The 115,343-nt window shown below is 41.4% G+C and carries 116 protein-coding genes and 1 other annotated feature (1 of these 117 running past the window's edge); of the genes, 99 read left to right on the forward strand and 17 right to left on the reverse strand.

Annotation, left to right across the window (positions count from 1 at the left end):
- The 3 genes from NML69_RS05135 to NML69_RS05145 all read left to right on the forward strand — a co-directional run.
- Window positions 1-975, forward strand: a 975-nt coding sequence (locus tag NML69_RS05135; protein WP_254725528.1) for a collagen binding domain-containing protein, incomplete at its 5' end; no start/stop codon positions are given.
- 592 nt (window positions 976-1,567) lie between these two features.
- The gene (locus NML69_RS05140) at window positions 1,568-4,930 is read left to right on the forward strand and encodes a Cna B-type domain-containing protein (protein WP_254725529.1); all 3,363 of its coding nucleotides are present in this window, start codon (window positions 1,568-1,570) and stop codon (window positions 4,928-4,930) included.
- 205 nt (window positions 4,931-5,135) lie between these two features.
- Window positions 5,136-5,876, forward strand: a complete 741-nt coding sequence (locus NML69_RS05145; RefSeq protein WP_198459435.1) for a class I SAM-dependent methyltransferase — start codon at window positions 5,136-5,138, stop codon at window positions 5,874-5,876.
- An 83-nt stretch (window positions 5,877-5,959) separates the two neighbouring features.
- On the opposite strand, the gene NML69_RS05150 is transcribed toward NML69_RS05145, so the two are convergent.
- On the reverse strand, window positions 5,960-6,319 hold the full coding sequence (locus NML69_RS05150; RefSeq protein ID WP_070567053.1) for a DUF3397 domain-containing protein: 360 nt from the start codon (window positions 6,317-6,319) through the stop codon (window positions 5,960-5,962).
- Between the two features lie 91 nt (window positions 6,320-6,410).
- Between NML69_RS05150 and NML69_RS05155 the strand changes: the two genes are divergently transcribed.
- From NML69_RS05155 to NML69_RS05175, 5 genes are read left to right on the forward strand one after another with little or no spacing between them, the layout of a single operon-like run.
- Window positions 6,411-7,349 carry a TIGR01212 family radical SAM protein gene (locus NML69_RS05155; RefSeq protein WP_254725530.1) on the forward strand — a complete coding sequence of 313 codons (939 nt, stop codon included), beginning with the start codon at window positions 6,411-6,413 and terminating at the stop codon, window positions 7,347-7,349.
- A 1-nt stretch (window position 7,350) separates the two neighbouring features.
- Complete coding sequence (locus NML69_RS05160; RefSeq protein WP_084849124.1) at window positions 7,351-7,908, forward strand: class I SAM-dependent methyltransferase; 558 nt, start codon at window positions 7,351-7,353, stop codon at window positions 7,906-7,908.
- Entirely contained in the window at window positions 7,901-8,155 is a 255-nt protein-coding gene (locus NML69_RS05165) for a hypothetical protein (RefSeq protein WP_000361094.1), read from the forward strand. Before NML69_RS05160 ends, NML69_RS05165 begins: the two co-directional genes overlap by 8 nt.
- Before the next feature lie 11 nt (window positions 8,156-8,166).
- Window positions 8,167-10,221, forward strand: a complete 2,055-nt coding sequence (locus NML69_RS05170; RefSeq protein ID WP_254725531.1) for a sodium:proton antiporter — start codon at window positions 8,167-8,169, stop codon at window positions 10,219-10,221.
- Between the two features lie 29 nt (window positions 10,222-10,250).
- Window positions 10,251-11,111, forward strand: a complete 861-nt coding sequence (locus NML69_RS05175) for a YihY/virulence factor BrkB family protein (RefSeq protein WP_254725532.1) — start codon at window positions 10,251-10,253, stop codon at window positions 11,109-11,111.
- 69 nt (window positions 11,112-11,180) lie between these two features.
- Here the strand turns inward: NML69_RS05175 and queA are convergent, their stop codons facing one another.
- A complete protein-coding gene (gene queA / locus NML69_RS05180) occupies window positions 11,181-12,209 on the reverse strand; it encodes a tRNA preQ1(34) S-adenosylmethionine ribosyltransferase-isomerase QueA (RefSeq protein WP_254725857.1) in 1,029 nt (342 codons plus the stop codon).
- Window positions 12,210-12,359: 150 nt separating this feature from the next.
- Between queA and NML69_RS05185 the strand changes: the two genes are divergently transcribed.
- The 24 genes from NML69_RS05185 to NML69_RS05300 all read left to right on the forward strand — a co-directional run bounded on the left by NML69_RS05185 (window position 12,360) and on the right by NML69_RS05300 (window position 30,433).
- On the forward strand, window positions 12,360-13,067 hold the full coding sequence (locus NML69_RS05185; RefSeq protein WP_254725533.1) for a glucosamine-6-phosphate deaminase: 708 nt from the start codon (window positions 12,360-12,362) through the stop codon (window positions 13,065-13,067).
- Window positions 13,068-13,169: 102 nt separating this feature from the next.
- Window positions 13,170-13,787 (forward strand): class I SAM-dependent methyltransferase, encoded by a 618-nt coding sequence (locus NML69_RS05190; protein ID WP_254725534.1) that lies wholly within the window; start codon window positions 13,170-13,172, stop codon window positions 13,785-13,787.
- 12 nt (window positions 13,788-13,799) lie between these two features.
- Window positions 13,800-14,420, forward strand: coding sequence for a Type 1 glutamine amidotransferase-like domain-containing protein (locus tag NML69_RS05195; RefSeq protein WP_198459441.1), 621 nt, complete (start codon window positions 13,800-13,802; stop codon window positions 14,418-14,420).
- A gap of 133 nt (window positions 14,421-14,553) precedes the next feature.
- Entirely contained in the window at window positions 14,554-15,111 is a 558-nt protein-coding gene (locus NML69_RS05200; RefSeq protein ID WP_198459442.1) for a hypothetical protein, read from the forward strand.
- Window positions 15,112-15,204: 93 nt separating this feature from the next.
- The gene (rpsU, locus tag NML69_RS05205) at window positions 15,205-15,381 is read left to right on the forward strand and encodes a 30S ribosomal protein S21 (protein ID WP_000048054.1); all 177 of its coding nucleotides are present in this window, start codon (window positions 15,205-15,207) and stop codon (window positions 15,379-15,381) included.
- 129 nt (window positions 15,382-15,510) lie between these two features.
- The gene (gene hprK / locus NML69_RS05210; RefSeq protein ID WP_254725535.1) at window positions 15,511-16,446 is read left to right on the forward strand and encodes an HPr(Ser) kinase/phosphatase; all 936 of its coding nucleotides are present in this window, start codon (window positions 15,511-15,513) and stop codon (window positions 16,444-16,446) included.
- Entirely contained in the window at window positions 16,439-17,227 is a 789-nt protein-coding gene (gene lgt, locus NML69_RS05215; protein WP_198459443.1) for a prolipoprotein diacylglyceryl transferase, read from the forward strand. Before hprK ends, lgt begins: the two co-directional genes overlap by 8 nt.
- Window positions 17,228-17,611: a DUF948 domain-containing protein gene (locus tag NML69_RS05220; protein WP_000895033.1), complete on the forward strand. Its 384-nt coding sequence runs from the start codon at window positions 17,228-17,230 to the stop codon at window positions 17,609-17,611.
- Window positions 17,612-17,626: 15 nt separating this feature from the next.
- Window positions 17,627-18,025 carry a YtxH domain-containing protein gene (locus tag NML69_RS05225; RefSeq protein ID WP_254725536.1) on the forward strand — a complete coding sequence of 133 codons (399 nt, stop codon included), beginning with the start codon at window positions 17,627-17,629 and terminating at the stop codon, window positions 18,023-18,025.
- A 73-nt stretch (window positions 18,026-18,098) separates the two neighbouring features.
- Window positions 18,099-19,229: a radical SAM family heme chaperone HemW gene (hemW, locus tag NML69_RS05230; RefSeq protein WP_254725537.1), complete on the forward strand. Its 1,131-nt coding sequence runs from the start codon at window positions 18,099-18,101 to the stop codon at window positions 19,227-19,229.
- Window positions 19,230-19,233: 4 nt separating this feature from the next.
- Window positions 19,234-19,971, forward strand: a complete 738-nt coding sequence (locus NML69_RS05235) for an acyl-[acyl-carrier-protein] thioesterase (protein ID WP_000524786.1) — start codon at window positions 19,234-19,236, stop codon at window positions 19,969-19,971.
- Window positions 19,972-19,981: 10 nt separating this feature from the next.
- Window positions 19,982-20,755, forward strand: coding sequence for a TIGR01457 family HAD-type hydrolase (locus NML69_RS05240; RefSeq protein ID WP_254725538.1), 774 nt, complete (start codon window positions 19,982-19,984; stop codon window positions 20,753-20,755).
- The gene (locus NML69_RS05245) at window positions 20,745-21,362 is read left to right on the forward strand and encodes a TIGR01906 family membrane protein (protein WP_254725539.1); all 618 of its coding nucleotides are present in this window, start codon (window positions 20,745-20,747) and stop codon (window positions 21,360-21,362) included. The genes NML69_RS05240 and NML69_RS05245 overlap by 11 nt, the downstream gene beginning before the upstream one ends.
- Window positions 21,363-21,582: 220 nt before the next feature.
- Entirely contained in the window at window positions 21,583-21,984 is a 402-nt protein-coding gene (locus NML69_RS05250; protein WP_000631261.1) for a Spx/MgsR family RNA polymerase-binding regulatory protein, read from the forward strand.
- A complete protein-coding gene (locus NML69_RS05255) occupies window positions 21,985-22,263 on the forward strand; it encodes a UPF0223 family protein (RefSeq protein ID WP_084926065.1) in 279 nt (92 codons plus the stop codon).
- A complete protein-coding gene (locus tag NML69_RS05260) occupies window positions 22,253-23,026 on the forward strand; it encodes an inositol monophosphatase family protein (RefSeq protein WP_254725540.1) in 774 nt (257 codons plus the stop codon). The genes NML69_RS05255 and NML69_RS05260 overlap by 11 nt, the downstream gene beginning before the upstream one ends.
- The gene (locus NML69_RS05265; RefSeq protein ID WP_254725541.1) at window positions 23,027-24,331 is read left to right on the forward strand and encodes an RsmF rRNA methyltransferase first C-terminal domain-containing protein; all 1,305 of its coding nucleotides are present in this window, start codon (window positions 23,027-23,029) and stop codon (window positions 24,329-24,331) included.
- Between the two features lie 210 nt (window positions 24,332-24,541).
- Window positions 24,542-25,420 (forward strand): phosphate ABC transporter substrate-binding protein PstS, encoded by an 879-nt coding sequence (locus NML69_RS05270; RefSeq protein ID WP_254725542.1) that lies wholly within the window; start codon window positions 24,542-24,544, stop codon window positions 25,418-25,420.
- A complete protein-coding gene (gene pstC, locus NML69_RS05275; protein WP_001070951.1) occupies window positions 25,420-26,337 on the forward strand; it encodes a phosphate ABC transporter permease subunit PstC in 918 nt (305 codons plus the stop codon). Before NML69_RS05270 ends, pstC begins: the two co-directional genes overlap by 1 nt.
- The gene (gene pstA / locus NML69_RS05280) at window positions 26,327-27,211 is read left to right on the forward strand and encodes a phosphate ABC transporter permease PstA (RefSeq protein WP_000543050.1); all 885 of its coding nucleotides are present in this window, start codon (window positions 26,327-26,329) and stop codon (window positions 27,209-27,211) included. The genes pstC and pstA overlap by 11 nt, the downstream gene beginning before the upstream one ends.
- Window positions 27,212-27,221: 10 nt before the next feature.
- Complete coding sequence (pstB, locus tag NML69_RS05285) at window positions 27,222-28,025, forward strand: phosphate ABC transporter ATP-binding protein PstB (RefSeq protein ID WP_000049851.1); 804 nt, start codon at window positions 27,222-27,224, stop codon at window positions 28,023-28,025.
- A gap of 12 nt (window positions 28,026-28,037) precedes the next feature.
- A complete protein-coding gene (gene pstB, locus NML69_RS05290; RefSeq protein WP_254725543.1) occupies window positions 28,038-28,796 on the forward strand; it encodes a phosphate ABC transporter ATP-binding protein PstB in 759 nt (252 codons plus the stop codon).
- Between the two features lie 11 nt (window positions 28,797-28,807).
- The gene (gene phoU, locus NML69_RS05295; RefSeq protein WP_000946469.1) at window positions 28,808-29,461 is read left to right on the forward strand and encodes a phosphate signaling complex protein PhoU; all 654 of its coding nucleotides are present in this window, start codon (window positions 28,808-28,810) and stop codon (window positions 29,459-29,461) included.
- Between the two features lie 156 nt (window positions 29,462-29,617).
- Window positions 29,618-30,433, forward strand: coding sequence for an ABC transporter substrate-binding protein (locus NML69_RS05300; RefSeq protein ID WP_254725544.1), 816 nt, complete (start codon window positions 29,618-29,620; stop codon window positions 30,431-30,433).
- A gap of 19 nt (window positions 30,434-30,452) precedes the next feature.
- On the opposite strand, the gene NML69_RS05305 is transcribed toward NML69_RS05300, so the two are convergent.
- The gene (locus tag NML69_RS05305) at window positions 30,453-31,724 is read right to left on the reverse strand and encodes a PLP-dependent aminotransferase family protein (protein ID WP_254725545.1); all 1,272 of its coding nucleotides are present in this window, start codon (window positions 31,722-31,724) and stop codon (window positions 30,453-30,455) included.
- A gap of 144 nt (window positions 31,725-31,868) precedes the next feature.
- On the opposite strand from NML69_RS05305, the gene budA reads away from it, so the two are divergent.
- The 9 genes from budA (at window position 31,869) to alaS (ending at window position 41,703) form a co-directional block, all read left to right on the forward strand.
- On the forward strand, window positions 31,869-32,600 hold the full coding sequence (gene budA, locus NML69_RS05310; protein ID WP_000375405.1) for an acetolactate decarboxylase: 732 nt from the start codon (window positions 31,869-31,871) through the stop codon (window positions 32,598-32,600).
- A 9-nt stretch (window positions 32,601-32,609) separates the two neighbouring features.
- Complete coding sequence (locus NML69_RS05315) at window positions 32,610-33,362, forward strand: YhfC family intramembrane metalloprotease (protein WP_254725546.1); 753 nt, start codon at window positions 32,610-32,612, stop codon at window positions 33,360-33,362.
- Window positions 33,363-33,473: 111 nt separating this feature from the next.
- Window positions 33,474-34,379 (forward strand): UDP-N-acetylmuramate dehydrogenase, encoded by a 906-nt coding sequence (gene murB / locus NML69_RS05320; protein WP_254725547.1) that lies wholly within the window; start codon window positions 33,474-33,476, stop codon window positions 34,377-34,379.
- 159 nt (window positions 34,380-34,538) lie between these two features.
- Window positions 34,539-35,696: an ABC transporter ATP-binding protein gene (locus tag NML69_RS05325; RefSeq protein ID WP_254725548.1), complete on the forward strand. Its 1,158-nt coding sequence runs from the start codon at window positions 34,539-34,541 to the stop codon at window positions 35,694-35,696.
- A complete protein-coding gene (locus NML69_RS05330) occupies window positions 35,677-36,483 on the forward strand; it encodes an ABC transporter permease (RefSeq protein ID WP_000754114.1) in 807 nt (268 codons plus the stop codon). Before NML69_RS05325 ends, NML69_RS05330 begins: the two co-directional genes overlap by 20 nt.
- Window positions 36,480-37,253 (forward strand): ABC transporter permease, encoded by a 774-nt coding sequence (locus NML69_RS05335; protein WP_000712716.1) that lies wholly within the window; start codon window positions 36,480-36,482, stop codon window positions 37,251-37,253. The genes NML69_RS05330 and NML69_RS05335 overlap by 4 nt, the downstream gene beginning before the upstream one ends.
- Window positions 37,250-38,320: an ABC transporter substrate-binding protein gene (locus tag NML69_RS05340; RefSeq protein ID WP_000737937.1), complete on the forward strand. Its 1,071-nt coding sequence runs from the start codon at window positions 37,250-37,252 to the stop codon at window positions 38,318-38,320. The genes NML69_RS05335 and NML69_RS05340 overlap by 4 nt, the downstream gene beginning before the upstream one ends.
- Before the next feature lie 257 nt (window positions 38,321-38,577).
- Entirely contained in the window at window positions 38,578-39,063 is a 486-nt protein-coding gene (locus NML69_RS05345) for an LURP-one-related/scramblase family protein (protein WP_033629501.1), read from the forward strand.
- Window positions 39,064-39,084: 21 nt separating this feature from the next.
- Window positions 39,085-41,703: an alanine--tRNA ligase gene (alaS, locus tag NML69_RS05350; protein ID WP_254725549.1), complete on the forward strand. Its 2,619-nt coding sequence runs from the start codon at window positions 39,085-39,087 to the stop codon at window positions 41,701-41,703.
- A gap of 86 nt (window positions 41,704-41,789) precedes the next feature.
- On the opposite strand, the gene NML69_RS05355 is transcribed toward alaS, so the two are convergent.
- Complete coding sequence (locus NML69_RS05355; protein ID WP_254725550.1) at window positions 41,790-43,238, reverse strand: alpha-amylase; 1,449 nt, start codon at window positions 43,236-43,238, stop codon at window positions 41,790-41,792.
- 272 nt (window positions 43,239-43,510) lie between these two features.
- Here NML69_RS05355 and NML69_RS05360 point away from each other — a divergent pair, with 272 nt between their 5' ends.
- The 16 genes from NML69_RS05360 (at window position 43,511) to NML69_RS05435 (ending at window position 61,422) form a co-directional block, all read left to right on the forward strand.
- Window positions 43,511-44,674 (forward strand): class I SAM-dependent rRNA methyltransferase, encoded by a 1,164-nt coding sequence (locus NML69_RS05360; RefSeq protein ID WP_212575549.1) that lies wholly within the window; start codon window positions 43,511-43,513, stop codon window positions 44,672-44,674.
- Window positions 44,671-45,348, forward strand: coding sequence for a type I 3-dehydroquinate dehydratase (aroD, locus tag NML69_RS05365; RefSeq protein WP_000767778.1), 678 nt, complete (start codon window positions 44,671-44,673; stop codon window positions 45,346-45,348). Before NML69_RS05360 ends, aroD begins: the two co-directional genes overlap by 4 nt.
- A complete protein-coding gene (locus tag NML69_RS05370) occupies window positions 45,338-46,192 on the forward strand; it encodes a shikimate dehydrogenase (protein ID WP_254725551.1) in 855 nt (284 codons plus the stop codon). Before aroD ends, NML69_RS05370 begins: the two co-directional genes overlap by 11 nt.
- An 18-nt stretch (window positions 46,193-46,210) precedes the next feature.
- The gene (gene aroB / locus NML69_RS05375; protein ID WP_254725552.1) at window positions 46,211-47,278 is read left to right on the forward strand and encodes a 3-dehydroquinate synthase; all 1,068 of its coding nucleotides are present in this window, start codon (window positions 46,211-46,213) and stop codon (window positions 47,276-47,278) included.
- A 9-nt stretch (window positions 47,279-47,287) separates the two neighbouring features.
- The gene (gene aroC / locus NML69_RS05380) at window positions 47,288-48,454 is read left to right on the forward strand and encodes a chorismate synthase (protein ID WP_247924223.1); all 1,167 of its coding nucleotides are present in this window, start codon (window positions 47,288-47,290) and stop codon (window positions 48,452-48,454) included.
- Between the two features lie 14 nt (window positions 48,455-48,468).
- Window positions 48,469-49,572 (forward strand): prephenate dehydrogenase, encoded by a 1,104-nt coding sequence (locus NML69_RS05385; RefSeq protein ID WP_254725553.1) that lies wholly within the window; start codon window positions 48,469-48,471, stop codon window positions 49,570-49,572.
- 10 nt (window positions 49,573-49,582) lie between these two features.
- Window positions 49,583-49,921, forward strand: a complete 339-nt coding sequence (locus NML69_RS05390; protein WP_084878547.1) for a YlbF/YmcA family competence regulator — start codon at window positions 49,583-49,585, stop codon at window positions 49,919-49,921.
- 90 nt (window positions 49,922-50,011) lie between these two features.
- Window positions 50,012-51,295, forward strand: coding sequence for a 3-phosphoshikimate 1-carboxyvinyltransferase (aroA, locus tag NML69_RS05395; RefSeq protein ID WP_254725554.1), 1,284 nt, complete (start codon window positions 50,012-50,014; stop codon window positions 51,293-51,295).
- Entirely contained in the window at window positions 51,288-51,764 is a 477-nt protein-coding gene (locus NML69_RS05400; RefSeq protein ID WP_254725555.1) for a shikimate kinase, read from the forward strand. The genes aroA and NML69_RS05400 overlap by 8 nt, the downstream gene beginning before the upstream one ends.
- Window positions 51,761-52,609 (forward strand): prephenate dehydratase, encoded by an 849-nt coding sequence (pheA, locus tag NML69_RS05405; protein WP_254725556.1) that lies wholly within the window; start codon window positions 51,761-51,763, stop codon window positions 52,607-52,609. Before NML69_RS05400 ends, pheA begins: the two co-directional genes overlap by 4 nt.
- The gene (locus NML69_RS05410) at window positions 52,606-53,901 is read left to right on the forward strand and encodes an LCP family protein (protein ID WP_254725557.1); all 1,296 of its coding nucleotides are present in this window, start codon (window positions 52,606-52,608) and stop codon (window positions 53,899-53,901) included. Before pheA ends, NML69_RS05410 begins: the two co-directional genes overlap by 4 nt.
- A gap of 143 nt (window positions 53,902-54,044) precedes the next feature.
- Window positions 54,045-54,881 (forward strand): phosphorylcholine transferase LicD, encoded by an 837-nt coding sequence (locus NML69_RS05415; RefSeq protein ID WP_001281444.1) that lies wholly within the window; start codon window positions 54,045-54,047, stop codon window positions 54,879-54,881.
- A complete protein-coding gene (locus NML69_RS05420; RefSeq protein ID WP_254725558.1) occupies window positions 54,881-55,846 on the forward strand; it encodes a glycosyltransferase in 966 nt (321 codons plus the stop codon). Before NML69_RS05415 ends, NML69_RS05420 begins: the two co-directional genes overlap by 1 nt.
- Window positions 55,847-55,854: 8 nt before the next feature.
- Window positions 55,855-58,008 (forward strand): LicD family protein, encoded by a 2,154-nt coding sequence (locus NML69_RS05425; protein WP_254725559.1) that lies wholly within the window; start codon window positions 55,855-55,857, stop codon window positions 58,006-58,008.
- Window positions 58,009-58,011: 3 nt separating this feature from the next.
- The gene (locus NML69_RS05430; protein ID WP_198464577.1) at window positions 58,012-58,728 is read left to right on the forward strand and encodes a LicD family protein; all 717 of its coding nucleotides are present in this window, start codon (window positions 58,012-58,014) and stop codon (window positions 58,726-58,728) included.
- Between the two features lie 180 nt (window positions 58,729-58,908).
- Window positions 58,909-61,422: an MBL fold metallo-hydrolase gene (locus NML69_RS05435; RefSeq protein ID WP_254725560.1), complete on the forward strand. Its 2,514-nt coding sequence runs from the start codon at window positions 58,909-58,911 to the stop codon at window positions 61,420-61,422.
- 45 nt (window positions 61,423-61,467) lie between these two features.
- Here NML69_RS05435 and NML69_RS05440 read toward each other — a convergent pair whose 3' ends face one another.
- Window positions 61,468-62,946, reverse strand: a complete 1,479-nt coding sequence (locus tag NML69_RS05440) for an oligosaccharide flippase family protein (protein ID WP_254725561.1) — start codon at window positions 62,944-62,946, stop codon at window positions 61,468-61,470.
- 122 nt (window positions 62,947-63,068) lie between these two features.
- Here NML69_RS05440 and mecA point away from each other — a divergent pair, with 122 nt between their 5' ends.
- The 13 genes from mecA (at window position 63,069) to NML69_RS05505 (ending at window position 76,844) form a co-directional block, all read left to right on the forward strand.
- Window positions 63,069-63,809, forward strand: a complete 741-nt coding sequence (gene mecA, locus NML69_RS05445) for an adaptor protein MecA (RefSeq protein WP_254725859.1) — start codon at window positions 63,069-63,071, stop codon at window positions 63,807-63,809.
- 147 nt (window positions 63,810-63,956) lie between these two features.
- Window positions 63,957-65,243: a homoserine dehydrogenase gene (locus tag NML69_RS05450; RefSeq protein ID WP_215804779.1), complete on the forward strand. Its 1,287-nt coding sequence runs from the start codon at window positions 63,957-63,959 to the stop codon at window positions 65,241-65,243.
- A 1-nt stretch (window position 65,244) separates the two neighbouring features.
- Entirely contained in the window at window positions 65,245-66,114 is an 870-nt protein-coding gene (gene thrB, locus NML69_RS05455; RefSeq protein ID WP_125457230.1) for a homoserine kinase, read from the forward strand.
- A gap of 258 nt (window positions 66,115-66,372) precedes the next feature.
- Complete coding sequence (msrB, locus tag NML69_RS05460; protein ID WP_254725562.1) at window positions 66,373-67,311, forward strand: peptide-methionine (R)-S-oxide reductase MsrB; 939 nt, start codon at window positions 66,373-66,375, stop codon at window positions 67,309-67,311.
- Window positions 67,312-67,370: 59 nt separating this feature from the next.
- On the forward strand, window positions 67,371-69,095 hold the full coding sequence (locus NML69_RS05465) for an ABC transporter ATP-binding protein (protein ID WP_254725563.1): 1,725 nt from the start codon (window positions 67,371-67,373) through the stop codon (window positions 69,093-69,095).
- 1 nt (window position 69,096) lies between these two features.
- Window positions 69,097-70,845, forward strand: coding sequence for an ABC transporter ATP-binding protein (locus NML69_RS05470; protein WP_254725564.1), 1,749 nt, complete (start codon window positions 69,097-69,099; stop codon window positions 70,843-70,845).
- A gap of 114 nt (window positions 70,846-70,959) precedes the next feature.
- Window positions 70,960-72,219, forward strand: a complete 1,260-nt coding sequence (locus tag NML69_RS05475; protein ID WP_254725565.1) for a TRZ/ATZ family protein — start codon at window positions 70,960-70,962, stop codon at window positions 72,217-72,219.
- 61 nt (window positions 72,220-72,280) lie between these two features.
- Window positions 72,281-72,416, forward strand: a sequence feature (ribosomal protein L10 leader region).
- Window positions 72,417-72,454: 38 nt separating this feature from the next.
- On the forward strand, window positions 72,455-72,955 hold the full coding sequence (gene rplJ / locus NML69_RS05480; RefSeq protein ID WP_254725566.1) for a 50S ribosomal protein L10: 501 nt from the start codon (window positions 72,455-72,457) through the stop codon (window positions 72,953-72,955).
- A gap of 74 nt (window positions 72,956-73,029) precedes the next feature.
- Window positions 73,030-73,398, forward strand: coding sequence for a 50S ribosomal protein L7/L12 (gene rplL / locus NML69_RS05485; protein ID WP_001196964.1), 369 nt, complete (start codon window positions 73,030-73,032; stop codon window positions 73,396-73,398).
- 232 nt (window positions 73,399-73,630) lie between these two features.
- The gene (locus tag NML69_RS05490) at window positions 73,631-74,533 is read left to right on the forward strand and encodes a DUF2268 domain-containing protein (protein WP_254725567.1); all 903 of its coding nucleotides are present in this window, start codon (window positions 73,631-73,633) and stop codon (window positions 74,531-74,533) included.
- 64 nt (window positions 74,534-74,597) lie between these two features.
- Window positions 74,598-74,966, forward strand: coding sequence for an EXLDI protein (locus NML69_RS05495; protein WP_254725568.1), 369 nt, complete (start codon window positions 74,598-74,600; stop codon window positions 74,964-74,966).
- Between the two features lie 212 nt (window positions 74,967-75,178).
- Window positions 75,179-76,183 (forward strand): NADP-dependent oxidoreductase, encoded by a 1,005-nt coding sequence (locus NML69_RS05500; RefSeq protein WP_254725569.1) that lies wholly within the window; start codon window positions 75,179-75,181, stop codon window positions 76,181-76,183.
- A 16-nt stretch (window positions 76,184-76,199) separates the two neighbouring features.
- On the forward strand, window positions 76,200-76,844 hold the full coding sequence (locus NML69_RS05505) for a TetR/AcrR family transcriptional regulator (protein ID WP_254725570.1): 645 nt from the start codon (window positions 76,200-76,202) through the stop codon (window positions 76,842-76,844).
- A 194-nt stretch (window positions 76,845-77,038) separates the two neighbouring features.
- Here the strand turns inward: NML69_RS05505 and NML69_RS05510 are convergent, their stop codons facing one another.
- Entirely contained in the window at window positions 77,039-77,524 is a 486-nt protein-coding gene (locus NML69_RS05510) for a GNAT family N-acetyltransferase (protein WP_254725861.1), read from the reverse strand.
- Window positions 77,525-77,555: 31 nt separating this feature from the next.
- Complete coding sequence (gdhA, locus tag NML69_RS05515; RefSeq protein ID WP_254725571.1) at window positions 77,556-78,902, reverse strand: NADP-specific glutamate dehydrogenase; 1,347 nt, start codon at window positions 78,900-78,902, stop codon at window positions 77,556-77,558.
- 205 nt (window positions 78,903-79,107) lie between these two features.
- Here gdhA and NML69_RS05520 point away from each other — a divergent pair, with 205 nt between their 5' ends.
- The 7 genes from NML69_RS05520 to NML69_RS05550 all read left to right on the forward strand — a co-directional run bounded on the left by NML69_RS05520 (window position 79,108) and on the right by NML69_RS05550 (window position 85,602).
- The gene (locus tag NML69_RS05520; protein WP_254725572.1) at window positions 79,108-80,043 is read left to right on the forward strand and encodes a dihydroorotate oxidase; all 936 of its coding nucleotides are present in this window, start codon (window positions 79,108-79,110) and stop codon (window positions 80,041-80,043) included.
- Between the two features lie 32 nt (window positions 80,044-80,075).
- Window positions 80,076-81,113 (forward strand): DNA polymerase III subunit delta, encoded by a 1,038-nt coding sequence (gene holA, locus NML69_RS05525; RefSeq protein WP_254725573.1) that lies wholly within the window; start codon window positions 80,076-80,078, stop codon window positions 81,111-81,113.
- A 69-nt stretch (window positions 81,114-81,182) separates the two neighbouring features.
- Window positions 81,183-81,788 (forward strand): superoxide dismutase SodA, encoded by a 606-nt coding sequence (sodA, locus tag NML69_RS05530; protein ID WP_254725574.1) that lies wholly within the window; start codon window positions 81,183-81,185, stop codon window positions 81,786-81,788.
- Between the two features lie 153 nt (window positions 81,789-81,941).
- Window positions 81,942-82,472: a YutD family protein gene (locus tag NML69_RS05535; RefSeq protein ID WP_001224367.1), complete on the forward strand. Its 531-nt coding sequence runs from the start codon at window positions 81,942-81,944 to the stop codon at window positions 82,470-82,472.
- Window positions 82,473-82,492: 20 nt separating this feature from the next.
- Window positions 82,493-83,578 carry a 23S rRNA (adenine(2503)-C(2))-methyltransferase RlmN gene (rlmN, locus tag NML69_RS05540; protein WP_000804762.1) on the forward strand — a complete coding sequence of 362 codons (1,086 nt, stop codon included), beginning with the start codon at window positions 82,493-82,495 and terminating at the stop codon, window positions 83,576-83,578.
- 1 nt (window position 83,579) lies between these two features.
- The gene (locus NML69_RS05545) at window positions 83,580-84,059 is read left to right on the forward strand and encodes a VanZ family protein (RefSeq protein WP_254725575.1); all 480 of its coding nucleotides are present in this window, start codon (window positions 83,580-83,582) and stop codon (window positions 84,057-84,059) included.
- Window position 84,060: 1 nt separating this feature from the next.
- Window positions 84,061-85,602: an ABC-F family ATP-binding cassette domain-containing protein gene (locus tag NML69_RS05550; RefSeq protein ID WP_049500494.1), complete on the forward strand. Its 1,542-nt coding sequence runs from the start codon at window positions 84,061-84,063 to the stop codon at window positions 85,600-85,602.
- Window positions 85,603-85,644: 42 nt separating this feature from the next.
- On the opposite strand, the gene NML69_RS05555 is transcribed toward NML69_RS05550, so the two are convergent.
- Together NML69_RS05555 and NML69_RS05560 are read right to left on the reverse strand one after the other, a co-directional pair.
- Window positions 85,645-85,845 carry a zinc-ribbon domain-containing protein gene (locus NML69_RS05555; protein ID WP_254725576.1) on the reverse strand — a complete coding sequence of 67 codons (201 nt, stop codon included), beginning with the start codon at window positions 85,843-85,845 and terminating at the stop codon, window positions 85,645-85,647.
- Between the two features lie 66 nt (window positions 85,846-85,911).
- The gene (locus NML69_RS05560) at window positions 85,912-86,718 is read right to left on the reverse strand and encodes a peptidylprolyl isomerase (RefSeq protein WP_198459486.1); all 807 of its coding nucleotides are present in this window, start codon (window positions 86,716-86,718) and stop codon (window positions 85,912-85,914) included.
- A 216-nt stretch (window positions 86,719-86,934) separates the two neighbouring features.
- Here NML69_RS05560 and rpsP point away from each other — a divergent pair, with 216 nt between their 5' ends.
- From rpsP to NML69_RS05590, 6 genes are all read left to right on the forward strand, one after another.
- Window positions 86,935-87,207 carry a 30S ribosomal protein S16 gene (gene rpsP / locus NML69_RS05565; protein ID WP_000268760.1) on the forward strand — a complete coding sequence of 91 codons (273 nt, stop codon included), beginning with the start codon at window positions 86,935-86,937 and terminating at the stop codon, window positions 87,205-87,207.
- A gap of 19 nt (window positions 87,208-87,226) precedes the next feature.
- Complete coding sequence (gene kphA / locus NML69_RS05570) at window positions 87,227-87,466, forward strand: RNA-binding protein KphA (RefSeq protein ID WP_000379617.1); 240 nt, start codon at window positions 87,227-87,229, stop codon at window positions 87,464-87,466.
- Between the two features lie 43 nt (window positions 87,467-87,509).
- Window positions 87,510-87,854, forward strand: coding sequence for a MazG nucleotide pyrophosphohydrolase domain-containing protein (locus NML69_RS05575; protein WP_232619934.1), 345 nt, complete (start codon window positions 87,510-87,512; stop codon window positions 87,852-87,854).
- A 613-nt stretch (window positions 87,855-88,467) separates the two neighbouring features.
- Window positions 88,468-88,986 carry a ribosome maturation factor RimM gene (rimM, locus tag NML69_RS05580; RefSeq protein WP_254725577.1) on the forward strand — a complete coding sequence of 173 codons (519 nt, stop codon included), beginning with the start codon at window positions 88,468-88,470 and terminating at the stop codon, window positions 88,984-88,986.
- Entirely contained in the window at window positions 88,976-89,695 is a 720-nt protein-coding gene (gene trmD / locus NML69_RS05585; protein WP_254725864.1) for a tRNA (guanosine(37)-N1)-methyltransferase TrmD, read from the forward strand. The genes rimM and trmD overlap by 11 nt, the downstream gene beginning before the upstream one ends.
- 11 nt (window positions 89,696-89,706) lie before the next feature.
- A complete protein-coding gene (locus tag NML69_RS05590) occupies window positions 89,707-90,045 on the forward strand; it encodes an ATP cone domain-containing protein (protein ID WP_001196045.1) in 339 nt (112 codons plus the stop codon).
- A gap of 27 nt (window positions 90,046-90,072) precedes the next feature.
- Here the strand turns inward: NML69_RS05590 and NML69_RS05595 are convergent, their stop codons facing one another.
- Window positions 90,073-90,393, reverse strand: coding sequence for a hypothetical protein (locus NML69_RS05595; RefSeq protein ID WP_061420780.1), 321 nt, complete (start codon window positions 90,391-90,393; stop codon window positions 90,073-90,075).
- 103 nt (window positions 90,394-90,496) lie between these two features.
- On the opposite strand from NML69_RS05595, the gene NML69_RS05600 reads away from it, so the two are divergent.
- Window positions 90,497-90,715 carry a YdbC family protein gene (locus NML69_RS05600; RefSeq protein WP_000807417.1) on the forward strand — a complete coding sequence of 73 codons (219 nt, stop codon included), beginning with the start codon at window positions 90,497-90,499 and terminating at the stop codon, window positions 90,713-90,715.
- A 32-nt stretch (window positions 90,716-90,747) separates the two neighbouring features.
- Here NML69_RS05600 and NML69_RS05605 read toward each other — a convergent pair whose 3' ends face one another.
- Window positions 90,748-91,305, reverse strand: a complete 558-nt coding sequence (locus NML69_RS05605) for a TetR/AcrR family transcriptional regulator (RefSeq protein WP_254725578.1) — start codon at window positions 91,303-91,305, stop codon at window positions 90,748-90,750.
- 560 nt (window positions 91,306-91,865) lie between these two features.
- On the opposite strand from NML69_RS05605, the gene NML69_RS05610 reads away from it, so the two are divergent.
- The gene (locus tag NML69_RS05610) at window positions 91,866-96,182 is read left to right on the forward strand and encodes a Cna B-type domain-containing protein (protein ID WP_254725579.1); all 4,317 of its coding nucleotides are present in this window, start codon (window positions 91,866-91,868) and stop codon (window positions 96,180-96,182) included.
- Window positions 96,183-96,268: 86 nt separating this feature from the next.
- Here NML69_RS05610 and NML69_RS05615 read toward each other — a convergent pair whose 3' ends face one another.
- Together NML69_RS05615 and gor are read right to left on the reverse strand one after the other, a co-directional pair.
- Window positions 96,269-96,805: a biotin transporter BioY gene (locus NML69_RS05615; protein ID WP_254725580.1), complete on the reverse strand. Its 537-nt coding sequence runs from the start codon at window positions 96,803-96,805 to the stop codon at window positions 96,269-96,271.
- A gap of 144 nt (window positions 96,806-96,949) precedes the next feature.
- Window positions 96,950-98,296, reverse strand: coding sequence for a glutathione-disulfide reductase (gor, locus tag NML69_RS05620; protein ID WP_254725581.1), 1,347 nt, complete (start codon window positions 98,294-98,296; stop codon window positions 96,950-96,952).
- Between the two features lie 266 nt (window positions 98,297-98,562).
- Here gor and NML69_RS05625 point away from each other — a divergent pair, with 266 nt between their 5' ends.
- The 4 genes from NML69_RS05625 (at window position 98,563) to metG (ending at window position 103,825) form a co-directional block, all read left to right on the forward strand.
- The gene (locus NML69_RS05625) at window positions 98,563-99,747 is read left to right on the forward strand and encodes an efflux RND transporter periplasmic adaptor subunit (protein ID WP_254725582.1); all 1,185 of its coding nucleotides are present in this window, start codon (window positions 98,563-98,565) and stop codon (window positions 99,745-99,747) included.
- A complete protein-coding gene (locus tag NML69_RS05630; RefSeq protein ID WP_000733788.1) occupies window positions 99,731-100,432 on the forward strand; it encodes an ABC transporter ATP-binding protein in 702 nt (233 codons plus the stop codon). Before NML69_RS05625 ends, NML69_RS05630 begins: the two co-directional genes overlap by 17 nt.
- The gene (locus tag NML69_RS05635; RefSeq protein ID WP_254725583.1) at window positions 100,433-101,692 is read left to right on the forward strand and encodes an ABC transporter permease; all 1,260 of its coding nucleotides are present in this window, start codon (window positions 100,433-100,435) and stop codon (window positions 101,690-101,692) included.
- A gap of 135 nt (window positions 101,693-101,827) precedes the next feature.
- On the forward strand, window positions 101,828-103,825 hold the full coding sequence (metG, locus tag NML69_RS05640) for a methionine--tRNA ligase (RefSeq protein WP_254725584.1): 1,998 nt from the start codon (window positions 101,828-101,830) through the stop codon (window positions 103,823-103,825).
- A gap of 16 nt (window positions 103,826-103,841) precedes the next feature.
- Here the strand turns inward: metG and NML69_RS05645 are convergent, their stop codons facing one another.
- From NML69_RS05645 to coaA, 3 genes are all read right to left on the reverse strand, one after another.
- Window positions 103,842-104,375, reverse strand: coding sequence for a DNA topology modulation protein (locus tag NML69_RS05645; RefSeq protein ID WP_254725585.1), 534 nt, complete (start codon window positions 104,373-104,375; stop codon window positions 103,842-103,844).
- Between the two features lie 52 nt (window positions 104,376-104,427).
- Window positions 104,428-104,664, reverse strand: coding sequence for a 30S ribosomal protein S20 (gene rpsT / locus NML69_RS05650; protein ID WP_001274000.1), 237 nt, complete (start codon window positions 104,662-104,664; stop codon window positions 104,428-104,430).
- Between the two features lie 67 nt (window positions 104,665-104,731).
- Window positions 104,732-105,652 (reverse strand): type I pantothenate kinase, encoded by a 921-nt coding sequence (gene coaA, locus NML69_RS05655; protein WP_254725586.1) that lies wholly within the window; start codon window positions 105,650-105,652, stop codon window positions 104,732-104,734.
- A gap of 201 nt (window positions 105,653-105,853) precedes the next feature.
- Between coaA and NML69_RS05660 the strand changes: the two genes are divergently transcribed.
- The 9 genes from NML69_RS05660 to NML69_RS05700 all read left to right on the forward strand — a co-directional run bounded on the left by NML69_RS05660 (window position 105,854) and on the right by NML69_RS05700 (window position 114,211).
- The gene (locus NML69_RS05660; protein ID WP_254725588.1) at window positions 105,854-106,258 is read left to right on the forward strand and encodes a hypothetical protein; all 405 of its coding nucleotides are present in this window, start codon (window positions 105,854-105,856) and stop codon (window positions 106,256-106,258) included.
- A gap of 202 nt (window positions 106,259-106,460) precedes the next feature.
- Window positions 106,461-107,051, forward strand: coding sequence for a class I SAM-dependent methyltransferase (locus NML69_RS05665; RefSeq protein ID WP_080976180.1), 591 nt, complete (start codon window positions 106,461-106,463; stop codon window positions 107,049-107,051).
- Window positions 107,048-108,325: a pyrimidine-nucleoside phosphorylase gene (locus tag NML69_RS05670; protein WP_254725590.1), complete on the forward strand. Its 1,278-nt coding sequence runs from the start codon at window positions 107,048-107,050 to the stop codon at window positions 108,323-108,325. The genes NML69_RS05665 and NML69_RS05670 overlap by 4 nt, the downstream gene beginning before the upstream one ends.
- Window positions 108,326-108,344: 19 nt before the next feature.
- Window positions 108,345-109,007: a deoxyribose-phosphate aldolase gene (gene deoC, locus NML69_RS05675; RefSeq protein WP_254725592.1), complete on the forward strand. Its 663-nt coding sequence runs from the start codon at window positions 108,345-108,347 to the stop codon at window positions 109,005-109,007.
- Window positions 108,994-109,383 carry a cytidine deaminase gene (locus tag NML69_RS05680; protein WP_000246111.1) on the forward strand — a complete coding sequence of 130 codons (390 nt, stop codon included), beginning with the start codon at window positions 108,994-108,996 and terminating at the stop codon, window positions 109,381-109,383. The genes deoC and NML69_RS05680 overlap by 14 nt, the downstream gene beginning before the upstream one ends.
- Before the next feature lie 90 nt (window positions 109,384-109,473).
- Window positions 109,474-110,529, forward strand: a complete 1,056-nt coding sequence (locus NML69_RS05685) for a BMP family protein (protein WP_254725594.1) — start codon at window positions 109,474-109,476, stop codon at window positions 110,527-110,529.
- A gap of 136 nt (window positions 110,530-110,665) precedes the next feature.
- Complete coding sequence (locus NML69_RS05690; RefSeq protein WP_254725596.1) at window positions 110,666-112,201, forward strand: ABC transporter ATP-binding protein; 1,536 nt, start codon at window positions 110,666-110,668, stop codon at window positions 112,199-112,201.
- Window positions 112,194-113,252, forward strand: a complete 1,059-nt coding sequence (locus tag NML69_RS05695; RefSeq protein WP_000038684.1) for an ABC transporter permease — start codon at window positions 112,194-112,196, stop codon at window positions 113,250-113,252. The genes NML69_RS05690 and NML69_RS05695 overlap by 8 nt, the downstream gene beginning before the upstream one ends.
- A gap of 2 nt (window positions 113,253-113,254) precedes the next feature.
- Entirely contained in the window at window positions 113,255-114,211 is a 957-nt protein-coding gene (locus NML69_RS05700; RefSeq protein ID WP_254725598.1) for an ABC transporter permease, read from the forward strand.
- 34 nt (window positions 114,212-114,245) lie between these two features.
- Here NML69_RS05700 and plsY read toward each other — a convergent pair whose 3' ends face one another.
- On the reverse strand, window positions 114,246-114,887 hold the full coding sequence (plsY, locus tag NML69_RS05705; RefSeq protein ID WP_254725600.1) for a glycerol-3-phosphate 1-O-acyltransferase PlsY: 642 nt from the start codon (window positions 114,885-114,887) through the stop codon (window positions 114,246-114,248).
- 135 nt (window positions 114,888-115,022) lie between these two features.
- Here plsY and parE point away from each other — a divergent pair, with 135 nt between their 5' ends.
- Window positions 115,023-115,343: the 5' portion of a DNA topoisomerase IV subunit B gene (parE, locus tag NML69_RS05710; protein ID WP_000037295.1), read on the forward strand. 1,623 nt of this gene lie beyond the right edge of the window; 321 of the gene's 1,944 nt are visible here — the first part of the coding sequence; it begins with the start codon at window positions 115,023-115,025; the stop codon falls past the right edge of the window.

The raw sequence follows: 115,343 nt of genomic DNA on the forward strand, positions 1-115,343 counted from the left end.
GCACCAGGTACTTACACTTTCCATGAGGAAGCCGCTCCAACCGGATACCTCAAAGTAACGGACATCACTTTCCAAGTCAAACATGACGGCACAGTAGAAGTAACCAATGTCGGCGAGAAAGACTCTAAGGGTGAAGACAACAAGGTCGTAACCAACGGCTCAACTGTTACAGTAACGGATAAAGACGATGATAGTCCAAAAGCCATTACTTTCAGTAAAGTTAACCTTGGTGGTACAGAAATCGCAGGCGCTCAAATCAAGATCTACAAGGGCGATAAGGCAGAAGGCACAGCCGTAGAAAGCTGGACTTCAGAAGCTGGTAAGTCTAAAGATCTCAACTTGGCTCCAGGCACTTACACCTTCCATGAGGAAGCCGCTCCAACTGGTTACCTCAAAGTAACGGACATCACTTTCCAAGTCAAACATGATGGCACAGTGGAAGTGACAAATGTTGGTGAAAAAGACTCTAAAGGTGAAGACAACAAGGTCGTAACCAACGGCTCAACTGTAACAGTAACGGATAAAGATGATGACCTTCCACGTAAGATTACCTTCAGCAAGGTAAATCTAGCAGGTGAAGAAATCGCGGGCGCAAAAATCCAAATTTTCCGTGGAGAAAAAGTTGCAGGTAGTCCTGTGGCTGAATGGACTTCAAAAGCCAATCAATCACATGTACTTGATTTGACTCCAGGAGTATATACTTTCCATGAAGAAGCCGCTCCAACTGGATACTTAGCAGTAACAGATATTACATTCCAAGTTAACTACGACGGAACTGTAACAGTGGTAAATGCTAGTGGAAATCAGGTTGAGTTTAAGGATGGTAAGTTAGTAGTAACGGACCAAACTGAACCAGAAAATCCTAACCTACCAAACACTGGAAGTGAATCTGGACAAGCTGCATTAGCAGCAGGTTTAGCTCTTCTAGCTTTAGGTGCAGGTCTTGTAGCAACTAAACGAAGAAAAGAAGACTAATCTCATTTAGTAGCCAATAAGTACAGTAAAGAAAGATCAGGGATAACCCCCTGGTCTTTTTTTATGGTTCAGAATAATGAAATATGCTAAATTAAACTATTTATCAGGATGGGATATGACTATTACTAGATTTCTTCTGAGTTTTACTTATATAAAATAGTTTGGATAATTATTAAGGTGTATCAAACTTATAAATAAATGGAATGTTTTGTGCAATGTTTCTTTCTGTTTGTTTAAAAGGGGAGTTGTTCGTATGTGTACACTATACTTAAAGAAACTATAGTGTGATGAAAGAATTAGTTTTTATGGCAATAATTTTACACTGTGTCAATATTTTCAAAAGGCAATAACCTCATAATATTACAAAAAAAGTTAATTTTGTTTTATAATGAAATTAAAGGAGGTTTCTATATTAAAAATAGAACAAATATGATAAATATTGCACTCACATATAGTTATGAAACATGTTAATATGATGTAACTTATTCAATAACCCTCATGGATTTCAACGAATTCGAAAGGAGATGAGTGTTGAGATTTTATAATCATAGTTTGTCGTTTTAATGTTTTCGGTAATTTAGAAAGGAAGATTATGAAGAACAAGAAATTTTGGTTACCCATCCTAACTTCTCTGGCCTGTTTGCTAGGGATGATCTTTGCTCCAAATTCAGTTCAAGCAAAGGAACTGAAGAACGTTATCAGTAATATTGGAATTTGGGAGGTTGATAATGGTAAGTTTATAAAACCAGATGCGAATGGTGTTTATACACTTTCTCCTGAACATCATAACTACTCAAATTATAAATTCACTGTTGATTACGATTTGAGTGCCTATGATGGTAAATTAGAGGACGGTGATACCTTTACCTTTACTGTTCCGAGCCCTTTAACTGTTAGAAATGAAACTTTTGATTTAAAAGATAAGGAAACAGATCTAGTTATCGGGGAAACTCAAATTGTATCAAACGGGGATAATAATGGTGGTAAGGCAACTATTACATTAAAAAATCTGAAAACCTATCTTGAGAAAAAAGGTGGCTATCAAGTCCAAAACGTTAAAGGAAATTTCTTTGTTGGTTTTAGTTCTAAAAATGAATTAAGCAATGAAACACTCCGTTTTGATAAGACGGAAACCATAAATGAAATTACCCATCAAATCAAGGTTAAAAAAGGTGATACGGCTGATTATTCTGAAGGAATTGGTCGAGCTAATTTCAATAAATATCATGGTTTGATTTACAAAGAGGATTGGACATCAAAGGCTCTAAATAAGAGTGGAAAATACTTACACAGCTGGTATGTTCGTGTTAATCCGAAACAAGCAGCCTATAATAAAATTGAAATTCATGACTGGGTAGATCCAAATGCTTCACCAATGCAGATGATTCCTGAAACATTTAGCGTCACAGCAGGTTGGTATGATCAATATTATTACTTTAAAGATGAAGTGGTTTTAGAAGCTGGTAAGGATTACCAAGTAAAATGGAATGATTCTTACACAGAATTTACTTTAACAATTAACAATGCATCTTCAATTCTTGCGAAGAACGGTAAACCAGCAGCATTTCGAATTCATTATAAAACAAGTGCTCCAGCAGATGGCACGCAAGTCCAAAACAATGCTGAAATGAAGGGTGATGACCAGATTCTTACATATGACGACTATAGTAATAAGACAGTTGTTAAGCAAATCGGAAACTCAGTTGTTGCTTCTGGCGGTACAATTCAGTTAGAAACAGGTTACCGTATCATTCTTTACAAGGTCGACGAGCTGACTCATGACCGTCTAAAAGGAGCAAAATTCAAGATTACTCCTCCAGCAGGAGCTACGGCTAAAGAGGAAATTGTAACGACAAATGATGACGGAATTGCTGAATCATCTATTTACTCAGAAAGTGATATCAAGAAAGGGAACTTTACAGTAACTGAGGTTGAGGCTCCTGAGGGATATGAGTTAAATCCTACTCCATTTGAGATGACTGTTGGACAAGACGGAGCTATCAAAACAGTTACAAATAAACGTAGCAAAGCTAAAGCTAAGATTAAAGCTAATAAAAAACTTACAGGACGTGAGTTGAAGGCTGAAGAGTTTGAATTCACTTTAACAGACCAAGATGGTAAGGTGAAAGAAACTGTGAAGAATGACAAAGACGGAAACATTGCTTTCTCAGAATTGGAATTCGACAAAGCAGGGACTTATACCTTTAAAATTGCTGAAAAAGCTGGCAGTGATACAAGCATCAAGTACGACACTAAAACTGTTACGGCTACAGTTACTGTAGCGGACAAGGGTAAAGGTGCACTTGAAGCAACTGTTTCTTACGACGACGAAAAAGCTTTCGAGAATACTTACACTCCAGCAAAAACGGAAGTTCCTGTGAAGAAAGTATGGAACGATGAGAACAACCAAGATGGTAAACGTCCAACTTCTGTCACAGTTAAATTGCTTGCAGATGGCCAAGATACTGGAAAAACACTTGAATTGACTGAAGCAAATGGTTGGGCTGGAAGCTTCAAAGACCTTGATGCTGATAAAGGCGGCACACTTATCCAGTACACTGTAGTAGAAGTAACTGTTCCTAGTTACACTTCAGAAGTTACTGGTGACGCTGCATCAGGATTCACCATCACAAATAGCTATTCTCCAGAAACAGTTGATGTAAAAGCAACTAAGAACTGGGATGACGCGAACAACCAAGACGGCAAACGTCCAACTAAGATTACAATCAATCTTTTAGCAGACGGTAAGAAAGTTGATTCGAAAGAAGTTCAAGCAGCCGCAGATGGAACTTGGACTGTCGAATTCACGAAATTAGCAAAATATAAAGCTGGTAAAGAAATCAAATACACTGTAACAGAAGAAGCCGTAGCCGAATACGAATCTACAATTACAGACTTTACCATCACAAACAAATATGCTCCTAAAGAAATTGACTACAAGGTAACAAAAGTATGGAACGACGCTAATAACCAAGACGGTAAACGTCCTGAGTCCGTAACAGTTCAACTTTATAAAAAAGTAGGAAATGCAGATCCAGTAGCCGTTGAAGGTAAGAAATTGACCTTAACAGCTGAGGAGAAGACTGATGATAACACTTGGGTAGCATCCTTCACCAATCTTCCACAATACGAAGCTGGAAAAGAAATCACCTATTCTATCAGGGAAGTGGATGTACCAGCTGGTTACGAAGCCTCTGTGACTGGTCAAGTAGTTACAAACACTTATAACCCAGAAACAGTTGTTCTTTCAGGAACTAAGGTTTGGAAAGATAACAACAACCAAGACGGTAAACGTACAAGATCTGTGAAAGTTCAAATTCTTAACGGTGAAAAAGTTGTTCAAGAAATTGAAGTTTCAGAAAAAACTGGCTGGAAGTTCGAATCTAAAAAACTTCCGAAGTATGAGAATGGTAAAGAAATCAAGTATACTGTCAAAGAAACTGCTATGACAGAATACAAAGCAACCATCACTACAGACAAGGATGGCAAGTACACCATTACCAACGAACATACTCCAGAAAAAACAGCTGTAAAAGGACATAAGATCTGGAAAGATGAAGATAATAAAGATGGCATCCGTCCAGCATCTATCACAGTAAAACTTCTTGCAGATGGTAAGGAAACTGGTCAGACAGCTACAGTGTCAGAAACAAGTGGCTGGACTTATGAGTTTACAGGTCTTGATCGTTATCAAGAAGGTAAGGAGATTGCCTACATTGTTGAAGAAGTGAATGTTCCAGATGGTTATACAGCTTCAGTAGAAGGTTACAACATTACAAATACGCACACTCCTGAAAAACCAACACCTGGCAAACCAAATGAGCCAGGAAAACCTAAAAAAGGTGGGGAATTGCCTAATACAGGAAGCGAGTCTAACCAAGCGGCTCTAGTAGCTGGATTCGCCCTTCTTGGATTGGGAACAGGATTCTTGGCAAGACGCAAAAAAGAAGATTAAGTTTTTTAAACGGTATCTTTTACTAAATTTGCAACACGTTTTAAAAGTAGAAACAAGTGTCAATGGAAATTGGCACTTGTTTTTTTGTAACTGACCCTGGTTCTACTACCGGATACAAGTGGATAGTTGCCACTTACTAAAAAGCTATTGTTTTTGCGATGAATTCCACTATAATAGATGACAAATAGAAAAGGAGATGTTGCATATGATTGAAACAAGATTACAAGATAAATTGAAGGCAGGTTTAGAGGTGGAAAATTTTCAAAAAGATGGCGACATCTATCTGTCTCTTAATCCTGATTATCTATCTGGAGATAATGCTAAATACATGACCATGTATAACCGTATGGCTCGCTGGTATGATATGGGTGAAAAATGGATAGGACCACTTCTCCACGGCAAGGCAATTGATAAGTTGAGAAGGGATCTGATGGAGGAAATAGAATGGAAAGATAATTTATCTGTTCTTTATGTCTCTATCGGGACTGGTCAAGACCTCCGTTATATCCCTGAGACAATTGACCTGAAAAGTTTAGACTTTGTAGGGGTAGATATTTCTATCGGTATGTTAGAAAAATGCCAGAAATCTTGCGCTAAAAAGACTAATTTGCAACTTTTCCATGCTTGCGCGGAGGATCTACCCTTTGCGGATAATAGTTTTGACATTGTCTACCATATTGGCGGAATCAATTTTTTCAATGATAAGGCCAAGGCTATGCAGGAAATGCTACGAGTGGCGAAGCCAGGAACCAAGCTTTTAATTGCAGATGAGACGGCTGACTATGTGGATCAGCAATATAAGAAAAATCATTTTAGTAAGGATTATTTTAAAGATGCTACTGTTGATTTGAGTGAAATTGAGAATGCTGTTCCAAGCGAAGTTAAGGAAAAGGAATTGAAACTTCTTTGGGATGGAAAATTCTACGCCTTGACATTTAGGAAATAAGATAAAGTATCTTGGTAGAGCTTAGAAAACAAGGTATGAAGATAAAAACATTCCCTTAGACAGCTGTCTGAGGGAATGTTTTTTTATGGGAGCATCATCAATTCGACAACCATTGCTATGTAGATGATTAAGGTAAGGAGAAAACCAGCTCTCCAGAAAAACTTGATGAATTTAGGGTAATAAAAACTTCGTTTTTTGACAAGGAAAAAGACTACAAGGAGGATTGCTAGGAGAGAAAGTGCGACTCCAAGTCGCGGTAGAAAGTTGTGGGTAAAAGCTTTAGCAGTAATCAGATAGTACTCGAATACCAACAGTGGAAAAGCTAGATCCGCGAAATTAAATCCTATTTTCCTAAGTCCGAAAAGCTTGGTGACAATAAAGCAAACCACCAAGGTTAATATCAATAATAAAATAGATGCTATTTTCATTAAAATCATACCCATATTGTATCATAAAAAAACGCTAAAGGAAATGAGAAACAAGGGAATTTGTTGGAAAGTCAGGCTTTTGAGATTGTAGGTGTTTTTTGTTATAATGAAAGTTATGAAATCTTATAATACCTTGAATGATTATTATCGAAAACTTTTCGGAGAAAAGACTTTCAAAGTTCCCATTGATGCGGGATTTGACTGTCCAAATCGGGATGGAACTGTAGCCCATGGTGGTTGTACTTTTTGTACGGTTTCAGGTTCTGGAGATGCCATCGTGGCACCGGATGCCCCTATCCGTGAGCAATTTTATAAGGAAATTGACTTTATGCACCGCAAATGGCCAGATGTTCAGAAGTACTTGGTTTATTTTCAAAATTTTACCAACACCCATGAAAAGGTGGAAGTGATTCGGGAGCGATATGAGCAGGCTATCAACGAGCCAGGTGTAGTAGGAATCAATATCGGAACGCGCCCAGACTGTTTACCCGACGAAACCATCGAGTATTTGGCTGAGTTATCGGAGCGTATGCATGTGACGGTAGAATTGGGCTTACAGACTACTTTTGAAGCAACCTCTGACCTTATTAACCGTGCCCATTCTTATGAATTGTATGTTGAAACTGTAAAACGCTTGAGAAAATATCCCAAGATTGAAATTGTTTCCCATTTGATTAACGGTCTTCCTGGGGAAACCCATGAGATGATGGTTGAAAATGTTCGTCGCTGTGTCACGGATAATGATATTCAAGGAATTAAGTTGCACTTGCTTCACCTCATGACCAATACACGGATGCAGCGAGATTACCACGAAGGACGCTTGCAACTGATGAGTCAGGACGAGTATGTCAAGGTCATTTGTGACCAACTGGAAATCATACCCAAGCATATCGTCATTCATCGAATCACAGGAGATGCACCGAGAGATATGTTGATTGGTCCCATGTGGAGCCTCAAAAAATGGGAAGTGCTAAATGCTATTGAAACTGAAATGAGACGCCGCGGAAGTGTGCAAGGATGCAAGGCTGTAAAACAGGAGTTTTAAAATGAAAAGACCACTTGAGATGGCGCATGATTTTTTGGCGGAAGTTGTGACAAAAGAGGATATCGTAGTGGATGCGACCATGGGTAATGGACATGATACCCTTTTTCTAGCCAAGCTAGCCAAGCAAGTCTATGCCTTTGATATCCAGGAGCAGGCTTTGGAGAAGACGCAAGAGCGTTTGGATCAGGCTGGAATGACAAATACCCAGTTAATCTTGCAAGGTCATGAGACGCTTGATCAATTTGTGACAGAAGCTAAGGCAGGGATTTTTAATCTTGGTTATTTACCTTCTGCTGACAAATCCGTCATCACCCAACCTCAGACTACTATCGAAGCATTAGAAAAGCTGTGTCATTTGCTTGTCAAAGGGGGGCGGATTGCTATCATGATCTACTATGGTCATGAGGGAGGAGATACTGAGAGGGATGCTGTATTGGAGTTTGTTAGCCAGTTGAACCAACAAGAGTATACAGCTGCCATTTATCGGACTCTCAACCAAGTTAACAATCCACCGTTTTTAGTTATGATTGAAAAATTAGAAAGGTATAGACATGGATAAACAATACCTTCGTGAGAAGCTTGAGGCAATGCGCCAAAATTTTGTCGAGTCAACGCATCACGAGCGAGCAGTCGGGGTGCTCGACGAAGCACATATGAGCAAGAAAATGCTTAAAATTAAGAAAAAATTAGTAGCTCTTGAAATGGAACGGTGCCAGAAAAAAATTGAGCACAAAGACTGCTCTAAGATTGATCAGAAAATCCAAGAGCAAAAGGAGATTTTTGAATCTTGTTGTAAAAAAGATTAAGGAGGAATTGTGTGGAATTACTCATTTACTTGATTCTATTTTTATTTGTCTTAATCATTTCAACTACGACCAATAAACTTCTGCCTTTTTTGCCCCTTCCTCTTGTACAAATCCTTTTGGGGATTGGGATTGGTTTATTTGTTCCCGATGCGGACTTTCATCTCAATACAGAGCTGTTTCTGGCCATGGTTATTGGTCCCTTACTTTTCCGGGAGGCAGAAGAAGCGGATATTACGTCCATTTTAAAGCATTGGCGGATTGTCGTCTTTCTGATCTTCCCTGTGATTTTTATCTCGACCTTAAGCTTGGGGGGCATGGCTCACTTCCTTTGGATGACTCTTCCTTTAGCTGCCTGTTTAGCAGTTGGAGCGGCACTTGGACCAACAGATTTGGTTGCCTTTGCATCTCTTTCTGAACGTTTTCGTTTTCCCAAACGGGTTTCTAATATTCTAAAAGGGGAAGGACTCTTAAATGACGCTTCTGGTTTGGTTGCCTTTCAGATGGCTCTTGCTGCTTGGACAACAGGAACGTTTTCTTTCAGCCAAGCTGGAACTTCCCTAGCACTTTCTATACTTGGTGGTTTTGTAGTCGGTTTTGTGACGGCTATGGTCAATCGTTTCTTGCATACCTTTTTACTGAGTGTGCGAGCGATAGATATAGCCAGTGAACTATTGCTAGAGTTAAGTTTGCCACTCATGACTTTTTTTATCGCAGAAGAGTTTCATGTTTCAGGGATTATCGCAGTAGTGGTTGCAGGGATTTTGAAGGCCAGTCGTTTTAAGAAGATTACGCTCCTTGAGGCTCAAGTAGACACTGTGACGGAGACTGTCTGGCACACCGTGACCTTTATGCTAAATGGATCAGTCTTTGTTCTCTTGGGAATGGAATTAGAGTTGATAGCGGAGCCAATTTTGTCTAATTCTCTCTACAATCCCCTTCTTTTACTGCTTTCAGTTGTCGTTCTGACCTTCTTGCTTTTTGCGATCCGCTTTGTCATGATTGCTGGTTTTTACTTTGTGAGGACGCGTCGACTCAAGAAAAAAATTCATAAGTACATGAAAGATATGCTTCTTTTGACATTCTCTGGTGTCAAAGGGACAGTATCTATCGCGACCATTCTCCTCATACCAAGTCATTTGGAGCAGGAATATCCTTTGTTGCTCTTTCTTGTAGCAGGCGTTACACTATTGAGCTTTCTAACAGGTTTATTGATTCTCCCTCACTTATCTGAAGAACAAGAGGAAAGCAAGGATCATTTGATGCATATTGCGATTTTGAATGATGTAGCTGCAGAATTAGAAAAAGAACTGGACCATCACAAGAATAAACTTCCTCTTTATGCAGCTATTGATAATTACCATGGTCGGATTGAAAATCTCATCCTTAGTCAGGAAAATAAAAGAGTCCAAGAGGACTGGGAGTCTCTCAAGCTTCTTATCTTGAGTATTGAGAGTGACGGTTTGGAGCAAGCCTACGAAGAAAATAGAATCAGCGAGCGTGGCTATCGAGTTTACCAACGTTACCTAAAAAACATGGAGCAGAGTATCAATCGGAATTTCGCTTCTAGAGTGACTTATTATTTCCTAGTTTCCTTACGGATACTGCGCTTTCTACTCCATGAAATGTTTACCTTTGGCAAAACTTTCCGTAGTTGGATGAACGAAGAATCTCATAAACTACTAGCAGTTGACTATGATCAGATTTCAGAGTTGTATTTGGAAAATACAGAGCTGATTATCGAGAGTTTGGAAAACCTCAAAGGGGTTTACAAGAGTTCTCTGATTAGTTTTATGCAAGAGTCTCGTCTACGCGAGACGGCCATTATCGGAAGCGGTGCCTTTGTTGAGCGGGTTATCAATCGCATCAAACCAAACAACATCGATGAAATGCTACGAGGCTACTATCTCGAACGTAAGGCAATCTTTGAATACGAAGAGGCTAAACTGATAACAGCCAAGTATGCCAAAAAACTACGCCAAAATGTGAATAATTTAGAGAATTATTCTCTGAAAGAGGCTGCAAATACCTTGCCTTATGATATGCTAGATTTAATCAGAAGAACTTAGATGATGATGAAAATGACGGAGGATGAAACATGAAAAAGTGGTGGAAAGAGCTGATGAACAGGCCCTTATTGAAAGCTTTTTTGCATTATTATCAAGCATCTGATAGTGAGTTGACCAGTGTTGCGGTTGCCTACTATTGGTTGGTTTCAATCTTTCCTTTACTAATGATAATGGTCAATATCTTGCCTTATTTTCAGATTCCGGTCTCAAATTTCTTACTGACAATCAAGGAATTTTTGCCTGATACAGTGTATGATGTGGTCGCCAAGATTGTCCGAGAAGTTCTGACTCAACCATCAACTGGTTTGCTGAGTTTTGCCGTTTTATCTGCACTCTGGACCTTTTCGAAATCAATGGATTTCCTCCAAAAAGCTTTTAACAAAGCCTATGGAGTGACCAAAAGTCGAGGGATTATCTCCCATCAGTTGATGAGTTTGCTTGTTAGCCTCGGCTTGCAGATTCTTTTTGCCTTGGCCTTGTTTTTGAGTATGTTTGGTCGTATGTTGCTCAACCTCCTCAAAACTTACTGGCAATCAGATAGTCCGTTATTTTCCTACCTGCAAGATTTTACAGGCCCTCTGGTCTATGCCTTGATCTTTGCCATTCTAGTCATGATTTACTATTTCCTTCCAAAAGTAAAAGCACCACGAATCCGCTATGTTTTACCAGGAAGTGTCTTTGTTTTGCTAACTCTTATCGGTTTATTGAATATCTTTTCTGTCTATTTTAATAACTATGTCAATCACCTAGTGGATGTCCGATTTTTCAGTTCCATCATCGTGGTAGTCATGATGTTCTGGTTTATTCTTATTGCTAAGATTTTGATTATTGGAGCAGTTATCAATGCCAGTGTTCAAAGTTTGAAAGATCCAACCTTTACAATAAATTAACTAATAAAGTTATCCATTACAAAACGCATAGAATCAAATCTGATTCTATGCGTTTTTTGCTTATGAGAATTAATAGATAAACATGGCATCGCCGAAACTGAAGAAACGATAGTATTCTTGGATGGCATGGTGATAGGCATCTAGGACTAAGTCACGGCCTGCAAAGGCAGAAACCAACATGACGAGAGTTGATTTTGGCAGATGGAAGTTGGTTGAAAAGGCATCCACAACCTTCCATTCGTAGCCTGGTTTGATAAAGATATTGGTCCAACCAGAATCTGCTTGGATTTGCCCGTCAAACTTGGAACCAATAGTCTCTAACGTGCGGATAGAGGTGGTTCCGACAGCAATGACGCGGCCACCATTTTGCTTGACAGAGCGAAGGGTGGCAGCTGCTTCCTCAGAAAGTTGATAGAATTCTGAGTGCATTTCATGCTCGTCCAGATTGTCCACAGAAACAGGTCTAAAAGTTCCTAAACCAACGTGGAGAGTCAAATAAACTAAATGGACACCCTTGGCTTGGATTTCTGCTAGCAGTTCTTTGGTGAAGTGGAGGCCAGCAGTCGGTGCAGCAGCAGAGCCACTTTCTTTAGCGTAGACCGTTTGATAGCGTTCACGGTCATCTAGTTTTTCGTGGATGTAGGGCGGTAGTGGCATTTCACCGAGACTTTCCAAGACTTCTAGAAAAATTCCTTGGTATTCAAAGCGGACAATGCGGCCCCCGTGGGTCAATTCTTCCGTGATGACAGCGCTGAGGCGACCATCACCAAAGTTGACACGAGAACCAACCTTGAGGCGTTTGGCAGGTTTGGCGAGAACCTCCCACTCATCTCCACTGGTATTTTTGAGTAGGAGAAGCTCCACATGGCCTCCAGTTTCTTCCTTTTGACCATAGAGGCGGGCAGGGAGAACACGGGTGTCATTCATGACAAGAGCATCACCAGGTTCCAGCATATCGATAATAGAGTGGAAGTGTTTATCCTTCATTTCTCCCGTTTCACGATTAACGATAAGGAGTTTGGAGGCATCTCGTTTTTCAAGGGGCGTTTGGGCAATTAATTCCTCTGGCAAGTGGAAATCAAAATCAGCAGTATTCATTTTTTTCATCATTCTTTCTAAGTTCTAATCTTATCCATTATAACACGTTTCAAGTTTGGGCGCTCTTTTTTTAGAAATTAAATCGTTTTCACTTGACAAAAATTGGTCTATACCATATAATGAATATAGATTAAAACGGAGGATGAAAAGATGAAAGTTATTAAAGTTGAAAATCGAGTTGAAGGTGGAAAAGTTGCTTTTGAGATTTTGAAGGAAAAATTGGCCAATGGTGCTCAAACATTAGGACTTGCGACAGGGAGCAGTCCGCTTGAGTTTTACAAGGAAATCGTTGAGAGTGACCTTGATTTTTCAAATCTAACCAGTGTAAACCTTGATGAGTATGTAGGACTTGACGGAGACAATCCTCAGTCTTACCGCCACTTTATGCAAGAACACTTATTCAACCAAAAACCATTTAAAGAAAGTTTCTTGCCTCGTGGGATTAAGGACAATGCTGAAGCTGAAGTAGAACGCTACAACCAAATTTTGGTTGACCATCCAGTTGATTTTCAAATCTTGGGAATCGGTCGCAATGGACATATCGGATTTAATGAGCCAGGAACTGCCTTTGATAGCCAGACACACCTTGTAGACCTAGACCAGTCTACAATTGAAGCCAATGCTCGCTTCTTTGACAAGATTGAAGACGTTCCAACTCAAGCCATCTCAATGGGGATTAAAAACATCTTGGATGCAAAGTCAATTATTCTCTTTGCTTATGGTGAGTCGAAAGCAGAGGCCATTGCTGGAACAGTATCAGGCCCAGTGACTGAGAATCTCCCAGCAAGTAGCCTACAAAACCACCCTGATGTGACTATTATTGCGGATGCTGAAGCGCTCAGCTTGCTTGAAAAGTAAAATGACAAGAACCACTTGCTCTTTGGAGTGAGTGGCTTTTTACTTCAATTGTTCACTATCCTGTTAAAGTGGTATAATATAGCTATACGAGGAGGATCGATTTTGATTTATATAATTGGTTTTATTTGTTTTTTACTTTTAATGTTACTATTTAGTCGCTTAATTCAGCAATCAAAGAACCCTTCGGGCTTTCTAGGAAAACGAATGATGAAATTGTGGAATAGAGCCTACCTCCCCATGTTTGTATGGGCAATTCGTCATCTGGATAGGACATTTTACCCTGTAATCTTAGATGTGGGAGTTGGAAATGGTCGTTCAACCATCCTACTGAAAGAAACTTTTCCGCAAAGTACCATAACTGGAATCGATATTTCAGATACTGCAATAGCTCAAGCCAAACAGATAGAGATGACTAATCTAAATTTTGAACGAAGAGATGTTAGTGAGACAGGATTTTCTGATGAAAGTGTTGATTTAATCACAGCCTTTCAAACTCATTTTCATTGGAGGGACCTAGAGGCTTCTTTTATGGAACTTCGAAGAATACTCAAATCAGACGGGATGCTCTTACTGGCTTGTGAATATAACAAGTTGTCTTACTTTTTACCAGAGGTCCAAAGCGAAGAAGCATTTAGACGATTCTTGTTATCAGTAGGATTTGAGCTCGTAACTAGTCAAAGAAAGGGATCATGGATTCTTTATAAAATTGTTAAAAATTAATGGAGGTACATCATGAAACAATTATTTTTATGTTCATACTTTGCTGGAGTCACAAAGCTTTTTAGCGATTATGCAAAGGAAAAGAATCTAGAAAACAAGGTTTTATTTATTCCTACCGCTGGGAACAAAGAGGATTATACTGCCTATATCGATGAGGCTCAGCAAACATTCAAAGATTTAGGATTTGAGATAGAGGTTCTAGATATTGCTTCTTGTGATCGAGAAACTGCTCAGGCAAAGATTTTCCAAAGCAAGATTCTTTATATCTCAGGTGGGAATACATTTTATTTATTACAAGAATTAAAGAAAAAACAACTTCTATCTCTCATCAAAGAGCAAATAAGAGATGGGTTGGTCTATGTGGGAGAATCAGCAGGGGCTATCATTACAGCCAAGGATATTGACTACAATAAACTCATGGACGACAAGACGGTAGCGACAGAGTTATCTGATACAGCGGGATTGGATGAAGTGGATTTTTATATCCTTCCACATTATGGTGAGGAACCTTTTACCGATAGTAGCAAAAAGACCTTTGAAATGTATAAAAAGCAGCTTGAATTGCTACCGCTTCATAACCACCAAGCAATTATCGTTAACGATGAGCAAATAGATATCTTGACAATAGAATAACAGCGTGGTAGAATAACAGCGTGGTTGGAAGAACATTAATATTTTACCAATAAAACGATTAGCGGTTGATAATTCATTTAGTGGGAATCTGCCATGGATAGATTAATTTTATGAATTCAAGAAGGGAAAAGTTATGAAAATAAAAACGTTAGATAAAATAGGTGGGATTGTTTTCTTGTTTCTAACGATTACTACCATTGTCGTTTTTTTATCAGATACGAGCTTCTTTGAGTGGGCGTTTACTAGACACCAGAATACTCTGAGTTGGTATATTCGCCCTCTCTTTATTATTCCAATTGTAATGGGAGCTTATAAAAAATCCTATAGCCTGATTTTCTTTTCTATATTTTGCCTATTTACTAGCATGTTCTGGTTCCCAAAGCCGGAAATAGTTGATGTAAAAGTAATTGAGTTTTTGAATTTTGAGAAGACTTATTTTACGAGCGGATGGAGTATTGAAAAAGTTATTATTCTGGCGACGATTCTAGCATTTTTTACGGCAATTATATCCTTAACATGGAGTAGACGTTGGTATGGATTATTAGCAACGGTAGTAATTGGAGCGTTTCTGAAGGTTGCCCATAGTCTTTTATTTAGTGGAGGAAGTGGCATATCGATTGTAAAACCAGCTGTTTTGGGATTGATTCTCTGCATCTTAGTGATTTATTTCATCTTCAAAAGAAGAAAGTAAAAATAATAAAAGTTTATGGTCGCTTTTCTCTTGACAATTATTCACTTTGTGTGTAAAATGGAATAGATCTTGAACTTGAAGGGAGTGAAAAAAATGTCTAAAACAGTAGTACGTAAGAATGAATCTCTTGACGATGCACTTCGTCGTTTCAAACGTGCGGTTACTAAAGCTGGTACTCTTCAAGAAACACGCAAACGTGAATTCTATGAAAAACCTTCTGTAAAACGTAAACGTAAATCAGAAGCAGCTCGTAAACGTAAAAAATTCTAATTTGAAATGAAAGGCTAGAGAAATCTAGTCTTTTTCTTTTAAATAAATACCGTAAATCCTGCAAAAAAAGGAAACTTCCTACCACAATTTGATATAATAGTAGGGAGAACTCGATTGAAGGAGGAAATTATGTCGGTTTTAGTAAAAGAAGTCATTGAAAAGCTCAGATTAGACATTGTTTACGGTGAAGGCGATTTACTTGAAAAAGAAATCAATACTGCGGACATTTCTCGACCAGGTCTTGAAATGACAGGGTATTTTGATTACTATACTCCGGAGCGACTTCAACTATTGGGAATGAAGGAATGGTCTTATTTAGTCTCCATGTCTTCTCACAACCGTTATAAGGTGTTGACCAAGATGTTTCAACCGGAAACACCAGTGGTTATTGTTGCACGTGGTTTAGTAGTTCCAGAAGAAATGTTGAAAGCTGCCAGGGAATGTAAGATTGCGATTTTAACCAGTCGAACAGCTACTAGTCGCCTGTCAGGAGAATTATCTAGCTATTTGGATTCTCGTTTGGCAGAACGGACCAGTGTTCATGGCGTCTTGATGGACATTTATGGCATGGGTGTCTTGATCCAAGGGGATAGCGGTATCGGTAAGAGTGAAACTGGTCTGGAACTTGTGAAACGTGGACACCGTTTGGTGGCAGATGATCGTGTAGATATTTTTGCAAAAGACGAAATGACCCTTTGGGGAGAGCCAGCTGAAATTTTGAGGCATTTACTTGAGATCCGTGGAGTGGGGATTATTGATGTGATGAGTCTCTACGGAGCAAGTGCTGTAAAAGATTCTTCACAAGTTCAACTAGCAGTTTATTTGGAAAATTATGATACGCATAAGACCTTTGACCGTCTAGGAAATAATGCCGAAGAACTCGAAATTTCTGGTGTAGCCATTCCGCGTATCCGCATTCCGGTAAAAACAGGACGCAATATTTCTGTTGTTATTGAAGCAGCTGCCATGAACTACCGTGCTAAGGAAATGGGCTTTGATGCGACGCGTTTATTTGAAGAACGCTTGACAAGTCTGATTGCTCAAAATGAGGTGAAAAATGATTAATCCAGTCGCATTTGAAATTGGTCCCTTTGCTATTCGTTGGTATGCTTTGTGTATTGTAGCTGGTTTGGTTCTGGCAGTTTATCTTGCCATGAAAGAAGCTCCTAAAAAGAAAATTCTATCAGATGATATTTTGGATTTTATTCTGATTGCTTTTCCGGTAGCTATTTTAGGTGCTAGACTATACTACGTACTCTTTCGCTTAGATTATTATCTGCAAAATCCAGGTGAAATCATTGCTATTTGGAATGGTGGTTTGGCCATTTACGGAGGATTGATAGCGGGCGCTATTGTCCTTTATATCTTTGCAGATAGAAAGCTGATTAATACTTGGGATTTCTTAGATATTGCAGCACCGAGCGTCATGATTGCCCAGAGTCTAGGGCGTTGGGGAAACTTCTTTAACCAAGAAGCCTATGGTGCAGCGGTAGATAATCTGGATTATTTGCCAGGCTTCATTCGTGACCAGATGTACATTGATGGTAGCTACCGTCAGCCGACCTTCTTATATGAGTCGGTTTGGAATCTGATTGGATTTGCTTTGATTCTGATTTTTAGACGAAAATTAAAAGGAATCAGACGTGGTCAGATCACGGCATTCTACTTGATTTGGTATGGCTTTGGTCGTATGATCATCGAAGGCATGCGGACGGATAGTCTCATGTTCTTTGGTCTGCGAGTTTCCCAATGGTTATCAGTTGTCCTTATCGGACTCGGTATTTTTATCATACTTTATCAAAATCGAAAGAAAGCCCCTTTCTATCATACTGAGGAGGAAAAATAAATGTTAGAAGTTGCATATATTCTTGTTGCGATTGCTTTGATTGTCTGTTTAGTCTATTTGACAATCACGATTCAAAAAGCAGGTCGTATGATTGATGAGACAGAGAAAACCATCAAAACCTTGAGCTCAGATGTGAACGTTACCTTGCATCAGACTAATGAATTGTTGGTTAAGGTCAATGTGTTAGCAGACGATATCAATATCAAAGTTGCGACGATTGATCCACTTTTTACAGCTGTGGCAGACTTGTCTGAGTCAGTATCTGATCTCAACCAACATGCACGTGTTTTAGGCAAAAAAGCTTCATCTGCTGGTTCGAAGACCATCAAAACAGGTGCAGGCTTGTCCGCTCTTCGTGTCGCAAGTAAATTTTTCAAAAAATAAAAAAGGAGAAATCTTATGGGAAAACTATCCTCTATCCTTTTAGGAACAGTTTCAGGTGCAGCTCTAGCTTTGTTTTTGACGAGTGACAAGGGCAAGCAAGTTTGTAGTCAAGCTCAGGATTTTCTAGATGATTTGAGAGAAGATCCAGAATATGCTAGAGAGCAGGTTTGTGAGAAACTAACAGAAGTGAAGGAACAGGCAATGGACTTTGTGCTGAAAACAAAGGAACAAGTAGAATCTGGTGAAATCACTTTTGATAGTGTCCTTGGCCAAGCTAAAAACTGTGCTCGACAAGCGACAGAAGCGTCAAAGGAAACCTTTAACAACCTCAAGGAGCAGTGGCAGGAGCAGCCAGAAACTCCAGACGTTGCTGAAGACCAAGAAGAAATCATCATCGATATTACTGAAGTATAAGGTATCACCATCTCTGGTTTTTGGAGATGGTGATTTTTATCTGCAAGCCTGTCTTTGTGGTATAATAAATACTATGCAGAAAAAACCAACGTCCGCCTACGTGCATATTCCCTTTTGCACACAGATTTGTTATTATTGTGACTTTTCAAAAGTTTTTATCAAGAATCAACCAGTAGATAGTTACCTGGAGCATCTGCTAGAAGAGTTTCGTTCTTATGATATCCAAAAGTTGTCAACTCTCTACATTGGAGGTGGGACGCCAACGGCTTTGTCAGCTCCGCAATTAGAGGTGCTCTTGGATGGCTTGACTAAAAACCTAGATTCGTCTGTCTTGGAAGAGTTGACCATTGAGGCCAACCCAGGCGACTTGGACGCAGATAAGATTGCAGTTTTGAAACAGTCGCCAGTCAATCGTGTTTCTTTAGGTGTGCAGACTTTTGATGACAAAATGCTGAAAAAGATTGGGCGCAGTCATTTGGAGAAGGATATTTATGAGAATATCGACCGCCTCAAACTGGCTGGTTTTGACAATATCTCCATCGACCTAATCTACGCTCTTCCAGGTCAAACTATGGATCAAGTCAAGGAAAATGTGGCTAAAGCCATCTCGCTTGATATTCCTCATATGAGTCTTTATAGCTTGATTTTGGAGAATCATACGGTCTTTATGAACCGCATGAGACGAGGGAAATTGCCCCTACCCAAGGAAGAGTTAGAAGCGGAGATGTTTGAGTACATCATCGCAGAACTGGAGCGAGCTGGTTTTGAGCATTATGAGATTTCCAATTTCTCTAAACCCGGATTTGAAAGTCGCCACAATCTCATGTACTGGGATAATGCTGAGTATTATGGTATCGGTGCGGGTGCTTCAGGTTATGTGAACGGGGTACGTTATAAAAACCACGGTCCTATCCGCCACTATCTCAATGCAGTAGAGGAAGGAAATACTCGGATTACAGAAGAACACCTGAGTCAAAGGGAGCAGATGGAAGAAGAAATGTTCCTAGGCCTCCGGAAAAAATCCGGGGTTTCTATGGCGCGATTTGAGGAGAAATTCGGACGATCCTTTGATGGACTTTATGGCGAAATCATCAGAGACTTGGTTCAACAAGGACTCATGCAGGTCGACGGTGACCGTGTCCGAATGACAAAGAGGGGTCTCTTCTTGGGAGACACTGTAGCAGAACGATTTATTTTGGAGTAGAACAATGGGCTTAACTTATCAAATGAAAATGAAAATTCCTTTTGATATGGCGGACATGAACGGTCATATCAAACTTCCAGATGTGATTTTGCTGTCCCTGCAAGTATCAGGTATGCAATCGATTGAACTGGGAGTTAGTGACAAGGATATGTTAGAACGTTACAATTTGGTCTGGATTATTACAGATTATGCGATTGACGTGGTACGCTTGCCTCGCTTTGCTGAGGAGATTACGATTGAAACAGAAGCATTGACTTACAATCGTCTTTTTTGCTACCGCCGTTTCACTATCTATGATGAAGCAGGTCAAGAAATCATTCGCATGGTAGCAACCTTTGTTCTCATGGACAGAGATAGTCGTAAAGTTCATGCTGTCGAACCGGAGATTGTTGCGCCTTACCAGTCTGAGTTTGATAAAAAACTCATCCGTGGGCCAAAGTATGCTAACCTAGAAGACCCGATCAGTAAAGACTACCATGTTCGTTTTTACGACTTGGATATGAATGGTCATGTTAATAATAGTAAATATTTGGATTGGATTTTTGAGGTCATGGGAGCAGATTTTTTGACCAAGTATATTCCAAAGAAAATCAATCTCAAATATGTCAAAGAAGTGCGACCAGGTGGCATGATTGCTTCAGCTTATGAACTCAAGGGACTAGAAAGCAAGCATGAGATTATCAGTGATGGCGAGATAAATGCCCAAGCTATGATTACGTGGCAAGAAATTGAAGGCAATTAGAAAGGACGATATGGCTTATAAAGGTTATTTAATTGATTTAGACGGAACCATTTACAAGGGGAAAGACCGGATTCCGGCGGGTGAGGCTTTTGTCCATGAGTTACAAAAAAGAGAAATTCCCTACCTCTTTGTGACTAACAATACAACCCGAACTCCTGAGAGTGTTCAAGAAATGTTGGCTCAGAATTTTAACATTAATACCCCTCTATCGACTGTATACACAGCAACTCTGGCAACCATCGACTATATGAACGACTTGGGACTGGAAAAGACAGTCTATGTCATCGGAGAAGCGGGGCTCAAGGATGCCATTCAGGCGGCTGGTTATGTCGAAGACAAGGGAAATCCTGCCTATGTGGTCGTTGGACTGGACTGGCAAGTCGACTATGAAAAATTTGCTACGGCGACTCTAGCCATTCAAAAGGGAGCCCACTTTATCGGAACCAATCCAGACCTCAATATCCCTACGGAACGTGGTCTCTTGCCAGGTGCTGGTTCACTAATTACACTTCTTGAAGTAGCAACACGGGTAAAACCAGTTTATATCGGGAAACCAAATGCTATCATTATGGATAAGGCAGTTGAGCACTTGGGATTGAAAAGAGAAGAATTGCTCATGGTTGGGGACAATTACCTGACGGATATCCGAGCAGGGATTGACAATGGCATTCCAACGCTCTTGGTGACAACAGGTTTTACCAAAGCAGAAGAAGTGGCGGACTTGCCAATCGCACCAACTCATGTAGTTTCTAGCCTTGCGGAGTGGAATTTCGATGAAAACTAAACTGACCTTTTGGGGAAGTATGCTCTTTTTCCTCTCCCTTTCTATCCTACTGACCATTTATCTGGCATGGATTTTCTATCCTTTGGAAATTGAGTGGCTGAACTTAGCGGATCGAGTCTATCTAAAGCCAGAAACAATTCTGTATAACTTTCATATCTTGATGAATTACCTGACCAATCCCTTTAGTCAGGTCTTAGAGATGCCAGATTTTCGTTCATCAGCTGCAGGTCTACACCACTTTGCGGTGGTGAAGAATCTCTTTCACCTAGTTCAGCTAGTTGCCCTAGTGACACTTCCAAGTTTCTATTTCTTTGTTAGAAAGATTGTAAAAAAAGGCTTTTTGCCCCTATATCGTAAAAGTATCCTAGCTCTAGTACTATTGCCTCTAGTCATTGGCCTTGTAGGAGTGTTAATTGGTTTTGAGCAATTCTTTACTCTTTTCCATCAGATTCTCTTTGTGGGAGATGATACCTGGCTTTTTGATCCAGCAAAGGATCCCGTTATTTGGATTTTGCCAGAGACTTTCTTTCTCCATGCCTTTTTACTTTTCTTTGCTTTGTATGAAGGAATGTTTGGTTTCCTTTTTGTTAAAGCTTCAAGGAAATAGTGGAAAAAATTCTGTATTTTTAATAAAAAACGAGAGAAGTTGCTCTACTCCCTATTTATTGTTAGGTTATCCTAAAGATAAACTTGTAAAGCAGGAGATTTTTGCAGAAAACAGTCTATTTTCTATGAAAAAATAGGCTTTTTTTCTAAAAATACCTAGTCAAGCGCTTTATTTTTTTGTATAATAGAAATAGCAAGTATAGATAAAAGAAGAGAAAAGCATGATTACACTATTTTTATCACCGAGTTGTACATCATGTCGTAAGGCAAAGGCTTGGTTAGAGACGCATAAAGTGCCCTTTCAAGAGCATAATATTATGACTAGTCCTTTAACAAGAAAAGAATTACAACATATTCTTTCCTTGACCGAAAATGGTACTGATGACATCATTTCAACTCGTTCAAAAATTTTTCAAAAATTGGATATTGATGTAGAGAGTATCTCAGTATCGGAGTTGCTTCAGTTGATTGAGCAATATCCTAGTCTTTTGCGTCGCCCAATTATTATAGATACCAAACGCATGCAGATCGGTTTTAATGAAGATGAGATTCGTGCTTTTCTCCCTCGTAGTTACCGTAAACAAGAATTGAAAGAAGCAACATTGAGAGCTGGTATAGGATAGATGAACAAACAGTATAGTTACCCACTAGATTTGTCGTGGAGCACTGAAGAACTTGCTTCAGTGCTTTCTTTTTTTAATGATGTTGAAGCTGCTTATGAAGATAAGGTAGAAGCAAAAAAACTGCTAGAGTCTTATAAGGAATTTAAGTCTGTGGTTCCAAGCAAAAGCGAAGAAAAGCGCTTAGGTCGCGAATTTGAGACGGCTAGCGGTTATTCCTGCTATCATGCAGTTCAATTAGCAAAAGAAAAAAGAGAAGGGAAGATTTCTCTTGGAAACTAAATTTGAATTTGCCAAACAGATTGTGCAGGAAGCTGCTGCCTATATTTTGGCTCACATGAAAGAAGATTTGCAGGTTGAGCGCAAGTCTTCACCTACCGACTTGGTGACGCGTTTGGACAAGGAGGTCCAGGAACTCTTGGTTGAACGGATCAAGTCCTCCTATCCCGAGGACTTGATTTGCGCGGAAGAGGGTTGTTTACGTGCTGCAGTCAGCCAAGGTTCCGTTTGGGTGATTGATCCCATTGACGGTACCAATAACTTTGTCGCCCAGAAGGAAGATTTTGCCGTGATGTTGGCTTATTTTGAGAATGGTGTGGGCAAATTTGGCATCATCTATGATGTCATGAAAGGTGATTGTTACCATGGTGGCGGTGCCTTTCCTCCTTGTCGCAATAATGAGCCCTTACCGCCTTTTAAAAAGAAGCCCCTCAGAGAATTCCTGGTTGCTGGTAACTCAGGTATGTTTGAAAGCAATGAGTGGGGCCTGGCGGATTTGGGGCGAGCAGCATTGGGAGTCCGTGTCTACGGCAGTGCAGCCATTAGTTTTGCTAAGGTTTTATCGGGTCGTCTTCTGACTTATATTACCTACTTACAGCCATGGGATTACGCTGCGGCCAGTATCTTAGGGGAAAGTCTGGGGTATCGCCTTCTTACGGTATCGGGTGAACCTGCTGATTTTAAAACGCGTCAGCCTGTCATGATGGTGCCAATCGATATGCAAGAAGAGATTCAGTCTTATATCTACGAAAGGAAAGAGAACTAAATGCAATTTCCAGAAGGATTTGTTGAAAAATATGAAGCGATACTAGAAGATGAGGCAAGAGACTTTCTTGCCTCTTTTAAACAAGAAGCAGTATCGGCTTTTCGGGTCAACCCCTTAAAAGAAAGTCAGTTATCGTTTACAGATGCTATTCCCCATACACCTTGGGGGTATTATGGTAAGGTTTCAGGGAAGTCATCAGAGCACGTGACAGGTTTCGTTTATTCGCAAGAGCCTGCAGCCCAAATGGTGGCCCAGGTAGCTCAACCCCTTCCCGGTATGAAGGTCTTGGACTTGGCGGCAGCACCAGGTGGAAAATCCACTCAACTAGCAGCTTATCTGGCTAATCAAGGAGTCCTTGTCTCCAACGAAATTTCAAGCAAGCGTGCTAAAATTTTAGTGGAAAATATGGAGCGATTTGGAGCGACAAATGTTGTTGTGACTAATGAATCTGCTGACCGCTTGGCCAAGGTTTTTAAAGGTTACTTTGATGTGATTGTCCTTGATGCACCTTGCTCGGGTGAAGGGATGTTTCGTAAGCAGCCAGAGGCCATGGATTATTGGAGTACTGATTATCCTAGTCAATGCGCTAGTCTTCAAAGAGAAATTTTAGAAGATGCAGTGACCATGCTTGCAGAAGGAGGGCGTTTGGTCTATTCGACCTGTACTTGGGCACCTGAGGAAAACGAAGAAATCGTCCACTGGTTGCTGGATACTTATGATTTTGAATTGCTTCCAGTCGAGCATGTGAATGGTATGGTAGCAGGAATTGATCTTCCTGAAACGGCGCGGATGTATCCTCATCATTTCAAGGGAGAAGGCCAGTTTGTTGCCCACCTGCAGTTTAAGGGACAAAATCCAGCACCTAAATTCAAGGCTAGCAAGAGCAATCTCAGTCGTGAACAACTGGCTCTGTGGCAAGAATTTGCCCAAAAACACTTACAGGTCAATCTAACTGGTATCTTGCAGACTTTTGGAGATCAACTCTATCTCTTGCCAGAGATGCTACCTGATCTAGGGAAACTCAAAATTGCCCGAAATGGACTTCATCTGGGGACGTTTAAGAAGAAACGTTTTGAACCAAGCTTTGCTCTCGGTTTAGCCTTGAAACCAAGCCAAGTAAAACACAGTGTCGAAATCAATGATGAGGACTTTGTAAAATATGTGGCTGGTGAGACTGTTCAATTGTCTGAAGATCGACCAAATGGCTGGTACCAAGTTGTGGTTCAAGGAAACGGATTAGGGTTTGCCAAAGTAACGGGAAATGTTTTGAAAAATTATTATCCAAAAGGGCTCAGATTCAGGTGAAAAAGCTAGTCAAAGAGCCTATTCTATGTTATAGTGGAAGTATGAGTTTTTTCTGATAGTCTTTCATTATTACTTATATTATACGATGGAATTGTCCGCTCCTAAGAATGACTAGATAAAATAAAGCAGGACAATCATTGATGATAATTGGATGATCAGGACAAACGGAAGAAATCAGAACATTTATCATTATGTTCAAGGAGAATAACAGTGAAAAAAAGAAAAAAGCTCGTCATGTCTCTTGCAGCTCTTTTGGTGGCAGGTTCTCTAGCGGGATGTGCTAGCTGGATTGATCGTGGAGAATCCATGACAGCTGTTGGTTCAACAGCTCTTCAACCTCTTGTCGAAGCAGCAGCAGATGAATTTGGTTCTAGAAACATCGGAAAAACAGTCAATGTTCAAGGTGGTGGATCGGGTACAGGACTTTCCCAAGTCCAGTCTGGAGCTGTAGACATCGGGAACTCTGACGTCTTTGCAGAGGAAAAAGATGGAATCGATGCTTCAGCTCTAGTAGACCACAAGGTTGCAGTGGCTGGTCTTGCAGTGATTGTAAACAAGGAAGTGAATGTTGAAAATCTCACAACCGAGCAACTTCGCAAAATCTTTACAGGTGAAGTGACCAACTGGAAAGAAGTTGGGGGCAAAGACCTGGCCATTTCAATCATCAACCGAGCAGCAAGTTCTGGTTCACGAGCGACGTTTGATACGGTGGTTATGAATGGCCAAGCGGCAATGCAGAGCCAAGAACAGGATTCTAACGGGATGGTCAAGTCGATTGTATCCCAAACACCTGGAGCTATTTCTTACCTAGCCTTTGCCTATGTAGATGACTCCGTGAAAAGTATGAAACTGAATGGGTATGAGCCTACGTCTGAAAATGTAACGACCAATAACTGGCCTTTGTGGTCTTATGAACATATGTACACACTTGGTCAGCCAAATGAGTTAGCTGCTGAATTCCTGAATTTCGTCCTCTCAGATGAAGCCCAAAATGGAATTGTTAAGGGCATGGGCTATATCTCCATCAATGAAATGAAAGTCCAAAAGGATGCTTCAGGTACCGTTACAGCAGTAGAAGGAGGTCAATAATGAATCAAGAAGAATTATCTAAAAAATTACTCTCTCCTTCAAAGAACTCTCGCCTTGAGAAGTTTGGTAAAGGTTTGACCTTCACTTGCCTTTCTTTGATTGTTATCATTGTGGCGATGATTTTGATTTTTGTAGCCCAAAAAGGCTTGTCGACTTTCTTTGTCAATGGAGTGAACATTTTTGATTTCCTCTTTGGACAAACTTGGAATCCTTCAGGGAAACAATTTGGTGCTCTTCCGATGATTTTGGGTTCCTTTATTGTGACGATTTTATCAGCTCTTATCGCAACACCCTTTGCTATTGGTGCTGCAGTATTTATGACAGAAGTATCACCAAAGGGTGCAAAGATTTTGCAACCGGCCATCGAACTTCTTGTCGGTATTCCTTCAGTCGTCTATGGATTTATCGGTTTGCAAGTTGTGGTGCCTTTTGTTCGTAGCGTCTTTGGTGGAACTGGTTTTGGGATCTTGTCAGGGATTTTCGTTCTCTTTGTCATGATTCTGCCAACTGTTACCTTTATGACAACAGACAGCTTGCGTGCTGTTCCTCGTCATTACCGTGAAGCTAGTTTAGCCATGGGAGCCACTCGTTGGCAAACCATCTGGCGTGTGACCTTGAAAGCAGCACGTTCAGGTATTTTCACTGCAGTGGTCTTTGGGATGGCGCGTGCCTTCGGTGAAGCCCTTGCTATTCAGATGGTGGTCGGAAACTCAGCAGTTATCCCAACCTCGTTAACAACACCAGCTGCGACTTTGACTTCTGTTTTGACTATGGGTATCGGAAATACCGTCATGGGTACAGTTGATAATAACGTACTCTGGTCACTGGCCTTGGTATTGCTCTTGATGAGTTTGGCCTTTAACAGTGTGATTAAATTGATTACGAAAGAAAGAGGAAAGAAAAACTATGCACGCTAAGAAATTAGATAAACTTGCAACAGCTGTCCTCTATACCATCGCGGGTATCATCGTTGCCATCTTGGCGTCCTTGATTCTCTATATCCTGGTGAGAGGGTTACCGCATATCTCTTGGTCCTTCTTGACTGGGAAATCCTCCTCTTATCAAGCAGGTGGGGGTATCGGGATTCAGCTCTACAATTCCTTCTTCCTTTTGGTCATTACCTTAATCATTTCTGTTCCTCTGTCTATGGGAGCTGGCGTTTTCCTCGCTGAGTATGCCAAAAAAGGACCTGTGACCAATTTTATTCGTACCTGTATTGAGATTTTGTCTTCTCTACCATCAGTCGTTGTGGGTCTCTTTGGTTACTTGATCTTTGTAGTCCAGTTTGAGTATGGATTTTCAATCATTTCAGGTGCCTTGGCCTTGACAGTCTTTAACCTCCCTCAGATGACTCGAAATGTTGAGGATAGTTTGAAACACGTTCACCATACACAACGTGAGGCTGGTCTGGCCCTTGGAATTTCTCGTTGGGAGACTGTAGTCCATGTCGTCATTCCAGAAGCCCTTCCAGGTATCGTAACGGGTGTTGTCTTGGCATCCGGCCGTATCTTTGGTGAGGCCGCCGCTCTTATCTATACGGCAGGACAATCCGCTCCAGCCCTTGACTGGTCTAACTGGAATATCCTCAGTGTTACCAGTCCTATCTCAATCTTCCGTCAAGCAGAAACCTTGGCTGTCCACATTTGGAAAGTCAATAGCGAAGGAACCATTCCTGATGCTACCATTGTATCTGCTGGTTCTGCCGCCGTGCTCCTCATCTTTATCTTGATTTTTAACTTTGGGGCACGCAAACTCGGAAGCTATTTACACAAGAAATTAACCGCTGCCTAAAGGAGAAGCCATGTCAAAATATAACTGGGATGAAAAGCATATCATCACCTTCCCTGAAGAAAAAGTGGCCCTCTCTACCAAGGATTTACATGTTTACTATGGTAAAAATGAATCCATCAAGGGCATCGATATGCAATTTGAAAAAAATAAAATTACAGCCTTGATTGGTCCTTCTGGATCAGGGAAATCTACTTATCTTCGCAGTCTCAATCGGATGAATGATACCATTGATATTGCAAAGGTCACAGGTCAAATCCTCTACCGAGGGATTGACGTTAACCGTCCAGAAATCAATGTCTATGAGATGCGCAAGCATATCGGAATGGTCTTCCAACGTCCAAATCCATTTGCTAAGTCTATCTACCGCAATATCACTTTTGCTCATGAACGTGCAGGAGTCAAGGATAAGAAGGTCTTGGATGAAATTGTAGAAACCTCTCTAAGACAGGCTGCTCTATGGGATCAGGTCAAAGACGACCTCCACAAATCAGCCTTGATGCTTTCTGGTGGACAACAACAACGTCTCTGTATCGCTCGTGCCATCTCTGTCAAGCCAGATATCCTCTTGATGGATGAGCCTGCTTCAGCCTTGGATCCGATTGCGACAGCCCAACTGGAAGAAACCATGTTGGAATTGAAGAAGGACTTTACCATCATCATCGTTACCCACAGTATGCAACAGGCTGCGCGTGCAAGTGACTACACAGGATTTTTCTACTTGGGTGATTTGATTGAGTATGATAAGACATCCAATATTTTCCAAAATGCCAAGCTACAGTCAACCAATGACTATGTAACGGGACACTTTGGTTAGAAAGGAAACAGCATGACAGAACCGATTTTGCAGGTTAAAGACCTGTCCGTTTATTACAACAAAAAGAAGGCCTTGAATAGTGTTTCCCTTTCTTTCCAACCCAAGGAAATAACTGCCCTCATTGGTCCATCAGGTTCAGGGAAGTCAACTCTTCTCAAGGCCATAAATCGTATGGGAGATTTAAACCCTGAGGTGACAACAACTGGATCAGTAGTCTATAATGGTCACAATATCTACAGCCCCCGCACCGATACGGTTGAATTGCGTAAGGAAATTGGGATGGTCTTTCAACAGCCCAATCCCTTCCCTATGTCTATCTACGAAAATGTTGTCTATGGGTTGCGTATCAATGGAGTTAAGGATAAACATGTTTTGGATGAAGCAGTAGAAAAGGCCTTGCAACGTGCTTCTATCTGGGATGAAGTAAAGGATCGTTTGCATGATTCGGCCATTGGTCTCTCTGGTGGACAACAACAACGTGTTTGTGTTGCTCGTGTCTTAGCAACCAGTCCGAAAATCATCCTCTTAGATGAACCAACTTCAGCTTTGGATCCTATTTCTGCAGGTAAGATTGAGGAAACCTTGTATGGTCTGAAGGATAAATACACCATGCTCTTGGTAACGCGTTCAATGCAACAGGCCTCACGTATCTCTGATAAAACAGGATTTTTCCTAGATGGGGATTTGATCGAGTTTAACGATACGAAGAAGATGTTCCTAGAGCCACAAAACAAGGAAACAGAAGATTATATTACAGGAAAATTTGGATAAGGAGTTGAATGATGTTACGATCTCAATTTGAAGAAGATTTGGAGAAATTGCACAACCAGTTCTATGCCATGGGACAAGAAGTGCTCTCGCAGATCAATCGTACAGTGCGTGCCTTTGTTACGCATGACCGTGATTTGGCAAAAGAAGTCATCGAAGACGATGCAGAAGTAAATGAATATGAAGTGAAGTTGGAAAAGAAATCATTTGAAATGATTGCCCTCCAACAACCTGTTTCGCAAGACCTTCGTACCGTCTTGACCGTTCTCAAGGCAGTTTCTGACGTGGAACGCATGGGAGATCATGCAGTGTCTATCGCTGAGGCGACCATTCGTATGAAGGGGGAGCAACGTATCCCTTCTGTTGAAGAAGAAATCAAAAAGATGGGACGCGACGTGAAAAACTTCGTCGAAGCGGCTCTAGATCTCTATCTCAACGGTTCTGTGGATCAAGCCTACGAAGTAGCAGCGATGGACGAAAAAATCAACCATTACTTTGATAGCATCCGTGATTTGGCTACAGAAGAAATTAGGAAAAATCCTGAAGCTATCGTTACAGGCCGTGATTACTTCCAGGTCATTTCTTTCTTGGAACGTATCGGAGACTACGCTAAAAATATCTGTGAATGGGTTGTTTACTTTGAAACAGGTAAGATTGTCGAACTATAAGAAACGGTTTAAATATACAGAAAAAAGGCTGATTAGAATAAATCAGTCTTCTTTTTTATAAAAAGAATTGATTCACAATCAAAATCTCTAAAAGGGTTGACAACTATTTTTAAAAGAGTTATAATTATTCAGGAAAAACAGAAAGGTCGTTTATTTATGAAATTCAAGAAATGGATATTAGTTGTATGTAGCATGCTTGCCAGCATGGTTTTAGTAGCTTGTCAATCCAGTACGGATAGTTCCCAGTCTGCTGTGGACGCTATCAAACAAAAAGGAAAGCTAGTTGTTGCGACCAGCCCAGACTATGCGCCGTTTGAATTCCAAGCCTTGGTAGATGGTAAAAACCAGGTAGTTGGAGCAGATATTGATATGGCTCAAGCAATTGCAGACGAGCTTGGGGTTAAACTTGAAATCTCTAGCATGAGTTTTGACAATGTCTTGACCAGTCTTCAAACTGGAAAGGCTGACTTAGCCATTGCAGGTATTAGTGCTACAGATGAGAGAAAGGAAGTCTTTGACTTTTCAATCCCTTACTATGAAAATAAGATGAGTTTCTTGGTTAGAAAAGCTGATTTAGACAAATACAAGGATCTTACAAGCCTCGCAAGTGCCAATATCGCAGCTCAAAAGGGAACTGTGCCGGAAACCATGGTCAAGGAACAATTGCCAAATGCCCAGTTGACATCCTTGACCAATATGGGGGAAGCAGTCAATGAATTGCAGGCTGGAAAAGTGGATGCTGTTCATATGGATGAACCAGTTGCTCTTAGCTATGCAGGTAAAAACTCAGACCTTGTCGTTGCATCTGTTAACTTGACGATGAAAGATGGCGAAGCCAATGCCGTTGCTATCAAGAAGGACCAATCAGACTTGAAAGCAGTAGTAGATAAGGTTATCCAAAAACTGAAAGATGACGGAACCTATCAAAGCTATCTTGAAAAGGCAGCGAAACTAACAGAAGTTGAACAATAAGAAAAAGCAGAGTTGGACTTTAATCCAACTCTGTTTTTATGTATTCTAATAGCTCTTCTAGATTTTCAAGAGTGACTTTGGCGAACTGATAAGGGCAGGCATCCAAATAAGCCTTCTCAAAAAAGTCTAGTTTGAGTGAGCTGTGTTTCAAACTGGCAATCTTAGGATAGTGTCTCAAATCAAGGAGAAGACCATCGTGTAGAGGATAGTGGGGCAAGGGACAGGAGTTTTCTTCAAGCACTTCCTTAATCTGAGCCTGATAGTTCTCTTGAAGGCTCAGTCTGGCCAGTCGATTTTTTTCAAATAACTGGCTATCAATGTAAAGAGAAAGAGCCTTTTGCATGATGAGATTGCTGTCATAGTCCAGGATATTTTTGTAGGCAACAAAGGCCTCTTTTAGGGCATTTGGGAGAATGAGAGCGGTAATACGAAGGGCTGGAAAGAGACTAGTTGAGAAGGACTTGATATAAATGACCCGATCCTCAGTATCCAGATAGTGGAAGGTTTGGCCCTTCCTGGGATCTAGGTCCCCTAAATAGTCATCCTCTACGATGTAAACACCATGCTGGTTTGCTAGATCCAGAATAGCCTTTTTTTCCTGATCAGAATAGGAATGACCTAGGGGATAGTGGAAGCGAGGAATGGTATAGAAAAACTTGATTTTCCCAGATTTGAACTGTTTTTCCAGTTCTTCAAGGTCAATGCCATCAATACGGCGTTCAATGGTCTGGTAGGCCAATCCCTGAGCGACCAAGAGGCGGTTCATCCGGTGATAGGTCGGCTGTTCGACCAAAATCTCAGCTCCCTTGCTCGGGAAGTCAATCTGAGAAAGGATAAAAAGAGCTTGCTGGGTACCAGATGTTAGAACCAGTTGATCGGGTTTGCAGTAGAGGGCTTGGTTGAAAAGAAGTTGATGGACAGATTGTCTGAGTTCCTCAAGACCTTCTTGGTTGTCATAGTAGTTGAAGAGGTAGTTTTCTCGGCCTATCAGGGTTTCGTTGACACAGAGTCGGAAGTCGTCATAGGCACTGGCATGCTCATCAGTGACTTCGATTTCCAAGTCCTGATGCTGTCCTTGTTCCAGAACATAGTAACCACTTTGGGGTTTGGCATAGAGGTATTGTTCATGGCGTAATTCCAGTAGGGCTCGTTGGATAGTGTCCTTGCTACAGTGGAAGTCTTGGCTCAGTTGACGGATGGAGGGAAGTCGGCTACCTGTTGGAAATTTTCCTGATTCAATCCCTTTTTTGAGAAAGGAAACGACTGCTTGGTATTTACTTTCTTTCTTCATTCCAGACCTCCGTTGATTTTGTTACATTGTACCTTTTTTTTGCCTCCTTTGCAATGGGAAAAACATTCCCCCTTTCACAACTAGGAGCAAATGTGGTATACTTAGAAAGTATGATGATTCATTGAAAAGAAGATAAGAAAGAGAATGGATAGAAAAGTGCAGGAACCGGTTAAATTATTTCAATACAATACTTTAGGTGCCCTAATGGCAGGTCTCTATGGTGGAACCATGACAGTAGGAGAGTTGCTGGAACATGGTGACCTCGGTTTGGGGACTTTGGATTCGATTGATGGGGAGTTGATTGTCCTTGATGGCAAGGCTTATCAAGCCAAGGGATCTGGTCAAACGCCTGAAATCGTTGAGGTGGCAGCGGATGCTCTTATTCCCTATGCAGCAGTGGTTCCTCATCAGGCAGAAGTGATTTTTCGTCAGCGCTTTGAGATGACGGACAAGGAATTGGAAAAACGAATTGAGTCCTACTATGATGGGGAAAATCTTTTTCGTTCCATCAAGATTCATGGCGAATTTTCACAAATGCACGTACGGATGATTCCCAAATCCACACCTGATACCAAGTTTGCTGATGTGGCGACACACCAACCTGAGTATAGCCGTGAAAATGTATCGGGAACTATTGTTGGGTTTTGGACACCAGAGATTTTCCATGGAGTGAGTGTTGCAGGCTATCATTTGCATTTTATCTCAGATGATTTGACCTTTGGTGGGCATGTGATGGACTTTGTTATCAAAGAAGGAATGATCGAGGTAGGAGCAGTCGACCAGTTGGACCAACGTTTTCCAGTCCAAGATCGCCAGTATTTATTTGCCAAATTTAACGTTGACGAGATGAAGAAAGATATTGATAAGTCAGAATAGGAGAAAAAAATGACAATACATATTATCCTTACCATGATCGCTTTGGTTCTCATTCTAGTAGGTGGGACTTGGTATGCCAAAAAACGGTTTAAAATCTCTCTTGCAGTGATGGGTTTGGGAGCAATCGCATTTTTTGTTTCGTCTCAAGTGTTAGAGAAGATTGTTCACCTTCTGGTACTCCATCCGCAAAAAGATGGAACCATTCCGCTTATGCAGGAGCAGCCTTTCTTATACGTTCTTTATGGAATCGCTATGGCGGCCTTCTTTGAGGAAACAGCTCGTCTTGTCTTTTTTAAATGGTTGGAGAAAAAGAGAAAGCTAGAAGATCGAGATGCTTTGGCTTATGGTTTGGGACATGGGGGCTTGGAGATGCTCTATCTCGGAATGGGAAGCTTGATCAGTTTGTTGATTCTCTTTTCACTCATTCAGTCTTCAAATACTGATGTAGCCAATCTCCTTCCAAAGACTACACTCGAAACGGTCCAGTCTCTTTCTGTATGGCAGGTTTATTTACTAGGAGTTGAGCGTGTGCTTGCTCTGGTTCTACAAATTGGTCTTTCCATCTGGGTCTATCAAAGTGTTCGTCAAAAGAAATGGATCTACCTCCTTGCTGCCTATGGTTTGCATGCCTTGTTTGACTTGGCTCCAGCCTTATCTCAAGTGGGATGGATTGCAAATCCGCTTCTAGTTGAGTTTGTTCTTCTCGTAGAACTTTTAGTCTTTATCTGGCTGACAAAATCTACATTTTGGAAAAAATCATAAAAAGAGGGGTGACCTCTTTTTTTATGTAATGATAAAACAAGCTCTTTTTATGGTCGTCAAATGTCTCTAAAAATGGTATAATGGAATGAATTTTGAAAAAGGAAGAGTGACATGTTAGTAAAAGAAAAAATGCTTGAAATCTTAGAAGGAATCGATATTCGTTTTAAGGAACCTTTGAAGACCTATACCTATACAAAGGTAGGAGGTCGAGCGGATTATCTAGTTTTGCCACGCAATCGCTATGAGATGGCCCGTGTCGTCCAATTTGCCAATCAAGAGAATATTCCTTGGATGGTGCTAGGAAATGCTAGTAACATCATCGTTCGTGAAGGTGGAATCCGTGGTTTTGTCATCTTGTGCGATAAGCTTAATAACGTTTCGGTTGATGGCTATACCATCGAAGCGGAAGCAGGAGCGAACTTGATCGAAACAACACGTATTGCCCTCCGTCATAGTTTGACTGGTTTTGAGTTTGCTTGTGGGATTCCTGGAAGCATCGGAGGAGCTGTCTTTATGAATGCGGGAGCCTATGGAGGAGAGATTGCTCATATCTTGCAGTCTTGTCAAATTTTGACCAAGGAAGGGGAAATCGAGACCTTATCTGCCAAGGATTTGGCTTTTGGTTACCGCCATTCAGCTATTCAGGATTCTGGGGCTGTTGTTTTGTCAGCTAAATTTGCCCTAGCTCCAGGAAATCACCAGGTTATCAAGCAAGAAATGGACCGCTTGACGCACCTACGTGAACTCAAACAACCATTAGAATACCCATCTTGTGGTTCAGTCTTTAAGCGTCCAGTTGGGCATTTTGCAGGACAGCTGATTTCAGAAGCTGGCTTGAAAGGCTATCGTATCGGTGGTGTGGAAGTATCTGAAAAGCATGCCGGTTTCATGATCAATGTTGCTGACGGAACGGCCAAAGACTACGAAGACTTGATCCAATCTGTTATCGAAAAAGTCAAGGAACACTCAGGTGTCACCCTTGAGAGAGAAGTCCGAATCTTGGGTGAGAAGGAATAAGGTTGGGGTAGAAAAGTTGCTGCTATAACCATTGTAAAGGGGGTGAAAGCCTATCGTTAGTGAAAATGTATGTAGGCAGTTTAATCTCCTACACGAGGTAGTAGCGGCCTGACAGAGCCCTGATCTGTTAATTTATGAAAAAGAAGGAATTTATGACAATTGAAAAAACCAATTATTGAATTCAACAACGTCTCTAAAGTTTTTGAAGACAGCAACACCAAGGTTCTCAAAGACATCAACTTTGAGTTGGAAGAAGGGAAATTTTACACTCTTTTGGGCGCATCTGGTTCAGGAAAGTCAACCATCCTGAACATCATTGCAGGTTTACTGGATGCGACGACAGGGGATATTTTACTGGATGGGGTGCGGATCAACGATATCCCAACTAATAAACGAGATGTCCATACGGTCTTCCAATCCTATGCCTTGTTTCCACATATGAATGTGTTTGAAAATGTTGCCTTTCCGCTCCGCTTGCGTAAAATCGACAAGAAAGAAATCGAACAACGCGTAGCGGAAGTTCTCAAGATGGTTCAGTTGGAAGGTTATGAAAAACGTTCCATCCGTAAACTCTCTGGAGGACAACGTCAGCGTGTGGCTATTGCCCGTGCTATCATCAACCAACCTCGTGTGGTCTTGCTGGATGAGCCCTTGTCAGCGCTGGACTTGAAATTGCGAACAGACATGCAGTACGAACTGCGTGAACTGCAACAACGATTGGGAATTACCTTTGTCTTTGTCACTCACGATCAGGAAGAAGCTCTTGCCATGAGTGACTGGATTTTCGTTATGAATGATGGCGAGATTGTTCAGTCAGGAACGCCTGTCGACATCTATGATGAGCCGATCAACCACTTTGTTGCCACATTTATCGGTGAGTCCAACATCTTGCCAGGAACCATGATTGAGGACTACTTGGTCGAGTTTAATGGCAAACGCTTTGAAGCGGTCGACGGGGGGATGAAGCCAAATGAGCCTGTTGAGGTTGTCATTCGTCCAGAGGACTTGCGCATCACTCTTCCTGAAGAAGGCAAGCTCCAAGTCAAGGTTGATACCCAGCTTTTCCGTGGGGTTCACTACGAGATTATTGCCTATGACGAACTTGGAAATGAATGGATGATCCACTCGACTCGTAAGGCCATTGTGGGTGAGGAAATCGGTCTGGACTTTGAACCAGAAGATATCCACATCATGCGTCTCAACGAAACCGAAGAAGAGTTCGATGCTCGTATCGAGGAGTACGTAGAAATCGAAGAGCAAGAAGCAGGTCTGATTAATGCGATCGAGGAGGAAAGAGATGAAGAAAACAACCTCTAAACTCTTTGTAGTGCCCTACATGCTCTGGATTGCCCTCTTTGTCCTCGCACCCTTGGTCTTGATTTTTGGACAATCCTTTTTCAACATAGAAGGGCAGTTTAGTTTAGAAAACTATAAATCTTACTTTGCGTCACAAAACTTGACCTATCTCAAAATGAGCTTCAATTCTGTGCTTTATGCAGGGATTGTAACCTTGGTAACACTGCTCATCAGTTATCCGACAGCCCTCTTTTTGACCCGTCTTAAGCACCGTCAACTCTGGCTCATGCTGATTATCCTGCCGACATGGATTAACCTGCTCCTCAAGGCCTATGCCTTTATCGGGATTTTTGGTCAGAATGGCTCTATTAATCAATTTTTGGAATTTATCGGAATCGGTTCGCAGCAGTTGCTCTTTACGGATTTCTCCTTTATCTTTGTCGCAAGCTACATCGAGCTTCCCTTTATGATTTTGCCGATTTTCAATGTTTTGGACGATATGGATAACAATCTTATCAATGCCAGCTATGACCTCGGTGCGACCAAGTGGGAGACCTTCCGTCATGTCATCTTCCCTCTATCAATGAATGGAGTGAGAAGTGGGGTTCAGTCTGTCTTTATCCCGAGTTTGAGTCTTTTCATGCTGACACGTTTGATTGGTGGGAACCGTGTTATCACGCTGGGAACGGCTATTGAGCAGAACTTCCTGACCAATGACAACTACGGTATGGGTTCTACCATCGGGGTGATCCTTATCCTGACCATGTTCATCACCATGTGGGTGACCAAGGAAAGGAGAGAACGATGAAAAAATTTGCCAATCTCTACCTAGCCTTTGTCTTTATCATCCTTTATTTGCCAATTTTTTACTTGATTGGCTATGCCTTTAATGCAGGGGATGATATGAACAGCTTTACAGGCTTTAGCTTGAGCCATTTTAAAACCATGTTTGGTGATGGTCGCCTCATGTTGATCCTCACCCAAACCTTTTTCTTGGCCTTTCTATCTGCCTTGATTGCGACCATTATCGGGACTTTCGGTGCTATTTACATATACCAGTCTCGTAAGAAATACCAAGAAGCCTTTTTATCACTCAATAATATCCTCATGGTTGCGCCTGACGTTATGATTGGTGCCAGCTTCTTGATTCTCTTTACCCAGCTTAAGTTTTCACTTGGCTTTTTGACGGTTCTATCTAGTCACGTGGCCTTTTCCATCCCTATCGTGGTCTTGATGGTCTTGCCTCGTCTCAAGGAAATGAATGATGATATGATTCACGCGGCTTATGACCTTGGTGCCAGCCAGTTTCAGATGTTCAAGGAAATCATGCTTCCTTATCTGACACCTTCTATCATTGCAGGTTATTTCATGGCCTTCACCTATTCGCTAGATGACTTTGCCGTAACCTTCTTTGTGACAGGGAATGGCTTTTCGACTCTATCAGTCGAGATTTATTCTCGTGCTCGTAAGGGAATTTCGCTAGAAATCAATGCCCTGTCTGCCCTTGTCTTTCTCTTTAGTATTATCCTAGTTGTTGGATATTACTTTATCTCACGTGAGAAGGAGGAGCAAGCATGAAAAAACTCTATTCATTTTTAGCAGGAATTGCAGCAATTATCCTTGTCTTGTGGGGGATTGCGACGCATCTAGACAGTAAAATCAATAGCCGAGACAGTCAGAAATTGGTTATCTACAACTGGGGGGACTATATCGATCCCGAACTCTTGGAGAAATTCACAGAAGAAACAGGAATCCAAGTTCAGTACGAGACCTTTGACTCCAACGAGGCCATGTATACCAAGATCAAGCAGGGTGGAACGACCTACGACATTGCCATCCCTAGTGAGTACATGATCAACAAGATGAAGGACGAAGACCTCTTGGTTCCGCTTGATTATTCAAAAATTGAAGGAATCGAAAATATCGGACCTGAGTTCCTCAATCAGTCTTTTGACCCGGGCAACAAATTCTCCATCCCGTACTTCTGGGGAACCTTGGGAATTGTTTACAATGAAACCATGATAGATGAGGCGCCTGAGCATTGGGATGACCTCTGGAAACCAGAATACAAGGATTCCATCATGCTCTTTGATGGGGCGCGTGAGGTGCTGGGACTCGGGCTTAACTCGCTCGGTTACAGCCTTAACTCAAAGGATCCTCAGCAGTTGGAAGAGACAGTGGATAAGCTCTACAAACTGACTCCAAATATCAAGGCCATTGTGGCCGACGAGATGAAGGGCTACATGATTCAGAACAATGCTGCTATCGGTGTGACTTTCTCTGGGGAAGCCAGCCAGATGTTGGAGAAAAATCCTAACCTCAAGTATGTCGTTCCGACTGAGGCCAGCAATCTCTGGTTTGATAACATGGTTATTCCAAAAACTGTGAAAAACCAAGATGCAGCCTATGCCTTTATCAACTTTATGTTAAAACCCGAAAATGCTCTGAAAAATGCGGAGTATGTAGGCTACTCAACACCAAACCTACCAGCTAAGGAAATGCTCCCAGAGGAGACTCGTGAGGACAAATCCTTCTATCCAGACGCTGATACCATGAAACACCTAGAAGTTTATGAGAAGTTTGACCATAAATGGACAGGAAAATATAGCGACCTCTTCCTACAGTTTAAAATGTATCGGAAGTAGGAGATTTGGTTTATTGTCGGCTTTTCCAGTTGACGCAAGCTTTAAAAAACGATATAATAAGAAAGTTGAGAATTGATTTTCAGTTGTCTTAGTCCAGAGAAATGGCGGTGCTGCGAGCCATCTAAGCTAGGAAATCATGCTACTCAATCAGACAATTGCATAAGAATAAGAGAATGACAAGTTCATTGAATGAAGGTGGTACCGCGGTTTTTCGCCCTTCGTGATATGGACTTGTCTTTTGATTTTTGGAGGTGTTTATGAAGACATTTCTTGTCAAACAAAAGTTTCGTCTTGGAGGCGAACGCTTCGATATCAAGGATGATAGAGGAGTAGTGAACTATCAGGTGGAGGGATCATTTTTCCAAATTCCTAAGACCTTTACCATCTATGACGCCTATGGTGAGCAAGTCAGTGAGATTAGTAAAGAATTTTTCACTTTGCTTCCTCGCTTTACTATCCAGTTACGAAACGGTTCCAATTTCGTCATTCGCAAGAAGTTGACCTTCTGGCGAGATAAGTATGAGTTTGATGATCTAGGGCTTCGTATCGAGGGCAATATCTGGGATTTGAATTTCAAATTGCTGGATGACCGCGACCAAGTGATTGCCGAAATTCGGAAAGAAATTTTCCATTTGACCTCAACCTACACCGTAACCGTCTATGAAGACTCGTATGCAGATTTGGTCATTTCCCTTTGTGTCGCGATTGACTATGTGGAGATGCTGGAAAGCCAATCAAATTAAACAAGTAAATAAGGAGATATTATGAAACAACTATCTAGTGCTCAAGTTCGCCAAATGTGGCTAGATTTCTGGGCAAGCAAAGGTCACTCTGTAGAACCATCAGTGAGCTTGGTTCCAGTAAACGATCCAACTCTTTTGTGGATCAACTCTGGGGTAGCAACCCTTAAGAAATATTTTGACGGAACCATCATTCCTGAAAACCCACGTATTACCAATGCGCAAAAAGCTATCCGTACTAACGATATTGAAAACGTAGGGAAGACTGCGCGCCACCATACTATGTTTGAAATGTTGGGGAACTTCTCTATCGGGAATTACTTCCGTGACGAAGCCATCACTTGGGCTTACGAGCTTTTGACAAGCCCAGAATGGTTTGATTTCCCAGCTGAAAAACTTTATATGACCTACTATCCTGAAGATAAGGATTCTTACAACCGCTGGATTGAAGTAGGAGTGGACCCAAGCCACTTGATTCCAATCGAAGATAACTTCTGGGAAATCGGTGCGGGACCTTCTGGACCTGATACTGAGATCTTCTTTGACCGTGGAGAAGCATTTGACCCAGAAAATATAGGTATTCGCCTTCTTGCAGAAGATATCGAAAACGACCGTTACATCGAAATCTGGAACATCGTTTTGTCACAATTTAACGCAGACCCTGCTGTACCTCGTAGTGAGTACAAGGAATTGCCACACAAGAATATTGATACGGGCGCTGGTTTGGAGCGTTTGGTGGCAGTTATCCAAGGGGCTAAGACAAACTTTGAAACTGACCTCTTCATGCCAATCATTCGTGAAGTTGAGAAATTGTCTGGTAAGGTCTACGACCAAGATGGCGACAACATGAGCTTCAAGGTCATCGCTGACCACATCCGTTCCCTTTCATTTGCCATCGGTGATGGTGCTCTTCCAGGAAATGAAGGTCGTGGTTATGTCCTTCGTCGTCTACTCCGTCGTGCTTCTATGCACGGTCAAAAATTGGGCATCAACGAGCCTTTCCTTTACAAACTCGTTCCAACTGTTGGAAAAATCATGGAAAGCTACTACCCAGAAGTGCTTGAAAAGCGGGACTTTATCGAAAAAATCGTTAAGAGCGAAGAAGAGTCATTTGCTCGTACCCTTCACTCAGGTCAACACTTTGCAGAAACCATTGTATCTGACTTGAAAGCGAAAGGACAAAGCGTTATCGCTGGTTCAGATGTCTTCAAACTCTACGATACATATGGATTCCCAGTTGAATTGACAGCAGAAATCGCTGAAGAAGCTGGCATGACGGTAGACCGTGAAGGTTTTGAAGCAGCCATGAAAGAACAGCAAGAGCGTGCGCGTGCGTCAGCTGTCAAAGGTGGCTCTATGGGCATGCAAAATGAGACCCTTCAAAACATCACAGTGGAAAGTGTCTTTAACTACAATGCCAGCCAATTGCCTTCTAAATTGGTAGCTATCGTAGCGGATAATGCAGAAGTAGAAGCTGTTTCTGAAGGAACTGCCTCTCTCATCTTTGCGGAAACACCATTCTACGCTGAAATGGGTGGACAAGTAGCTGACCACGGTCAAATCTTGGATGCTAAAGGAAATGTCGTAGCGAATGTGACGGATGTGCAAAAAGCACCAAACGGACAAGCTCTTCATACTGTTGAAGTTCTTGCACCACTTGCTTTGAACCAAGAATACACCTTGGCTATCGATACCAACCGTCGTCATCGTGTTATGAAAAACCACACTGCGACTCACTTGCTCCATGCGGCTCTTCACAATATCCTTGGCCACCATGCGACACAAGCAGGATCTCTGAACGAAGTAGAATTTCTTCGCTTTGACTTTACTCACTTCCAAGCTGTGACTCCTGAAGAGTTGCGCGCCATTGAACAGCAAGTCAATGAGAAGATTTGGGAAGCCATCGCAGTGGAAACTGTTGAGACAGATATTGACACGGCTAAAGAAATGGGAGCTATGGCCCTCTTTGGTGAGAAATATGGTAAAGAAGTCCGCGTTGTGACCATCGGTGACTACTCTATTGAGCTTTGTGGTGGTACCCACGTTGGCAACACTTCTGAGATTGGCCTCTTCAAGATTGTCAAAGAAGAAGGAATCGGATCAGGAACTCGCCGTATCTTGGCAGTAACTGGTAAGGAAGCCTTTGAAGCTTATCGCGAACAAGAAGATGCTCTGAAAGCAGTAGCAGCAACCTTGAAAGCACCTCAACTCAAGGAAGTACCTCACAAAGTCGAAGGACTTCAAGAGCAACTCCGCCAATTGCAAAAAGAAAATGCAGAGTTGAAGGAAAAAGCCGCAGCCGCAGCTGCAGGTGATGTCTTCAAGGATGTGAAGGAAGTCAACGGACACCGTTACATTGCTAGTCAAGTTTCTGTATCAGATGCCGGTGCCCTTCGTACCTTTGCGGATAACTGGAAACAAAAAGACTACTCTGATGTGCTTGTCCTAGTTGCCGCTATCGGTGACAAAGTCAATGTTCTTGTAGCTAGCAAGACAAAAGATGTGCATGCAGGAAATCTTGTCAAAGAATTGGCTCCAATCGTCGATGGACGTGGTGGTGGTAAACCAGACATGGCCATGGCAGGAGGAAGCAACCAAGCGAAAATTCAAGAACTCTTGGATGCAGTAGCAGGTAAATTGTAAGACAATAAAGATCTATCCATTTGGGTAGGTCTTTTTGCCTACTTAAAAAGCCAAATCCGCTTGGATTTGACTTGTAACTGATAGGTTTATTTTGTTGCCCAAACACTGACTGAACCCGCTGCTACTGGAAATTCTCCATAACCTTCAGCGTTGATTGTAACTTGTGCTGGATGATTTTCAAGGAGGTCAACAAAGGTTTGGTCAGCCCATTCTTGCCCGACAAACATAGATTTGCTGTTTTCTTGGTCATTTGAGATGAGGACAGCGATTGGAGATTGATGTTCAGCACCTGAACGAACCCAACCGATACAGTTGGCATCGTCAAAGTAGTCTGTTTGCTCCCCATATGCCCTGTCTTTTCGGATGGCTAGGAGACGATCAAGAACTTCTCTGAAATCTTGTTGAGCAAATTGCCCTGAAATGCCGTAATAGTCTCCGTAAAAGACACATGGAAGACCATCTTGGCGTAATAGAATGAGGGCATAGGCTGCTGGCTTGAACCATTCTTCAACAGTAGACTCAAGGGCTTGTCCTCGTTGGGTATCATGGTTGTCAACGAAAGTGACTGCTTTGTCAGGCTTGAGTTCAACCAAGCTATCTGTGAAAATGTTACGAAGGTCGTAACTTGCTCCAGCTTGACTGGCTTCAAAGAGGTTCTGGTGGAGACGAACATCGACAAGATCAAAGCGTTCTTCTGTTTTCTCGAGATAGTCTAGATTGGCTTCTTTGTCTGGGTTCCAAAATTCACCAAAAACATAGAAATCTTGACCGTATTTTTCCTTCATATCACGGATGAAATTGCCCATAAAGAAGGAGTCAATGTGCTTAACGGCATCCAAGCGGAAACCAGCTACACCAGTCGTTTCCATGAACCAGTCAGCCCAGTCATAGATGTTTTGGATGACTTCGGGATGCTTAAAGTCTAGGTCAGCATACATGAGGTAGTCGTAGTTACCGTTTTCGTTATCGACCAATTCCTCATTTGCCCAACCTTTATTGTCTCCTTGGATCAGGTAAATACCAGACTTACGGCGTTTGGCATCGTAGTCTGTACCTGTGAAGTGGTACCAGTGCCAGTGGAAGTCATTGTAGGTATCTTGGCGACCATCGAAAGTAAAGTGAGTCCAGCCATTGATAGTAAAGGGCTCGCTTAGTTGAACGGTACGATCCTCAGGGTCCACTTCAATAACTTGAAAGGCTTCCATATGATCGGCAGCAGCCTTGTGATTGAGCACCACATCGGCCATGGGTTGAATTCCCTGTGCTTTTAGGGCTTGAATGGCTTGAAGATAGTCTTCTTTAAACCCATACTTGGTACGGACAGTTCCTTTTTGCTGAAATTCGCCTAGGTCAAAAAGATCGTAAACACCATAGCCGACGTCTTTTTCGTTGGTTGCCTTGAAGGCAGGTGGCATCCAGACGTGGCTAATCCCCAGATGAGCTAGGTGTGAAGCATCTTCAGCCAGTCGCGTCCAGTGTTGGCCGTCGTGAGGCAGATACCATTCAAAGTATTGCATAAGTGTCTGATTTTGCATTGTTTTTCCTCTTGCTTATCAATGTTGTGTTTTATTCTACCATAAAGTTTAGAACTAGGCAAACGTTTGCGCAAGATTCTATACTCATTTCTGAAATTGTCTATTTTTAGCGAATAAAATCTCTCTTTCCATCACAAGGGAGAGGATGTTTTGCTGAAAAAGTAAATGGCATATACTTATTTGAACAAAAATGACACTCAGTAAACTAAAGTACATATGGTTAAACGGTTTCTTTTTTGAGAATTGTCACAAAATTTGCTATAATAGTAGCTATGAATAGAATTAGGGTCAGCAGACGTGTTGAAAAAAAGCTAGCTAAGGGTCTAGTTCTTTTGGAAGCAAGTGATTTAACAGATATTGAACTGACGGATCAGGCAGTAGAAGTTCTTAGTCAAGACGGGAAGTTTTTAGGGAGCGCCTATCTTTCTCAACAGAATAAAGGAATCGGTTGGTTCATCAGCAAGGAAAAGGTTCGTTTCAATCAAGCCTTTTTTGAAATCCTGTTTCGTAAGGCCAAGGAAGCTAGAAAGCCTTATTATCAAGATGACTTGACCACTGCCTTTCGCCTTTTTAACCAAGAGGGGGATGGTTTTGGGGGTCTGACTGTTGATCTCTATGGAGATTATGCTGTCTTTTCTTGGTACAATTCCTTTGTTTACCAGATTCGTGTGCTGATCATAAATGCTTTTAAGGAAGTTTTCCCTGAGGTCTTGGGGGCTTATGAAAAGATTCGTTTTAAAGGTCTAGACTACGAGTCTGCCTATGTTTATGGTGAGGAAGCGCCAGATTACTTTACTGTTCTTGAGAATGGCGTGCTCTATCAAGTCTTTATGAATGATGGCTTGATGACAGGGATTTTCCTAGACCAGCATGAGGTTCGTGGGAGTCTGGTTGACGGTCTAGCTATGGGCAAATCCTTGCTCAATATGTTCTCCTATACGGCTGCCTTTTCAGTTGCTGCAGCTATGGGAGGCGCGAGTGAGACGACTTCTGTCGACTTGGCCAAACGGTCTAGAGAGCTGTCAGAAGCCCATTTTCATGCAAATGGACTTAGCACGGACAATCATCGTTTTATCGTTATGGATGTCTTTGAGTACTTCAAGTACGCCAAGCGAAAAGGCTTGACCTATGATGTGCTTGTTCTTGATCCACCAAGCTTTGCCCGCAATAAAAAACAAACATTCTCTGTAGCTAAGGACTATCACAAGTTGATTTCCCAGAGTCTAGAGATTTTAAATCCGGGAGGCATTATCATTGCCAGTACCAATGCTGCCAATGTTTCCCGCCAGAAATTTACAGAACAAATTGATAAAGGTTTTGCAGGAAGAAGGTATCAGGTCTTGAACCAATACGGACTTCCAGCAGACTTTGCCTATAATAAAAAAGATGAAAGCAGTAATTACCTCAAGGTGATTAGTATGAAGGTTAGTAGATGAAATTAATCGTTTCAGTAATGCCAAGAAGTTTAGAAGAAGCGCAAGAACTGGATGCCACTAGGTATGAAGATGCCGATATCATTGAGTGGCGTGCGGACTTTCTTACAAAGGACGCTATTTTACAGGTAGCACCCGCTATCTTTGAGAAATTTGCAGGACGCGAACTTGTCTTTACCCTTCGGACCCGCGCTGAGGGAGGAGAAATCGAACTTTCCTCAGAAGAGTATGTTCAAATCATTAAGGAAGTTACTCAGCTTTATCAGCCGGATTATGTAGATTTTGAGTATTTCAGCTACAAGGACGTTTTTGAGGAAATGTTGGATTTTCCAAATCTTGTTTTGAGTTACCATAATTTCCAGGAGACACCTGAAAACATGATGGAAATTTTGTCTGAGTTGACCAGTCTCTCTCCGAAAGTGGTCAAGGTATCAGTTATGGCTCATACGGAGCAGGATGTTTTAGACCTGATGAATTACACTCGAGGATTTAAAACACTCAATCCTGAGCAAGAGTACGTGACCATTTCCATGGGGAAAATGGGCAAGGTATCACGCATTACTTCAGATGTGACGGGTTCGAGTTGGTCATTTGCTAGTCTGGATGAAGCGAGTGCCCCAGGTCAGATTTCGCTATCAAACATGAAGAAAATCAGGGAGATTTTGGATGAAGCTTGATGGCTATACACGTTTAGCTGCAGTTGTTGCCAATCCCATCAAACACTCTATTTCACCCTTTATCCACAATAGGGCCTTTGAGGCGACAGCTATTAATGGTGCCTATGTAGCTTGGGAGATTGAAGCGGGTGATTTGGCAGAAACAGTCGCCAATATTCGCCGTTACCAGATGTTTGGCATCAACCTGTCTATGCCTTACAAGGAGCAAGTGATTCCTTATCTGGATGAGTTGAGTGATGAGGCTCGTTTGATTGGGGCGGTTAATACGGTTGTTAATCATAATGGCACTTTAATTGGATATAATACAGATGGCAAGGGATTCTTTAAGAGCTTGCCTTCTTTTACAATTTCAGGTAAAACAATGACCATTTTGGGTGCAGGTGGTGCGGCCAAATCCATTTTGGCACAAGCCATTTTGGACGGGGCCAGTCAGATTTCAGTTTTTGTTCGTTCAGTTTCTACGGAAAAAACAAGACCTTACCTAGACAAGTTGCAGGAGCAAACAGGTTTTAAAGTGGACTTGTATGCTTTAGAAGATCTTTCTGAACTGCAATCAAGGATTGCCGAGTCGGACCTGCTCGTCAATGCGACCAGTGTAGGGATGGATGGCCAGTCGTCGCCAGTTCCAGAAAGTATCAATTTGCCAGAGGCTCTCTTGGTCGCAGATATCATTTACCAACCTTTTGAGACACCATTTTTGAAATGGGCTAGAAGCCAGGGCAATCCAGCTGTCAATGGTCTGGGAATGTTGCTCTATCAAGCTGCTGAAGCTTTTCAACTGTGGACAGGTAAAGAAATGCCGACAGAAGAAATTTGGCAGTCCTTAACAGAAAAATATAAATAGTGAAAAGGAGATCCTACTATGAAAATCAGAATCGATATTCCGCATCATCCTTATGATATTCAGATTGAAAAAGGTTGTCTGGCTCAGGCTGGTCAATGGTTGCGAGAACTCTGGCAACCACAAAAAGTGGTTATCGTAACCGACAACCATGTAGCTTCTCTCTATGCAGAGAAGGTTAAACTCAGCCTAGAAGATGCTGGTTTTCAGGTAGCTGTTTTTGACTTTTTAGAAGGCGAAGAACGAAAGAATTTAACAACTGTTCAGAAGGTCTATGAATTTCTAGTCAAGCAAGGTCTGACTCGTAGCGATGGGATCGTGGCTCTTGGTGGTGGTGTCGTTGGGGATCTGGCTGGTTTCGTAGCCTCTACCTATATGCGGGGCATTCACTTTGTTCAGATTCCGACTAGTTTGACTGCACAGGTTGATTCTTCTATCGGTGGAAAGACGGGTGTCAATACTCTTTTTGCTAAAAATATGGTGGGTACCTTTGCCCAACCAGATGGGGTTCTGATTGACCCGCTTGTCCTTGCAACACTCGGGAAAAGAGAGTTGATTGAAGGGATGGGTGAGGTTATCAAGTATGGCTTGATTGAGGATCCAGAACTTTGGGCTCTCTTGACGGAGCTAGATGGTTCTGTAGAGAGCATTTTGGAACATGCAGAGACTTTGATTGAACATTCTTGTCAGGTTAAGCGCAAGATGGTGGTCGAAGATGAGTTGGATAATGGTGTTCGCCTTTACCTCAATTTTGGTCACACCATTGGTCATGCTATCGAAGCGACTGCTGGTTATGGGAAAGTCATGCATGGTGAGGCCGTGGCCATGGGGATGGTGCAGATTTCCAAGGTTGCTGAGGAAAAAGGTCTTATGCCAGAAGGAATAACCCAGTCCATTAGAGAGATGTGCCAGAAATTTGGTTTACCTATTGACTATGAAAACTGGAATGTTGACAAGCTCTATCAGGCTTTGACTCATGATAAGAAAGCGCGTGGCAACACCTTGAAATTGGTCTTGGTACCAGAGCTTGGTTCAGCGACCATTCACCCAGTTTCTCTGGAAGAGATGAAAGACTACTTGGTAAAATAAGGAGAACGTATGAGATATTTAACTGCAGGAGAATCACACGGTCCTCGTTTGACGGCTATCATTGAAGGAATTCCCGCTGGACTTCCTTTGACAGCTGAGGATATTAATGGAGACCTTAAACGCCGTCAGGGTGGCTACGGTCGTGGTGGCCGTATGAAGATTGAGAGTGACCAGGTTGTCTTTACTTCGGGCGTTCGTCACGGGAAGACGACAGGGGCTCCCATTACCATGGATGTCATCAATAAGGACCACCAAAAATGGTTGGATATCATGTCTGCGGAGGACATTGAAGACCGCCTTAAAAGCAAACGAAAAATTACCCATCCTCGCCCAGGTCATGCCGATTTGGTTGGGGGCATCAAGTACCGTTTTGACGATTTGCGAAATTCCTTGGAGCGGTCATCTGCTCGTGAAACAACCATGCGAGTTGCTGTTGGGGCAGTAGCCAAACGTCTCTTAGCTGAGCTGGATATGGAGATTGCCAACCATGTCGTGGTTTTTGGTGGCAAGGAAATCGATGTACCTGAAAATCTGACAGTCGCTGAGATTAAGGAACGAGCTGCCCAGTCTGAAGTTTCTATTGTCAATCAAGAACGGGAACAAGAAATCAAGGACTATATTGACCAAATCAAACGTGACGGTGATACCATCGGTGGGGTTGTAGAGACAGTCGTCGGAGGCGTTCCAGTTGCCCTTGGCTCCTATGTCCAATGGGACAGAAAATTAGATGCGCGATTGGCCCAAGCAGTTGTCTCTATCAATGCCTTTAAAGGGGTGGAATTTGGTCTTGGATTTGAAGCTGGTTACCGAAAAGGCAGCCAGGTTATGGATGAAATTCTCTGGTCTAAAGAAGACGGTTATACTCGCCGTACCAATAATCTAGGTGGTTTCGAAGGTGGCATGACCAATGGGCAACCCATTGTTGTTCGTGGTGTTATGAAACCCATTCCCACTCTCTATAAACCACTCATGAGTGTGGATATCGAAACCCACGAACCTTACAAGGCAACCGTGGAGAGAAGTGATCCGACCGCCCTTCCAGCAGCAGGTGTGGTCATGGAAGCCGTTGTGGCAACGGTTCTGGCACAAGAAATCCTTGAAAAATTCTCATCTGACAATCTAGAGGAATTAAAAGAGGCAGTTGCCAAGCACCGAGACTATACAAAGAACTATTAAGTTAAGGAGTCCTTATGGCAAAAACCATCTATATCGCAGGTCTCGGTTTGATTGGTGCTTCGATGGCACTCGGTATCAAGCGTGATCATCCTGATTATGAAATTTTGGGTTATAATCGCAGTCAGGCTTCGAGAGACATTGCCTTGGAGCGGGGGATGATTGACCGTGCGACGGATGATTTTGCCAGTTTCGCTCCCCTAGCAGATGTCATCATCCTGACCTTGCCAATCAAGCAGACCATTGCTTTTATTAAGGAGTTGGCAGATTTAGACTTGAAAGAAGGCGTCATTATCTCGGATGCAGGCTCGACCAAGTCAGCCATCGTGGATGCGGCGGAGGAACATTTAGCTGGCAATCCTGTTCGCTTTGTCGGGGCCCATCCCATGGCCGGTAGCCACAAGACAGGGGCTGCCTCTGCGGATGTTAATCTCTTTGAAAATGCCTACTATATCTTCACACCTTCGAGCCTGACAAGTCCTGACACACTTGAGGAAATGAAGGATCTGCTTTCAGGCCTTCATGCTCGTTTTATCGAGATTGATGCCAAGGAGCATGATCGGGTGACTTCTCAGATTAGCCATTTTCCTCATATTCTGGCTTCCAGCCTTATGGAGCAGACGGCAGTTTATGCTCAAGAACATGAGATGGCAAGGCGCTTTGCGGCGGGTGGTTTTCGAGATATGACTCGCATTGTGGAAAGCGAGCCAGGTATGTGGACTTCCATTCTCTTGTCCAATCGTGAGACTATCCTAGATCGAATTGCGGATTTCAAGGAGCGCCTAGATGAGGTTGGACAAGCCATTAGCAAGGGAGATGAAGAGCAAATTTGGAACTTTTTCAATCAAGCACGTGAGCAAAGGCAGGCCATGGAAATCCATAAGCGTGGTGGTGTGGACAGTTCTTACGACCTCTATGTCGATGTTCCCGATGAAGAAGATGTCATCTTGCGGATTTTGGAATTACTTCGTGGGACTTCTTTGGTTAATATCCACATCAACGAAGAAAACCGTGAGGATGTTCACGGGATTCTACAAATTTCCTTTAAAAATGCTCAGGATCTGGAACGTGCTGAGCGCTTAATTTCAGAAAATACGGACTACACAGTCGTCATCAAATAAGGAGAAAATCATGTCAAATATTTATGATAGTGCAAATGAACTCAGTCGCGGCTTACGCGAATTACCAGAATACAAGGCTGTCAAGGCAGCCAAAGATGCCATCCAAGCAGATGAACAAGCTAGCAAGATTTTTGCAGACTATCTTGCCTTCCAGCAAGAAATCCAAGTCATGGCGCAAACGGGACAAATGCCAGACGGTTCTTTCCAAGAAAAGATGCAGTCTTTCAGTAAGCAAATCCAAGAGAACGCTCTGTTGTCAGATTTCTTTGCCAAACAGCAACAATTGTCCATTTACCTTTCAGACATTGAAAAAATTGTCTTTGAACCTGTTTCAGAATTATTGAAATAGTATTTTATCTGTATAAAAGCCAGAAATTTCAGGAATTTCTGGCTTTTTTGTGATAAAATAAGAAAAAGTATTGCAAGTATGAGGTCAACTATGAAACTAAAAACAAACATTCGCCACTTACATGGCAGTATCCGGGTTCCAGGTGACAAGTCTATCAGTCACCGTTCGATTATTTTTGGAAGTTTGGCTGAGGGAGAAACCAAGGTATATGATATTCTGCGTGGAGAGGATGTGCTCTCAACCATGCAGGTTTTTCGTGACCTTGGTGTTGAAATTGAGGATAAAGATGGGGTTATTACTATTCAAGGTGTTGGCATGGATGGCTTAAAAGCGCCACAAAATGCCTTGGATATGGGAAATTCTGGCACCTCGATTCGCCTGATCTCAGGTGTACTTGCTGGTGCAGACTTCGAAGTAGAGATGTTTGGAGATGATAGTCTTTCTAAACGTCCTATGGATCGCGTGACGATTCCACTGAAAAAAATGGGCGTTAGCATTTCAGGGCAAACCGAGCGAGACCTGCCCCCTCTTCACCTAAAAGGGACGAAAAACCTTACACCTATTGACTATGAATTGCCAATCGCCTCTGCTCAAGTCAAGTCTGCCTTGATGTTTGCGGCTTTGCAGGCTCAGGGGGAGTCCGTTATTATCGAGAAAGAATGTACTCGTAACCACACCGAAGATATGCTGCAGCAATTTGGTGGTCAATTAAGTGTGGACGGAAAGAAAATCACAGTCCAAGGGCCGCAAAAACTGATCGGACAAAAGGTAGTTGTTCCAGGAGATATTTCCAGTGCAGCCTTTTGGTTGGTCGCAGGTTTGATTGTTCCAAACTCTCGTGTGGTGCTGCAGAATGTGGGCATCAACGAAACGCGTACTGGTATTATTGATGTCATTCGTGCCATGGGTGGGAAATTGGAAATAACTGATAATGACCCAGTCGCTAAATCTGCTACCTTAATTGTCGAGTCTTCAGACCTCAAAGGAACAGAGATTGGTGGAGCCTTGATTCCCCGCTTGATTGATGAATTGCCTATTATTGCCCTTCTAGCGACGCAAGCCCAAGGTGTAACAGTTATTAAGGATGCTGAGGAACTCAAGGTCAAGGAAACTGACCGCATTCAGGTGGTGGCAGATGCCTTAAATAGCATGGGAGCGGACATCACCCCCACAGCAGACGGGATGATTATCAAAGGGAAATCCGCCCTTCATGGCGCTAGAGTCAATACGTTTGGTGACCACCGAATTGGAATGATGACAGCTATTGCAGCCCTCTTGGTTGCTGATGGAGAAGTGGAACTTGACCGTGCTGAAGCCATCAATACCAGCTATCCTAGCTTTTTTGATGATTTGGAGAGCTTGATTCATGGCTAAGGTATTACTCGGATTTATGGGGGCAGGCAAGTCGACAATCGCTAGAGGATTGGACCCAGTCTACATCGATATGGATGCCTTAATCGAGGAACGTTTGGGCATGTCCATTGCGGATTTTTTCGCTGAAAAGGGAGAGGCGGCCTTTCGTCAGATAGAGTCTGAAGTTTTAGCGGACTTACTAAAAACGGACCGAGTTGTGTCAACTGGTGGAGGAGTAGTCGTTTCTCAGAGAAATCGTGACTTGCTCAAACAAAATCCTGATAACATCTATCTGAAAGCAGACTTTGAAACCCTTTACCAACGTATCGCAGCTGATAAGGACAATCAGCGCCCGCTTTTTCTTAATAAAAGCAAGGAAGAACTAGCAGCTATTTTCCAAGAAAGACAGGCCTGGTATGAGGAAGTAGCCAGTCGGGTTCTAGATGTGACCAAGTTAAGCCCAGAGGAAATTATAGAGGAACTGAGATGAAAATTGCCTATCTAGGTCCCAAGGGATCTTTTTCGCATCATGTTGTGCAGACAGCTTTTCCCAAAGAGGAATTGCAGGCTTTTGCCAATATCACAGATGTCATCAAGGCCTATGAACAAGGCTTGGTGGACTATTCGGTGGTGCCAGTTGAAAATTCTATCGAGGGTAGCGTTCATGAAAGCTTGGATTACCTTTTTCATCAGACTCGCATCCAAGCAGTTGCAGAAATCGTTCAACCCATTCACCAGCAGTTAATGGTGGTTCCAGGTCAGTCAAAAATTGAGAAAATTTTTTCTCATCCTCAGGCTCTGGCTCAAGGAAAGAAATTCATCGACAAACACTATCCAGAGGCTAAAATTGAGATAACAGCCAGTACCGCCTATGCAGCTCGCTTTATTTCGGAACATCCAGATCAGCCTTATGCAGCCATTGCTCCTAGAAGTTCAGCTGAAGAATATGGCTTGGAATTAATTGCAGAGGATATTCAGGAAATGGAAGCCAATTTCACACGTTTTTGGGTGTTAGGGGCAGAGATACCGAAGATTCCTTTGAACTCACAAGCTGAAAAAATGAGTTTGGCCTTGACCTTACCAGACAACCTACCTGGTGCTCTTTACAAGGCACTTTCGACTTTTGCTTGGAGAGGGATTGACTTAACAAAGATTGAAAGTCGCCCCCTTAAAACAGCCTTGGGAGAATACTTTTTCATTATCGATGTAGACTATAGTGACAAAGAACTGGTTCATTTTGCAAGACAAGAACTAGAAGCTATTGGAATCCAGCATAAGATCCTGGGAACCTACCCGATTTTTACCATAACTGATATAGAAAAGGAGAGTCAATGAGCAAAGAAAATCCTTTAAGTCATCACGAGCAGTTACGTTATGACTATCTCTTCAAAAATATCCATTACCTCAACGACCGTGAACGGAGGGAATTTGATTATCTGCAACAGAAAATGGCAGGTCCCAAGTCTGAGGTTCACCATTTCCAACAAGAAGAAAAAGAAGAATCTTGGGGTAGAGATATTGATCTTCCGACTTATGGCAGTAGAAGCCGGTCTAAGAAACGTGAAAAGGTAGCTCCTCAACCTAAAGTCAAAAAGAAAAAGAGAAGAATTCGCTTCAAACGAATACTGACTTGGTTCTTGCTGTTGATTACATGTGTAGTTGCAGGTATGATTTTTATGTTTCTTCGAGGGTTCCAGTCAGCAGCCAATCCAACAAATAAACCAGCTGACGCCAAGGCAGCTCAAGTAGAGGTCTTTAACGGTCAGGATACCAAAGATGGTGTGAATATCCTAGTCATGGGGACAGATGGCCGTATCGGTCAAAATAGTGCGGAAACTCGTACTGACACGATCATGGTACTGAATGTCAGTGGATCGGATAAGAAGATTAAACTAGTCAGCTTTATGCGTGACAATTTAGTTTATATCGACGGGTATAGTAAGATTGTAAATGGCCAGAAACAGACGGATAACAAACTAAATGTTGCTTATGAACTTGGGGAACAAGAAGGGAAAAAGGGGGCAGAAATGGTCCGCAAGGTTCTAAAAGACAACTTTGATTTGGATATTAAGTACTATGCCCTAGTTGACTTCCAGGCCTTTGCAACAGCTATTGATACCCTCTTCCCTGATGGAGTAACGATTGATGCCCAATTCTCAACATTGAATGGTCAACCTTTAACAGAAGCGACAGTTGGAGATGACCTTCATGCAACAGAGACAGAGTCCCCAACTCAAACTATCAAAGTTGGAAAACAGCAGATGAATGGCTCCACCTTGCTGAACTACGCTCGCTTCCGTGATGATGATGAGGGAGACTATGGCCGTACCAAACGTCAGCAACAAGTCATGTCAGCAGTTCTTGAGCAAATCAAAGATCCAACCAAGCTCTTTACGGGATCAGAGGCACTTGGAAAAGTCTTTGCGATGACTTCGACCAATTTACCGTATAGCTTCTTGTTGACCAATGGTTTATCTGTCATTGAAGGCGCTCAGAATGGTATCGAAAGATTAACTGTTCCCGAACTTGGTGACTGGGTAGATGCTTATGATATCTATGGTGGACAAGGACTTCTAGTTGATCAAAATAAATACCAGACCAAACTCGCCCAAATGGGAATGAGATAGAATACTATAAAAAAATCAAAGTTTGAATCACTAGTGAAAAAGTGGTTTAGGCTTTGATTTTTCTTAGTATCTGATGGATTTTTAGGGCTTTTTTATGGTATAATAAAACGATATAACTCGTTATTGGACAGAAGAGGAGAGACATGAGTGATTTGAAAGCGATTCAGGCTCGTAGTCTGGAAATGGCTGAATATTTCGTCGCATTTTGTAAAGAACATGATTTGTTGTGCTATCTCTGTGGTGGAGGAGCCATTGGTGCCCTACGTAACAAAGGTTTCATTCCTTGGGATGATGATCTAGACTTTTTCATGCCACGTAAGGACTATGAAAAATTAGCAGAACTGTGGCCACGTTATGCAGACGAGCGTTATTTCTTGTCAAAGAGTAACAAAGATTTTGTAGACCGTAACCTTTTTATTACCATTCGAGACAAGGAAACCACTTGTATCAAGCCTTATCAGAAGGATTTGGATTTGCCACACGGTTTGGCCTTGGATGTGTTGCCTTTGGATTATTATCCTAAAAATCCAGCTGAGCGTAAGAAACAGGTTCGTTGGGCCTTGATTTATTCACTCTTTTGCGCCCAAACCATCCCAGAAAAGCATGGTGCAGTCATGAAATGGGGAAGTCGTATCTTACTCGGCCTGACTCCAAAATCTCTACGTTATCGCATTTGGAAAAAAGCTGAAAAAGAAATGACCAAGTATGGTCTGGCTGAGAGCGATGGAATTACGGAATTATGCTCAGGTCCTGGCTACATGCGAAACAAATACCCGATCGCATCCTTTGAGGACAATCTCTTCTTGCCATTTGAAGGAACTGAGATGCCCATTCCAGTCGGTTATGATGCCTATCTCAGCACTGCTTTTGGGGACTATATGACACCGCCACCAGCGGACAAGCAAGTACCGCATCATGATGCTATTATAGCGGACATGGACAAGAGTTATACAGAGTACAAGGGAGAATATGGAGCATGATGGGAGAAAAAATAAGCGTTATCGTTCCAGTCTACAATGTAGAGGCCTATCTGGAAAAGTGTGTAGAATCCATTTTAAAACAAACCTATACCAACTTGGAAATCCTCCTTGTCAATGATGGTTCGACGGATAATAGTGGAGAACTGTGTGATCAATTAGCTCAAAGAGATCAACGGATTCGTGTCATTCACAAGGAAAACGGTGGCTTGTCTGATGCTCGAAATAGAGGGATTGAAGAGGCAAGTTCTGATTTGATCGGTTTTATCGATAGTGATGACTACATTGACGAAGATATGTATGAGACCCTTTACCGTCAAATGCTTGAATCCAATGCTGATCTTTCTATGTGTGGACATTATGATGTCTACCACCAAATTCCAGAAAAGCAAGTTGCAACGATTCAGACCTGGGAATTAACACCCCAAGAAGCCATTAAGATGGTCATGGAAGCTAAAATCCTCTCCGTCACAGCTGTTAATAAACTGTACAAAAAAGAACTCTTTGAACAGCTACGATTTGAAATTGGAAAAATAGCAGAGGATGCCTTTATTATGATTGCTTTGATTCATCAATGTCGCAAGGTTGTCGCAACAAATGAGAAGAAATACTACTATGTTCACCGAGAAAATAGTATCACGACTCAAAAATTCTCCTTGAAATTCTTAAACGTTATTGAAGCTTATGAACAAAACGCAAATATTATCAGAGAGAATTATCCAGATCTAACAGATGTTGCAACCATGCGTTTAAATTGGGCTTACTTCTATGTATTGGATAGGCTCTTGGTTGATGCAGATTTCAAGGATAAGGTTTTAGAAGACCGTTTGATTGCCTATCTAAAGAAAAATACAAAGAATATTCTTTCGGATAGTCGTTTTACAAGAGCAAGAAAAGTGAGTTTCTTAGCTTTGTGCTTGAGTCGAAAATTGTATACGAAAATCTTGCTTACACAAACTAAGCGTTAGGAGAAAAAATGATTTCATTTATTGAAAAAAACTATTTTAAAATCAATTTGCTATTTTTATCAGTTATATCTTTTTACTGTATGGCAGGCTTGATTGTCCCACTTCAACCAATCTCGGCCAATAAATTTGTCACTCTTGGAATGACCCTCATGGGTGTTTTGTTGGGACTTTATAATTTCTTTATCAAAAAAGTCTATCTGAATGTCCGAAAAATTGAATATTTGATTCTCTTTTTTCTAATGAATATCCTGACAGCTGCCTTAGTTGTCAAGTATGGATTTTCAACTAACATAAAGAATTTAGTTGTCTTTTTCATCTATTTCTTTGCAATCTATCCAGTCTTTCAATCTTTTACTGTAAAAAAAGCACGTGCCCTCTTTGATGTCTTCTTCTCTGTTATCACTGTTGCAAATACTATAGGTGTGCTTGTATCAATTTGGCAATTCTTCATGCTACAGGGTTACCGCGTATTTGATTACAAGGGGTTATTAATCCGCCAAGGATTTGTAGAGTCTCGTCTATTTGGGATTCTAGCCAGTCCCAACTATCTCTCTATTATTTCTCTGATGGTGGTTATTTACTTGTGGATGCGCTTGTCAATCTACAAACCAGTTCTTAAAACTCTGGCTATCACATCAATTCTACTTAACTTTGCTTATATTGTACTGTCTGGTTCCAGAACAACCTATATCTGTTTGGTTGTCGTTGCCCTTTTATACGCTTTGATGACGGCTAACTGGACTAAAAAAATCAAGTCACTTCTTACTGTTCTAGTAACTGTAGGTTTAGTATTTGTCTGTTATAATGGTATCAAATATAGTAGCGATATATATTTGAAAGCTCACTCAGCTCAAATCCAAAAGAACCAAGAAAATGGACAAAATGGAGACAACAATCTTTCTCTTGAGAGAACTGACACAAGTGAAGAGAATATCTCTAATAACCGTTTTGCCATTTGGCAGTCAACAGCTTCCTTTATCCCTAGACGTCCTCTGTTTGGATATTCAGGAGGAAACTGGTATGAGTTAGGTAAAGAATATGATGCTTCAGCCTACATCATCAAACAACATTACCTTACTCACAACGGCTACCTTGAGTTGTTATTCTATGATGGTATCACAGGTTTTATCCCTATGGCCATCTTTATGCTTTCCTTCATTGTTTCAAGTCTCAAGAAATATAAAAAAGACCTTCAAGAAGGTCGCCACAATCATGAATTGATTACCATTCTCTTGATGACTGTAGTTATTCTCATCTCTAATTTGTTCTTGAGTTCAACCTTCTATGGAATTTCACTACAGGGTTGTATCTTGTTTGTGATTTCAGGTTACTATTTCTCTGTTCTCTATAAAAAAAGAGATGGCTATAGAAAACTAGACGAAGCAGAGATCAAAGAAGTTGAACTAGGTGTCATGGATTATATCCACAATCTCTGTCAAAAAGAGAACATCAACTATTCACTGGCTTATGGAACCTTGCTGGGAGCAGTAAGACACAAGGGCTACATTCCTTGGGATGACGATATTGATATCTCCTTGAAACGCGATGAATACGATAAATTGTATCAAGCAATTTTGCAAGACAATGATCCTGTCTACAAAGTGGTTTCTTGGGAAAATGACGCTCGATACCCTTACCCATTTTATCGAGTTTATGATGCACGAACAGTCTATGATAACAACTATATCGACAATGATATTGATTTAGGAATTTGTGTAGATATTTTCCCATTTGACTATTATGCTGATGTTAACAAGGACATGGTAAAACTGGATACTTACCGTCGTTTATCAGTCTATACCCTTTATGGCATCCATAATAAGAATGCGAAACTCAAGAATATCATCAGATATCTACTTGTACTTGTATTCCGTTTGACTCGTGTCAAAACTTGGAACCGTAAGATGAACATCCTATCTATGCGAGAAAAAGATGGAGACTTTATTGATTACCTCATGGAGAACAAAAGAGTTTCTACGAAATTTGACAAGTCCTTCTTGGATACGACGATTGATAGTCCATTTGAAGATAGAGTTTACAAAATTCCTGAGGCCTATCAGCCGATCCTTTCTGCCATCTACGGAGATGACTTTATGGAAATTCCTCCTCTAGAAAAACGAGTGAAACATGATGACTTCCTCGCTTATATAAAGGAGGGATAGAACGTGTTACAATGGTTAAAAAGAAGTTTAGCCAGTCTCTTAGGAGATAAGAAAGACCTGGTTAAAAACCTACCAATTATCAAAAATTTAAATCAAAAAGCCAATATCGACTTAGATTCAAAGAGAAGCAATTTGCTCAAAGAAAACTTTGAAGATATTCTAAAGGCCATCTACCAATCTAATCTGAAATCCTATGATATCTGGTTAGATTTTGGAACTTTACTTGGCTTCTACAGAGAAAATGATCTGATTCCGCATGATTTAGATATGGACTTTGGGATTATTATCCCAGACTACGAAGCCTTTTTAAAGGATGAGAAAGTTCTTTTTGAGAAAGGCTTTGTCAGAACAAAAGAGTTCTATTACAATGATAAACTTGTAGAATTATCCTATAGTTACAAGGGCCTCAATGTTGATTTTATTGTCTATGATAAAAAAGAGGGGAGCATTTCCTCAGACACTATTTTCTACATGACAAACGCCTTGGGAAATCCTACAAGATATGAAGTCTACCACTATGAATTGCCGTTCGCAGCACTTACTGAATGTAGTTTTAAAGAGATTCTAGTAAAAGTTCCAGAAAATACAAGAGAATACATCAGTCACTTGTATGGGGAGGATTTTGAAATCCCTAATACTCATTACAACTGGAAAGAAAATCCAATTTACAAACAAAGAGATGCTAACTTGGCTAAGGTCCTTTTAGGGAAATCTCTTTAGTAATATAGAAAAGAGGGGATGTTGAAGTTCTTCCTTGTTAACTCTAGTCCCTACTCTAGTGTGACAATCAGGCTTCTCTTTCCCTCTTTTTGTCTTATATTGACGGAAAGGAGCTAGAAAAGTTACTACCAGGATGAATTCTCATCCTAGCTTCCGCTATCAAAGAAAGAAGTGGTTTATATGAAAAAGAAACAGATAAAAGAAACCCTTGTATTTACTTCCCTAGTCTTGTTGCTTGTCTTTGGACTATTTACACCAGCAGTTCAGGCAGATGCTTCAAGCAACCGAATCCATTTTATCAATACCAAAGGAGTATCAGGAAGTGATGCTATTATTCTAGAAAGTAATGGTCATTATGCCTTGATTGACATGGGCGAAGACTATGATTTTCCAGATGGCAGTAATCCGCGTTATCCAAGTCGTGTAGGAATTAGTATAAACAATGAGTATGTATTAGAAGATCGTCTCTTCCGTCACATGAAACACCTTGGGATACAAAAGTTAGATTTTATTCTAGGAACCCACGTCCATAGTGACCATATTGGATCGGCGGATGAAGTTCTAAAACGTTATCCTGTAGACAGATTTTATCTGAAGAGATACTCCGATGAGCGCATCACATCAAAATGGCGATTGTGGGACAATCTTTTTAATTATGACAATGCTGTCAAGACGGCTCTAGAGCGCGGTGTAACTCTTGTGCAAGACATCACAGAGAAGGAAAGTCATTTCACTCTAGGTGATATGGATATTCAGCTTTATAACTATAAAAACGAATATGACAGTGACGGTAAACTCAAGAGAGTCTATGATGATAATTCCAATTCCCTTGTGGCGGTAGTAACTGTGGCGGGGAAAAAGATTTATCTGGGTGGTGACTTGGATAATGCTGAGGGGGCAGAGGATAAATTAGGTCCTGAGATTGGAAAAGTTGATATGATGAAATGGAACCATCATTATGATGCCAAAATTTCAAACACGATTCCTTTCTTAGACTCCCTATCCCCTAGTATGGTGGTTCATACATCCGCAGCAGAAGCCAATCTTGCCACAACCAGAGAATATCTTAAGAAGCATGGTATTGAAGTAGTTCATGCTTCTAGCCAGACCAAGGATGCAACAGTCTTTACAATTAGTAAAAATGGTTTTACAAACGTGTCCGATTCTCTACCTAATATCCCCACTGTTAGTGAAACATGGTATAAAGAAGATGGTAACTGGAAGTATCGCTTGTCTGATGATCAGATGGCAATCGGTTGGCGCAAAATAAATGGTATTTACTATTTCTTTAATGGTCAAGGACAAATGCAGGCAGGTAGATGGCTTCATTTGAACGACTCTCGTGAAAAAACAGATGGTAACTGGTATTATTTGAACAACAATGGACAAATGCAAGATACTGGTTGGTTTAAGCAAGATGGTACTTGGTATTATATCACATCAAGTGGAGCAAGAAGTTACAGTCAGTTAGTTGAAATTGATGGTCAGAAATATCTATTTGACAAAGAAGGTAAGATGCTGACAGGTCTTCAGGTTTATAATGGTAAGAAGATGGTCTTTGCTAGTAGTGGTGCCCTGCAGTCGGAAGGAAAAGCATCGTCTTGGCAAAAAATTGCTTCAAATTGGTACTATTATGATGAGGATGGTATTCTAACTGTTGGTAAAAAAGACATCAAGGGCACAACTTATTACTTTGACAAAGAAGGTATCATGCAAACTGGCTGGGTCTTTGTTGATGGTCACTGGAACTATTTTGCAAGTTCTGGAGCTATGAAAACCGGCTGGGTTAAGGATCGGGAAACATGGTATTATCTGGATAAAGATGGCATCATGTTAACTGGCAGACAAGATATAAATGGTGTTCGTTACTATTTGAATGCTAGTGGTGCCATGCAGACTGGCTGGAAGTGGCAAGAAAATAGCTGGTACTTCTATACAAACTCAGGTGCTATGAAAACTGGTTGGTTGAAAGATAAAGAATCATGGTATTATTTGGATCCAGAAACTGGTATTATGGCTGTAGGATCTAAAGAGATTGACGGTAAGAACTATTTCTTCAGCTCAGCAGGTACTATGCAAGTTGGATGGCAGTGGTCAAATGATTCTTGGCATTATTACGCTACGTCGGGCGCACTCCAAACTGGTTGGTTGAAAGATGGTGATGCCTGGTATTATCTTGAAGGTAAGGAAGGCGTTATGTTAGTTGGCTCCCATCAAGTAGATGGTAAGCAATATTACTTTAGCAAATCTGGAGCCATGCAAACTGGCTGGAAATGGTTTGATAATCATTACCGTTACTTTGAATCAAATGGAGCTATGAAAACTGGTTGGATAAAAGACAAAGGTGTCTGGTATTATCTAAATCCTGAAGATGGCATCATGTTGGTTGGCCTTCATAAAGTAAATGGTGATCATTATTACTTTGATGAATCAGGAGCTATGCAAACGGGTTGGAAACAGCTTGATGGTAATTGGTACTATTTCCAAGCTGATGGTTCTTTGTTGAAGAACGCAACAACACCTGATGGTTACAAAGTAAACGAAGAAGGTATCTGGAAACAGGCTGTTGCTGCTGTAGATAGCGAGGCAGTCAAGCCAGAACAGAAACAAGAAGCTGATTCCTCTATTGTTGAACAACCTAAACAAGATTCAAATCTAGAAGCCAACGCTTCTGAAAAGAAAGAAAAAGAATAAAGAAGAAATCCCCTACTGGCAACTAATTTATCAGTAGGGGATTTTTTAATTTCGTTTTAATTTAGCAAGTACAAGGTTCAGTGCGTAGTGGAGTGTTTTGTCTTTGGTGATAAAGAGGGTCAAGAGGTAATAGATACCACAAGCCGCAACAGTCGAGAGAACCATGAGAATCATGTTGAAGTTGACTGTGTAAGAGTTGATTTGGAAAAGAAATTTAAACGCAAAATAGATCGGTATGAATCCAAGGGATACAATAGTGTAACGTGTCAGAGTAGCAAAGATTTCTTTCAAATCAATCAGTTGGTGTTTCTGAATAAAGCGTATTTCCAGGAGAACGACGATAGTCTCTGCAAGAATAGTTGTAGCGATATAGTACTCAGGTGCAAAAATATTATTGAAATACAAGATGCTATTTAATAGTATATTGGCGCCACCACCAAGGAAGTAAAAGGCAGTCAAACGATTTTCGTGGTCATTGATAAAGATAATTTGTTTACCAAGGATCAACTCAATGGCCCAGATGATGGTACGGAAGGCGAAGACACTAGTCACAATACCAGCTTCGAGGTATTTTTCAGAAGAGTAGATAACTGCTGCGTAGTTTCCTAATACTATAATCCCAATACTAGTTGGAATGATGAGGAAGTAAAAGAGAGCAGCTCCTTGATTCAGAAGATTTTTATAAGAATCGTAGTCTTTCTTACCGAGATAGTAGCCGAGTCGTGGAATGCTGACGTTGATAGCTCCACTTAAGACACTGGCAATCAACATAACGATGCTAGAAGCAATAGTGTAATAAGAAATGTAGTTTTCATCTGGTCCCTTGGTGATAAACATTCTATCAAGCAAGGTATAGAGCATGTTAGCGTTCGCTAAGAGAAGCATAGTCAAGAGCGGTTTAGATGCTTTGATTAATTCAATAAGACCGATCTTAACAAAGGAAACTTCTCTCTTAATCCAAAGAAAACTGAGCAGGTAGTTGAAGATAGTGGTTGCTGTCATAACGATAGCATAAGGAACGATATCATCTGCCGTTTTAACAAAGGTGAAGATAGCGACCAGCATGGCAATCCGGATGATCAATGTCTTATAGAGGATGAAGGCATAATTTTCATAAGCCTCGTTCATCCATTCGATATTGAGAAATTGGAAGAGTGCTTGGGCCCCTAGGATGTAGTACAGGACTTTCAGATTCTCAATGCTGGTGTCAAAGAAGATAATGAGGAAGTAGATACCTGTCGTCAGGAGAGAGGTGAAAACCGAGATATAAAACAACTTAGAAAAGACGTAGTTGATTTTATTCTTGTCATCCTTGACTTTACTAATAGCTCGAATCCCGTAGTTGTATATTCCAAAGGCAGCTAGTGGAATAACGAAACTTGCCCAGGTATTGGCTGTATTGAAATAACCGTAATTGGATTTGCTGAGAATCCGCGTCAGATAAGGATTGGTTATCAGTGGAAAAACGATATTGAGAATATTGACCAGCAAGCTGGCCAAGGCATTTACTTTTATATTTTTCATTGAACTTTCTTTCTTAAATCTAAAATCATATCTAGTATTATATCACATTCTCGCTTCATTCTTTTGATAAAATCGTAAAAATCTAGTATAATAGATAGACTGAAAGTATGAGGTTACTAGATATGAAGATGAAACAAATTAGTGATACAACACTGAAAATCACGATGACTTTAGATGATTTGATGGATAGAGGAATGGAGATTGCAGACTTTCTCGTTCCTCAGGAAAAAACCGAAGAGTTTTTCTATGCTATTTTAGATGAGTTAGAGATGCCAGACAATTTCTTGGATAGTGGCATGCTGAGTTTCCGCGTGACGCCAAAACCTGATAAGGTGGACGTCTTTGTGACCAAATCCAAGATTGACCAAAATCTGGATTTTGAAGATTTGGCGGATCTACCAGACATGGAAGAATTAGCCCAAATGTCGCCGGATGAATTTCTCAAAACCTTGGAAAAGAGCATTGCAGATAAGACCAAGGACGATATTGATGCCATCCAATCTCTAGAGCAGGTCGAAGCAAAGGAAGAAGAGCAAGAGCAGGCAGAAAAGGAGACTGAGAGTAAGAAAGAACCTTATATCTACTATATCCTGCGCTTTGCAAGCCTTGCTGACTTAGTTGCTTTTGCAAAGACGGTTAACTACCAGATGGAAACCTCTGAACTCTATAAGATGAATGGACACTATTATTTGACAATCTTAGTTGATGTGGAAAATCATCCAAGTCCATATCCAGCCTGGCTCTTGGCTCGTATGCGTGAATTTGCAGACGACAGTGACATCAGTCGTTCCGTTTTGCAAGAGTATGGACAAATCTTGATCAATCACGATGCGGTTCTTAATTTGCAAAAGATTCGTTCATAATTTTTAAAATCAATTTTCATTTATCAAGAAAGACGAATCATGGGATTCGTTTTTTCTTTACTAGACTGAAATAGTGATTTACTATAATAGGAATTTTCACAAAATTCTGTTATAATGGCTATATCAGAAAATTTCTAGGAGACAAACATGACAGTTAAAATTGCTTTACTTGGATTTGGTACCGTTGCAAGTGGTGTGCCATTCCTACTAAAGGAAAATGGAGAAAAAATCGTTCAGTCAGCTCATTCTGAGATTGAAGTAGCCAAGGTATTGGTCAAGGATGAAGATGAGAAGAACCGCTTGCTTGCAGCAGGAAATGACTTTAACTTTGTGACCAATGTAGATGATATTTTAGCAGACAAAGATGTTACCATCGTAGTGGAATTGATGGGGCGTATCGAACCAGCTAAGACCTTTATCACTCGTGCCTTAGAAGCTGGGAAACACGTTGTTACTGCTAACAAGGACCTTTTGGCTGTTCATGGTGCAGAATTGTTAGAAATCGCTAAAGAGCATAATGTAGCACTTTACTATGAAGCAGCAGTAGCTGGTGGGATTCCAATTCTTCGTACTTTGGCAAATTCGTTGGCTTCTGACAAAATTACGCGCGTTCTTGGTGTCGTTAATGGAACTTCCAACTTCATGATGACCAAGATGGTGGAAGAAGGCTGGTCTTATGATGATGCTCTGGCCGAAGCTCAAAGACTTGGATTTGCAGAAAGTGACCCTACAAATGACGTGGATGGGATTGATGCAGCCTACAAGATGGTGATTTTGAGCCAGTTTGCTTTTGGTATGAAGGTTGCCTTTGACGATGTAGCCCACAAGGGAATCCGCAACATCACACCAGAAGACGTAGCTGTGGCCCAAGACCTTGGCTATGTAGTGAAATTGGTTGGTTCTATCGAGGAAACTCCTTCAGGTATTGCTGCAGAAGTGACTCCAACCTTCCTTCCTAAAGCACATCCACTTGCCAGTGTGAATGGGGTAATGAACGCAGTCTTTGTGGAGTCTATCGGCATCGGTGAATCTATGTACTACGGACCAGGTGCGGGTCAAAAACCAACTGCGACAAGTGTTGTAGCAGATATTGTCCGTATCGTTCGTCGCTTGAATGATGGCACTATTGGTAAAGACTTCAACGAATACAGCCGTGACCTAGTCTTGGCTAATCCAGAAGATGTTAAAGCTAATTACTACTTCTCAATCTTGGCTCCAGACTCAAAAGGTCAGGTCTTGAAACTAGCTGAAATCTTTAATGCTCAAGATATTTCCTTCAAGCAAATCCTCCAAGATGGCAAAGAGGGTGACAAGGCGCGTGTAGTCATCATTACACATAAGATCAATAAAGCGCAGCTTGAGAATGTTTCAGCTGAGTTGGCCAAAGCTTCAGAATTTGACCTCTTGAATACCTTCAAGGTGTTAGGAGAATAGGATGAAGATTATTGTACCTGCAACCAGTGCCAATATTGGGCCAGGTTTTGATTCGGTTGGTGTAGCTGTAACCAAGTATCTTCAAATTGAGGTCTGTGAAGAACGAGATGAGTGGTTGATTGAACACCAGATTGGCAAATGGATTCCACATGACGAGCGTAATCTCTTGCTTAAGATTGCCTTACAAATTGCGCCTGACTTGCAACCGAGACGTTTGAAAATGACCAGTGATGTTCCCTTGGCGCGTGGTTTGGGTTCTTCTAGCTCGGTTATCGTTGCTGGGATTGAACTGGCTAACCAACTGGGCAAGCTCAACTTATCTAACCACGACAAATTGCAGTTGGCTACCAAGATTGAAGGGCATCCTGACAATGTGGCTCCAGCTATCTATGGAAATCTTGTTGTTGCGAGTTCCGTTGAAGGTCACGTTTCAGCAATCGTGGCTGACTTCCCAGAATGTGATTTTCTAGCTTACATTCCTAACTATGAATTGCGCACTCGCGATAGCCGTGGTGTCCTTCCTAAGAAATTGTCCTACAAGGAAGCTGTTGCAGCTAGTTCTATCGCCAATGTGGCCGTTGCAGCCTTGTTAGCAGGAGATATGGTGACTGCTGGGCAAGCAATCGAGGGGGACCTCTTCCACGAGCGTTATCGTCAAAGTCTGGTCCGTGAATTTGCGACGATTAAGCAAGTAGCCAAAGAGAATGGTGCCTATGCAACCTATCTTTCAGGTGCCGGGCCAACAGTTATGGTCTTGGCTTCTCATGACAAGATGCCAGCGATTAAGGCAGAATTGGAAAAGCAACCCTTCAAAGGCAAACTGCATGATTTGAAGGTTGATACCCAAGGTGTCCGTGTCGAAGCAAACTAAAGAATAGAAGATAGGATGGGGAAACTCTTGACTAGAGGGCTTCCTATCCTTTTTTTGAAAAGAAGTTTATACTCAATGAAAATCAAAGAGCAAACTAGGAAGCTAGCCGCAGGCTGCTCAAAACAGTGTTTTGAGGTTGTGGATAGAACTGACGAAGTTAGCTCAAAACAGTGTTTTGAGGTTGCAGATGTAAGCTGACGTGGTTTGAAGAGATTTTCGAAGAGTATTAGTTAAAAACTTGATAAAGGAGAAATAAAGATGGCAGAAATTTATCTAGCAGGTGGTTGTTTTTGGGGCCTAGAGGAGTATTTTTCCCGAATTGCTGGAGTGCTAGCAACCAGTGTCGGATACGCTAATGGCCAAGTCGAAACGACCAATTACCAGTTGCTCAAGGAAACAGACCATGCAGAGACTGTTCAAGTGATTTATGATGAGAAAGCGGTGTCACTTAGAGAGATTTTGCTTTATTATTTCCGTGTCATTGATCCCTTGTCTATTAACCAACAAGGGAATGACCGTGGTCGCCAATATCGAACTGGGATCTATTACCAAGATGAAGCAGACTTGCCGGCTATCTACACAGTGGTGCAGGAGCAAGAACGCATGCTGGGTCGAAAGATTGCAGTAGAGGTGGAGAAACTTCGTCACTACATTCTGGCTGAAGACTACCATCAAGACTATCTCAAGAAAAATCCTTCTGGTTACTGTCATATCGATGTGACCGATGCTGAGAAGCCATTGATTGATGCCTCTAACTATGAAAAGCCTAGTCAAGAGGTGTTAAAGGAAAACTTAACTGAAGAGTCCTATCGTGTCACCCAAGAAGCTGCTACAGAGGCTCCATTTAGTAATGCTTATGACCAGACCTTCGAAGAAGGGATTTATGTAGATATCACGACTGGCGAGCCACTCTTTTTTGCCAAGGATAAGTTTGCTTCAGGTTGTGGTTGGCCAAGTTTTAGCCGTCCAATTTCCAAGGAATTGATTCATTATTACAAGGACTTGAGCCATGGGATGGAGCGAATCGAGGTTCGTTCTCGCTCAGGCAATGCTCACTTGGGTCATGTTTTCACAGATGGACCTCAGGAGTTAGGTGGCCTCCGTTACTGTATTAATTCTGCTTCCTTACGCTTTGTAGCCAAGGATGAGATGGAAAAAGCAGGATATGGCTATCTATTACCTTACTTAAACAAATAAAACGGAGATGGTGGGGCTTCCCACTTTCTTCATTTCCAGAATAAGAATAGAAGGGACTTATGAAACACTTACTATCTTACTTCAAACCCTACATCAAAGAATCCATTTTGGCACCCTTGTTCAAGCTACTAGAAGCTGTTTTTGAACTCTTGGTTCCCATGGTGATTGCCGGGATTGTTGACCAGTCCTTGCCTCAGAGAGATCAAGGGCACCTTTGGATGCAGATTGGCCTGCTTCTTATCTTTGCAGTGATTGGCGTTTTAGTGGCCTTGGTAGCCCAGTTTTACTCAGCCAAGGCTGCGGTTGGATTTGCCAAAGAACTGACAGACGACCTTTATCGTCATATTCTTTCCTTACCCAAGGATAGCAGAGATCGTTTGACAACTTCGAGCTTGGTGACTCGCTTGACTTCGGATACCTACCAGATTCAGACTGGGATCAATCAATTTCTGCGCCTCTTTTTGCGAGCGCCCATTATTGTTTTTGGGGCTATCTTTATGGCCTATCGCATTTCTGCTGAGCTGACTTTCTGGTTCTTAGTCATGGTTGTCATTTTGACGATTGTCATTGTCGGGCTCTCTCGATTGGTCAATCCTCTCTACAGTAGTCTTAGAAAGAAAACGGACCAGCTGGTTCAGGAAACGCGCCAGCAATTGCAAGGGATGCGAGTTATTCGTGCTTTTGGTCAGGAAAAACGAGAGTTAAAGATTTTTCAAACTCTTAACCAAGTTTATGCCAGATTGCAAGAAAAAACAGGCTTCTGGTCTAGTTTGTTAACACCTCTGACCTATCTGATTGTTAATGGAACTCTCCTTGTTATTATCTGGCAGGGCTATATTTCAATTCAAGGAGGTTTACTTAGTCAAGGTGCTCTCATTGCCCTTATCAACTACCTCTTGCAGATTTTGGTGGAATTGGTCAAATTAGCCATGCTGATCAATTCTCTCAATCAGTCCTATATCTCAGCTAAGCGAATCGAGGAAGTCTTTGCCGAAGCTCCAGAGGATATTCATTCAGAATTAGAACAAAAGCAAGCTGCCGGTAATCAGGTTTTACAAGTACAAGAATTAACCTTTACCTATCCTGATGCGGCTCAGCCTTCTCTGAGAGACATTTCCTTTGATATGAAGCAAGGACAGATCCTTGGTATCATCGGAGGAACGGGTTCTGGTAAGTCAAGCTTGGTGCAAGTCTTACTTGGACTTTATCCAGTAGACAAGGGGATCATTGACCTTTATCGAGATGGACGTAGTCCTCTTAATCTTGAGCAGTGGCGGTCTTGGATTGCCTATGTACCCCAAAAGGTCGAACTCTTTAAAGGAACTATTCGTTCCAACTTGACTCTAGGTTTCAATCGAGAAGTATCGGACCAGCAACTCTGGCAAGCCTTGGAGATTGCGCAAGCTAAGGATTTTGTCAGTGAAAAGGAAGGGCTTTTGGATGCTACTGTTGAGGCAGGAGGTCGAAATTTCTCAGGCGGACAAAAACAAAGGCTGTCTATCGCCCGTGCAGTCTTGCGCCAAGCTCCATTTCTCATCCTGGATGATGCGACCTCGGCCCTCGACACCATCACCGAGTCTAAGCTCTTGAAAGCTATCCGAGAGAATTTACCTAACACGAGCTTAATCTTGATTTCTCAACGGACTTCGACACTTCAGATGACTGACCAGATTCTCCTCTTGGAAAAAGGTGAGCTACTAGCTATTGGCAAGCACGATGACTTGATGAAAACTAGCCAAGTCTATCGTGAAATCAATGCATCCCAACATGGAAAGGAGGACTAGCATGAAACGACAAACTGCAAACCAGACGCTCAAACGTTTGGCCGTAGATTTAGCAAGCCATCCCTTCCTCCTTTTCCTAGCCTTTCTAGGAACTATTGCCCAAGTTGGTTTATCGATTTACCTACCTATTTTGATTGGGCAGGTCATCGACCAAGTCCTAGTGGCTGGTTCTTCAGTAATTTTTTGGCAGATTTTCATCCAGATGATCTTGGTGGTCATAGGAAATACTCTGGTACAATGGGTCAATCCTCTTCTCTATAATCGCCTAATCTTCTCTTATACCAGAGATTTACGAGAGCGAATTATTCATAAGCTCCATCGGTTACCGATTGCTTTTGTGGATCGGCAAGGCAGTGGAGAGATGGTCAGTCGAGTGACCACAGACATAGAGCAGCTGGCAGCCGGCTTGACCATGATTTTTAACCAATTTTTCATTGGTGTTTTGATGATTTTGGTTAGTATTTTAGCCATGATCCAAATTCATCTCCTCATGACCCTCTTGGTCTTGCTGTTGACACCACTATCCATGGTGATTTCACGCTTTATTGCCAAGAGATCTTATCATCTCTTCCAGAAGCAAACAGAGACGAGGGGGATTCAGACTCAGTTGATTGAAGAATCACTTAGCCAGCAGACCATTATCCAGTCCTTTAATGCTCAGACAGAGTTTATCCAAAGACTGCATGAGGCTAATGCCAACTACGCAGGCTATTCTCAGTCAGCCATCTTTTATTCTTCAACGGTTAATCCTTCGACTCGCTTTGTCAATGCGCTCATTTACGCTCTTCTTGCTGGAGTGGGAGCCTATCGTATCATGATGTGTTCAACTTTGACTATCGGTCGTTTAGTGACTTTTTTGAACTATGTCCAACAATACACCAAGCCCTTTAACGATATTTCTTCAGTGCTAGCTGAGTTGCAAAGTGCTCTAGCTTGTGCAGAGCGCGTCTATGCTGTCTTAGAAAGTCCTGAAGTAGCTGAAACAGGTAAGGAAGTCTTGACCAGTGACCAGGTTAAGGGAGCCATTTCCTTTAAACAGGTCTCTTTTGGATACAATCCTGAAAGGATCTTGATTAAGGACTTGTCTATTGATATCCCAGCTGGTAGCAAGGTGACCATCGTTGGTCCGACAGGTGCGGGTAAGTCAACTCTTATCAATCTCCTCATGCGTTTTTATCCCATTAACTCTGGAGAAATCTTGCTGGACGGTCGTTCCATTTACGACTATACCCGAGCATCATTGAGACAGCAGTTTGGCATGGTGCTCCAAGAAACCTGGCTCAAGCAAGGAACCATTCATGACAATATTGCCTTTGGAAATCCTGATGCTAGCCGGGAGCAGGTGATTGCTGCTGCAAAGGCAGCCAATGCAGACTTTTTCATCCAACAGTTGCCACAGGGATACGATACCAAGTTGGAAAATGCAGGAGAATCCCTCTCTATTGGGCAAGCCCAGCTCTTGACCATCGCCCGAGTCTTTCTAGCTATCCCTAAGATTCTTATCTTAGACGAAGCGACTTCTTCCATCGATACACGGACAGAAGTGCTAGTACAGGATGCCTTTGCTAAACTGATGAAGGGACGTACAAGCTTTATCATTGCTCACCGTTTATCAACCATTCAGGATGCGGATTTGATTCTAGTTTTGGTAGATGGTGACATTGTTGAGCATGGGAACCATAAGGACCTCATGGCTAGAAAGGGTAAGTATTACCAAATGCAAAAAGCAGCAGCTTTTAGCTCTGAATAATCCTTTCTATTTTGCAGTATTATGGACAAAAAAAGTTGCCTTCGGGTGACTTTTTTGTTACAATAGCTAGAAAAATTATTCACTGTAAATTGTCTTATAGAAAAGGAGCCTATAATGAAAGTCTATCAGCATGTAAATATCGTGACTTGTGACCAAGATTTCCATGTTTATTTGGATGGTATCTTAGCCGTTAAGAACTCTCAAATCGTCTATGTCGGTCAAGAGGAGCCAGAGATTTTAGAGCAAGCTGAGCAGATTATAGACTATCAGGGAGCCTGGATCATGCCTGGTTTGGTCAATTGCCATACCCATTCTGCTATGACAGGTTTGCGAGGGATTCGGGATGATAGTAATCTCCATGAATGGCTCAATGACTATATCTGGCCAGCAGAAGCAGGATTTACTCCCGACATGACTACCAAGGCAGTCAAAGAAGCTCTGACAGAGATGCTCCAGTCAGGAACAACAACCTTCAACGATATGTATAATCCCAATGGTGTAGATATTGAGAGAATTTATCAGGCAGTCAAGGCATCTAAGATGCGTTGTTACTTCTCACCGACCCTCTTTTCTTCAGAGGCAGAAACAACTGCTGAGACCATAAGCAGGACACGTGCCATCATAGAGGAAATCTTAGGATATGAAAATCCAAATTTCAAGGTTATGGTAGCTCCCCATTCTCCCTACAGTTGTAGTAAAGATTTACTAGAAGAAAGCTTAGAAATAGCAAAAGAGCTGGACATTCCTATCCATATCCATGTGGCGGAGACCAAGGAGGAATCAGGAATTATCCTGAAACGTTATGGCAAACGTCCCCTTGCCTTTCTAGAAGAACTAGGTTACTTAGATCATCCGTCTGTTTTTGCTCATGGGGTCGAATTAAACGAGCGAGAAATTGAACGCTTGGCAACCTCTCAAGTGTCCATCGCCCACAATCCTATCAGTAATCTAAAACTGGCCTCAGGAATCGCTCCAATCATCCAACTGCAAAAAGCAGGAGTGGCAGTGGGAATTGCGACAGACTCGGTTGCTTCCAATAACAATCTAGATATGTTTGAGGAAGGACGGACCGCAGCCCTCCTTCAGAAGATGAAAAGTGGAGATGCCAGCCAATTTCCTATCGCAACAGCCCTTAAGGCACTGACAATCGAAGGAGCTAAGGTTCTAGGAATGGAAAAGCAGATAGGAAGCCTAGAAGTTGGCAAGCAAGCGGATTTTCTGGCCATTCAACCACAAGGAAAAATCCATCTTCAACCTCAGGAAAATATGCTCTCTCACCTGGTTTATGCTGTCAAATCCAGTGATGTTGATGATGTCTATATTGCAGGTGAACAGGTGGTTAAGCAAGGCAAAGTTTTGACAGTAGAGATTTAAAAAAATTTAAAAAAAGTTTGCAAAAATCTTGCATTCTTTTTTTGTCTATGCTATACTTATATACGGTTTGAAAAAACTGCCTAAGACAGTAGGGGAGCTTGACTCATAAAGATCCTACCGAGGACAAAACGTATCATGTAAAAAGAAGCGTATTGTACTTTCGTGTCTAGGTTTGGGCGCGTTTTTCTTTTGGAAAAATTCCCCAAGCAAAATAATTACGGAGGTGAACACACTAATGAGTGAAGCAATTATTGCTAAAAAAGCGGAACTAGTTGACGTAGTAGCTGAAAAAATGAAAGTTGCTGCATCTATCGTCGTTGTAGACGCTCGTGGTTTGACAGTTGAGCAAGATACAGTTCTTCGTCGTGAGCTTCGTGGAAGCGAAGTTGAGTATAAAGTCATTAAAAACTCAATCTTGCGTCGTGCAGCTGAAAAAGCTGGTCTTGAAGATCTTGCATCAGTATTTGTTGGACCATCTGCAGTAGCATTTTCTAACGAAGATGTTATCGCACCAGCGAAAATCTTGAACGACTTTGCTAAAAACGCTGAAGCACTTGAAATCAAAGGTGGTGCAATCGAAGGCGCTGTCGCATCTAAAGAAGAAATCGTTGCTCTTGCAACTCTTCCAAACCGCGAAGGACTTCTTTCTATGCTCCTTTCTGTACTTCAAGCGCCAGTGCGCAACGTTGCTCTTGCAGTCAAAGCGGTTGCAGACAACAAAGAAGACGCAGCTTAATCGTAAGCTACGCAGCGTAGCTTAGCTACGAAAAAACTATTATAAAATTAAAAACTTATTTGGAGGAAATAACAATGGCATTGAACATTGAAAACATTATTGCTGAAATTAAAGAAGCTTCAATCCTTGAATTGAACGACCTTGTAAAAGCTATCGAAGAAGAATTTGGTGTAACTGCAGCTGCTCCTGTAGCTGTTGCTGCAGCTGGTGCTGCTGACGCTGGTGCCGCTAAAGACTCATTTGACGTTGAGTTGACAGCTGCTGGTGACAAAAAAGTTGGCGTTATCAAAGTTGTACGTGAAATCACTGGTCTTGGACTTAAAGAAGCTAAAGAACTTGTTGATGGTGCACCAGGTGTCATCAAAGAAGGCGTTCCAACTGCTGAAGCTGAAGAAATCAAAGCTAAATTGGAAGAAGCTGGAGCTTCAGTTACTCTTAAATAATAGAGCAACTACATTAGTAGCTTAAAAACATGATTAAACCGCTATTCTTATGAGTAGCGGTTTTTTCTGTTACGATTTAAAATGGGTAAACCTACTTGAAATTATGGTCTGATACGAAAGTTCTAGTTTTTTTACTAACAGTTACTAGAATCTTGATATAATTTCAATTTTCTTCTTGACTCTGACCTTAGGGGAGGGAGTATACTAATGATAGATAAGAAAGGAGATTATTATGCAAATCAATATGATTCGTTCAGATAAAGTTTACCAAGAGATGCTCGAGCTTCCTTTAGAAAAGAGAGAAGGTTGCTTTCGAGCTAAGATTTTAGCACCTTTTGCAACAAAATATCAAACTCAACACATTCCTCTGAAAGCGAAGTATCCCGGAGGATTTGATGCTCTGTTCCTGCTTGGTTTTATGAATCAGCTACCCGGCACTCTATCAGAAAAGGATAGACCAGCTATCGACGCTCTGAGCTCTGATCAACTCTGGCAAGACTGTCAGGATACTATCAAGAGGAGTATTGGTCTTTTTGAGCAGGCTGGCTATGACTTAGAGGTTGAGGATTACAATTTTACTATTTTATTGGGTAATCCAGAAAAACCTATGCTACGGCTCAATAAGGGTTACAGCGGAGATGGTGGAATTCCAGGTTACCTCATGCTTAGTCTGCTACCGAATGACTATACTTTGCCACGTGTGCAAGCGGCGCTGGCCCACGAGTGCAATCATAATGTCCGATTCCAATTTATCAAATGGAACCAGCAGACGACACTAGCAGACTGGGTAGTCAGTGAAGGATTGGCAGAGTCTTTTGCTGCTGAGCTCTATGGCAAAGATCTCATCGGACCCTGGGTCACTTCAACCAGTCCAGAGCAGTTAGAAGAGATTAAGCCCATTATCTCAAGTCAACTTCAGCTAACGGGGATGGCGGAAATGGCTCCTTATCTTTATGGTGATGAAATGGCTGAGATTCAAGGTCAAATACCGGTTGGAATGCCTTATGCTGCGGGCTATGCTTATGGTTATCATCTGATACAAGCCTATCTGAAAAAGACTGGCAAGAGCATTATTGAAGCGACAGTAACACCGACAGAAGAGATTTTAGAGGCGACAAAAGACTTTTGGCAATGACATATTTTTGCTTGAAAATCTGCCAGAACCTGATATAATGTAGGTAATTTCTGGAGGTGATTATATGCACTATAAAAAGGTCGAATTGAAAGTCACAAATCAAGGTATCCATGAGCACAAGATTTTTCAAGGGGTTAAGATTTTCAGTCGCAGCAAGCTGTCCAAAGATCAGAAAAGTATTCTGACGCAGAAGCTTTTCCTGACACCGAAGCAAAACATCGTTTACTATCAACGGAAAGATATCAATTATGACCAGAACTGGCAACATAAGAAGGACTATTATGAACTAACTTATGGCCAGTTGGACAGAGAAACTGTCTTTAAGGTTTGTCAAGATTTTGACGACCTGAGTCCTTTTCTAGAGGATGAGCTGCTTGAGAAGCTAAAAGAAAAGCAAGCGACAGGCAAATTTTTTGAAAAGTTAGATATATAAAAATCCGACTGCTTTGATAAGCAGTCGGATTTCTTTGAGATATAGTTTGATAGTCTTTCATAAGGAAAACTAGATCTATTTTTATCATGAACAGCTAACTTAGTTAGAAGTTGTGGAACGGTATAGTTGACATCTATGAAGAATAAGCGTATAATCAGAGAAAAATGATTGAGTGCTCACTCAATATATAGATAAACAAAGGAGTTCATGAAATGGTTGTTCAAGCAATACAGTATAGTCGTTTCGGTGATGAAGAAGTGCTAGATTTGGTGAACATTAAATCTGATGTTTTGGAAGTGAATCAAGTTAGGGTAGAAGTTTATGCAGTTGGTTTAAATCCTATTGATTATAAGACTTTTGAGGGGGCAAAGCCACTTCGTTTTCTATCTTTTATGACGAAACTAAGGAAGCCAAGTCGTTGGTTTGAGTCAAAATCATCTCTCTTTCCAAGAGGTGTTGGTCGGGATTTTGCTGGAGTTATCACAGAAATTGGTGAAGGAGTAAGTCGGTTTGCAGTAGGGGACAAGGTTTTTGGAACAATGATCAGTGACCCTGGATTGGGGACCAAGAGGGGAGCTTTGGCAACAGAAATTTGTGTCAATGAATCGGAAATCGGACTAAAACCAGAGATGATTGATATGAACCATGCTGCTACTATGGGAGTGGCTTCCCTAACAGTGGGTGGTGCTTTTAGAAGAATCAACTTAAATCCTAAAGATGTTGTAGTTATTTCAGCGGCGACAGGTGGTATTGGAAGTATTGCAGTACAGTATGCAGTTGCTAAAGGTGCGACAGTTATTGGAATTGCTAGTAAGAAAAATTCAGAATATCTGAAGTCTTTAGGTGCCATACCAGTTGCTTACGAAGAGAACATCCAGAATGCTCTTCTATCAGCAAGTCCAAAGCCAATTACAAAATTCTTGGATTGCTATGGAAGTGATTATGTTAAGTTGGCTTTCAGTTTGGGATTGAAGGGTACGGCTATTGGAACGCTAGTTCCTTCACCATATGTTATGATAAGAGGAGCTCAGTTCACGGGTCCGAGACATTCGACATATGATGATTTGAACACTCTAGCGGAAATGGTCTCAGATGGGAAGGTTCGGCTGAATATTGATCAGGTTTATGATTTTTCTCTAAAGTCAGTTAGAGAGGCATATCGTAGTCTGAAGTCGGGACACACTCGAGGTAAGAAAGTTGTAAAAGTAAGAGAGTAGCAGAGAGGTACCAGCAATGGAAAGTTTAGAACAAAAGTATGCTCAGACATTAGAAAATAGTAACTTGAGTTTAAAACAACGTCAAGTATTATTATCAAGTCTAAAGCTATTTTCAGAAATTGGCTTTGAGAATACAACAGCAAGCCTTATTGCCAAGGTGGCTAGAGTTTCAGAAGGGACTGTTTTTAGTTACTTTAAAACCAAGGAAGGCATCTTAGAAGCTATTCTGTCAACTTTTCTCGAACAAGTTATTCCAGATATGATTGCTGATTTTTCTGAGAAGAAATTTACAGCAAACCAAGAGAGTTTTCCAGTGTTTTTGAGAAGCATTGTTCGAGATAGACTAGTTTTCATTCAGGAGAATCACATGCAAGTTAAAATTCTCTTGAGTCGTTCTTTTATTGATAAAACTATTTCTAATCAGTTAGGGAATGTTATTGTTCACTCTATCATTAAGCCAATTAGTCCAGTTCTGAATCAGTTTAAAGAAAATGGTGTTATCCGAGATTGGTCAAATGAAAGAATCGTTCGTTATATTTTAGCCTTGAGTCTTTCTTATGCTCTTCCAATGATGTTGAATGATAATGAGAACCTAGACATAGATGAAGCAGTAAATGAAATAGTTGAATGCCTGTCTTCTGCCTTAGTAGAAGTAAAATAAATCTTGATTTTTAAGCTTACTATTTTAAATAGTGAGCTTTTTTGAAACCAACATAAAAAATCCCCAATCATAATGATTGAGGATTGAAACAATACCTTAACTATCATAGCCTTGGCTACATTTTTAAAAGTTGTTTTAGCTGTGCTGAGGATCTTGATACTGATGTCCTCGAGACGACCAGAGTATACTGACATCTATTCATCTGATAAGAGAGACTTTATCATCCAGATATTCATAGCAGGATGGCCAGCGGCGTTAGAAAGTGGTTGTTGCAGTGATGTGAAACCATAGTGTTGATAGATGGCCACAGCCGTAGCCAGTTCAGTAGAGGTTTCTAGATAAAGCTGTTCATAACCAGCTAGGCGGGTTTCCTGGAATATCCGCTTTATCAAACGGCTAGAATAACCTTTGCCACGACTGTTTTTAGTGACATACAGTTTTTGTAATTCAGCAATCCTATCAGACACAGGTGAAAAGCCACCACAGCCAACCAGCTGACCTTCATCTTCCAGAACAAAGTAAGCTGCTCTCTCTTGATGTTGATAATAGTCGGCCAAATGATCTAGATGAGAATCAAAGTAGACAGTTCCTGGTTTGTCAAGCCCGAATTCTTCTAGGCTAGTTCGAATGAGCTGCGCTACAGCTGAATTGTCTCTCACTTCCATTGGCCGTAAGTTCATCATTTGTCCTCCGATAAGATGTATTGACTAATTAAACAATACCTTGTGCAATCATAGCGTTTGCTACGTTTTCGAAGGCAGCGATATTTGCTCCTGCAAGGTAGTCGGTACCAAGTCCGTATGTTTCAGCAGTTGTTTTAGCTGTGTTGAAGATGTTGGTCATGATGTCTTTGAGGCGTCCATCAACTTCTTCACGAGTCCATGAAAGGCGAAGGCTGTTTTGGCTCATTTCAAGCGCTGATACAGCTACACCACCAGCGTTGGCAGCTTTGGCAGGTCCGTAAAGGATTCCGTTTTCTTTGTAGACTTTAATCGCATCAAGGTCACTAGGCATGTTAGCACCTTCAGATACACAGATAACGCCTTGAGCAACCAAACGTTTAGCTGCTTCACCGTTGATTTCGTTTTGAGTCGCACATGGAAGAGCGATGTCGTAGTTTCCAACGTAAGTCCATACAGAACCTTCATGGTAAGTAGCAGTTGCTTTCTCAGCTGCGTACTCAGTCAAACGAGCACGGCGTTTTTCTTTAACATCAACCAAAAGATCGAAGTCAATACCATTTTCGTCGATGACATAACCGTTTGAGTCAGATACAGAGATAACAGTAGCGCCGAGTTCAGTCGCTTTTTGAAGAGCGTATTGAGCTACGTTACCAGAACCTGAAATAACCACTTTCTTACCAGCAAAACTGTTACCGTTAGCTTTGAGCATTTCTTCGGTATAGTAAACCAAACCATAACCAGTTGCTTCAGGACGAATCAAGCTACCACCAAATCCAAGAGGTTTACCAGTCAAGACACCCGCATCAAATTGGTTAAGGCGTTTGTATTGTCCGTAAAGGTAACCAATTTCACGTCCACCAACACCGATATCACCAGCAGGTACGTCAAGAGATGGTCCGATGTATTTTTGCAATTCTGTCATAAAGCTTTGGCAGAAGCGCATCACTTCAGCGTCAGTCTTTCCTTTAGGATCGAAGTCTGATCCACCTTTACCTCCACCGATTGGAAGTCCAGTCAAAACGTTTTTAAAGATTTGTTCGAAGCCGAGGAATTTCAAGATCCCTTGGTTTACAGTTGGGTGGAAACGAAGTCCGCCTTTATATGGTCCAACAGCTGAGTTAAATTGAACACGGTAACCACGGTTCACTTGGACTTTTCCATCACGGTCAACCCAAGGAACACGGAAAGAAATCACGCGCTCAGGCTCAGTGATGCGTGCCAAGATGTTTTCTTCGATATACTCAGGATGTTTTTCAAATACAGGCTCCAAAGTGCTGAAGAATTCTTCAACCGCCTGGAGAAATTCAGCCTCATGCCCGTTACGAGCTTTCACAGTTGCAAACACGCTTTGGATATAGTCTTTAGCAGATGTCATATCGTTCTCCTTTTTGTTGTTATATTTTATTACATGAGCCATTATAGCAGAATTTTTTTTGAGTGTAAAGAAAAAAACAGAAATTTTCTAAAAATTCTTTCAATTTACAAAACCGAACGTTTTATATAGAAATTAGTTTCTCAAAGAGAAAATCTTAAAGTATGGTATAATATTAGAAATAAAAGGAATCTGGAGGATCAGAATCATGGTATCAACGAAAACACAAATAGCTGGCTTTGAGTTTGCCAATTGCTTGATGAATGCAGCGGGTGTGGCTTGTATGACGATAGAGGAACTTGAAGGAGTCAAAAACTCAGCAGCGGGTACTTTTGTCACAAAGACAGCGACCTTGGACTTTCGTCAGGGAAATCCTGAACCACGATACCAGGATGTTCCGCTTGGTTCTATCAACTCTATGGGCTTGCCAAATAATGGCTTAGACTACTATCTAGACTATCTTTTGGACTTGCAGGAAAAAGAGCCAAACCGTACTTTCTTCCTATCTTTAGTCGGCATGTCTCCAGAAGAAACACATACCATCTTGAAAAAAGTGCAAGAGAGTGAATTCAAAGGACTTATAGAGCTCAATCTCTCTTGTCCAAACGTTCCAGGAAAACCTCAGATTGCCTATGATTTTGAGACAACAGACCGTATCTTGTCAGAGGTATTTGCCTACTTTACCAAACCTCTTGGGATCAAATTGCCACCTTATTTTGATATTGTTCACTTTGACCAAGCTGCAGCTATTTTCAACAAATATCCACTCAAGTTTGTTAACTGTGTTAATTCTATCGGAAATGGTCTCTATATTGAAGATGAGTCTGTCGTGATTCGTCCCAAAAATGGATTTGGTGGGATTGGTGGAGAATACATCAAGCCAACAGCTCTAGCGAATGTTCATGCCTTCTATCAACGTCTCAATCCTCAAATCCAAATCATTGGAACGGGTGGCGTTCTAACGGGTCGTGATGCCTTTGAACACATCCTCTGCGGTGCTAGTATGGTGCAAGTAGGAACGACGCTCCACAAGGAAGGTGTCGGTGCTTTTGAACGCATTACCAATGAACTAAAAGCAATCATGGCGGAAAAAGGGTATGAGAGTCTAGAAGATTTCCGTGGGAAATTGCGCTACATTGATTAAAGTTACTAAAAAATCAGAAGAAAGGAGAGAAGATGCTAGCTATTGAAGACAGTCAGAAGTTGACTTTATCAAATCTACCTAGCTTGAATCTATTTACAGGGACAGACCAGGGTCAGTTTGAAGTTATGAAGAGTCAAGTGTTGAAACAGATTGGTTATGATCCAGCTGATCTCAACTTTGCTTACTTTGATATGAAAGAAGTAGCTTATAAAGACTTAGAGTTGGAGCTGGTCAGTCTCCCTTTCTTTGCGGATGAGAAAATCGTGATATTAGACCATTTTGTCGATATCACAACAGTCAAGAAACGATTTTTAGCAGATGATGAGCTAAAGTCATTTGAGGAATACCTTGATAATCCTTCGCCAACAACCAAGTTATTGATATTTGCTGAAGGAAAACTGGATAGCAAAAGAAGGCTGGCCAAACTGCTCAAACGTGATGCGACTGTTTTTGACGCTATTGAACCCAAGGAACAAGAACTGCGCCAGTATTTCCAAAAATGGAGTCAGACACAAGGTTTGCAGTTTGTGGGGCAATCCTTTGAAAATCTACTTATCAAATCTGGTTTCCAATTTAGTGAAATCCAGAAAAATCTCCTCTTTTTACAGTCTTATAAGTCAGACGGTGTGATTGAGGAGAAGGACATTGTCGAGGCTATTCCAAAGACCTTGCAGGACAATATTTTTGATTTGACTCAGTTTATTTTAGCTAAGAAGATTGACCAGGCCCGTGACCTGGTTAGAGATTTGACCTTGCAAGGGGAGGATGAAATCAAGCTCATAGCTGTCATGTTAGGACAGTTTCGTACCTTTACCCAAGTGAAGATTTTATCAGAAGCTGGTCAGACAGAATCGCAGATCGCAAGCAGTTTGGGGACTTATTTGGGACGCAATCCAAATCCTTATCAAATCAAGTTCGCATTGAGAGATTCGAGAGGGATTTCCTTGACCTTTCTCAAGCGAGCGATTTCTTATCTGATCGAAACAGACTACCAGATTAAGACAGGTGTCTATGAAAAAGGGTATCTGTTTGAAAAGGCACTTTTGCAGATTGCGGCAGAAGCAAATTGAGCAAAAAACTTGAAAAAAGAGGATGATTGCGTTATCATTTTCATATAGAAAGAAAAAGAGGTATTACAGATGGCTATTATCTTACCAGACCTTCCATACGCATATGACGCTTTGGAACCATACATCGATGCAGAAACAATGCACTTGCACCATGACAAACACCACCAAACTTATGTCAACAATGCTAATGCAGCTCTTGAAAAACACCCAGAAATCGGTGAAGACCTTGAAGCTTTGCTTGCTGATGTAGACTCTATCCCAGCTGATATCCGTCAAGCGCTTATCAATAACGGTGGTGGACACTTGAACCACGCTCTTTTCTGGGAATTGATGACTCCTGAGAAAACAGCTCCATCAGCAGAACTTGCAGCAGCAATCGATGCAACATTTGGTTCATTTGAAGAGTTCCAAGCAGCCTTCACTGCAGCAGCAACAACTCGTTTCGGCTCTGGATGGGCATGGTTGGTTGTCAACAAAGAAGGGAAGCTTGAAGTAACTTCAACCGCAAACCAAGATACTCCAATCTCAGAAGGTAAAAAACCAATCTTGGGCTTGGATGTTTGGGAACATGCTTACTACGTGAAATACCGCAACGTGCGTCTTGACTACATCAAAGCTTTCTTCTCAGTCATTAACTGGAACAAAGTAGATGAGCTTTACGCAGCAGCGAAATAATGAATAGGAAGGGAAGAGTCATTCTTCTCTTTTTGCTTTATATGGCAGAAGTCTGACAAAATCGTCAGACTTTTTTCTTTTTTATGAGAAACGTGCTAACTGCTAGAAATTATGGTAAAATAGAGTGTTAAGTAATCGTGGAAAAGGAAGATTATGCGTAAAGAAATTGCACCTGAATTATACAACTATAACAAGTTTCCTGGCCCAGAATTTCATGTGAATGGGGATAAGGTTGAGACTGAAGGGATTGCTTTTACCTTGGTTGAAAATATCAAGGATGCTTTCGATGTGACGGTCTTTAATCAACGCTTCTCAGAAGTGTTGACCAAGTTTGATTATGTCGTGGGGGACTGGAGCAATGAACAGCTCCGTCTACGTGGCTTTTACAAAGACGACCGAACAGAGGAAAAAATTGAAAAGATCAGTCGCTTACAGGACTATCTTTTGGAGTACTGTAGTTATGGTTGTGCTTATTTTGTCCTAGAAAATCAAGCACCGAAACGGGCTTCATTTGACAAGAAAATGCGTAAAAAGGAAGAGGAAAACCTTCCTAGAAGAGGCAAGAAACCTTCGCAAAACAAGAGAAAACCAAATACGGATAAGCGAAATAGACGTCGTCTTAAGGACCAAAAGTCTCAGAAAGAGGACAAGGGACAGCGCCATTTTGTCATTCGTCAGAAATAGATAGAGAATAAGGAGAAGAGATGAAACCGTCTATTTATAGTTTAACACGTCAAACCATGCAAGAATGGGTATTAGAACAGGGAGAAAAGAAATTCCGTGCAGATCAAATCTGGGAATGGCTCTATCGTAAACGTGTCCAGTCATTTGAAGAAATGACCAACCTTTCCAAGGATTTGATTGCCAAGCTTAATGACCAGTTTGTGGTCAATCCATTGAAACAGCGGATTGTACAAGAGTCTGCTGATGGTACTGTTAAGTATCTTTTCGAGTTGCCAGATGGCATGTTGATTGAGACAGTACTCATGCGTCAACACTACGGTTTGTCAGTCTGTGTGACCACTCAGGTTGGCTGTAATATTGGTTGTACCTTCTGTGCATCAGGCTTGATCAAGAAGCAACGTGACCTCAATAACGGGGAAATCGTAGCACAGATCATGCTAGTTCAGAAATACTTTGACGAACGTGGTCAGGATGAACGTGTCAGCCATATCGTTGTTATGGGAATTGGTGAACCATTTGATAATTACAACAATGTTTTGAATTTTGTCCGTACCATCAATGATGACAAGGGGATGGCAATCGGTGCTCGTCACATCACTGTTTCAACCTCAGGTTTGGCCCATAAAATTCGTGACTTTGCTAATGAAGGCGTACAGGTCAATCTGGCTGTTTCCCTTCACGCACCCAATAATGAATTGCGCTCAAGCATCATGAAAATTAATCGTGCCTTTCCGATTGAAAAGCTTTTCGCAGCTATTGAGTACTATATCGAAACAACTAATCGTCGTGTAACCTTTGAATATATCATGCTCAATGAAGTCAATGATGGTGTAGAACAAGCCTTGGAATTGGCTGAATTGCTCAAGAACATCAAGAAATTGTCTTATGTAAACTTGATTCCTTATAACCCTGTTAGTGAGCATGACCAATATAGCCGTAGTCCTAAAGAGCGCGTGATGGCCTTCTACGATACTCTCAAGAAAAAAGGGGTCAACTGTGTTGTCCGTCAAGAGCATGGTACAGATATTGATGCAGCTTGTGGACAATTGCGCTCCAATACAATGAAACGTGACCGCCAGAAGGCAGTCGCAGCGGTAAATCCATAAAATGACTAAAAAAAGAGAATTAATCTTGAGATTGGGAGTGGTTGTTTATAGCCTTTGCATTGTTTGTTTTTGCTTTACTCCCCAACCTCAACTTCCTACAGGAGTGGAAACTCCAGGTATTCAAACTTTTGGACGCCTGGTTTTTCTTTTAACTCCCTTAAACTCCCTTTGGAATCTAGGTGAGGTGACCAGTTTGGGGCAAGTCCTTTGGATCTTTTTGCAGAATATTTTAAATGTCTTCTTACTCTTCCCTCTGGTCTTTCAACTGATCTATCTCTGTCCAAATTTACGGCAAACGAAAAAAATCATCCTTCTCAGTTTTCTACTGAGTCTAGGAATTGAGTGTACGCAACTAGTTTTAGATTTTTTATTCGACTTTAATCGAGTCTTTGAGATTGATGATTTGTGGACCAATACCCTGGGAGGCTATCTGGCTTGGGTTCTCTATAAAGGACTGCATAAAAATAAGATAAGGAATTAGAATGAGTATTTTAGAAGTTAAAAATTTAAGTCACGGTTTTGGTGACCGTGCAATTTTTGAAGATGTGTCCTTCCGTCTCCTAAAGGGAGAGCACATCGGTCTTGTCGGTGCCAATGGTGAAGGGAAATCAACCTTTATGAGCATTGTGACTGGTAAGATGTTACCAGATGAAGGGAAGGTGGAGTGGTCAAAATATGTGACTGCTGGCTATCTGGATCAGCACGCTGTGCTAAAGGAAGGTCAAACCGTGCGTGATGTGTTGCGGACAGCCTTTGATGAGCTATTTAAAGCAGAAGCTCGTATCAATGACCTCTATATGGAAATGGCAGAGGACGGAGCAGATATTGATGCGCTGATGGAAGAAGTAGGAGAACTCCAAGACCGTTTGGAGAGTCGTGATTTCTATACTTTGGATGCTAAGATTGATGAAGTAGCGCGTGCTCTTGGTGTCATGGACTTTGGCATGGATACGGATGTAACTGCCTTATCAGGTGGACAAAGAACCAAGGTGCTTTTGGCTAAACTCCTCCTTGAAAAACCGGATATTTTGTTGCTTGACGAGCCAACTAACTACTTGGATGCTGAACACATTGACTGGCTCAAACGCTATCTCCAAAACTATGAGAATGCCTTTGTCCTTATTTCACATGATATTCCTTTCCTCAACGACGTAATCAATATCGTCTATCATGTGGAAAATCAACAGTTGACGCGTTACTCTGGTGACTACTACCAGTTCCAAGAAGTCTATGCTATGAAGAAATCTCAGTTGGAAGCGGCCTATGAACGTCAGCAGAAAGAGATAGCGGACCTCAAGGATTTCGTGGCTCGAAACAAAGCGCGTGTTGCAACACGAAATATGGCCATGTCCCGTCAAAAGAAATTGGATAAGATGGATATTATCGAACTGCAAAGTGAGAAGCCAAAACCATCCTTTGATTTCAAACCAGCTCGTACGCCAGGGCGCTTTATATTCCAAGCCAAGGACTTGCAGATTGGTTATGACCGTCCTCTTACCAAGCCTTTAAACCTTACTTTTGAACGCAATCAAAAGGTTGCCATTATCGGGGCAAATGGTATCGGGAAAACAACTCTCTTGAAGTCTCTCTTGGGCATTATTCCACCAATCGCTGGGGAAGTTGAACGCGGTGACTATCTAGAACTTGGTTACTTTGAACAGGAAGTAGAAGGTGGCAATCGTCAAACACCACTAGAGGCCGTCTGGAATGCCTTTCCTGCCCTTAACCAAGCAGAAGTCCGTGCAGCCCTTGCTCGTTGTGGCTTGACAACTAAGCACATCGAAAGCCAAATTCAGGTCTTATCAGGTGGAGAACAAGCCAAGGTACGCTTCTGTCTCTTGATGAACCGTGAAAACAACGTTTTAGTGCTGGACGAGCCGACCAACCACTTGGATGTAGATGCCAAGGATGAACTCAAACGCGCTCTCAAAGAATACAAGGGATCGATTCTTATGGTTTGCCACGAACCAGACTTTTATGAAGGCTGGATGGACCAAATCTGGGATTTTAACAAGCTAACTTAAAAGCGCTAAAAAAGCCAAGTCGAAATGACTTGGCTTTTTTGACTAGTAATTTAAATAGTTTTCAACTTCAGATTTCTCAATTTCTTTACCGTAGTGGCAAATCGGACAAGAAACGAAGTAACTTTTACCATAAGGAAAAAGTGGAATCCAGTAAAGGGTGAACTTGCGCCCAGTTTCTACGATCTCCCAAGTGTCGACATTGTTACAGTGACCACATTCGATCGCTGTTTGCGTATGTCCCAAATCTTTCTGATAACCTTTAGAACCCTAAAATAAAATCATGTCATCGTCTCCTTATCTGTTGATGGCTTATTTTTTACTGAAGTCGTAGTCTTTCACCACTTCGATACTATCAATGGTGATAGCAGACGTTGGTTTGTCTTTCTCATCTTTTTCAGCTTTGGCAATCTTGTCAACAACGTCCATGCCATCGATGACTTGACCAAAGACAGGGTGTTTGCCGTCTAGACTTGGATTTCCACCTTCTTTATAGGCTTCGATGATTTTCTTTGGATACTTGCTAGTAGGGAGTTTAGCTGAAATATCTGTTGAGTTTTGGTTGATGAAGAACTGGCTACCGTTGGTGTTTGGTTGACCAGTGTTAGCCATAGCAAGGGCTCCGCGGATATTGTATAGGTAAGGAGAGATTTCATTTTTGAAACCAGTTCCTTTGTCCTTTGTTTTATCCTTATCATGCCAGATGGATTGGCCACCTGTACCGTCTCCTTTAGGATCTCCAGTTTGGACCATAAAGCCATCGATGACACGGTGGAAGGTGATGCCGTTATAGTAGCCTTCTTTGGCATGAGTGAGAAAGTTTTCAACTGCTAGAGGTGCTAGTTTTGGAAAGAGTTTGATGCGGATATCGCCTTGATTTGTGTGTAAAATGACCTCGGCTTCATCTTCAGCAACTTCTTTAGAAAGTTGAGGGAAGTTGGCATTTTCATTGGTTAAAGCGTCATTCAAATCTTTGGCAGCCTGAGCAGCTGCTTTTGAGCTTTCTTCAGCAGAGATGCTGGAGTCGACATATTCATCACCACGGAGACCACGTTGGATACTAGTACATCCAGCAAGGGCTACAGTGGATAGTAAAAGAAGGGCTGCTAGTTTTTTCATTGTTAACCTCTCAAAAATTCATTTCTACCATTGTACCTTAAAAGGAGTTTGATTTCAAATGTAAAAGATTTTACTAAAAATTTCTAGTAGTTAAAAAAATTAAAACTCTGTCAAGTTTTTTTCTTGACACCTGTCAGAAATCTGCTATAATAGAACATGTGCTAAATAGCTTAGCTATTTCACCGAAATAAAAAATAAGAAAAGAGACATTAAAAAATGGCAGTTAAAATCCGTTTGACTCGTATGGGTTCTAAGAAAAAACCTTTCTACCGTATCAACGTAGCAGACTCACGTTCACCACGTGACGGACGTTTCATCGAAACAGTTGGAACTTACAACCCACTTGTTGCTGAAAACCAAGTAACTTTGAAAGAAGACCGCGTTCTTGCATGGTTGGCTGATGGAGCTCAACCTTCAGATACAGTTCGCAACATCCTTTCAAAAGAAGGCGTATTGAAAAAATTCCACGATTCTAAATTCTCAAAATAAGTTTAAAGTAGGTTGACAGATGGATACGATTGAAAATCTCATTATTGCGATTGTGAAACCTTTGATTTCACAACCTGATGCCTTAACTATCAAGATTGAAGACACACCAGAGTTTTTGGAGTATCACTTGGATCTTGACCAAAGCGATGTCGGTCGTGTTATCGGTCGTAAGGGTCGCACTATCTCAGCGATAAGAACGATTGTCTACTCTGTCCCAACTGAAGACAAAAAAGTAAGAATCGTTATCGATGAAAAATAAAAAAAGCGGGACGGATGTCTCGCTTTTTTGTGAGGAGGAGAAGATGAAGGATTTAACGTTTAGACAATTACAAGATTACTTACTCGAACTTTACCAGCAATCTCGAACTGAGGAAGGTCTCTTTATCAAGCTAGTGGAGGAAGTCGGAGAAGTAGCCGAGGTCTTGAATGGGCGCTCTGGTCGAAAAGAGGGCGTTCAGGACTCAAACGAGGAACTTGCCAAAGAACTGGTTGATATCATTCATTACACCGTCGCTATTGCGGCTATCAACGACATTGACCTAACCAAAACCATTTTTGACAAAGATAAAAAAGCAGCCATTAAGTACCAACATGAAAGAGATTTGGAGAGTTTTTTGAAGGGAGATTTGAGAAATATTGAACACTGATTATTTTTAAAAAATAGACTGGGCGGTGTATATTGATTGGTTATTACGAATTATACAGATTTCGACTTTTATAGGTGTAATTTTAAAAATAAGTTTCCAGAATAAGGCCTATATTAATAATATCGAAATTCAGGCAATTAAACCAATCGAATTTGATTCCTTACATACGAGATTTCATCATGTTTATGAGTTTAAACATAATAAAAATGATAAACATTATAACCATTTGATTTTTTATCCAAAAGAAGTTGACATTGAAATTGTAGAATTTTATTCTTTAATCTATGATTCAAAAAGTAATCGTTTAGTCATTCAAGATAAAATACATACAGTCAAAAATTTAAAAAATTATACATGCTTATTGATTTATACAAATTTACCTGAGACTATACCTAGTTTAAGAATGAAATGGAAGACAAGTCAAGGTCAAATTGGGGAGTATACATTTTATAGTAATATGTATAACGGGAATATAAATATTTCTTCTTTTAAATATAAATTAACATTAAAGAGGAAACTACTAGCAATTTTGGGATTATAGCTGATTTTCTCCAACTTGTGAAAATCCTTGGAACGTGATAAAATAAGGATAGAAATAGATACAGGAGACAAGATGAACTACTTTAATGTTGGAAAAATCGTTAATACGCAGGGTTTACAGGGTGAGATGCGAGTCTTGTCTGTGACGGATTTTGCTGAGGAACGGTTTAAAAAAGGGGCAGAGCTGGCTTTATTTGATGAAAAAGATCAGTTTGTCCAAACAGTGACCATCGCAAGTCATCGTAAGCATAAGAACTTTGACATTATCAAATTCAAAGACATGTACCATATCAATGCGATTGAAAAGTACAAGGGCTATAGTCTCAAGGTCGCTGAGGAAGATTTGAACGATTTAGATGATGGTGAATTCTACTATCACGAGATTATCGGTTTGGATGTTTACGAGGGAGATAACTTGGTTGGAACCATCAAGGAAATTCTGCAACCAGGCGCCAATGATGTCTGGGTGGTCAAGCGAAAAGGCAAGCGAGATTTGCTTTTACCTTACATTCCGCCAGTAGTTCTCAATGTTGATATTCCAAACAAGCGGGTCGGAGTGGAAATCTTAGAAGGGTTAGATGATGAAGATTGATATTTTAACCCTCTTTCCGGAGATGTTTTCTCCGCTGGAGCACTCGATTGTTGGAAAGGCTCGAGAAAAAGGGCTCTTGGATATCCAGTACCATAATTTCAGAGAATACGCTGAAAAAGCCCGTCACGTCGACGATGAACCTTACGGAGGCGGTCAGGGGATGTTGCTAAGGGCTCAACCCATTTTCGATGCCTTTGATGCTATTGAAAAGAAAAATCCCCGTGTCATTCTTCTTGATCCTGCTGGAAAACAGTTCGATCAATCTTACGCTGAGGATTTGGCTCAGGAAGAGGAACTGATCTTTATCTGTGGTCACTATGAAGGGTATGACGAGCGTATCAAAACCTTGGTAACCGATGAAATTTCTCTAGGAGATTATGTTTTGACTGGTGGTGAATTGGCAGCCATGACTATGATTGATGCGACCGTGCGCTTGATTCCAGAAGTGATTGGTAAGGAGTCTAGTCACCAGGATGATAGCTTCTCTTCGGGACTTCTCGAATATCCTCAGTATACTCGCCCTTATGACTATCGAGGCATGGTCGTGCCAGATGTGCTCATGAGTGGGCACCATGAAAAGATTCGCCAGTGGCGACTGTATGAGAGTCTAAAGAAAACCTACGAGCGCAGACCTGACCTGCTAGAAAACTATCAACTAACAGCAGAGGAAGAAAAGATGCTGGCTGAAATCAAAGAAAACAAAGAATAAAGGAGAACCTTATGCAAGTAATCAAACGTAATGGAGAAATTGCTGAATTTGATCCAGATAAAATTTACCAAGCTGTCCTAAAAGCAGCTCAAACAGTTTATGTTTTGACCGATGACTTACGTCAAAACTTAGCTCAAGTTACTAAAAAAGTCGTTTTGGACTTGGAAGAAGCAAAAGTAGAACGTGCGACTATCAGTATGATCCAGTCAATGGTTGAGCACCGCTTACTTGGAGCTGGCTACATTACCATTGCAGAACACTATATCTCTTATCGCTTGCAACGCGATTTGGAGAGAAGTGGCTATGGTGACCATATCGCAGTTCATCTTCATTTTGAACAAATCCGTTAAGAAAAAGAGTGGGATGCAATAAACATCTCACTCTTTCTTAAATAGACTTTTCTGAGCTTTTTGTACAGTTGAGGGAACGAAACGAAGTCGCTTAATGTCACTGATACGAATGATTCGGGTCACGTTTTTTGAAAAATTTTTGACGATAATTTGTTGGCGATTAGCATCGTGTTTGACAATATCACCCGTAAAACTTGTCTCAGCAAGTATCACATGAACAGCCGTCTTTTTATGGATGGCTTGTTCAATCATAGCAGTGAGGGAGTTGTCCTCGATTTGAGGATGATCATCATTCCCATTGAGAAAACCATGTAGTTTACCTAGAACTAGTTTGAATGTCTGTCTCATAGAATCCTCCCTTCTTATATATCCACATTATATAAAATTTTCCTAAAAACCACAAGATTTTTACGAATAGACTATAGAAAGCATATCACATAAAGGAGTTAAAATGGCAGAATTTACATTTGAAATCGAAGAACACTTGCTCACCTTGTCTGAAAATGACAAAGGATGGACAAAAGAACTAAATAGAGTCAGCTTTAATGGAGCACCTGCAAAGTTTGACATTCGCGCTTGGAGCCCAGACCATACCAAAATGGGGAAAGGAATCACGCTTTCCAATGAAGAATTTCAGGTAATGGTCGATGCCTTTAAAGGGCAACAATAAAAAGAATCTTGAGTGCAACTCAAGATTCTTTTTTAGGACACAATATAGTCACAGAGAGAAGTCTTAGATAATTGAATGAAAGTCTCTCTATACTCTTCAGGGGGGATTGGATTATCTTTACGAATCCAGACTTCAATGAAAGAGATTGCCATAGTCGTAATGATATAAGCGATGTCTTCTTTGCTAAAATTATATTTCAGTTGGTAATTGACATTCTTGAGTACCCACTCAGAGTATGTCCCACGCAGAAACTCCTTCCAACAAGTGTCGGCTTGAGAATTGTACAAGGTACCGATGACTTCTCGCTTTTCATAGATGAGAGGAAGAACGCGGTCCGCTAAGAGAGTGATGGGATCGCCATCTCTTTCAGAACAGTAGTTGTTAAAAATATTGAAGATTTGTTGATCGGTCTCCTTGTGGATATAATCGATAATATCTTCAAAGTTATTAAAGTGCTTTTGATAAATCGCTTGGCGGGAAATACCAGCTTCTGCAGCAATCTCAGTCATGGTAAAAGAAGTTCGCTGAGGGTTTCTCCTTGCAAGAGTGATAAAAGCATCTAAGATTAACTCTCTAGTTTTGTTTGCCATAACTTTACCTTCCTATCTATTAATATTAAAAATACTAGATTTAGTATTACCCAAGCTTTCCCTTTAGCATAAATAAACTGAATAGATGATTATTTGAAAGCCTCTATAAGACTATTATATCATAGATTTATTAGAAATAACAGATTGTTACAAGGAGGCATTACTTTTTGCAAACTCCTATTATGTCAGTATTTTCAGATAATTCTTAGGAAAGTCATTTTTTATATGGTGTTATGGAATAATATATCAAAATACTTGACAATGTGTAAATAAATAATTTTATAGGTGAAAAGATTTTAATAAAAATATTCAAAGATATGTAGTATAATAGTCGTGGATGATATTTTGCTATATTTCCATCTGACCAAGAGTAATGATACTCCTGCTAAAGATTGAATTGAATAAATATTTCGAAATACTATAATAGTGTACTCGTTTTTCAAAGCAAGTGTTACAAGTATATTATCGTGTAACAAATCATGCGATTGAAAGGGGTGTTGCCTACTGGGAGAAGAAGATGCACTATTCAATCAATTTCAATCATTTAGAAAGGAAAAATCATGAAATTTAAAAAATTGTGGTTGTATATTTTGACACCACTCTTAGTTTTGCTTGGCTCGGTTTCTTTAATGAATCCAGTACAGGCGCAAGATTTGACAGATAAGGTCACATTGTCAAATGTTGAAATACGAAATTCGGGGTCTGGTACAGCTGACGAAACTTTTTGGCATTCTAAGGGACAAAAAGAGGTACGAGCTCTCTATTATGGGGAGTACAGTTTTCCCAATTTAGGAGCAGGAGAGATAAAGAATGGTGATTATTTCACCGTAAAAGCTCCAGATGGTCTAGATTTAGTTGACGCTACATTTGAATTAAAGGATAGTGTAAGTGGAGAGGTACTAGGACAAGTTACAGCAAGTAGTGCTACGAAGACAATAACCTTTACATTTAATGAAAAAGCTGAAGATAAGCAAGATATTAGAGGGACATTTAATGCTACTTCAATACTAAAAACAACTGGAGAAGTGAATAAAGTCACGTATCGTTTACCTGGGGGTAAAGAACAAACAATAACCTTTAAACCATCTGGTAGTGATAGCCAAGATGTCCCAGTTGAAGGCGAAATTGGTTATAAGGGTGGATGGACAAATTCTGATACGGACCATCTAGCCTGGTGGATGCGAATCAATCGTGCTGGCGAAGATTTAACTGGAAAAGTTGTCAAGATAAATGATAGCATTGACACCAGTAAGGGGTCATTAGCAACTTATCTTGTGGATAGTTTTAAGTTTTTTGAAGCAGAATATAAAACAAAAGACACTAGCAACGCAGATGTTGTTTCCTCTGGTCATCAATATAAGGTTACGACAGATCCAGCGGTTTATCAAGCAAATCCAGATGATACAGCACTATTAACCCTCAAAAATGGTGGTACTTCATTTGAACTTTTATTGCCAACCAATACAGGGACCAAAACTTTACGTTTAGAGTATAGTACGACTACTCCTGCAGATGGAACGGAAGTTGTTAACAGTGCAGGGATAACTTATGATGGTGTCCCTCAGAAAAGTTGGAAATCTTGGGATGGAAAAGACACTGGTAGCACAACTATGAAATCAGGTGTCAAATCCGTTAAAGGAGCTGGTGCAACTGTTACAGCGGATCTTGCTGGTAAAATTAAAATCACCAAGTATGACGAAGCGGATGCTACTGTGAAGTTAAGTGGCGTTGTCTTTGAAATTCTTAAGAAGAGTGATAGAACGAAAGTTGCTGAAATTACGACAGATGAACATGGCGTTGCCCTTTCTCCAGTTCTCTCAGAAGGTCAATACATTGTAAAAGAAAAAGCACCTAAGTCAGGTTATATTGCAAATAGTCAAGAGTTTGAAGTAGAGATGAAAAAAGAGGGTGTTCCTCTAAACATCTCCAACAAACGTGAGACAGTTGACTTTGAAGCTACTAAGACTTGGGTAGGTGGAAAAGCCTCAGATTATAAGAAAGTTAAGCTCGGTTTGTATGTCCATAAAGAAGGACAGACTATTGAGGACTCTAAACCTGTTTCTGGTAGCTATACTCCAGAAGTGACAGAATCCAATGGTGTTTATACTTACAAATGGGCGAAACAACTTCCTAAGTATGATGTTGATGGAACAAAATTAATCTACTCTGTTCGTGAGCTTCAAGATACTACTGAACTTCCTTTGAAAGAAGGAGAGAAAGTCGCATCTAACGATCATAACTACATCGTCTCTTACAATGCAGACAAGACACAAGTAACCAATACTTATGAGGTTCCAAAAACAAAAGTAACTGCGAATAAAGTCTGGACTGGTGGAACAGATAGTGTTCGTCCAAGTCTCTTCTTTAAATTGTATCGTACTCTAGAAGGTGGTACTGAAGAAGCAGTTACAGATGCTGACCAAAAAGAAGTACCTAAGACAGACGGTGCTGTAGAATGGTCAGATCTTCCTGCGACCGATCAAAATGGTGTGACATATACCTACAGTGTTAAAGAGGTTGATAAAGGTGGAAATCCAGTTACTACAGTTGATGGCTATACCTCTGAACAAACAGCAGAATTAACTGTTACCAATAAGTATGCAGTAAAACCAACTTCAGCTTCTCTTGAAGTGACTAAGAAGTTGACTGGACGTGAGTTGAAAGCTGATGAATTTGAGTTCACTTTGACAGACCAGGCTGGTAATGTTGAAACAGCGAAGAATGATGCCAACGGCAAAGTTAAGTTTAAAGAGTTGACCTTCAATGAAGCAGGCACTTATACTTATAAGATTGCTGAAAAAGCGGGTACTGCTACAGGTATCCAGTACGATACTAAAACCATCACAGCTACAGTAACTGTAGCGGACAATGGTAAAGGTGTCCTTGAAGCAACCGTTGCTTATGACGGCGAAAAAGCATTCGAGAATACTTACACACCAGCGGGAGCTACAAGTGTCACTCTTGGAGCTAAGAAAGTTCTTGAAGGTAAGAATCTTGAAGCAGGCAAATACAGCTTTGAATTGAAGAAAGAAGACGGTAGTGTTGTCGAAACAGTGACAAACGCTGCCGACGGAACTGTGACCTTCTCACCAATCTCATATGATGAGAGCCAAGTGGGAACTCACCAGTACACTATCTCAGAAGTTGCTGGAACTGAAGCAGGAATCACTTATGATAAGACAGTTCAAGAAGTTGAAGTAACGGTTGAAAAAGTAAGTGCGACTGAATTGAAAGCAACGGCTTCAAAAGAAGCAAAAGACCTAGTCTTCACAAACAAATACACTCCAGCGAAAACTTCAGTTTCTGTGAAGAAAGCATGGGATGATAAGGACAACCAAGATGGTAAACGTCCATCTTCTGTCACAGTTAAATTGCTTGCGGATGGTCAAGATACTGGTAAGACACTTGAACTCAATGCCGCAAACGGTTGGACTGGAAGCTTCACAAACCTTGATGCTGATAAAGGTGGCACACCTATTAAGTACACTGTAGTAGAAGTAACTGTTGATGGTTACACTCCTAAGGTTACAGGTGACGCTGCATCAGGGTTCACTATCACAAATAGTTATTCTCCAGAAACAGTTGTTGTAAAAGCAACTAAGAACTGGGATGACGCGAATAACCAAGACGGCAAACGTCCAACTAAGATTACAATCAATCTTTTAGCAGATGGTCAGAAAGTCGCATCGAAAGAAGTTCAAGCTGCCGCAGACGGAACTTGGACTGCTACATTCGAAAAATTAGCAAAATATAAAGCTGGTAAAGAAATCACATACACTGTAACAGAAGAAGCCGTAGCAGAATACGAATCAACTATTACAGACTTTACCATCACAAACAAATATGCTCCTAAAGAAATTGACTACAAGGTAACAAAAGTATGGAACGACGCGAACAACCAAGACGGCAAACGTCCTGAGTCCGTAACGGTTCAACTTTATAAAAAAGTAGGAGATGCAGATCCAGTAGCTGTTGAAGGTAAGAAATTGACCTTGACAGCTAAGGATAAGACAGACGCTAACACTTGGGTAGCATCCTTCACAAATCTTCCACAATACGAAGCTGGTAAAGAAATCACTTACTCTATCAAGGAAGTAGACGTACCAGCTGGTTATGAAGCCTCTGTGACTGGTCAGGTCGTGACAAACACTCACACACCAGAAACAGTCGTTCTTTCAGGAACTAAGGTTTGGAAAGATAACAACAACCAAGACGGCAAACGTGCAGATAAAGTGAAAGTTCAAATTCTTAACGGCGACAAAGTTGTTCAAGAAATTGAAGTTTCAGAAGCAACTGGTTGGAAGTTCGAATCAAAAGCACTTCCTAAGTATGAAAATGGTCAAGAAATCAAGTACACTGTCAAAGAAGTAGCTGTGAAAGACTATACCTCAACAGTTACTACGGACAAAGGTAAGTACACAGTTACCAATACACATGCTCCAGAGAAAACATCTGTAAAAGGTCATAAGATATGGAAAGATGAAGAGAACAAAGACGGTATCCGTCCAGCATCTATCACAGTGAAACTTCTTGCCGATGGTCAAGACACTGGTAAGACTGCGGTAGCCTCAGAAGCAACTGGTTGGACTTATGAGTTCACAGACCTTGATCGTTATAAAGACGGCCAAGCAATCGAATACTCTGTAGTAGAAGTTCCAGTTGAAGGTTATTCATCTAAAGTAGAAGGCTTCAATATCACAAATACACACACTCCTGAAAAACCAACACCAGGTAAACCAAATGAACCAGGAAAACCAGGTCCAAAACCTCAACTTCCTAACACTGGTGAAAAAGCATCTAACGCAGCAGTAGTTGCAGGACTTGCTTTGATGGCAGTGACTGGTGGATTGTACTTTGTAAGCCGTAAAAATAAATAATCTCTAAAAGAGAGTTAATTTTCAGTTAGTTCTTAGAAAGTAATTGGAAAGGAAATAGTCCAGAACAATTGTTCTGGACTATTCTTTTATCTTGAAAAATATGGAAGGCCTTTCAATCGTTCGAGTAGGGGACGACTAATGAAACTAATGGCAATAATCTTACCAAGATCAGGGAGGATAAAGGGAAGGACACCGACAGCTAGTGCCTGATCAAATGGCATACCAGCTAGGAAGTGGAGGCTGAGAATGCCTCCGACAAAGACGAGGGAGTCACCCAAGAGGTTGGCTAGGAAAATGCGAATGTAGCCACTATTTTGATGGATGAGATAAGATGTAAGTCCAGCATAGACAAGGTCGAACCAAAGATAACCTGCACTTGGGCCGACTAAAACGTGAAATCCAGCTCCTCCCCCTGCAAAAACAGGTAAACCAATGGCACCCAGCAGGAGATAGAGAGCTACAGATAGGACGGCTTCCCTAGGTCTAAAAACAGTAGCAATCAGACCGATCGCAAAGTTTTGCAAAGTGAAAGGTACAGGACCGATAGGGAGACTGATTTGTGCCAATACGGCGATGAGAGCAGCACCGATAGCAGGGATAGCATAGATATGAGCTTTTTTCAAAACTGTTAACCTCTTTTCAAAAATATAGTAACTATTATACTAATTTAGAAAGAAAAGTCAACCTATTTTTTAATTAAGGGTAACATTTTTTGTAACGGCCGATTTTGCAAGTAAAAAGAGACCACATGTGGTCTCTTTCGGCAATTAGCGCATGGTTACAAATTCTTCTGAGGCAGTTGGGTGGATAGCTACTGTAGCATCAAAGTCTGCCTTGGTAGCTCCCATCTTGATGGCAACAGCGAATCCTTGAATCATCTCATCCACTCCGTAACCAAGTCCGTGAAGTCCAACAACTTTTTCGTCAGCACCGGCGGTGATGAGTTTGAAGCGAGATTCTTGACGATGGCTTGTAACGGCAGAGTACATGGATGCAAAGCTTGACTTGTAGACTTTGATGTTATCTTGGCCGTATTCTTTGATAGCTTGATCCTCAGTTAAACCAACTGTTCCGATTGCTGGGTGGGAGAAGACAACAGTAGGGATAGTCGTGTAGTCCATCTTGGCATTTGTTTTCCCGTTGAAGAGGCGTTCAGATAGGGTACGTCCTGCCTTGATGGCTACTGGGGTTAGTTCCTTCTCACCAGTAACGTCTCCAAGAGCATAGATGCCATCTACAACTGTATTTTGGTATTCATCTACTTGGATAAATCCACGTTGGTTGAGTGTGACGCCAGCCTTTTCTAACTCCAGACCGTCTACATTTGGACGGCGACCGGTAGCCCAGATAACTTGGCTGGCAGTGTGACTAGAACCGTCTTCGAAATAAATGGTAATACCTTGCTCCGTTTCTTCGAGCTTGACGGGTACCTTATGTGTGTGTAAAGGTAGACCTGTTTTTTCCATTTCATTGATAAGTCCTTCAACGATGTAGCTGTCAAAAGTGCGCAAGGGACGATCGCGACGGACAAACAAATCCGTTTTTACTCCTAGCGCGTGGAGAACACCTGCTAATTCAACGGCGATATAGCCAGCTCCAAGAATCGCAACGGATTCAGGAAGTTGCTCCCAAGCGAAGACGTCGCCTGAGCTACCACCGAGTTCAGCTCCAGGAATAATTGGGATGCTAGGACGAGCGCCAGTCGCAATCACGATATGCTTGGCACGAATCAATTCACCATTGACGCTGACTGTGTGGGAATCAACGAAATGAGCACGACCTTCAATCAAATCAACCCCGTTGCGCTTGAAACTACCATCATAAGACGAGCGGGCACGATTGATGTAGGCTTCACGGTTTTGACGAAGTTTTGCGAAATCAAATTGAACATCTGAACTTGTAAAACCATAGTCAGGGCCGTAGTGGTGGAAGCTTTCAGCGATTTGCGCTCCATACCACATGATTTTTTTAGGAACACAGCCAACGTTGACACAAGTTCCACCTAATTTTTTCTCTTCAATAACAGCTGCTTTAGCACCGTGTTCACCAGCGCGGTTCATAGTGGCGATACCGCCGCTTCCTCCACCGATGGCGATGATATCATATTCTCTCATTGAAAACTCCTTATAGCTTTGATAGTCATATTCTATCGTTTTTACTATTTGAATGCAAAAATCTGCTACGGTAAAAAAATTATAAAAACGCTTGCCAAATTCAAAAAGATATTGTATTATATATCTAGCACAATAACCCAATAAACGAATACCGAACGAAATAATGATCCTGAATTGTCAATGTTTCCATCTGAACTGTCATTGTTTGGACTTGGTGTTTCTGATATAATGGTTTTTGTAAGGCAAAAGAATAAAGGAGTTTAAATATGAAAAGAAATAAGAAGGCGAAAAAATGGCAATTATACACAGCGATTGGTGTTGCCAGTGCTATTGTTATCGGTGCTGCGGGGATTTTGATTTTTAGACAACCTTCCCAGTCAGCAGTCAGGGAGGAAACCTCTCATATCGTTACTGCTAAGGAAGGTTCTGTTGCTTCATCGGTTCTCTTGTCAGGCACGGTTACAGCAAAAAATGAACAATACGTTTATTTTGATGCTAGTAAGGGAGATTTAGATGAAATTCTCGTTTCGGTTGGAGACAAGGTCGAAGAAGGGCAAGCTTTGGTCAAATACAGCAGTGCAGATGCTCAAGCTGCCTATGATGCAGCCGATCGTGCAGTTGCAAAGGCAGACCGTCATATCGAGGAGTTAAATAAGGCTCGTGAAAATGCATCAGCTGCACCAGCTTCCCCACAAGTTCCAACAGAAGCTGGACTTCCAGAGCAAGCACCAGCCGCAACTTCTTCCGTATCCTCTATCGACTCTCAAATCAGTGATGCCAAGGATAACCGTGCAGATGCTGTGGCTCAGCTCAACAAGGCTCAAGCACAGCTAGATGCCGCAACTGTCCTCAGTACACTAGAAGGGACTGTAGTTGAAGTCAATCGTAATGTTTCTAAATCGCCAACAGGTAATAGTCAAGTTGTAGTACATGTCGTAAGTAATGAAAACTTGCAGGTCAAAGGGGAGTTGTCTGAATACAACCTTGCTAACCTTTCTGTTGGGCAAGAAGTTACCTTTACTTCGAAGGTTTACCAAGATAAGAGCTGGACTGGAAAAATCAGCTATATTTCTGATTATCCTAAAAACAATGGAGAAGCAGCAAATGCAGCCCTTGGAGGAAATACTGGATCTAAGTACCCTTATACTGTTGATGTGACTAGCGATATCGGTGAGTTGAAACAAGGCTTCTCTGTTAGTGTGGAAGTCAAAAACAAAAGTAAAGCCATCCTTGTTCCTTTGACAAGTGTCGTTACCGAAAATGACAAAAACTATGTTTGGACCGTTGACGACCAGAAAAAAGCGAAGAAGGTAGAAGTTACTTTGGGGAATGCGGACGCAGACAACCAAGAAATTACTTCAGGTTTGACAGACGGTGCCAAGGTCATCAGTAATCCAACATCTTCCTTGGAAGAAGGAAAAGAGGTGAAGGCTGATGAAGAAACTAATTAGTCTCAAAAATATCTGCAGGAGTTATCGAAATGGTGACCAAGAACTGCAGGTCCTTAAAAATATCAATCTAGAAGTTCATGAAGGTGAGTTTGTTGCCATTATGGGACCATCTGGTTCTGGTAAGTCTACGTTGATGAATACCATCGGAATGTTGGATACACCAACCAGTGGAGAGTACTACCTTGAAGGTCAAGAAGTGGCAGGTCTTGGAGAGAAACAACTGGCCAAGGTCCGCAATCAGCAAATCGGCTTTGTCTTTCAGCAGTTCTTTCTCTTGTCCAAACTCAATGCACTTCAAAATGTCGAATTGCCCTTGATTTACGCTGGTGTTTCGGCTTCAAAACGTCGGAAATTGGCGGAGGAATTTTTGGAAAAGGTTGAGCTGACGGAGCGCAGTCATCATTTGCCGTCTGAGTTATCAGGTGGTCAAAAGCAACGTGTAGCGATTGCGCGTGCCTTGGTAAATAATCCCTCTATCATCTTAGCGGACGAACCTACAGGAGCCTTGGATACCAAGACAGGAAATCAAATTATGCAGCTGTTGGTGGAGTTAAACAAGGAAGGGAAAACCATTATCATGGTCACGCATGAGCCAGAGATTGCTGCCTATGCCAAACGCCAAATTGTCATTCGTGATGGTGTCATCTCGTCTGACAGTGCTCAGGTAGAAAAGGAGGAAAACTAGATGCAGAATCTGAAATTTGCCTTTTCATCCATCATGGCCCACAAGATGCGTTCCTTCCTGACTATGATTGGGATTATCATCGGAGTTTCGTCTGTCGTTGTCATCATGGCTCTGGGAGACTCCATGTCTCGTCAGGTCAATAAAAACATGACCAAATCACAGAAGGATATCCATGTCTTTTTCTCACCTATCAAGAGCAAGGATGGCTCCTTTACGCAGAAACAATCCGCTTTGACAGTCAGCGGGAAAGAAGAGGATGTTCATGTTGAACCACCAAAACCACTAGAATCCTGGGTCAAGGAAGCTGCCAAACTCAAAGGAGTAGACAGTTACTATGTCACCAACTCGACCAACGTTACCTTATCTTATAAGGATAAGAAGGTTGAACGAGCGACTCTGACAGGCGGAAATAGCACCTACATGAACGCAGTTGAAAATGAAATCGTTGCGGGTAGAAGTCTAAGACCGCAAGACTATAAGGAATTTGCCAGTGTGATTTTGCTGGATGAAGAACTAGCCAAGAGTTTGTTTGATAGTCCAGAAGCTGCGGTTAATCAAATCATTTCTGTTAATGAATTTAGTTACCGTGTGATTGGTGTTTATACTAGCAATGAAGCTAAAACTGCGAAAGCCTTTGGGATTGGTGGTCTTCCAATTACGACTAATATCTCTCTCGCAGCCAATTTTAATACTGATGAAATCTCGAACATCGTCTTTCGTGTCAATGATACTAGTCTAACGCAGACCTTGGGACCAGAGTTGGCTCGAAAATTGACTGAGATTGCTGGTCTTCAGCAAGGGGAGTACCAAGTTGCGGATGCAACTGCCGCCTTCCAAGAGGTACAACAACTATTTGGTTTTATGACCACCATTATCAGTGCCATCGCAGGAATCTCTCTCTTTGTCGGGGGAACTGGTGTTATGAATATCATGCTGGTTTCGGTGACAGAACGCACGCGTGAGATTGGTCTGCGAAAAGCGCTCGGAGCTACACGGGCTAATATCTTGGTTCAGTTTTTGATTGAATCCATGATTTTGACCTTGCTAGGTGGTGTCATCGGTCTTGGGATTGCTGCTGGAATGACTATGTTAGCTGGAGTACTGCTTCAAAACATGATTGCAGGTATTGAAGTTGGTGTTTCCCTCCCAATCGCTCTCTTTAGCTTGGCTGTGTCAGCCAGTGTTGGGATGGTTTTCGGAGTCTTGCCAGCCAATAAAGCGTCTAAGCTTGATCCGATTGAAGCCCTTCGTTATGAATAAGATATAGAACAGAAAAAACAAGATGGATATTTGTCTGTCTTGTTTTTGTATGGAATTTCCTATCGAAAATCACTAAAAATATGATATAATGAAGTGTTAGAAAAACAGGTTTCATTTGCCTGGAAAGGAAAAATTATGTCTGAAAAGAATTTTTATATTACAACGCCGATTTACTATCCATCTGGTAAACTTCATATCGGTTCTGCCTACACAACCATCGCTTGTGATGTCCTAGCTCGCTACAAACGCCTCATGGGCTACGATGTCTTTTATCTGACAGGTCTTGACGAGCATGGTCAGAAAATCCAGCAAAAAGCGGAAGAAGCTGGTATCACACCTCAAGCTTATGTTGATGGGATGGCGGTTGGCGTCAAAGAACTCTGGAAATTACTCGATATCTCATACGATAAATTTATCCGTACAACGGATGATTACCATGAAAAAGTAGTGGCTCAGGTCTTTGAACGCTTGCTTGCTCAAGATGATATCTACTTGGGCGAATATTCTGGTTGGTATTCAGTATCAGATGAGGAATTCTTTACAGAAAACCAGCTTGCAGAAGTTTTCCGTGACGAAGCTGGAAATGTAACGGGCGGTATTGCTCCATCAGGTCACGAAGTGGAATGGGTTTCTGAAGAGTCTTACTTCCTTCGCCTCAGCAAATACCAAGACCGTTTGGTTGAATTTTTCAAATCGCACCCTGACTTTATCACTCCAGATGGCCGTCTCAATGAAATGTTGAAAAACTTCATTGAGCCAGGTTTAGAAGATTTGGCGGTTTCTCGTACAACTTTTACCTGGGGCGTGCCAGTCCCATCAAATCCAAAACACGTTGTCTATGTTTGGATTGATGCCCTTCTTAACTATGCGACTGCTCTTGGTTACGGGCAAGACGATCATGCTAACTACGACAAGTTCTGGAATGGAACGGTCTTCCACATGGTAGGGAAAGACATCCTTCGTTTCCACTCTATCTACTGGCCAATTCTTCTCATGATGTTGGATATGAAATTGCCTGACCGCTTGATTGCTCATGGTTGGTTTGTCATGAAAGACGGTAAGATGTCTAAGTCTAAAGGGAATGTCGTTTACCCTGAAATGTTAGTAGAACGTTATGGACTGGATCCACTCCGTTACTACCTCATGCGTAGCCTTCCAGTCGGTTCAGATGGAACCTTTACTCCAGAAGACTATGTAGGTCGTATCAACTATGAATTGGCCAATGACCTTGGAAACCTCCTCAACCGTACGGTTTCCATGATTAACAAGTACTTTGATGGGCAAATTCCAGCCTATGTAGAAGGTGTGACTGAATTTGACAATGCTCTTGCTCAAGTAGCAGAGCAATCAATTGCTGATTACCATACACACATGGATGCAGTTGACTACCCACGTGCTTTAGAAGCAGTCTGGACGCTTATCTCTCGCACTAACAAATACATTGATGAGACAGCTCCATGGGTCTTGGCTAAGGATGAAGCTCTTCGCGACCAATTGGCAAGTGTCATGAGCCACTTGGCAGCCAGCCTTCGTGTTGTAGCTCACATGATTGAGCCATTTATGATGGAAACTAGTCGTGCGGTCATGACTCAACTTGGCTTGGAAGAAGTGGCGAGCCTTGAAAAGTTGAGCTTGGCTGATTTCCCTGCTGGTGTGACTGTTGTTGCCAAAGGAACACCAATCTTCCCACGTTTGGATATGGAAGAAGAAATCTCCTATATCAAAGAACAAATGGAAGGCAACAAGCCAGCAGTCGAAAAAGAATGGAATCCAGATGAAGTCGAACTCAAACTAAACAAGGAAGAAATCAAATTTGAAGACTTCGATAAGGTTGAAATCCGTGTCGCAGAAGTCAAAGAAGTGTCTAAAGTGGAAGGTTCTGACAAGTTGCTCCAATTCCGCCTCGATGCTGGTGATGGCGAAGATCGTCAAATCCTCTCAGGAATTGCAAAATACTATCCAAATGAGCAAGAATTGGTCGGCAAGAAGGTCCAAATCGTTGCCAACCTCAAACCTCGCAAGATGATGAAAAAATACGTCAGCCAAGGAATGATCCTCTCAGCTGAACATGATGGCAAATTAACCCTTCTCACAGTTGATCCAGCTGTACCAAACGGAAGTGTGATTGGCTAATAGCAAAAAACCAACGTTAGGCACGTTGGTTTTTCTTGTTATGTACGAGATTTTCTAAGAAGTGGTCCATCTCCTTTTGCGACCTAAGGACAATTACTTTCTCAGGGTAGGTTTCTTGAACCCGTTGATAGCGTTCTTTAGCATTCTTTGTCCGCCCATCCCAGAGAATCCATCGGATAAAATCCCAGTCAAAGCGTTCAGGACAGCCTGCTGCCATACTTTCTCTGACCTTGCCTCGGTATGTGAGATACCGTTTAAAGGCTCGAAAGAGACAAGTCCATGGGGAAAAGTTGAGAAAGATGATTTGGTTAGCTTCCTGCATTCTTTCTTCATAGCAACACCAAGAGTAGTTGCCGTCGATGACCCAAGCTTCGTGCTTTGTGAGAAAGTTTTTCATTTCGGTCAACATCCATTCACGGTCACTGTCTTGCCAACCAGGTTGAAATTGGAGTGTGTCCATATGCAGTTTGGGGATGGAGTAGTAGTTTGACAACTTTTCAGCTAGAGTTGACTTGCCAGCTCCAGAATATCCTATGATTGCGATTTTCATTTTCTACCTTTTCTGATTAGAGGACAAAAAAACAGCCTCTATGGACTGTTTCTTATTTAGCAAGTTTAGCTGAAAGACGAGCTTTATCGCGGCTTGCTTTGTTTTTATGAATCAAACCTTTAGTTTCTGCTTTGTCGATAGCTGAGCTAGCAGCACGGAAAAGTTCTTCAGAAGGGTTTGCTTCGAAAGCTTTGATAGCAGTACGCATAGCTGATTTTTGAGCTGAGTTTTTTTCGTTTTGTTTAACGTTCAATTCAGCGCGTTTGATAGCTGATTTAATGTTTGCCAATGTTCTTACCTCCATATTTACTAACTATACCATTATATATGAAAACTTAGGTTTTGACAAGGGGAAATTATTTTTTTAGGTAAATTTCATCGATTTCATGGTTTTTAGTCTTGTGGAGAATGACCTCGGCACGATTCCTTGTTGGTTCGATATAGTTTTGTAGATTTGTAAGATTAATACTGGTCCAAACCTGGTGTGCAAAGGCTTCAACTTCTCCAATTGGCATTTGCGTAAAACGGTGGTAGTAGCTGTTGGGATCATTTTGGGCAAAGCTGAGCAGTTTTAAGAAACGATCCAGATACCAACTTTCAATGTCTTCGACAGCAGCATCCACATAGATGGAGAAATCAAAGAAATCAGTGATGTAAAGGCGCTCATTTTGAGGATTTTGAAAGACATTAATCCCCTCGACAATGACAAAATCAGCAGCTTTGACACGTTGTTTCTCTCCAGGAACGATGTCATACACTTCATGAGAATAGACAGGAATATCGACATCTTGCCCATTCTTTAGGCGATCAAGAAAATTCAGCAAGGCTTCCATATCATAGCTTTCAGGAAAACCTTTGCGATTTAAGATATCCTGGTCCATCAAAGTTTGATTGGGATAGAGAAAGCCATCAGTTGTTACCAATTCTACAGTAGCATCCGGGAGAGTACGTGATAGAAGAATCTGAAGTAAGCGACTAGTGGTTGATTTCCCCACAGCAACACTACCAGAAACCCCAATGATAAAAGGCTGCGATTTACTTTCACGTTGGAGAAAAATTCCTTTTGAAAATGCCAAATCATCCATAGTGCGCTTGTAAATATGGATAAGATGGACAAGGGGAAGATAGACGTCCGTTACGTCCTGCAAACTAATCTGGTCATTGAAACTCTTGATGGATTCTAACTCTTCCTCTGTCAAGGGAGGGGTTGTTTTGCGATGCAATGATTGCCAAGTCTGGCGGCTGATTTTTTCAAAATGTAAAAATTCGTTGGTCATTTGTTTTCCCCTAGATATTTTGTTTATCATACCATAAAAAGCTAAAAAGATAAAGCGGTTTCTTGATGGTAGTAAGTCAATATCGTATAATAGAGGTAGATGGAGGTTGAATAATTTAATGATGAGATAGGGAATGGTTTCTGAAGACTTATCAGTTATTAAAAGTGGGCTTTTTGGTTCACAACTTATTGGAGGTGTGCCATGAAAATCTTAAAACGTTATATATTGGAATTCTGTTTTATTTTAAGTTTTGCCTTACCTTTTATAAGGGGAGCGAATGCGGATAATGGTAGACGCTTTGTGGAAATCTATTACGGTTTTACTTTTTTGATGGAACATGCCATTGTAACAGTTGTCTTTATCTGTTCGCTCTTGATTGCTTGGCTAGTAAAAAAGCAGTGGACGAAATGGCTTGCTGCTGGTAGTTATCTATTTTTGATTTTGTGGATTGCTACAGAAGGATATCTATTCCGTATGTCACTAGAAGATTTGATACGACTTTGGACAAGTTTGGAAATCTTGACACAAACTTATCAGTTGGGTTTTTATCTAAACATCATATTGGGAATCTTGTTGATAATAAAGTATTTTAAGGTTAAGAAATAGTAATAAAAATGCGCCCGATTGCAGACGAACTGTTTTTTCCTAACTATGATAATTTGTAGTTCCCGATAGATTGTAATGTATTTCTAATAATTGAAAGAGATTGAAGAAAAGGTTTTTTGACTTGGTTTCTTCAGTCTTTTTCATTTTGTCATCACTTTGTAAACGATTTACAATTTAAGCCAAATTATGGTAAAATAGTTTTATGAGTAAAATGTATTATGCAGAAAATCCTGATGCTGCACACGACATTCATGAGTTGAGAGTGGAGTTGTTGGGAAAAAACATGACCTTTTTGACGGATGCGGGTGTTTTTAGCAAGAAAATGGTTGACTTTGGGAGTCAGCTCTTGCTCAAGTGTCTAGAGGTAAATGAAGGAGAGACGGTCCTTGATGTAGGTTGTGGTTATGGGCCATTGGGTTTGTCGTTAGCCAAGGCTTATGGAGCTCAGGTAACCATGGTCGATATCAATAATCGTGCCTTGGACCTAGCGCGACAAAATGCTGAACGAAATAAAGTAGAAGTAGCAATTTTCCAATCCAATATCTATGAACAAGTTGAAGGAAAGTTTGACCATGTTATTTCCAATCCGCCGATTCGAGCGGGCAAGCAAGTTGTTCATGAGATTATCGAAAAGAGCAGAGATTTCTTGAAAGACGGAGGAGATTTAACCATTGTCATTCAGAAAAAACAAGGAGCTCCAAGTGCTAAAAGTAAGATGGAAGACGTTTTTGGAAATTGTGAAATCGTAAAGAAAGATAAGGGATACTATATCCTTAGAAGTGTGAAAGAATGAGAGCAGTTGATTTAATCCAAAAGAAACGAGATGGTCAAGAACTGACTACGGCTGAAATAAAATGGTTGGTAGAAGGCTATGTGGCTGGAACTGTTCCAGACTATCAGATGTCTGCTTTTGCTATGGCTGTTTATTTTAAAGGAATGACCACACGTGAGATTTCTGATCTAACGATGAATATGGTCAAGACAGGTCAGGAGTTTGATTTGTCAGCTATTGAGGGGGTTAAAGTTGATAAGCATTCGACTGGTGGTGTAGGTGATAAGGTGACCTTAATCTTGGCTCCCCTTGTTGCGAGTTTCGGTGTACCCGTTGCTAAAATGAGTGGTCGTGGTCTTGGCCATACTGGTGGGACAATTGATAAATTGGAGTCCATTAAGGGCTACCAAGTCGAGCGAAGTCAAGAGGATTTCATTCGTCAGGTACAGGATATTGGTGTATCTGTCATTGGGCAGTCCGATCAGCTGGTTAAAGCAGACAAACTTCTTTATGCCCTCCGAGATGTGACCGCAACTGTCGACACGATTCCTTTGATTGCTAGTTCGGTGATGAGCAAGAAAATTGCTGCAGGAGCGGATGCCATTTTGCTAGACGTAACGGTCGGTGAGGGTGCCTTCATGAAGACAGTTGATGAGGCGCGTGAATTGGCTCAAACAATGGTGGAACTTGGTAAGGCTGTTGGTCGAAAGACAGTAGCAGTCATTACCGATATGAGCCAACCCTTGGGTCGAGCTATTGGCAATCGTCTCGAAATTCTAGAAGCAATCGAAATTCTTCAAGGAAAAGGTCGAGAAGATATCAGTCACTTTATCTGTGAATTAGCTCAGATTATGCTTAGTTTAGCAGATGTTGAGAAGACGGTAGAAGAAGTACGTCAACACCTTGAAAATGGGCAAGCCCTTGCCAAATTTGAAGAAATGGTGGCGGCTCAAGGCGGTGATCTAGAAGATCTCTATCGCCCCGTCAAAGTTGCCCATGTGGTGGAAATCCTTGCTCAAGAAACGGGTGTTATTTCAGCCCTTCCTGCAATGGAATTTGGGCTCTATGCTATGAGACTAGGAGCTGGTCGTGCAATCAAGTCTGATGACTTGGACTATGAAACAGGGATTGTTTTTGAAAAGAAAGTTGGAGACTCCGTTCAAAAGGGTGAAATTGTTGCAAAAGTTTATACAAATGGAAAAATTTCTTCTGAACTAGTTACAGAATTTCAAAAATATGTTAAAATAAATGATGGAGTGCAAAGTTTACGAGAAATTATAGAAATTATCTCATAAAACCAGGGAGAATCCGAATATGAAGTTAAATGAATATATTGATCATACGCTTTTAAAGCAAGATGCAAGCCAAGAACAAATTGATCGTTTGCTATCTGAAGCGCGTGAGTATGACTTTGCCAGCGTTTGTGTCAATCCCACATGGGTTAAACATGCGAAAACAGGGCTTGAAGGCTCAGATGTAAAGGTTTGTACAGTAGTAGGTTTTCCTTTGGGAGCAACAACTTCAGCCGTGAAAGCTTTTGAAACAAAAGAAGCTGTTCAAAACGGTGCGGATGAGATTGATATGGTTATCAATGTTGGTGCCCTCAAATCAGGCAATCTGGATTTGGTTGAATCGGACATCCGTGCTGTCGTAGAAGCAAGTGGTGACAAGTTGGTTAAGGTCATTATTGAAGCTTGCTTGTTGACAGACGATGAAAAGGTTGTGGCCTGCCAATTATCCCAGAAAGCGGGAGCTGACTTTGTCAAAACATCAACTGGATTTTCAACTGGTGGTGCCACTATAGAGGATGTTCAGTTGATGCGTAAAACAGTCGGGCCAGATATGGGAGTTAAGGCAGCTGGTGGAGCTCGTTCATATGCGGATGCTGTCGCTTTTGTGGAAGCAGGCGCTACCCGTATCGGAACATCTGCTGGTGTAGCAATCTTAAAAGGAGAATTGGCAGATGGCGACTACTGAGTTGATTGAACTAGCAATTGAAACCAGCAAACAAGCCTATGTCCCCTATTCTCACTTTCCCATCGGAGCTGTTTTAGTAGCCAAGGATGGTAGTATTTATACGGGTGTAAACATCGAGAATGCTAGCTATCCCTTGACTAATTGTGGAGAACGTACTGCTATTTTTAAAGCAGTTTCGGAGGGGCAACGGGAGTTTTCTGAGTTAATTGTCTACGGACAAACTGAAAAACCCATCTCGCCATGTGGTGCTTGCCGCCAGGTCATGGTTGAATTTTTTGAACAAGATCTAAAAGTGACTTTAGTCGCTAAAGATAAATCGACGGTCGAGATGACGGTCGGGGAGTTACTTCCATACTCATTTACAGACTTAAATTAGTCTGGGCCACTCTTGCAGTGGCTGTGGTCTGTGTGACCAAACAATCCATACTTGCAACATCGTTGCACATCTTATTTAGGAGGTTCAGTAATGAACAAGAAACAATGGCTAGGCCTTGGTCTAGTTGCAGTAGCAGCAGTTGGACTTGCTGCATGTGGTAACCGCTCTTCTCGTAACGCAGCTTCATCTTCATCAGAAATGAAGACCAAAGCAGCGATCGTAACAGATACTGGTGGTGTTGATGATAAATCATTTAACCAATCAGCTTGGGAAGGTTTGCAAGACTGGGGTAAAGAACACAATCTTTCTAAAGATAAAGGTTACACTTACTTCCAATCAACAAGTGAAGCAGACTATGCTAACAACTTGCAACAAGCGGCTGGAAGTTACAACCTGATCTTTGGTGTTGGTTTTGCCCTTCACAATGCAGTTGAGGAAGCAGCAAAAGACCACTCTGACCTGAACTATGTCTTGATTGATGATGTGATTGAAGGTCAAAATAATGTTGCGAGCGTAAGATTTGCGGATAACGAAGCAGCTTACCTTGCTGGTGTTGCAGCAGCGAAAACTACGAAAACAAAACAAGTTGGTTTTGTAGGTGGTATCGAATCTGAAGTTATTTCACGTTTTGCAGCTGGATTCAAAGCTGGTGTTGAATCAGTAGACCCATCTATCAAAGTCCAAGTTGACTACGCTGGTTCATTTGGTGATGCTGCCAAAGGTAAAACAATTGCAGCAGCTCAATATGCTGCCGGTGCAGACGTTGTCTACCAAGCGGCTGGTGGTACAGGTGCTGGTGTCTTTGCTGAAGCAAAATCATTGAACGAAAACAAAAATGAAGACGAAAAAGTTTGGGTTATCGGTGTAGACCGTGACCAAGCAGCAGAAGGTAAATACACTTCTAAAGATGGTAAAGAATCTAACTTCGTTCTTGTATCTACATTGAAACAAGTTGGTACAACTGTAAAAGATATTGCCAACAAAACAGAAAAAGGTGAATTCCCTGGTGGACAAGTAATCGTCTACTCATTGAAAGATAAAGGGGTTGACCTAGCAGTAACAAACCTTTCAGAAGAAGGTAAAAAAGCTGTTGAAGATGCAAAAGCTAAGATCCTTGACGGAAGCGTAAAAGTTCCTGAAAAATAATGGATAAAAGTCATTTCTTAGGAAGCGGCCATCGGTCGCTTCTTTAAGAATTGAGGCAATTTTTGTCTCAATAGAGCTTGTTAATGTGATTAGCAGGTTTTATTGAAATAAAATAAACCTCTGAAAGGAAGAGCATATGGCACACGAAAATGTCATTGAGATGCGGGATATTACCAAGGTGTTTGGTGAATTTGTAGCAAACGACAAGATCAACTTGCAACTGCGAAAAGGTGAAATCCATGCACTTTTAGGAGAAAATGGAGCGGGTAAATCCACTCTGATGAATATGCTGGCAGGACTTCTCGAGCCAACTAGTGGTGAGATTGCGGTGAATGGTCAAGTTGTCAAACTAGATTCACCATCTAAAGCCGCTGGTCTAGGAATTGGGATGGTTCACCAACATTTTATGTTGGTTGAGGCTTTTACAGTAGCTGAGAATATCATTTTGGGGAGTGAAATCACTAAAAATGGTGTTCTAGATATAGCTGAAGCTACTAAAGAAATCAAGGCTCTTTCTGAACGTTATGGTTTGGCAGTGAATCCTGCTGCCAAGGTGGCAGATATTTCCGTTGGTGCCCAACAACGTGTAGAAATCTTGAAAACACTCTATCGTGGTGCTGATATCCTCATCTTTGACGAACCAACAGCCGTATTGACTCCTTCAGAGATTGATGAGTTGATGGCTATCATGAAAAACCTTGTCAAAGAAGGAAAATCCATTATTTTGATTACCCATAAACTGGATGAAATTCGTGCGGTATCCAATCGAGTGACGGTTATCCGTCGTGGAAAATCAATCCAGACGGTTGAGATTGCAGGAGCAACCAATGCAGACTTGGCAGAGATGATGGTAGGACGTTCTGTCTCCTTCAAAACGGAGAAACAGGCACCACAACCAAAAGAAGTGGTATTGTCTATCAAAGACTTGGTTGTCAATGAAAACCGCGGTGTACCAGCTGTGAAGAATCTTTCTTTGGATGTTCGTGCTGGTGAAATTGTCGGTATTGCAGGTATTGATGGCAATGGCCAATCTGAACTCATTCAAGCCATTACAGGCCTTCGTAAGGTTGAGTCAGGTAGCGTTGAATTAAAAGGCAAATCAATTGTGGGGATGCATCCTCGACAAATTACAGAACGAAGCGTGGGGCACGTTCCTGAGGACCGTCACCGTGATGGTTTGATTTTGGAGATGATGATTTCAGAAAATATCGCTCTTCAAACCTACTACAAAGAACCACTCAGCAAGAATGGTATCTTGAACTATGCCAATATTACTTCACATGCTAAGAAATTGATGGAAGAATTTGACGTCCGTGCGGCAAGCGAATTTGTTCCGGCAGCAGCTCTTTCAGGAGGGAATCAACAAAAAGCGATTATCGCTCGTGAGATTGATCGTGATCCTGATCTCCTTATCGTCAGCCAGCCAACTCGTGGTTTGGATGTCGGTGCCATTGAATATATCCACAAACGTTTGATTGAAGAGCGTGATAACGGTAAGGCTGTCCTTGTTGTCAGCTTTGAATTAGATGAGATTTTAAATGTCTCAGACCGAATTGCTGTTATTCACGATGGTAAGATTCAAGGTATTGTATCGCCAGAAACAACTAACAAACAAGAACTTGGTGTCTTGATGGCAGGTGGAAACTTGGGAAAGGAGAAGAGTGATGTCTAAAAAATTACAACAAATTTCGGTTCCCTTGATTTCCGTATTCTTAGGAATCTTGCTCGGAGCCATTGTCATGTGGATCTTCGGATATGATGCTATCTGGGGCTATGAGGAGTTGTTCTATACAGCTTTTGGTAGCCTCCGTGGAATTGGAGAAATTTTCCGTGCCATGGGTCCTCTTGTCTTGATAGGTCTTGGTTTCGCAGTTGCCAGTCGAGCAGGCTTCTTTAACGTCGGACTTCCTGGTCAAGCACTTGCAGGCTGGATTCTCAGTGGTTGGTTTGCCTTATCAAATCCAGATATGCCTCGTCTCGTTTTGATTCCATTGACAGTGATTATTGCTTTGATCGCAGGTGGAATTGTTGGTGCGATTCCAGGTATCCTAAGAGCCTATCTCGGTACGTCAGAGGTTATCGTGACCATCATGATGAACTACATTGTATTGTATGTGGGAAATGCCTTTATTCATGCCTTTCCTAAAGATATTATGCAAAGTACAGATTCAACGATTCGTGTTAGTGCCAATGCTACATACCAGACACCATGGTTATCAGAGTTGACTGGAAATTCCCGTATGAATATCGGAATCTTCTTTGCAATCATTGCTGTTGGCGTAATTTGGTTCTTGCTCAAGAAAACGACTCTCGGTTTTGAAATTCGTGCAGTTGGTCTTAATCCCCATGCTTCAGAGTACGCTGGTATTTCAGCAAAACGTACAATCATTCTATCAATGATTATCTCTGGTGCTTTGGCTGGTCTTGGTGGAGCGGTCGAAGGTCTTGGAACTTTCCAAAACGTTTACGTTCAGGGATCATCATTGGCTATCGGATTTAACGGGATGGCAGTTAGTTTGCTTGCTGGAAATTCACCAATTGGAATTCTCTTTGCAGCCTTCTTATTTGGAGTTTTGCAAGTAGGAGCACCGGGTATGAATGCAGCACAAGTTCCGTCTGAGCTTGTCAGCATTGTAACAGCGTCTATTATCTTCTTTGTCAGCGTTCACTACATTATCGAACGCTTTGTCAAACCAAAAAAACAAGTTAAAGGAGGTAAGTAAGGATGTCTATTACAACATTGCTCACCCTCTTAGTCTCTTCGATGCTGATTTACTCAGCACCACTTATTTTTACGAGTATCGGGGGAGTTTTCTCTGAACGTGGTGGTGTCGTTAACGTCGGTCTTGAAGGAATTATGGTTATGGGAGCCTTTTCTGGGGTTGTCTTTAACCTTGAATTTGCAGAACAACTTGGAGCAGCGACTCCTTGGATTTCCTTGTTAGTTGCTGGTATCGTGGGAGCTATTTTCTCCCTCATCCATGCAGTCGCTACAGTTCATTTCCGTGCGGACCATGTTGTCAGTGGTACAGTATTGAACTTGATGGCTCCTGCCCTAGCGGTTTTCTTGGTTAAAGTTCTTTATAACAAAGGACAAACGGATAACTTAAGCCAGACTTTTGGACGTTTTGACTTCCCAGTTTTGGCAAATATCCCAGTGATTGGTGATATCTTCTTCAAATCAACAAGTTTGCTAGGTTATATCGCGATTGCCTTCTCTTTCCTTGCTTGGTTTATCCTCTTTAAGACACGTTTTGGTCTTCGCCTTCGCTCTGTTGGTGAACACCCTCAGGCAGCGGATACCTTGGGGATCAATGTCTACAAGATGAAATATTTAGGGGTTGTTATTTCAGGTTTCCTTGGTGGAATTGGGGGAGCGATTTATGCTCAATCCATTTCAGTTAACTTCTCAGTGACAACTATTGTCGGTCCTGGATTTATCGCTCTTGCTGCAATGATCTTTGGTAAATGGAACCCAATCGGTGCTATGCTTTCTAGTCTTTTCTTTGGACTTTCACAAAGTTTGGCAGTTATCGGTTCTCAATTACCTTTCCTACAAGGAGTGCCTGCGGTTTACCTTCAAATCGCGCCTTATGTCTTGACCATTCTTGTCTTAGCAGCCTTCTTTGGAAAAGCAGTTGCACCTAAGGCAGACGGTATCAACTACATCAAATCAAAATAAGCATACAAAAAAACGTCAGTTTCAAACTGGCGTTTTATTTTTTTGGATTTTGATGGGTTAGGTTCAATCCCCAAGGGACGAGATTTTCAGTTTTATTTTTGATACGTGTGATATTATCCTTGTGACGAATGATAATCAAGCTAGCAAGTGCTAGGATAATCACAATGAAGAGAGGGTCATAGCTGCTCAGGATAAATCCAAATAGTGGAAATAGGAGAACTCCGATAACGGCTGCGATAGAAGCAGTAACGCTTGATAGTGAAATCATACTACCTAGATAGAGGCTTCCAAAGAATACAATTGCTAGATAGAGACAAAAAACAGGCGCAAATCCGAAAACAACTCCAGCGCTTGTTGCGACAGCCTTGCCTCCTTTAAACCCTGCAAAGATAGGAAAGGTATGTCCTATTACGGCCAAAAGTCCAAAGACAAGAGGTGATACACCTTGTTGGTGGAAAAGAATAGGAAGTAGAGTGGCCAAGGTCCCTTTAAAGAAGTCAATCACAAAGGTTGCCATACCTGCCTTCTTACCTAAAATACGGAAAGTATTGGTCGTTCCGGTGTTTCCAGAACCGTGTTCACGCAGATTTGTTTGAAAGAAAACTTGTCCAATCCAGAGACCAGACGGAATCGAACCTAGCAAATAAGCTAGAATTAATAATACAAATGTCATCATAGACCTATTATACCATGAAATGCTGTGGAAAGTCAGAGAATATCCTGTGAAATTGTGACAGCTGAATGGGAAAAGTTTTGCAAAATCCCTAGAAAACCTGTAAAATAGTAAAGATAAACAAATAGGAGGTTCCTTGTGTCAAAAAAGGAAATCAATATTAATAACTACAATGATGACGCCATTCAGGTGCTAGAAGGGTTGGATGCGGTCCGTAAACGTCCAGGGATGTATATCGGATCGACCGACGGTGCTGGTCTCCATCACCTAGTCTGGGAAATTGTGGACAATGCTGTCGATGAAGCCTTGTCTGGATTTGGTGACCGCATTGATGTGACCATCAATAAAGACGGCAGTCTAACGGTTCAAGACCATGGTCGAGGGATGCCGACCGGGATGCACGCCATGGGAATTCCAACCGTTGAGGTTATCTTTACCATTCTCCATGCCGGAGGGAAA

This window comes from Streptococcus sp. CF8-6 (assembly GCF_024295845.1).
GTDB classification, from domain to species: Bacteria; Bacillota; Bacilli; order Lactobacillales; family Streptococcaceae; genus Streptococcus; species Streptococcus oralis_BO.

Excerpts from the sequence above, each read along its gene's own strand:
- NML69_RS05140 (WP_254725529.1), top strand. The coding sequence starts at position 1,568 with ATGAAGAACAAGAAATTTTGGTTACCCATCCTAACTTCTCTGGCCTGT.
- NML69_RS05145 (WP_198459435.1), top strand. The coding sequence starts at position 5,136 with ATGATTGAAACAAGATTACAAGATAAATTGAAGGCAGGTTTAGAGGTG.
- NML69_RS05150 (WP_070567053.1), bottom strand. The coding sequence starts at position 6,319 with ATGGGTATGATTTTAATGAAAATAGCATCTATTTTATTATTGATATTA.
- NML69_RS05155 (WP_254725530.1), top strand. The coding sequence starts at position 6,411 with ATGAAAGTTATGAAATCTTATAATACCTTGAATGATTATTATCGAAAA.
- NML69_RS05160 (WP_084849124.1), top strand. The coding sequence starts at position 7,351 with ATGAAAAGACCACTTGAGATGGCGCATGATTTTTTGGCGGAAGTTGTG.
- NML69_RS05165 (WP_000361094.1), top strand. The coding sequence starts at position 7,901 with ATGGATAAACAATACCTTCGTGAGAAGCTTGAGGCAATGCGCCAAAAT.
- NML69_RS05175 (WP_254725532.1), top strand. The coding sequence starts at position 10,251 with ATGAAAAAGTGGTGGAAAGAGCTGATGAACAGGCCCTTATTGAAAGCT.
- queA (WP_254725857.1), bottom strand. The coding sequence starts at position 12,209 with ATGAATACTGCTGATTTTGATTTCCACTTGCCAGAGGAATTAATTGCC.
- NML69_RS05185 (WP_254725533.1), top strand. The coding sequence starts at position 12,360 with ATGAAAGTTATTAAAGTTGAAAATCGAGTTGAAGGTGGAAAAGTTGCT.
- NML69_RS05195 (WP_198459441.1), top strand. The coding sequence starts at position 13,800 with ATGAAACAATTATTTTTATGTTCATACTTTGCTGGAGTCACAAAGCTT.
- NML69_RS05200 (WP_198459442.1), top strand. The coding sequence starts at position 14,554 with ATGAAAATAAAAACGTTAGATAAAATAGGTGGGATTGTTTTCTTGTTT.
- rpsU (WP_000048054.1), top strand. The coding sequence starts at position 15,205 with ATGTCTAAAACAGTAGTACGTAAGAATGAATCTCTTGACGATGCACTT.
- hprK (WP_254725535.1), top strand. The coding sequence starts at position 15,511 with ATGTCGGTTTTAGTAAAAGAAGTCATTGAAAAGCTCAGATTAGACATT.
- lgt (WP_198459443.1), top strand. The coding sequence starts at position 16,439 with ATGATTAATCCAGTCGCATTTGAAATTGGTCCCTTTGCTATTCGTTGG.
- NML69_RS05220 (WP_000895033.1), top strand. The coding sequence starts at position 17,228 with ATGTTAGAAGTTGCATATATTCTTGTTGCGATTGCTTTGATTGTCTGT.
- NML69_RS05225 (WP_254725536.1), top strand. The coding sequence starts at position 17,627 with ATGGGAAAACTATCCTCTATCCTTTTAGGAACAGTTTCAGGTGCAGCT.
- hemW (WP_254725537.1), top strand. The coding sequence starts at position 18,099 with ATGCAGAAAAAACCAACGTCCGCCTACGTGCATATTCCCTTTTGCACA.
- NML69_RS05235 (WP_000524786.1), top strand. The coding sequence starts at position 19,234 with ATGGGCTTAACTTATCAAATGAAAATGAAAATTCCTTTTGATATGGCG.
- NML69_RS05240 (WP_254725538.1), top strand. The coding sequence starts at position 19,982 with ATGGCTTATAAAGGTTATTTAATTGATTTAGACGGAACCATTTACAAG.
- NML69_RS05245 (WP_254725539.1), top strand. The coding sequence starts at position 20,745 with ATGAAAACTAAACTGACCTTTTGGGGAAGTATGCTCTTTTTCCTCTCC.
- NML69_RS05250 (WP_000631261.1), top strand. The coding sequence starts at position 21,583 with ATGATTACACTATTTTTATCACCGAGTTGTACATCATGTCGTAAGGCA.
- NML69_RS05255 (WP_084926065.1), top strand. The coding sequence starts at position 21,985 with ATGAACAAACAGTATAGTTACCCACTAGATTTGTCGTGGAGCACTGAA.
- NML69_RS05265 (WP_254725541.1), top strand. The coding sequence starts at position 23,027 with ATGCAATTTCCAGAAGGATTTGTTGAAAAATATGAAGCGATACTAGAA.
- pstC (WP_001070951.1), top strand. The coding sequence starts at position 25,420 with ATGAATCAAGAAGAATTATCTAAAAAATTACTCTCTCCTTCAAAGAAC.
- pstA (WP_000543050.1), top strand. The coding sequence starts at position 26,327 with ATGCACGCTAAGAAATTAGATAAACTTGCAACAGCTGTCCTCTATACC.
- pstB (WP_000049851.1), top strand. The coding sequence starts at position 27,222 with ATGTCAAAATATAACTGGGATGAAAAGCATATCATCACCTTCCCTGAA.
- pstB (WP_254725543.1), top strand. The coding sequence starts at position 28,038 with ATGACAGAACCGATTTTGCAGGTTAAAGACCTGTCCGTTTATTACAAC.
- phoU (WP_000946469.1), top strand. The coding sequence starts at position 28,808 with ATGTTACGATCTCAATTTGAAGAAGATTTGGAGAAATTGCACAACCAG.
- NML69_RS05300 (WP_254725544.1), top strand. The coding sequence starts at position 29,618 with ATGAAATTCAAGAAATGGATATTAGTTGTATGTAGCATGCTTGCCAGC.
- NML69_RS05305 (WP_254725545.1), bottom strand. The coding sequence starts at position 31,724 with ATGAAGAAAGAAAGTAAATACCAAGCAGTCGTTTCCTTTCTCAAAAAA.
- budA (WP_000375405.1), top strand. The coding sequence starts at position 31,869 with ATGGATAGAAAAGTGCAGGAACCGGTTAAATTATTTCAATACAATACT.
- NML69_RS05315 (WP_254725546.1), top strand. The coding sequence starts at position 32,610 with ATGACAATACATATTATCCTTACCATGATCGCTTTGGTTCTCATTCTA.
- murB (WP_254725547.1), top strand. The coding sequence starts at position 33,474 with ATGTTAGTAAAAGAAAAAATGCTTGAAATCTTAGAAGGAATCGATATT.
- NML69_RS05330 (WP_000754114.1), top strand. The coding sequence starts at position 35,677 with ATGAAGAAAACAACCTCTAAACTCTTTGTAGTGCCCTACATGCTCTGG.
- NML69_RS05335 (WP_000712716.1), top strand. The coding sequence starts at position 36,480 with ATGAAAAAATTTGCCAATCTCTACCTAGCCTTTGTCTTTATCATCCTT.
- NML69_RS05340 (WP_000737937.1), top strand. The coding sequence starts at position 37,250 with ATGAAAAAACTCTATTCATTTTTAGCAGGAATTGCAGCAATTATCCTT.
- NML69_RS05345 (WP_033629501.1), top strand. The coding sequence starts at position 38,578 with ATGAAGACATTTCTTGTCAAACAAAAGTTTCGTCTTGGAGGCGAACGC.
- alaS (WP_254725549.1), top strand. The coding sequence starts at position 39,085 with ATGAAACAACTATCTAGTGCTCAAGTTCGCCAAATGTGGCTAGATTTC.
- NML69_RS05355 (WP_254725550.1), bottom strand. The coding sequence starts at position 43,238 with ATGCAAAATCAGACACTTATGCAATACTTTGAATGGTATCTGCCTCAC.
- NML69_RS05360 (WP_212575549.1), top strand. The coding sequence starts at position 43,511 with ATGAATAGAATTAGGGTCAGCAGACGTGTTGAAAAAAAGCTAGCTAAG.
- aroD (WP_000767778.1), top strand. The coding sequence starts at position 44,671 with ATGAAATTAATCGTTTCAGTAATGCCAAGAAGTTTAGAAGAAGCGCAA.
- NML69_RS05370 (WP_254725551.1), top strand. The coding sequence starts at position 45,338 with ATGAAGCTTGATGGCTATACACGTTTAGCTGCAGTTGTTGCCAATCCC.
- aroB (WP_254725552.1), top strand. The coding sequence starts at position 46,211 with ATGAAAATCAGAATCGATATTCCGCATCATCCTTATGATATTCAGATT.
- aroC (WP_247924223.1), top strand. The coding sequence starts at position 47,288 with ATGAGATATTTAACTGCAGGAGAATCACACGGTCCTCGTTTGACGGCT.
- NML69_RS05385 (WP_254725553.1), top strand. The coding sequence starts at position 48,469 with ATGGCAAAAACCATCTATATCGCAGGTCTCGGTTTGATTGGTGCTTCG.
- NML69_RS05390 (WP_084878547.1), top strand. The coding sequence starts at position 49,583 with ATGTCAAATATTTATGATAGTGCAAATGAACTCAGTCGCGGCTTACGC.
- aroA (WP_254725554.1), top strand. The coding sequence starts at position 50,012 with ATGAAACTAAAAACAAACATTCGCCACTTACATGGCAGTATCCGGGTT.
- NML69_RS05400 (WP_254725555.1), top strand. The coding sequence starts at position 51,288 with ATGGCTAAGGTATTACTCGGATTTATGGGGGCAGGCAAGTCGACAATC.
- pheA (WP_254725556.1), top strand. The coding sequence starts at position 51,761 with ATGAAAATTGCCTATCTAGGTCCCAAGGGATCTTTTTCGCATCATGTT.
- NML69_RS05410 (WP_254725557.1), top strand. The coding sequence starts at position 52,606 with ATGAGCAAAGAAAATCCTTTAAGTCATCACGAGCAGTTACGTTATGAC.
- NML69_RS05415 (WP_001281444.1), top strand. The coding sequence starts at position 54,045 with ATGAGTGATTTGAAAGCGATTCAGGCTCGTAGTCTGGAAATGGCTGAA.
- NML69_RS05420 (WP_254725558.1), top strand. The coding sequence starts at position 54,881 with ATGGGAGAAAAAATAAGCGTTATCGTTCCAGTCTACAATGTAGAGGCC.
- NML69_RS05425 (WP_254725559.1), top strand. The coding sequence starts at position 55,855 with ATGATTTCATTTATTGAAAAAAACTATTTTAAAATCAATTTGCTATTT.
- NML69_RS05435 (WP_254725560.1), top strand. The coding sequence starts at position 58,909 with ATGAAAAAGAAACAGATAAAAGAAACCCTTGTATTTACTTCCCTAGTC.
- NML69_RS05440 (WP_254725561.1), bottom strand. The coding sequence starts at position 62,946 with ATGAAAAATATAAAAGTAAATGCCTTGGCCAGCTTGCTGGTCAATATT.
- mecA (WP_254725859.1), top strand. The coding sequence starts at position 63,069 with ATGAAGATGAAACAAATTAGTGATACAACACTGAAAATCACGATGACT.
- NML69_RS05450 (WP_215804779.1), top strand. The coding sequence starts at position 63,957 with ATGACAGTTAAAATTGCTTTACTTGGATTTGGTACCGTTGCAAGTGGT.
- thrB (WP_125457230.1), top strand. The coding sequence starts at position 65,245 with ATGAAGATTATTGTACCTGCAACCAGTGCCAATATTGGGCCAGGTTTT.
- msrB (WP_254725562.1), top strand. The coding sequence starts at position 66,373 with ATGGCAGAAATTTATCTAGCAGGTGGTTGTTTTTGGGGCCTAGAGGAG.
- NML69_RS05465 (WP_254725563.1), top strand. The coding sequence starts at position 67,371 with ATGAAACACTTACTATCTTACTTCAAACCCTACATCAAAGAATCCATT.
- NML69_RS05470 (WP_254725564.1), top strand. The coding sequence starts at position 69,097 with ATGAAACGACAAACTGCAAACCAGACGCTCAAACGTTTGGCCGTAGAT.
- NML69_RS05475 (WP_254725565.1), top strand. The coding sequence starts at position 70,960 with ATGAAAGTCTATCAGCATGTAAATATCGTGACTTGTGACCAAGATTTC.
- rplJ (WP_254725566.1), top strand. The coding sequence starts at position 72,455 with ATGAGTGAAGCAATTATTGCTAAAAAAGCGGAACTAGTTGACGTAGTA.
- rplL (WP_001196964.1), top strand. The coding sequence starts at position 73,030 with ATGGCATTGAACATTGAAAACATTATTGCTGAAATTAAAGAAGCTTCA.
- NML69_RS05490 (WP_254725567.1), top strand. The coding sequence starts at position 73,631 with ATGCAAATCAATATGATTCGTTCAGATAAAGTTTACCAAGAGATGCTC.
- NML69_RS05495 (WP_254725568.1), top strand. The coding sequence starts at position 74,598 with ATGCACTATAAAAAGGTCGAATTGAAAGTCACAAATCAAGGTATCCAT.
- NML69_RS05500 (WP_254725569.1), top strand. The coding sequence starts at position 75,179 with ATGGTTGTTCAAGCAATACAGTATAGTCGTTTCGGTGATGAAGAAGTG.
- NML69_RS05505 (WP_254725570.1), top strand. The coding sequence starts at position 76,200 with ATGGAAAGTTTAGAACAAAAGTATGCTCAGACATTAGAAAATAGTAAC.
- NML69_RS05510 (WP_254725861.1), bottom strand. The coding sequence starts at position 77,524 with ATGAACTTACGGCCAATGGAAGTGAGAGACAATTCAGCTGTAGCGCAG.
- gdhA (WP_254725571.1), bottom strand. The coding sequence starts at position 78,902 with ATGACATCTGCTAAAGACTATATCCAAAGCGTGTTTGCAACTGTGAAA.
- NML69_RS05520 (WP_254725572.1), top strand. The coding sequence starts at position 79,108 with ATGGTATCAACGAAAACACAAATAGCTGGCTTTGAGTTTGCCAATTGC.
- holA (WP_254725573.1), top strand. The coding sequence starts at position 80,076 with ATGCTAGCTATTGAAGACAGTCAGAAGTTGACTTTATCAAATCTACCT.
- sodA (WP_254725574.1), top strand. The coding sequence starts at position 81,183 with ATGGCTATTATCTTACCAGACCTTCCATACGCATATGACGCTTTGGAA.
- NML69_RS05535 (WP_001224367.1), top strand. The coding sequence starts at position 81,942 with ATGCGTAAAGAAATTGCACCTGAATTATACAACTATAACAAGTTTCCT.
- rlmN (WP_000804762.1), top strand. The coding sequence starts at position 82,493 with ATGAAACCGTCTATTTATAGTTTAACACGTCAAACCATGCAAGAATGG.
- NML69_RS05545 (WP_254725575.1), top strand. The coding sequence starts at position 83,580 with ATGACTAAAAAAAGAGAATTAATCTTGAGATTGGGAGTGGTTGTTTAT.
- NML69_RS05550 (WP_049500494.1), top strand. The coding sequence starts at position 84,061 with ATGAGTATTTTAGAAGTTAAAAATTTAAGTCACGGTTTTGGTGACCGT.
- NML69_RS05560 (WP_198459486.1), bottom strand. The coding sequence starts at position 86,718 with ATGAAAAAACTAGCAGCCCTTCTTTTACTATCCACTGTAGCCCTTGCT.
- rpsP (WP_000268760.1), top strand. The coding sequence starts at position 86,935 with ATGGCAGTTAAAATCCGTTTGACTCGTATGGGTTCTAAGAAAAAACCT.
- kphA (WP_000379617.1), top strand. The coding sequence starts at position 87,227 with ATGGATACGATTGAAAATCTCATTATTGCGATTGTGAAACCTTTGATT.
- NML69_RS05575 (WP_232619934.1), top strand. The coding sequence starts at position 87,510 with ATGAAGGATTTAACGTTTAGACAATTACAAGATTACTTACTCGAACTT.
- rimM (WP_254725577.1), top strand. The coding sequence starts at position 88,468 with ATGAACTACTTTAATGTTGGAAAAATCGTTAATACGCAGGGTTTACAG.
- trmD (WP_254725864.1), top strand. The coding sequence starts at position 88,976 with ATGAAGATTGATATTTTAACCCTCTTTCCGGAGATGTTTTCTCCGCTG.
- NML69_RS05590 (WP_001196045.1), top strand. The coding sequence starts at position 89,707 with ATGCAAGTAATCAAACGTAATGGAGAAATTGCTGAATTTGATCCAGAT.
- NML69_RS05595 (WP_061420780.1), bottom strand. The coding sequence starts at position 90,393 with ATGAGACAGACATTCAAACTAGTTCTAGGTAAACTACATGGTTTTCTC.
- NML69_RS05600 (WP_000807417.1), top strand. The coding sequence starts at position 90,497 with ATGGCAGAATTTACATTTGAAATCGAAGAACACTTGCTCACCTTGTCT.
- NML69_RS05605 (WP_254725578.1), bottom strand. The coding sequence starts at position 91,305 with ATGGCAAACAAAACTAGAGAGTTAATCTTAGATGCTTTTATCACTCTT.
- NML69_RS05610 (WP_254725579.1), top strand. The coding sequence starts at position 91,866 with ATGAAATTTAAAAAATTGTGGTTGTATATTTTGACACCACTCTTAGTT.
- gor (WP_254725581.1), bottom strand. The coding sequence starts at position 98,296 with ATGAGAGAATATGATATCATCGCCATCGGTGGAGGAAGCGGCGGTATC.
- NML69_RS05625 (WP_254725582.1), top strand. The coding sequence starts at position 98,563 with ATGAAAAGAAATAAGAAGGCGAAAAAATGGCAATTATACACAGCGATT.
- NML69_RS05630 (WP_000733788.1), top strand. The coding sequence starts at position 99,731 with ATGAAGAAACTAATTAGTCTCAAAAATATCTGCAGGAGTTATCGAAAT.
- NML69_RS05635 (WP_254725583.1), top strand. The coding sequence starts at position 100,433 with ATGCAGAATCTGAAATTTGCCTTTTCATCCATCATGGCCCACAAGATG.
- metG (WP_254725584.1), top strand. The coding sequence starts at position 101,828 with ATGTCTGAAAAGAATTTTTATATTACAACGCCGATTTACTATCCATCT.
- NML69_RS05645 (WP_254725585.1), bottom strand. The coding sequence starts at position 104,375 with ATGAAAATCGCAATCATAGGATATTCTGGAGCTGGCAAGTCAACTCTA.
- coaA (WP_254725586.1), bottom strand. The coding sequence starts at position 105,652 with ATGACCAACGAATTTTTACATTTTGAAAAAATCAGCCGCCAGACTTGG.
- NML69_RS05660 (WP_254725588.1), top strand. The coding sequence starts at position 105,854 with ATGAAAATCTTAAAACGTTATATATTGGAATTCTGTTTTATTTTAAGT.
- NML69_RS05665 (WP_080976180.1), top strand. The coding sequence starts at position 106,461 with ATGAGTAAAATGTATTATGCAGAAAATCCTGATGCTGCACACGACATT.
- NML69_RS05670 (WP_254725590.1), top strand. The coding sequence starts at position 107,048 with ATGAGAGCAGTTGATTTAATCCAAAAGAAACGAGATGGTCAAGAACTG.
- deoC (WP_254725592.1), top strand. The coding sequence starts at position 108,345 with ATGAAGTTAAATGAATATATTGATCATACGCTTTTAAAGCAAGATGCA.
- NML69_RS05680 (WP_000246111.1), top strand. The coding sequence starts at position 108,994 with ATGGCGACTACTGAGTTGATTGAACTAGCAATTGAAACCAGCAAACAA.
- NML69_RS05685 (WP_254725594.1), top strand. The coding sequence starts at position 109,474 with ATGAACAAGAAACAATGGCTAGGCCTTGGTCTAGTTGCAGTAGCAGCA.
- NML69_RS05690 (WP_254725596.1), top strand. The coding sequence starts at position 110,666 with ATGGCACACGAAAATGTCATTGAGATGCGGGATATTACCAAGGTGTTT.
- NML69_RS05695 (WP_000038684.1), top strand. The coding sequence starts at position 112,194 with ATGTCTAAAAAATTACAACAAATTTCGGTTCCCTTGATTTCCGTATTC.
- NML69_RS05700 (WP_254725598.1), top strand. The coding sequence starts at position 113,255 with ATGTCTATTACAACATTGCTCACCCTCTTAGTCTCTTCGATGCTGATT.
- plsY (WP_254725600.1), bottom strand. The coding sequence starts at position 114,887 with ATGATGACATTTGTATTATTAATTCTAGCTTATTTGCTAGGTTCGATT.